The organism is Pseudomonas sp. SDO5271_S396, from assembly GCF_054071795.1.
Genome location: NZ_JBSVWB010000016.1, coordinates 1 through 113705, shown reverse-complemented (window position 1 = coordinate 113705; position 113705 = coordinate 1). Strand labels below are relative to the sequence as shown.

General features: G+C 59.8%; 101 protein-coding genes, 1 tRNA gene and 3 pseudogenes. 49 read left to right on the top strand and 56 right to left on the bottom strand.

From position 1 onward, the window contains the following. Window positions 1–79: 79 nt before the first annotated feature. Window positions 80–1471, bottom strand: coding sequence for a GABA permease (gene gabP / locus ACW9IN_RS13815; protein ID WP_457366397.1), 1392 nt, complete (start codon window positions 1469–1471; stop codon window positions 80–82). Window positions 1472–2024: 553 nt separating this feature from the next. Between gabP and ACW9IN_RS13810 the strand changes: the two genes are divergently transcribed. From ACW9IN_RS13810 to ACW9IN_RS13790, 5 genes are all read left to right on the top strand, one after another. Further along, window positions 2025–2798 (top strand): ABC transporter ATP-binding protein, encoded by a 774-nt coding sequence (locus ACW9IN_RS13810; protein ID WP_457366396.1) that lies wholly within the window; start codon window positions 2025–2027, stop codon window positions 2796–2798. A gap of 13 nt (window positions 2799–2811) precedes the next feature. Continuing rightward, the gene (locus tag ACW9IN_RS13805) at window positions 2812–3564 is read left to right on the top strand and encodes an ABC transporter substrate-binding protein (protein WP_457366395.1); all 753 of its coding nucleotides are present in this window, start codon (window positions 2812–2814) and stop codon (window positions 3562–3564) included. Window positions 3565–3638: 74 nt separating this feature from the next. Next, a complete protein-coding gene (locus ACW9IN_RS13800; protein ID WP_457366394.1) occupies window positions 3639–4334 on the top strand; it encodes an ABC transporter permease in 696 nt (231 codons plus the stop codon). Between the two features lie 38 nt (window positions 4335–4372). After that, window positions 4373–5062 carry an ABC transporter permease gene (locus ACW9IN_RS13795; protein ID WP_457366400.1) on the top strand — a complete coding sequence of 230 codons (690 nt, stop codon included), beginning with the start codon at window positions 4373–4375 and terminating at the stop codon, window positions 5060–5062. Beyond that, the gene (locus ACW9IN_RS13790; RefSeq protein WP_457366393.1) at window positions 5043–6230 is read left to right on the top strand and encodes a methyltransferase; all 1188 of its coding nucleotides are present in this window, start codon (window positions 5043–5045) and stop codon (window positions 6228–6230) included. The genes ACW9IN_RS13795 and ACW9IN_RS13790 overlap by 20 nt, the downstream gene beginning before the upstream one ends. A 241-nt stretch (window positions 6231–6471) precedes the next feature. Here ACW9IN_RS13790 and bcsQ (ACW9IN_RS13785) read toward each other — a convergent pair whose 3' ends face one another. The 10 genes from bcsQ (ACW9IN_RS13785) to bcsQ (ACW9IN_RS13740) form a co-directional block, all read right to left on the bottom strand. Then, a complete protein-coding gene (gene bcsQ, locus ACW9IN_RS13785) occupies window positions 6472–7398 on the bottom strand; it encodes a cellulose biosynthesis protein BcsQ (protein WP_457366392.1) in 927 nt (308 codons plus the stop codon). Window positions 7399–7573: 175 nt separating this feature from the next. Next, entirely contained in the window at window positions 7574–8698 is a 1125-nt protein-coding gene (locus ACW9IN_RS13780) for an alginate O-acetyltransferase AlgX-related protein (RefSeq protein WP_457366391.1), read from the bottom strand. Window positions 8699–8710: 12 nt separating this feature from the next. Further along, window positions 8711–10126, bottom strand: coding sequence for an MBOAT family O-acyltransferase (locus tag ACW9IN_RS13775; protein ID WP_457366390.1), 1416 nt, complete (start codon window positions 10124–10126; stop codon window positions 8711–8713). Window positions 10127–10143: 17 nt separating this feature from the next. Beyond that, window positions 10144–10809 carry an alginate O-acetyltransferase AlgF gene (locus ACW9IN_RS13770; RefSeq protein WP_457366389.1) on the bottom strand — a complete coding sequence of 222 codons (666 nt, stop codon included), beginning with the start codon at window positions 10807–10809 and terminating at the stop codon, window positions 10144–10146. After that, window positions 10809–11471 carry an SGNH/GDSL hydrolase family protein gene (locus ACW9IN_RS13765; RefSeq protein ID WP_457366388.1) on the bottom strand — a complete coding sequence of 221 codons (663 nt, stop codon included), beginning with the start codon at window positions 11469–11471 and terminating at the stop codon, window positions 10809–10811. Before ACW9IN_RS13765 ends, ACW9IN_RS13770 begins: the two co-directional genes overlap by 1 nt. 16 nt (window positions 11472–11487) lie before the next feature. Then, window positions 11488–15378 carry a cellulose synthase subunit BcsC-related outer membrane protein gene (locus tag ACW9IN_RS13760; RefSeq protein ID WP_457366387.1) on the bottom strand — a complete coding sequence of 1297 codons (3891 nt, stop codon included), beginning with the start codon at window positions 15376–15378 and terminating at the stop codon, window positions 11488–11490. Beyond that, window positions 15360–16556, bottom strand: coding sequence for a cellulose synthase complex periplasmic endoglucanase BcsZ (bcsZ, locus tag ACW9IN_RS13755; RefSeq protein WP_457366386.1), 1197 nt, complete (start codon window positions 16554–16556; stop codon window positions 15360–15362). The genes ACW9IN_RS13760 and bcsZ overlap by 19 nt, the downstream gene beginning before the upstream one ends. After that, window positions 16553–18826, bottom strand: a complete 2274-nt coding sequence (gene bcsB, locus ACW9IN_RS13750; protein ID WP_457366385.1) for a cellulose biosynthesis cyclic di-GMP-binding regulatory protein BcsB — start codon at window positions 18824–18826, stop codon at window positions 16553–16555. Before bcsB ends, bcsZ begins: the two co-directional genes overlap by 4 nt. Continuing rightward, entirely contained in the window at window positions 18823–21042 is a 2220-nt protein-coding gene (gene bcsA, locus ACW9IN_RS13745; protein WP_457366384.1) for a UDP-forming cellulose synthase catalytic subunit, read from the bottom strand. The genes bcsB and bcsA overlap by 4 nt, the downstream gene beginning before the upstream one ends. Next, window positions 21039–22142, bottom strand: a complete 1104-nt coding sequence (bcsQ, locus tag ACW9IN_RS13740) for a cellulose biosynthesis protein BcsQ (RefSeq protein ID WP_457366383.1) — start codon at window positions 22140–22142, stop codon at window positions 21039–21041. The genes bcsA and bcsQ (ACW9IN_RS13740) overlap by 4 nt, the downstream gene beginning before the upstream one ends. Window positions 22143–22736: 594 nt before the next feature. Between bcsQ (ACW9IN_RS13740) and ACW9IN_RS13735 the strand changes: the two genes are divergently transcribed. Together ACW9IN_RS13735 and ACW9IN_RS13730 are read left to right on the top strand one after the other, a co-directional pair. After that, window positions 22737–22961, top strand: a complete 225-nt coding sequence (locus ACW9IN_RS13735) for a DUF2790 domain-containing protein (RefSeq protein ID WP_457366382.1) — start codon at window positions 22737–22739, stop codon at window positions 22959–22961. 190 nt (window positions 22962–23151) lie between these two features. Next, window positions 23152–23227 (top strand) — tRNA-Thr (locus ACW9IN_RS13730). A 306-nt stretch (window positions 23228–23533) separates the two neighbouring features. On the opposite strand, the gene ACW9IN_RS13725 is transcribed toward ACW9IN_RS13730, so the two are convergent. From ACW9IN_RS13725 to ACW9IN_RS13695, 7 genes are all read right to left on the bottom strand, one after another. Then, window positions 23534–23734, bottom strand: coding sequence for a hypothetical protein (locus ACW9IN_RS13725; protein ID WP_457366381.1), 201 nt, complete (start codon window positions 23732–23734; stop codon window positions 23534–23536). 4 nt (window positions 23735–23738) lie between these two features. Next, complete coding sequence (locus tag ACW9IN_RS13720; protein ID WP_443698883.1) at window positions 23739–24347, bottom strand: AbiU2 domain-containing protein; 609 nt, start codon at window positions 24345–24347, stop codon at window positions 23739–23741. Between the two features lie 647 nt (window positions 24348–24994). Then, entirely contained in the window at window positions 24995–25228 is a 234-nt protein-coding gene (locus tag ACW9IN_RS13715; protein WP_457366380.1) for a hypothetical protein, read from the bottom strand. 48 nt (window positions 25229–25276) lie between these two features. Then, window positions 25277–25771: a hypothetical protein gene (locus ACW9IN_RS13710; protein WP_457366379.1), complete on the bottom strand. Its 495-nt coding sequence runs from the start codon at window positions 25769–25771 to the stop codon at window positions 25277–25279. After that, entirely contained in the window at window positions 25768–26265 is a 498-nt protein-coding gene (locus ACW9IN_RS13705) for a toxin-antitoxin system HicB family antitoxin (RefSeq protein WP_457366378.1), read from the bottom strand. The genes ACW9IN_RS13710 and ACW9IN_RS13705 overlap by 4 nt, the downstream gene beginning before the upstream one ends. Then, a complete protein-coding gene (locus ACW9IN_RS13700) occupies window positions 26262–26480 on the bottom strand; it encodes a hypothetical protein (RefSeq protein ID WP_457366377.1) in 219 nt (72 codons plus the stop codon). Before ACW9IN_RS13700 ends, ACW9IN_RS13705 begins: the two co-directional genes overlap by 4 nt. 853 nt (window positions 26481–27333) lie before the next feature. Beyond that, window positions 27334–27609 (bottom strand): hypothetical protein, encoded by a 276-nt coding sequence (locus tag ACW9IN_RS13695; protein WP_457366376.1) that lies wholly within the window; start codon window positions 27607–27609, stop codon window positions 27334–27336. A gap of 432 nt (window positions 27610–28041) precedes the next feature. Here ACW9IN_RS13695 and ACW9IN_RS13690 point away from each other — a divergent pair, with 432 nt between their 5' ends. Next, window positions 28042–29043 carry a DUF5677 domain-containing protein gene (locus ACW9IN_RS13690; RefSeq protein ID WP_457366375.1) on the top strand — a complete coding sequence of 334 codons (1002 nt, stop codon included), beginning with the start codon at window positions 28042–28044 and terminating at the stop codon, window positions 29041–29043. 453 nt (window positions 29044–29496) lie between these two features. Here ACW9IN_RS13690 and ACW9IN_RS13685 read toward each other — a convergent pair whose 3' ends face one another. From ACW9IN_RS13685 to ACW9IN_RS13615, 15 genes are all read right to left on the bottom strand, one after another. Beyond that, window positions 29497–30432 carry an HNH endonuclease gene (locus ACW9IN_RS13685; protein ID WP_457366374.1) on the bottom strand — a complete coding sequence of 312 codons (936 nt, stop codon included), beginning with the start codon at window positions 30430–30432 and terminating at the stop codon, window positions 29497–29499. Window positions 30433–30815: 383 nt separating this feature from the next. Further along, window positions 30816–31241 carry a hypothetical protein gene (locus tag ACW9IN_RS13680; RefSeq protein ID WP_457366373.1) on the bottom strand — a complete coding sequence of 142 codons (426 nt, stop codon included), beginning with the start codon at window positions 31239–31241 and terminating at the stop codon, window positions 30816–30818. 43 nt (window positions 31242–31284) lie between these two features. Then, window positions 31285–31887 carry a tail assembly protein gene (locus ACW9IN_RS13675; RefSeq protein WP_457366372.1) on the bottom strand — a complete coding sequence of 201 codons (603 nt, stop codon included), beginning with the start codon at window positions 31885–31887 and terminating at the stop codon, window positions 31285–31287. A 10-nt stretch (window positions 31888–31897) separates the two neighbouring features. Next, a complete protein-coding gene (locus ACW9IN_RS13670) occupies window positions 31898–32278 on the bottom strand; it encodes a hypothetical protein (RefSeq protein ID WP_457366371.1) in 381 nt (126 codons plus the stop codon). A gap of 105 nt (window positions 32279–32383) precedes the next feature. Further along, on the bottom strand, window positions 32384–32992 hold the full coding sequence (locus ACW9IN_RS13665; protein ID WP_457366370.1) for a hypothetical protein: 609 nt from the start codon (window positions 32990–32992) through the stop codon (window positions 32384–32386). A 307-nt stretch (window positions 32993–33299) separates the two neighbouring features. Then, entirely contained in the window at window positions 33300–33662 is a 363-nt protein-coding gene (locus ACW9IN_RS13660; RefSeq protein WP_457366369.1) for a hypothetical protein, read from the bottom strand. Then, window positions 33659–35452 carry a DUF927 domain-containing protein gene (locus ACW9IN_RS13655; RefSeq protein WP_457366368.1) on the bottom strand — a complete coding sequence of 598 codons (1794 nt, stop codon included), beginning with the start codon at window positions 35450–35452 and terminating at the stop codon, window positions 33659–33661. Before ACW9IN_RS13655 ends, ACW9IN_RS13660 begins: the two co-directional genes overlap by 4 nt. Further along, complete coding sequence (locus ACW9IN_RS13650; protein WP_457366367.1) at window positions 35439–36320, bottom strand: toprim domain-containing protein; 882 nt, start codon at window positions 36318–36320, stop codon at window positions 35439–35441. The genes ACW9IN_RS13655 and ACW9IN_RS13650 overlap by 14 nt, the downstream gene beginning before the upstream one ends. Continuing rightward, window positions 36317–36544, bottom strand: a complete 228-nt coding sequence (locus ACW9IN_RS13645) for a hypothetical protein (RefSeq protein WP_017844442.1) — start codon at window positions 36542–36544, stop codon at window positions 36317–36319. The genes ACW9IN_RS13650 and ACW9IN_RS13645 overlap by 4 nt, the downstream gene beginning before the upstream one ends. Then, window positions 36537–36824, bottom strand: a complete 288-nt coding sequence (locus ACW9IN_RS13640; protein WP_226456663.1) for a hypothetical protein — start codon at window positions 36822–36824, stop codon at window positions 36537–36539. Before ACW9IN_RS13640 ends, ACW9IN_RS13645 begins: the two co-directional genes overlap by 8 nt. 106 nt (window positions 36825–36930) lie before the next feature. Beyond that, window positions 36931–37440, bottom strand: coding sequence for a hypothetical protein (locus ACW9IN_RS13635; RefSeq protein WP_457366366.1), 510 nt, complete (start codon window positions 37438–37440; stop codon window positions 36931–36933). Continuing rightward, window positions 37437–37700 (bottom strand): hypothetical protein, encoded by a 264-nt coding sequence (locus tag ACW9IN_RS13630; RefSeq protein WP_457366365.1) that lies wholly within the window; start codon window positions 37698–37700, stop codon window positions 37437–37439. The genes ACW9IN_RS13635 and ACW9IN_RS13630 overlap by 4 nt, the downstream gene beginning before the upstream one ends. A 472-nt stretch (window positions 37701–38172) precedes the next feature. After that, a complete protein-coding gene (locus ACW9IN_RS13625) occupies window positions 38173–38691 on the bottom strand; it encodes a Rha family transcriptional regulator (RefSeq protein WP_457366364.1) in 519 nt (172 codons plus the stop codon). Continuing rightward, window positions 38688–38987 carry a helix-turn-helix domain-containing protein gene (locus ACW9IN_RS13620; protein WP_457366363.1) on the bottom strand — a complete coding sequence of 100 codons (300 nt, stop codon included), beginning with the start codon at window positions 38985–38987 and terminating at the stop codon, window positions 38688–38690. Before ACW9IN_RS13620 ends, ACW9IN_RS13625 begins: the two co-directional genes overlap by 4 nt. 1442 nt (window positions 38988–40429) lie before the next feature. Beyond that, complete coding sequence (locus ACW9IN_RS13615; RefSeq protein ID WP_457366362.1) at window positions 40430–41857, bottom strand: site-specific integrase; 1428 nt, start codon at window positions 41855–41857, stop codon at window positions 40430–40432. A 387-nt stretch (window positions 41858–42244) separates the two neighbouring features. Between ACW9IN_RS13615 and ACW9IN_RS13610 the strand changes: the two genes are divergently transcribed. The 9 genes and pseudogenes from ACW9IN_RS13610 (at window position 42245) to ACW9IN_RS13570 (ending at window position 53419) form a co-directional block, all read left to right on the top strand. Beyond that, entirely contained in the window at window positions 42245–43573 is a 1329-nt protein-coding gene (locus tag ACW9IN_RS13610) for a tyrosine-type recombinase/integrase (protein WP_457366361.1), read from the top strand. A 938-nt stretch (window positions 43574–44511) separates the two neighbouring features. Further along, window positions 44512–44616 (top strand): annotated as a pseudogene (locus ACW9IN_RS13605) (integrase domain-containing protein); the annotation flags it as partial. Window positions 44617–44719: 103 nt separating this feature from the next. Next, window positions 44720–46573, top strand: a complete 1854-nt coding sequence (locus ACW9IN_RS13600; RefSeq protein WP_457366360.1) for an ATP-dependent nuclease — start codon at window positions 44720–44722, stop codon at window positions 46571–46573. 421 nt (window positions 46574–46994) lie between these two features. Then, a complete protein-coding gene (locus tag ACW9IN_RS13595; protein WP_457366359.1) occupies window positions 46995–47594 on the top strand; it encodes a DUF4145 domain-containing protein in 600 nt (199 codons plus the stop codon). Between the two features lie 33 nt (window positions 47595–47627). Then, a pseudogene (locus tag ACW9IN_RS13590) lies at window positions 47628–48054 on the top strand (tyrosine-type recombinase/integrase); the annotation flags it as partial. 875 nt (window positions 48055–48929) lie between these two features. After that, window positions 48930–49100 (top strand): annotated as a pseudogene (locus ACW9IN_RS13585) (integrase domain-containing protein); the annotation flags it as partial. A gap of 592 nt (window positions 49101–49692) precedes the next feature. Next, window positions 49693–51435 carry an anti-phage dCTP deaminase gene (locus ACW9IN_RS13580; RefSeq protein WP_457366358.1) on the top strand — a complete coding sequence of 581 codons (1743 nt, stop codon included), beginning with the start codon at window positions 49693–49695 and terminating at the stop codon, window positions 51433–51435. Between the two features lie 585 nt (window positions 51436–52020). Further along, a complete protein-coding gene (locus ACW9IN_RS13575; RefSeq protein WP_457366357.1) occupies window positions 52021–52809 on the top strand; it encodes a hypothetical protein in 789 nt (262 codons plus the stop codon). Between the two features lie 223 nt (window positions 52810–53032). Beyond that, window positions 53033–53419: a hypothetical protein gene (locus ACW9IN_RS13570; protein ID WP_457366356.1), complete on the top strand. Its 387-nt coding sequence runs from the start codon at window positions 53033–53035 to the stop codon at window positions 53417–53419. Window positions 53420–53511: 92 nt separating this feature from the next. Here the strand turns inward: ACW9IN_RS13570 and ACW9IN_RS13565 are convergent, their stop codons facing one another. After that, window positions 53512–53997: a hypothetical protein gene (locus tag ACW9IN_RS13565; RefSeq protein WP_457366355.1), complete on the bottom strand. Its 486-nt coding sequence runs from the start codon at window positions 53995–53997 to the stop codon at window positions 53512–53514. A gap of 120 nt (window positions 53998–54117) precedes the next feature. Here ACW9IN_RS13565 and ACW9IN_RS13560 point away from each other — a divergent pair, with 120 nt between their 5' ends. Then, complete coding sequence (locus ACW9IN_RS13560; protein WP_457366354.1) at window positions 54118–55005, top strand: AraC family transcriptional regulator; 888 nt, start codon at window positions 54118–54120, stop codon at window positions 55003–55005. A 16-nt stretch (window positions 55006–55021) separates the two neighbouring features. Here the strand turns inward: ACW9IN_RS13560 and ACW9IN_RS13555 are convergent, their stop codons facing one another. Both ACW9IN_RS13555 and ACW9IN_RS13550 read right to left on the bottom strand, forming a co-directional pair. Continuing rightward, entirely contained in the window at window positions 55022–55723 is a 702-nt protein-coding gene (locus tag ACW9IN_RS13555; RefSeq protein ID WP_457366353.1) for an SDR family NAD(P)-dependent oxidoreductase, read from the bottom strand. Then, on the bottom strand, window positions 55720–55941 hold the full coding sequence (locus ACW9IN_RS13550) for a tautomerase family protein (protein WP_457366352.1): 222 nt from the start codon (window positions 55939–55941) through the stop codon (window positions 55720–55722). Before ACW9IN_RS13550 ends, ACW9IN_RS13555 begins: the two co-directional genes overlap by 4 nt. Before the next feature lie 231 nt (window positions 55942–56172). On the opposite strand from ACW9IN_RS13550, the gene ACW9IN_RS13545 reads away from it, so the two are divergent. Beyond that, complete coding sequence (locus ACW9IN_RS13545; protein WP_457366351.1) at window positions 56173–56376, top strand: hypothetical protein; 204 nt, start codon at window positions 56173–56175, stop codon at window positions 56374–56376. Window positions 56377–56481: 105 nt separating this feature from the next. Next, on the top strand, window positions 56482–58611 hold the full coding sequence (locus ACW9IN_RS13540) for a M48 family metalloprotease (protein ID WP_457366350.1): 2130 nt from the start codon (window positions 56482–56484) through the stop codon (window positions 58609–58611). 72 nt (window positions 58612–58683) lie between these two features. Here ACW9IN_RS13540 and ACW9IN_RS13535 read toward each other — a convergent pair whose 3' ends face one another. Further along, window positions 58684–59985, bottom strand: a complete 1302-nt coding sequence (locus tag ACW9IN_RS13535) for an OprD family porin (protein WP_457366349.1) — start codon at window positions 59983–59985, stop codon at window positions 58684–58686. 409 nt (window positions 59986–60394) lie between these two features. Between ACW9IN_RS13535 and ACW9IN_RS13530 the strand changes: the two genes are divergently transcribed. Beyond that, complete coding sequence (locus tag ACW9IN_RS13530) at window positions 60395–62482, top strand: TonB-dependent receptor (RefSeq protein ID WP_457366348.1); 2088 nt, start codon at window positions 60395–60397, stop codon at window positions 62480–62482. Between the two features lie 21 nt (window positions 62483–62503). On the opposite strand, the gene ACW9IN_RS13525 is transcribed toward ACW9IN_RS13530, so the two are convergent. The 3 genes from ACW9IN_RS13525 to ACW9IN_RS13515 form a co-directional block, all read right to left on the bottom strand. Next, a complete protein-coding gene (locus ACW9IN_RS13525) occupies window positions 62504–62716 on the bottom strand; it encodes a hypothetical protein (RefSeq protein ID WP_457366347.1) in 213 nt (70 codons plus the stop codon). Window positions 62717–62950: 234 nt separating this feature from the next. Beyond that, complete coding sequence (gene aguA / locus ACW9IN_RS13520; RefSeq protein WP_457366346.1) at window positions 62951–64057, bottom strand: agmatine deiminase; 1107 nt, start codon at window positions 64055–64057, stop codon at window positions 62951–62953. 122 nt (window positions 64058–64179) lie between these two features. After that, on the bottom strand, window positions 64180–67080 hold the full coding sequence (locus ACW9IN_RS13515; RefSeq protein WP_457366345.1) for an aminotransferase: 2901 nt from the start codon (window positions 67078–67080) through the stop codon (window positions 64180–64182). Between the two features lie 152 nt (window positions 67081–67232). Here ACW9IN_RS13515 and rfbB point away from each other — a divergent pair, with 152 nt between their 5' ends. The 7 genes from rfbB to ACW9IN_RS13480 are packed head-to-tail and all read left to right on the top strand — an operon-like array spanning window position 67233 to window position 74286. Next, entirely contained in the window at window positions 67233–68315 is a 1083-nt protein-coding gene (gene rfbB, locus ACW9IN_RS13510; protein WP_457366344.1) for a dTDP-glucose 4,6-dehydratase, read from the top strand. Then, entirely contained in the window at window positions 68312–69187 is an 876-nt protein-coding gene (rfbA, locus tag ACW9IN_RS13505) for a glucose-1-phosphate thymidylyltransferase RfbA (RefSeq protein WP_457366343.1), read from the top strand. Before rfbB ends, rfbA begins: the two co-directional genes overlap by 4 nt. Beyond that, window positions 69184–69729, top strand: coding sequence for a dTDP-4-dehydrorhamnose 3,5-epimerase (rfbC, locus tag ACW9IN_RS13500; protein WP_457366342.1), 546 nt, complete (start codon window positions 69184–69186; stop codon window positions 69727–69729). Before rfbA ends, rfbC begins: the two co-directional genes overlap by 4 nt. After that, on the top strand, window positions 69726–70595 hold the full coding sequence (gene rfbD, locus ACW9IN_RS13495) for a dTDP-4-dehydrorhamnose reductase (RefSeq protein WP_457366341.1): 870 nt from the start codon (window positions 69726–69728) through the stop codon (window positions 70593–70595). The genes rfbC and rfbD overlap by 4 nt, the downstream gene beginning before the upstream one ends. A gap of 36 nt (window positions 70596–70631) precedes the next feature. Further along, window positions 70632–72440 carry a sensor histidine kinase gene (locus ACW9IN_RS13490; RefSeq protein ID WP_457366340.1) on the top strand — a complete coding sequence of 603 codons (1809 nt, stop codon included), beginning with the start codon at window positions 70632–70634 and terminating at the stop codon, window positions 72438–72440. Next, window positions 72437–73834 (top strand): sigma-54-dependent transcriptional regulator, encoded by a 1398-nt coding sequence (locus tag ACW9IN_RS13485; RefSeq protein WP_457366339.1) that lies wholly within the window; start codon window positions 72437–72439, stop codon window positions 73832–73834. The genes ACW9IN_RS13490 and ACW9IN_RS13485 overlap by 4 nt, the downstream gene beginning before the upstream one ends. Beyond that, window positions 73831–74286: a YiiD C-terminal domain-containing protein gene (locus ACW9IN_RS13480; protein WP_457366338.1), complete on the top strand. Its 456-nt coding sequence runs from the start codon at window positions 73831–73833 to the stop codon at window positions 74284–74286. The genes ACW9IN_RS13485 and ACW9IN_RS13480 overlap by 4 nt, the downstream gene beginning before the upstream one ends. 60 nt (window positions 74287–74346) lie before the next feature. On the opposite strand, the gene cysQ is transcribed toward ACW9IN_RS13480, so the two are convergent. Next, window positions 74347–75183, bottom strand: a complete 837-nt coding sequence (gene cysQ, locus ACW9IN_RS13475; protein ID WP_457366337.1) for a 3'(2'),5'-bisphosphate nucleotidase CysQ — start codon at window positions 75181–75183, stop codon at window positions 74347–74349. Continuing rightward, a complete protein-coding gene (gene nudE / locus ACW9IN_RS13470) occupies window positions 75180–75746 on the bottom strand; it encodes an ADP compounds hydrolase NudE (RefSeq protein ID WP_457366336.1) in 567 nt (188 codons plus the stop codon). Before nudE ends, cysQ begins: the two co-directional genes overlap by 4 nt. Window positions 75747–75833: 87 nt before the next feature. On the opposite strand from nudE, the gene yrfG reads away from it, so the two are divergent. Next, on the top strand, window positions 75834–76496 hold the full coding sequence (gene yrfG / locus ACW9IN_RS13465; protein WP_457366335.1) for a GMP/IMP nucleotidase: 663 nt from the start codon (window positions 75834–75836) through the stop codon (window positions 76494–76496). 66 nt (window positions 76497–76562) lie between these two features. Here yrfG and lysM read toward each other — a convergent pair whose 3' ends face one another. Further along, window positions 76563–77003, bottom strand: coding sequence for a peptidoglycan-binding protein LysM (gene lysM, locus ACW9IN_RS13460; protein ID WP_457366334.1), 441 nt, complete (start codon window positions 77001–77003; stop codon window positions 76563–76565). 161 nt (window positions 77004–77164) lie between these two features. Here lysM and ACW9IN_RS13455 point away from each other — a divergent pair, with 161 nt between their 5' ends. The 4 genes from ACW9IN_RS13455 (at window position 77165) to ACW9IN_RS13440 (ending at window position 82014) form a co-directional block, all read left to right on the top strand. Continuing rightward, complete coding sequence (locus ACW9IN_RS13455) at window positions 77165–78052, top strand: LysR family transcriptional regulator (protein WP_457366333.1); 888 nt, start codon at window positions 77165–77167, stop codon at window positions 78050–78052. 96 nt (window positions 78053–78148) lie between these two features. Next, complete coding sequence (gene fdhD / locus ACW9IN_RS13450) at window positions 78149–78988, top strand: formate dehydrogenase accessory sulfurtransferase FdhD (protein ID WP_457366332.1); 840 nt, start codon at window positions 78149–78151, stop codon at window positions 78986–78988. Further along, window positions 78985–81333, top strand: coding sequence for an FdhF/YdeP family oxidoreductase (locus tag ACW9IN_RS13445; RefSeq protein WP_457366331.1), 2349 nt, complete (start codon window positions 78985–78987; stop codon window positions 81331–81333). The genes fdhD and ACW9IN_RS13445 overlap by 4 nt, the downstream gene beginning before the upstream one ends. A 228-nt stretch (window positions 81334–81561) precedes the next feature. After that, window positions 81562–82014: a glycine zipper domain-containing protein gene (locus ACW9IN_RS13440; protein WP_457366330.1), complete on the top strand. Its 453-nt coding sequence runs from the start codon at window positions 81562–81564 to the stop codon at window positions 82012–82014. Window positions 82015–82162: 148 nt separating this feature from the next. On the opposite strand, the gene ACW9IN_RS13435 is transcribed toward ACW9IN_RS13440, so the two are convergent. The 3 genes from ACW9IN_RS13435 to ACW9IN_RS13425 form a co-directional block, all read right to left on the bottom strand. Then, window positions 82163–82594 carry an acyl-CoA thioesterase gene (locus ACW9IN_RS13435; protein ID WP_457366329.1) on the bottom strand — a complete coding sequence of 144 codons (432 nt, stop codon included), beginning with the start codon at window positions 82592–82594 and terminating at the stop codon, window positions 82163–82165. Window positions 82595–82616: 22 nt separating this feature from the next. Next, window positions 82617–84554 (bottom strand): RecQ family ATP-dependent DNA helicase, encoded by a 1938-nt coding sequence (locus ACW9IN_RS13430; RefSeq protein WP_457366328.1) that lies wholly within the window; start codon window positions 84552–84554, stop codon window positions 82617–82619. A 220-nt stretch (window positions 84555–84774) separates the two neighbouring features. Beyond that, window positions 84775–85950, bottom strand: coding sequence for a tetratricopeptide repeat protein (locus ACW9IN_RS13425; protein ID WP_457366327.1), 1176 nt, complete (start codon window positions 85948–85950; stop codon window positions 84775–84777). Window positions 85951–86124: 174 nt separating this feature from the next. Here ACW9IN_RS13425 and ACW9IN_RS13420 point away from each other — a divergent pair, with 174 nt between their 5' ends. Continuing rightward, on the top strand, window positions 86125–86253 hold the full coding sequence (locus ACW9IN_RS13420) for a YhfG family protein (protein WP_457366326.1): 129 nt from the start codon (window positions 86125–86127) through the stop codon (window positions 86251–86253). Between the two features lie 79 nt (window positions 86254–86332). On the opposite strand, the gene ACW9IN_RS13415 is transcribed toward ACW9IN_RS13420, so the two are convergent. Together ACW9IN_RS13415 and hslO are read right to left on the bottom strand one after the other, a co-directional pair. Further along, window positions 86333–87874, bottom strand: coding sequence for a phosphoenolpyruvate carboxykinase (locus ACW9IN_RS13415; RefSeq protein ID WP_457366325.1), 1542 nt, complete (start codon window positions 87872–87874; stop codon window positions 86333–86335). Window positions 87875–88053: 179 nt separating this feature from the next. After that, entirely contained in the window at window positions 88054–88956 is a 903-nt protein-coding gene (gene hslO, locus ACW9IN_RS13410) for an Hsp33 family molecular chaperone HslO (RefSeq protein WP_457366324.1), read from the bottom strand. A 125-nt stretch (window positions 88957–89081) separates the two neighbouring features. Here hslO and ACW9IN_RS13405 point away from each other — a divergent pair, with 125 nt between their 5' ends. Then, entirely contained in the window at window positions 89082–89885 is an 804-nt protein-coding gene (locus tag ACW9IN_RS13405; RefSeq protein WP_457366323.1) for a phosphatase PAP2 family protein, read from the top strand. 102 nt (window positions 89886–89987) lie between these two features. Here ACW9IN_RS13405 and ACW9IN_RS13400 read toward each other — a convergent pair whose 3' ends face one another. Continuing rightward, window positions 89988–90395, bottom strand: coding sequence for an RNA-binding S4 domain-containing protein (locus ACW9IN_RS13400; protein ID WP_457366322.1), 408 nt, complete (start codon window positions 90393–90395; stop codon window positions 89988–89990). A 297-nt stretch (window positions 90396–90692) separates the two neighbouring features. On the opposite strand from ACW9IN_RS13400, the gene rimB reads away from it, so the two are divergent. Both rimB and rimK read left to right on the top strand, forming a co-directional pair. Continuing rightward, complete coding sequence (rimB, locus tag ACW9IN_RS13395) at window positions 90693–91175, top strand: retropepsin-like aspartic endopeptidase RimB (RefSeq protein WP_457366321.1); 483 nt, start codon at window positions 90693–90695, stop codon at window positions 91173–91175. Then, window positions 91172–92077 carry a 30S ribosomal protein S6--L-glutamate ligase gene (gene rimK / locus ACW9IN_RS13390; RefSeq protein ID WP_457366320.1) on the top strand — a complete coding sequence of 302 codons (906 nt, stop codon included), beginning with the start codon at window positions 91172–91174 and terminating at the stop codon, window positions 92075–92077. Before rimB ends, rimK begins: the two co-directional genes overlap by 4 nt. Window positions 92078–92208: 131 nt before the next feature. On the opposite strand, the gene ACW9IN_RS13385 is transcribed toward rimK, so the two are convergent. Further along, a complete protein-coding gene (locus ACW9IN_RS13385; RefSeq protein WP_457366399.1) occupies window positions 92209–93522 on the bottom strand; it encodes an ATP-binding protein in 1314 nt (437 codons plus the stop codon). A gap of 117 nt (window positions 93523–93639) precedes the next feature. Continuing rightward, window positions 93640–94380: an osmolarity response regulator transcription factor OmpR gene (gene ompR / locus ACW9IN_RS13380; protein ID WP_015373500.1), complete on the bottom strand. Its 741-nt coding sequence runs from the start codon at window positions 94378–94380 to the stop codon at window positions 93640–93642. Window positions 94381–94736: 356 nt separating this feature from the next. Between ompR and ACW9IN_RS13375 the strand changes: the two genes are divergently transcribed. The 7 genes from ACW9IN_RS13375 to tauD all read left to right on the top strand — a co-directional run bounded on the left by ACW9IN_RS13375 (window position 94737) and on the right by tauD (window position 102953). Then, window positions 94737–97061: a Tex family protein gene (locus ACW9IN_RS13375; protein ID WP_457366319.1), complete on the top strand. Its 2325-nt coding sequence runs from the start codon at window positions 94737–94739 to the stop codon at window positions 97059–97061. Beyond that, window positions 97061–97444: a PaaI family thioesterase gene (locus tag ACW9IN_RS13370; RefSeq protein WP_457366318.1), complete on the top strand. Its 384-nt coding sequence runs from the start codon at window positions 97061–97063 to the stop codon at window positions 97442–97444. The genes ACW9IN_RS13375 and ACW9IN_RS13370 overlap by 1 nt, the downstream gene beginning before the upstream one ends. Window positions 97445–97659: 215 nt before the next feature. Continuing rightward, on the top strand, window positions 97660–99243 hold the full coding sequence (gene gshA, locus ACW9IN_RS13365; protein WP_457366317.1) for a glutamate--cysteine ligase: 1584 nt from the start codon (window positions 97660–97662) through the stop codon (window positions 99241–99243). A gap of 255 nt (window positions 99244–99498) precedes the next feature. Continuing rightward, window positions 99499–100476, top strand: a complete 978-nt coding sequence (gene tauA, locus ACW9IN_RS13360) for a taurine ABC transporter substrate-binding protein (RefSeq protein WP_457366316.1) — start codon at window positions 99499–99501, stop codon at window positions 100474–100476. 16 nt (window positions 100477–100492) lie between these two features. Continuing rightward, window positions 100493–101272, top strand: coding sequence for a taurine ABC transporter ATP-binding subunit (tauB, locus tag ACW9IN_RS13355; RefSeq protein ID WP_457366315.1), 780 nt, complete (start codon window positions 100493–100495; stop codon window positions 101270–101272). Then, window positions 101269–102105 carry a taurine ABC transporter permease TauC gene (tauC, locus tag ACW9IN_RS13350; protein ID WP_457366314.1) on the top strand — a complete coding sequence of 279 codons (837 nt, stop codon included), beginning with the start codon at window positions 101269–101271 and terminating at the stop codon, window positions 102103–102105. The genes tauB and tauC overlap by 4 nt, the downstream gene beginning before the upstream one ends. Before the next feature lie 11 nt (window positions 102106–102116). Then, window positions 102117–102953, top strand: a complete 837-nt coding sequence (tauD, locus tag ACW9IN_RS13345) for a taurine dioxygenase (protein WP_457366313.1) — start codon at window positions 102117–102119, stop codon at window positions 102951–102953. 128 nt (window positions 102954–103081) lie between these two features. Here the strand turns inward: tauD and mgrA are convergent, their stop codons facing one another. The 3 genes from mgrA to ACW9IN_RS13330 all read right to left on the bottom strand — a co-directional run bounded on the left by mgrA (window position 103082) and on the right by ACW9IN_RS13330 (window position 106609). After that, window positions 103082–104119, bottom strand: a complete 1038-nt coding sequence (gene mgrA / locus ACW9IN_RS13340) for an L-glyceraldehyde 3-phosphate reductase (protein WP_457366312.1) — start codon at window positions 104117–104119, stop codon at window positions 103082–103084. Window positions 104120–104228: 109 nt separating this feature from the next. Next, a complete protein-coding gene (locus ACW9IN_RS13335) occupies window positions 104229–105578 on the bottom strand; it encodes an OprD family outer membrane porin (RefSeq protein ID WP_457366311.1) in 1350 nt (449 codons plus the stop codon). Window positions 105579–105718: 140 nt separating this feature from the next. Continuing rightward, window positions 105719–106609 carry a LysR family transcriptional regulator gene (locus tag ACW9IN_RS13330; RefSeq protein ID WP_457366310.1) on the bottom strand — a complete coding sequence of 297 codons (891 nt, stop codon included), beginning with the start codon at window positions 106607–106609 and terminating at the stop codon, window positions 105719–105721. A gap of 128 nt (window positions 106610–106737) precedes the next feature. Here ACW9IN_RS13330 and ACW9IN_RS13325 point away from each other — a divergent pair, with 128 nt between their 5' ends. The 4 genes from ACW9IN_RS13325 to ACW9IN_RS13310 are packed head-to-tail and all read left to right on the top strand — an operon-like array spanning window position 106738 to window position 109110. After that, complete coding sequence (locus tag ACW9IN_RS13325) at window positions 106738–107469, top strand: SDR family oxidoreductase (protein WP_457366309.1); 732 nt, start codon at window positions 106738–106740, stop codon at window positions 107467–107469. A 21-nt stretch (window positions 107470–107490) separates the two neighbouring features. After that, a complete protein-coding gene (locus tag ACW9IN_RS13320; protein WP_457366308.1) occupies window positions 107491–108387 on the top strand; it encodes an SDR family oxidoreductase in 897 nt (298 codons plus the stop codon). A 16-nt stretch (window positions 108388–108403) separates the two neighbouring features. Beyond that, complete coding sequence (locus ACW9IN_RS13315; RefSeq protein ID WP_457366307.1) at window positions 108404–108859, top strand: DoxX family protein; 456 nt, start codon at window positions 108404–108406, stop codon at window positions 108857–108859. 2 nt (window positions 108860–108861) lie between these two features. Then, the gene (locus ACW9IN_RS13310) at window positions 108862–109110 is read left to right on the top strand and encodes a hypothetical protein (RefSeq protein ID WP_457366306.1); all 249 of its coding nucleotides are present in this window, start codon (window positions 108862–108864) and stop codon (window positions 109108–109110) included. Window positions 109111–109113: 3 nt separating this feature from the next. Here the strand turns inward: ACW9IN_RS13310 and betT are convergent, their stop codons facing one another. Further along, a complete protein-coding gene (gene betT / locus ACW9IN_RS13305; protein WP_457366398.1) occupies window positions 109114–111075 on the bottom strand; it encodes a choline transporter BetT in 1962 nt (653 codons plus the stop codon). Between the two features lie 449 nt (window positions 111076–111524). Continuing rightward, a complete protein-coding gene (gene epsC / locus ACW9IN_RS13300; RefSeq protein WP_457366305.1) occupies window positions 111525–112451 on the bottom strand; it encodes a serine O-acetyltransferase EpsC in 927 nt (308 codons plus the stop codon). Between the two features lie 166 nt (window positions 112452–112617). Here epsC and ACW9IN_RS13295 point away from each other — a divergent pair, with 166 nt between their 5' ends. Beyond that, window positions 112618–113613, top strand: coding sequence for a D-cysteine desulfhydrase (locus ACW9IN_RS13295; protein ID WP_457366304.1), 996 nt, complete (start codon window positions 112618–112620; stop codon window positions 113611–113613). Window positions 113614–113705 lie beyond the last annotated feature (92 nt).

Genomic DNA, 113705 nt, shown 5'->3' with positions numbered 1-113705 from the left:
GATGCGCTGACTGATCCACTGCATTCGCGGGCAAGTCGAATCGTCGCACCGCCGCTCCCACATTTTTGATTGCTTGCCGTCAGTTGAGAACCGCAGCCCCCACGCGCTGAGCCTTGCGACGGCTCGACACGATCAAACCCGCCACTACCACCAGCACGCTCAGAATACCGGTCGCAATGATCTCGATCCGGTGCGCTTCCTGGAACAGCATGACGGTCAGCGTGCCCACGATGAACACCATCACCGCGTAGGTCAGGCCCGGGAACAGCCACATCTTGAAGACAATCTTCTCGCCCGCTGCCGTGCGTTTCTGCCGCATGCGCAATTGCGACACCGCAATCACCAGGTACACCAGCAGCGCAATGGCGCCGGAGCTGGCCAGCAGGAATTCGAACACCGCCGCCGGTGCCACGTAGTTGGCGAATACCGCCAGGAACGCCGCGCCCGTAGACAGCAACACCGCCCAGTAAGGCGTGCCGCTTTTATTGGTGCGCTTGGACACCGCCGGTGCATCACCACGACGCCCCAGGGAGAACAGCATGCGCGACGCGGTGTACAACGCCGAGTTCAGGCAGCTGGTCACGGCGACCAGTACCACCAGGTCAACGATCAGCTTGGCGTTCGGAATGCCCATGCGCTCCAGCACGGTCTGGTAGGAACCTACCGCCGCAAGGGTCGGATCGTTCCACGGCACCAGGGACACCACGATGAAGATCGACAGCAGGTAGAACAAGCCGATACGCCAGATCACCGAGTTGGTGGCCTTGGTGATCTGCTGGCCCGGGTTCTTCGATTCCGCCGCCGCGATGGTGACGATCTCGGTGCCCATGAACGAAAACATGGTGGTCAGGATCGCGGCCAGTACCGCACCCATGCCGTTAGGCATAAAGCCCTGGGTGTCGAACAAGTGGGAAACGCCGCTAACCTGGCTGGTCGGCAGGAAACCAAAGATCGCCGCCAGGCCAAGGATCACAAAGCCCACGATGGCAACGACCTTGATCAACGCAAACCAGAACTCGAACTCGCCGTAGTTCTTGACGCTGAACAGGTTGGTGGCGGTCAGCAACAGGGTGATGACCAGGGTGAAGACCCAAATGGCGATATCCGGGAACCAGGCGTGCAAAATGGTTGCGGCGGCGTTGGCTTCCAGCGGAATCACCAGCACCCAGAACCACCAGTACAACCAGCCGATGGTGAAACCGGCCCAGTGCCCGATCGCACGGTCAGCGTAAGTAGAAAACGAACCGGTGTCCGGCGAGGCCACGGCCATTTCGGCCAGCATGCGCATCACCAGTACTACCAGCGTGCCCGCGGCGGCATACGCCAGCAGTACGGCTGGCCCGGCGGCGGCAATCGCGTGGCCGGAGCCGACAAACAGGCCGGCGCCAATAACGCCGGCAATGGAAAGCATGGTGACGTGACGCGGTTTGAGCCCCTGTTCGAGGTCATTGGAGCTTTGCGTACTACTCATTGACACACCTTTACGAGGAATTGCGAAAACGGTCCGCCCGGCCTGCAGTCTTTCTCGTGAAAAGAATCCAACAGGGCGTTCTTTATTTTTTACGCAAGAATTGCGCCAAAATGTTGCAGAGCCTCCATTGACGCGGGCTGCAGCGCCGTTGAACAACCCTCGCAAGTCATTGAGATTAATGGCATTCCGCTATAGCGTTACCGTGTGACCCACATTCAAGACGAATGAGCGCACCAAAAACACACATAAAAAGTGCGTGACGCCCATAAAAGGGCTGATATGCACCGTTTGCCCGGTAAACCCTTCCAACCCCCGGCCAAAGCTGGCACCATCGCGCCCTTTTTTACGCGAAGCCTGCGGTTTTTCGGGTTCAAACGGTTGTTCGGTTGTTGATGGCGCGACACGCTGCTGTGCCGATGCGACACCCTGCCGCAGACCGCCCGTTTACCGTCCGCAGCGCTGTTGGCTGTCATCCGAACGCTATGCTAGCTTGGCGCCTCGCCAGGAAGGCAGCCCAACAGCAGGACCGCAACGTACACAATGAGGACCCCCCATGGCCGAGGCCACGCCCGCGCTGGAAATCCGCAACTTGCATAAACGCTATGGTGAGCTGGAGGTCCTCAAAGGTATCTCGCTGACCGCCCGTGACGGCGATGTGATCTCGATCCTGGGTTCCTCCGGTTCCGGCAAATCCACGTTCCTGCGCTGCATCAACCTGCTGGAAAACCCGCACCAGGGCCAGATCCTGGTAGCCGGCGAAGAACTCAAATTGAAAGCCGCGAAGAACGGCGAACTGATGGCCGCCGACGGCAAGCAGATCAATCGCCTGCGCAGCGAAATCGGTTTTGTGTTTCAAAACTTTAACCTGTGGCCGCACATGAGCATCCTCGACAACATCATCGAGGCTCCCCGCCGCGTGCTCGGCCAGAGCAAGCGCGACGCCATCGAAGTGGCCGAAGCCCTGCTGGCCAAGGTCGGCATCGCCGACAAGCGCCATGCCTACCCGGCGCAATTGTCCGGCGGCCAGCAACAACGGGCGGCCATCGCACGCACCCTGGCGATGCAGCCCAAGGTCATCCTGTTTGACGAGCCCACTTCCGCCCTTGACCCGGAAATGGTCCAGGAAGTACTAAATGTGATCCGCGCGCTGGCCGAAGAAGGCCGCACCATGCTGCTGGTCACCCATGAAATGGGCTTCGCCCGTCAGGTTTCCAGTGAAGTGGTGTTCCTGCACCAGGGCCTGGTCGAAGAGCAAGGATCGCCACAGCAGGTGTTTGAAAACCCGCTTTCGGCGCGCTGCAAACAATTCATGTCCAGCAACCGCTAACGGAGCAACATGCATGCAGAACTATAAAAAATTCCTTCTGGCCGCGGCCGTCTCGATGGCGTTCAGCGCCACGGCCATGGCAGAAACCTTGAAAATGGGGATCGAAGCGGCTTACCCGCCGTTCAACAACAAAGATGCCAGCGGCAACGTCGTCGGCTTCGACAAAGACATCGGCGACGCCCTGTGCGCCAAGATGAAAGTCGAAAAATGCGAAGTGTATGTGTCCGACTGGGACGGCATCATTCCGGCCCTGAACGCCAAGAAGTTCGACTTCCTGGTCTCCTCGTTGTCGATCACCGATGAGCGCAAGCAGGCCGTAGACTTCACCGACCCGTACTACTCCAACAAGCTGCAATTCATCGCGCCCAAAGCCACCGCCGACTTCAAGACCGACGCCGCCTACCTCAAAGGCAAAGTCATCGGCGCACAACGTGCAACGCTGGCCGGCACCTACCTGGAAGACAAGCTGCCGGATACTGAAGCCAAGCTTTACGACACCCAGGAAAACGCCTACCTCGACCTGATCTCCGGGCGCCTGGACGGCATCCTCGCCGACAAGTACGTGCAGTACGAATGGCTCAAGAGCAAGGACGGTTCCGCCTACGAATTCAAAGGCGATCCGGTGGTCGACAGCGACAAGATCGGCATCGCCGTACGCAAGGGCGACCCGCTGCGCGAGCGCCTGAACAAAGCCCTGGCAGAGATCAAGGCAGACGGCACCTACAAGAAGATCAACGACAAGTACTTCCCGTTCAGCATCGAATGATCTGAGCGACTTGCCCGGCGCACTCGCGTGAGTGCGCCGGCTCTCAGCAATGCCTGCCGCGATATGAAAACACCATGAATTTCGATCTCTACGGATTCGGCCCGGCGCTCGCCGCCGGCGCGCTGATGACCGTCAAACTGGCGCTCACGGCCCTGTGCCTGGGGTTGGTGCTCGGCCTTGCCGGCGCCTTGGCCAAGACGTCCCCGTACAAGCCGTTGCAATGGCTTGGCGGTGCTTACTCGACCATCGTTCGTGGCATTCCCGAATTGCTGTGGGTGCTGCTGATCTATTTCGGCACGGTCAACCTGATGCGTGCCCTCGGGGAATTCTTCGGTAACCCCGACCTGTCCCTCAGTGCTTTTGCCGCCGGGGTGATCGCCCTCGGACTGTGCTTTGGCGCCTACGCCACGGAAGTGTTTCGCGGCGCGATCCTCGCCATTCCCAAGGGGCACCGTGAAGCCGGTGTTGCGCTGGGGCTGTCGAAGCTGCGGATTTTCACGCGCCTGATCATGCCGCAGATGTGGCGCATTGCGCTGCCGGGCCTGGGCAATCTGTTCATGATCCTGATGAAGGACACCGCGCTGGTGTCGGTGATCGGCCTGGAAGAAATCATGCGCCACGCACAGATCGGCGTGACCGTGACCAAACAGCCATTCACCTTCTTCATGGTCGCAGCCTTCATGTACCTGGGCCTTACCGTGCTGGCCATGGCCGGCATGCACTTCCTGGAAAAACGCGCCGCCCGCGGCTTTGCAAGGAGCTCCCAATGAGCGGCGACTACAGCTGGCTGGCGCATTTCGACCTGGGTCTGAACTGGGCGGTGATCATCAAGTGGCTGCCCAAACTGGCCCAGGGCGCAACCCTCACCCTGGAACTGGTGGCCATCGCCGTGATCGCCGGTTTGCTGCTGGCGATCCCGCTGGGCATCGCCCGCTCATCACGCCTGTGGTACGTGCGCTTGCTGCCCTACTGCTACATTTTCTTCTTCCGTGGCACACCGCTGCTGGTGCAACTGTTCCTGGTGTACTACGGCCTGGCGCAGTTCGACGCCATACGCGGCAGCGCCCTGTGGCCCTACCTGCGAGACCCGTTCTGGTGCGCCACCGCCACCATGACCTTGCACACCGCAGCCTATATCGCCGAGATCCTGCGCGGCGCAATCCAGGCCATTCCGCCGGGTGAAATCGAAGCAGCGCGGGCGCTGGGCATGTCCAGACCCAAGACGCTGTTCTACATCATCCTGCCCCGGGCTTCGCGCATCGGCCTGCCGGCCTACAGCAACGAAGTGATCCTGATGCTCAAGGCCAGTGCCCTGGCCAGTACCGTGACGCTGCTCGAACTGACCGGCATGGCCCGCACCATCATTGCCCGCACTTACTTGCCGGTGGAGATCTTCTTCGCGGCCGGCCTGTTCTACCTGTTGATGGCCTACATCCTGGTACGCGGTTTCAAACTGCTGGAACGCTGGCTGCGCGTCGATGCCTGCCAGGGACGTTGAAGCACGCTTCCAGGCACTGGATGCGTTTCTGATCGAACATCAAGGGCTGTGGCGACCACGGCCCTTTACCTATCGACAACTTCCTTGGGAAAACCAGCACCCTGCGCTGGCCCAATGGCTGCGCCAGCGTTCGCTGGCAGATGCCGAAAGCTGTCACAACCAGCCCCATGAACTGCCGGCACCCGCGCCTTTTCCACAGCTGGCCGCGCAAGCGCGCGAGCTCAGTGCTGTGGATAAATTGCCCACGCAGCCGCTTGCCCCTGCGCGCCAGCGCCTGAACGTCGATGTGCCCGGGCGCAAATGGCAACAGATCGAAGCCTTCGGCGCCGCGCTACAGTTTGCGCAAACACCCACGCACTGGCTGGACTGGTGCGCCGGCAAAGGCCACCTGGGTCGGCGCCTGCTGCAAGACGGGCAACAACTGACCTGCCTGGAATACGATCCGGCGCTGATCGCCTCGGGCCAGGCCTTGAGCGAGCACCATCACCTGCCCGTCATTCACCGCCTGCAAGACGTGATGGCCGACCTAGACATCAGCGCCACGCAAACGCCCGTGGCCCTGCACGCCTGTGGCGACTTGCACGTGCGCTTGCTGCAACAGGCCAGCGCCGCTGGCTGTAAACAACTGGCGCTGGCGCCCTGCTGCTACAACCGGATCAGCGCCGACCACTATCAACCGTTGTCACGCGCCGCGCAGGCATCGTGCTTGCAGTTGTCGCTCGACGACCTCGGCCTGCCCTTGAGTGAAACCGTCACCGCAGGCGCCCGCGTGCGCCAGCAGCGCGACATCTCCATGGCCCGTCGCCTGGGCTTCGATCACCTGCAACGCCGGTTACGCGGCTGCGACGACTATTTGCCCACCCCTTCCCTGCCGGCGAGTTGGCTGAGTCGACCCTTTCATGCCTATTGCCGCGAACTGGCCGACCTCAAGGGGTTATCCACAGGTGAACAGGATTGGGACGCGCTGGAGGCTCATGGCTGGCGGCGCCTGGCCGAAGTGAGAAACCTGGAACTGGTGCGGGCGCTGTTTCGGCGCCCGCTGGAGATGTGGCTGGTCCTGGATCGGGCGTTGTTTCTGATCGAGAGGGGCTACAAGGTGGAAATGGGCAGTTTCTGCGATGCCTCGCTGACCCCGCGCAACTTGATGGTGCTGGCCGAGCGCGATTAAGGGGCGAAAATTCCTACAAATGCCCTGTGGATAACTCTGTTGATGAATTCTATACGAGGCCTGTAATCATCACGGTTACAGACCAAAAGCCAGACTGGTCATTTTTTGTTCACACAATAAAACGCCCGCAAAACAGGCAGTTGCGGCGTGTTGAGAACGGCTCCACAAAATGGCTTTTTTGTGACAGCCACATCCAACCGATTGTGAATAAGCATCTGGCCTTAAGCGTATAAACCGCGCTTTACGCGCGCCTTTTCGGCGCCTTCAGCAAACGGCACAGGTCGTTGATGTCGTCATGCACCAGGCTGGTCGCCTGCCCGTCCAAGGGGTCGGTGCCAAACGCCAGCGCCTCGCTGATCGCCGGATCCCGGTGCACTTCCAGAGGCTCACGGCCCAGGCGCTGTTTGAACGCCTCGACCATGTCCAGGCTGAACGGGTTGTCCTCGTCCAACTGGTTGATCACGAAGTGAACCCGCGCAGAACGCTCGCCCGCCAAATGGGGCGCCAGCAAGACATCCAACTGATCCAGCGTGCCGAGGGAGGCCGCGTCGGCCTGGGTGATCACCAGCACCACGTCGGCCACGCTCAAGGCTTGATGCAGGTAGACGTTGTTACCCGCAGGGGTGTCGATGATCACGGTGTGGCGTTCGCTCAAGTCGAGCGCCGACAAGTGCTGCGCGAGCCAGTTCGGCTCTTGCTTGAGCCAGCGCTGCAGGCTCTCTTGCTGCTGGATATCGGTGTCGCCGAAGGTCATGACCTGGCACCCGGCAAACCCGGGCTGGCGGATCTGCGCCCATTGGGCATTCTGCAGGCTGGTGCGGCCGATACCGGGCAGCGCGGGGTTGATCCCGAAGTGATGGCGCAAGGCGTTCTGCGGGTCCAGGTCCAGCGCCACCACCGACTCACCGTGGCGTTGCAGGCCACTGCTCAAGGCCGTGACCAGCGTGCTGCGGCCCACCCCTCCATTGACCGATACCAGCGCCACGACTTTGGGACGCAAGGTCGCAGTGCCGAGTGAATGCTCATTGGCGCTGACAGTCTGGTGAGAGAACGGCGTGCCATCGTCCACGGGGATGCTGCCAAAGAAGTGCAGCCGGGAGTTCAGGCCGCGCGCATCACAGGTGACGTTTTTGCCGAGCAACATATACAGATCATCAGTAAGGCTCATCGCCCGAGCTCCCACACGACGCGGCTTGAAGACGTGAAGGTCGGCAAGGAGAAGGCTTACCGCAGGTCTTGTTATCAGGCGTCCGTTGTTGCCCCATTCTGTGGCAGCCACATCAAAGTGTCATTATTTTGGTGCTATTACTGTCTATTTTTTAGACAAGCGGCAAACCGTCAATTTAATGACCCGTCGTGATCGGGTCGTACGGCGTTTGCAGATCACGCTCGGGAATCTCCCAAATCAACAGCTTGGGCGGGGTTTGCTTGAAGGCCGGGCTTTCGAAATACGCCTTGGCCGCACCAGAAAACTCGCCGCCGTCCTTGCTGAAGTTGCCTACCGGGGCATGCAGGGCTTTTTGCAGGAAGCCCACGAAATTCGAGTTGCGCGAGAACGAGGTACCGATCAGCGCCACATTGGGCAGGCCGGCATCCCCAAACAGGTCATCGGCATTGCTGGTGGCTCCACCGCTTTCATGGGCGGAACTGGCCGCGACGGATTCGCCCGGCGGTTGCCATTTGGGCGGCAGCCAATCCAGACCGGCCAGGCGCACCAGATCACCCGGGCGCACGGCGAGCGGCGCCTGGGTAATGTCGAATGCCTGCTCCGGCGTGGCCTTGATACCGCGCTGCGCAATACGTTGCGCCAAGGCCTGGGCACCGGCGTTGGCGCCGATTTCGCTCCAGTGGGTGTCGGTGCGCAAATAGGCCTCGGCGCCCAGTGGCGTCAGAGTCGCAGTCAGGTCCAACGCGGAAACACCGGCGGCCTGCAACGCGGCGGTCCAGTCCTGCACTCGGGTATCGAGGATGGCCGGACGATACAGTCCACAACGCTGGGCAGCAGCGATCCGGCTCTTGTCCGGCACCACCACCACTTGCAGCTCGATGCCTTTCTGACCCAGTTGTTTTTGCAGATCGATCACCGCTCGGGCCTTGGTCTGTGCATTGCCCTCGGCATGGCGGTTGATGCGCAGCTCATCGTTGATGAACAACCAGCCCGGGCAGCCCCGACGCACACGCGGGCCGGTGTCACCGAACGCCAGCCAGCTGCCGCCCCGCTCCAGGTTGGCGGCCTGGAGCGCCATCGGCGCCTTGGCCAGCTCCTTGGCGAAACGGTGGGTCACGTCGCCATGCAGCAGCATGTCACTGTCGACCTTGGCCGGCACGAAACTGATCGGGCCTTTGACCATCAGCCAGGTGCAGGACAACAGCCCCGCCGCCAGGAAGGGCACCAGCACCCAGGCCGCCAGGGGGCTGGTACGAACGGCCAATTCGCTCGGCGGAGTCGGCGCGGTAGGGGCGGGCATCGTCGGGCTTCCTTAAAACTGAAAGTACAGAAACGGTACGGCGTCGCGGCTGGCAATCAGCGCGAACGACAACACGAACCCGGCCACCGGCCACAGCGAGGCCGCCGCCAGGAACCACGCTTGATGGCCGAAACGCTGCTTGCAGCGCGCCTGCCAGACCGGCGCAATGATGCACGCCAGCCCCAGCAACGCCGCCATGCCATGGGCCGGGCGCAGGGCCACGGCCATCGCGTCCCCCAGGCCCATGCCGTGCAAGCCGAACTGGCCGGCGTACATCGTCAGCGCCGAATGGAAGTCCGGTGCGCGGAACAGGGTCCAGGCCAGGCACACAAACAGCAACGTCAGCACGTGCGACAGCACCGGCGGAATGCTCGGCAAGCTGGAGCGCGACCACGCACGATCCACGCACAGCGCCACGCCATGGGCCGAACCCCACAGCAGGTAGTTCCAGCTGTCGCCGCCGTGCCACAACCCGGCAATCGCCATGGTCAGGAACAGGTTGCGGTAGGTACGCCACACACCGTCGCGGTTACCGCCCAGGGCGATATAGAGGTAGTCACGCAGCCAGCTGGACAACGACAAGTGCCAGCGCCGCCAGAAGTCCTGGATGCTGCTGGCCAGGTAAGGCCGGTTGAAGTTTTCCGGGAAGTGGAAGCCCAGCATCAGGCCGAGGCCGATGGCCATGGCGCTGTAGCCGGCAAAGTCGAAGAACAGTTGCAACGAGTACGCCAGGCAACCGATCCAGGCGTCCACCAGGCTTGGGTTTTCCAGGTGAAAGGCAATGTCCACCAGTGGCGACAGGGTGTCGGCCACCAGCACTTTCATGCCCATGCCGATCATGAAGCGTCGCGCGCCCAGGGAGAAATTCGCCCAGTTGAAATAACGCTGGTTCAACTCGCGGCGGACCCAGTCGTAACGGATGATCGGCCCCGCAATGGAGTGACCGAACATCGAGATGTACGTGGCGTAATTGATGAAGCTGCGCTCCACCGGCACCGTATGACGGTGCACATCCACCAGGTAGGAAATCGCCTGCAAGACGATGAACGACAACCCCGCCGGCAAAGCCACGCGCTGCCAGTCCAGCGGCATGGCGCCGTACCAGGTGATCACCTCGCTCACGGTGCCGGCGACGATGTTGGCGTACTTGTACCAACACAGCACCGCCGTGTTGAACACGATCAACGCGATCAACAGGCGCACCCGGCCTTTGCCGTCCTCACGGGAGCGGTCCACCAGCAGGCCGCCGACCCATGCCACCACGGTCAACACCATGTGCAGGAACAGGAACAACGGGCTCAGCCAGCCGTAGAACAACCAGCTACCGATCAACAGGATGACGTTGCGCCAGCTCGGACGAGCCAACGCGTAGATCAACAGGAAGGCCGGCAGGAACAGCGTGAGAAATTCGAGTGAGGCAAAGACCATGGTGGTGTCGGGCCCGATCAGTTAGCGAGCGAATCAGGTGCGAACAGCAACCGGGAGCCCGACGCGGACGGCAGCGCCAACACGCTGTAGCGCTCGCCGGCCTTGAGGCTGAAGGTCAGCGGTTGACCGACTGGCGCACCGGCGCACTTGAGCTGCACCGACAATTCCACCGGGTTGATCATGCGGCGCTGCACCGAACCTTCGGCCACCTGCTTGAACAGCTCGGCCTTTTGCGCCACGGCTTCCAGGCTGGCGTCGGCGCACGCGGCGTCGGCGTTGACAAAGGCCAGGGAGGCTTTCAGCGCGTTGAAGTCGTCAGGCTGCTCATGAATTACCAGTTGGCGAATGCCGCCCTTGGCATCGGCCACCGCGATCACCGTGGCGAATTCGCCCGGGGCCACGGTCACGGCCAGGTCAGCGGTCTTGCCACCCTGGCTCAGCACGCCTTTGATCGGCGCCGTGCCGCCGGACACCGGCAGGTAGTCGGAAACGAGCTTGTCGCCGCTCTGTACCAGACTGGCCTTGGAGCCTTCGGCCACCAGCTTCAGTTCGCTGGGGGTGCCGTTGGCGAAACGCAGGAACGCCGAGTCCTTTTCCGGCCCGGTGGGGTACAACGGGATATCGGCACTGAACGCGCCGGCACTGGCGAGCAAAGTCACCAGGCCCAAGGCAATGCGCTTCATCACTGGGCTCCTTTCACAGCCGACGCCGGCAAGGCCGACAGCGCGCCGCCGATAGCCTTGGCCCACTTCTGGTAGCCGTCGATGGTGAAGTGCTGGCCGTCGGTGGTGATCCACTCGCCGGGCTTGGAGAAGGTCAGCGAGTCGATGTAAGTGCATGGCGCCACGTTGGTCGCCAGGAACGACGACATCAGCTTGGTACGCGCGTCATCCTTCTTGTACATGCTGCCGACCTTGCCCCAGGCCGGGCCGACCCACACGCACTTGGTGCCGGTTTCGCTGACCGCCTTGGTCAACGAGGTCACGCTTTTCCAGGCCCAGACTTTCGGGAACTGCGGGTCCGGGTAGGAGGCCATGGTGTCGCCGATGATGATCACCACCAGGTCAGGCTTGTCCTTGGCGATCAGGTCCTTGACCGGCGTGGTGCTCATGGCGTTCTTGCCGAACACCTCGGGCTTGCCGCCGGGCAGGTTTTCGGCGCCGCAGTCGACTTTCTTCGGCACGATCCAGTCGGCCGCGCCGGCACCGCAGGCGCCGATGGTGTGCACCTTGGCGCCTTGCGCCGTCAGGTTGGCTTGCAGCGGGTCGAGCAGGTGGTCGGGAAAGCTCAGGTGGCTTTCACCCAGTACCAGCAGGGTCAGGCCGGCAATCGCGGAAACAGGCATGGATGACTCCTATCAATCAATTCGAATACGGGGAACGGTAAGGGCTGACCGGCAGCGGCATGGGCCCGCTCAGGTCTTCAAACAGGTAGCGCAGGTACGCGTTGCCGACGTACTGGCGGTAATCCTGGGCGTTGTCGACACCGACTTCGCCACCCAGATAAAAACGTGAAGTCAGACGGTATTCGGCAGCCGCGTTGAGGCTGTAGCCGATGCCGGTCTTGCTGCTGCTGTCGTACTTTTTGGTCGGCGCATTGTCCTGGAGGATGCGATCGGTGGGGAAGTAATCGGCGCCATCTTGCGCGATATGCTGCACGCCCACCGAGCTTTTCAACTCGTAGCTGAAGCGGTCGAAGCTCTGCGCCCAGCGCACCGGCACCGCCAGGGAGAAGAAGCGCTGCGGGCTGAAGTAGCCGCCCTGTCCGTAGGTGTAAAAACCCTGGTTGTCCTTGAAGCCCATGGCCATGCCGCTGACGCCCACCGTGAGGGTGTCGGTCGGCGTGTTGCGCAGGTACCAGTAGACGCCGCTGCCCAGCTCCATGCGGGTATTGTCCTCGACGTGATTGCCGAGCAACTGGTGCAACGACGCATAGCCGTAGGCCCCGACTTCCTGGTCGTCATAACTCAGCTCGGCACGCCCGCCGTTGGCGGTGACGCCGCCCCACTTCTTCTCGATGACCTCGCCGTCGGCGTTGGTGATCCGGGCTTTGGAACCAGCGAACGACGTCACGCTGTCGGTAACCGGACGCCGCGAAACACTGACGCCGTAGCGCAGGTTGCCGCCTTCAGTGAAGGGTCGGTTCACGCTCACGCCACCGACCACCGTGTTATAGGTGAAGCCCACCGGGCTGACGCCGATGTCGGCCTTGACGCCTTGCGCCGGGTCTTCCACCGCCACCGCCAGGCCGACGCCGTTTTCACGTTTGGCGCTGTCCTCACCCGCACCGGCACCAAAGCGCGCCGCCGAGAGCGCCTTGACCGCCCCCGAACTCAACGTCACCGGGGTGGCACGCAACGCGACGTTGTAATCGCCCACCGGCATGCGCGCTTCGAACGGCGTTTCCACATCGCTGATGCGGCTCAGGCCACTTTCGCCGTTGTTGCTGCGCACGCTCAAACCTTGCACCAGGTAGCCGCTGCGATCCCGCAACAGGCCATCGAGAGCACGGCGCGCCGGGCTCAACGTCGGGTTATCCAGCGCGGCAATGCGGGTCGGCGGAACGAAGGGATCGCTCAACTTGTTCGACGCCACAAAACCGTTGGCGGGGATTGCAGTGCCCGGCGCGGCCACCGGCGCCGGGACCACATTGGCGGGCGCGTCGATGGGCGGCGGCACAGCGCCACGGTCGACGGCCAAATCGGTGATCTGCCGACGTTGGCCCGGCAGACCGACGAAGGGGTTGTAAGCCACGCCCTGGGCATCGGCCAGCGCCGAACGCGCCTGCACGCGCTGGGTGTTTTCGATGGCCAGGGCACGGCGCAGCAACTCGGCCGCTTCGGCATTGCGACCCAGCCCCTGGTAGATCTGCCCGGCAGCGGTCAGCGTCTCGGCGCTGGTCGGGTCCAGGCGCAGCGCCTTGTCGGTGGCCGATTCGGCCAGGCTGCGGTTACCGCCCTTCAAGGCAATGCCCGCCAGGCCCAGTTGCAGGCGGGCGTTGTTGGGGTTCTGCTGCACCAGCGGCTCGTACAGCGCCATGGCTTTCTTGCCGTCACCGCCGTCGGCGTACATGCGTGCCAGCACGCTGATCGCCGAGGTGTCGTGGGGACGCTGCACCAGCGCCGGCGAGAGCATGTCGTAGGCCGCCACCAGGTCATTTTTCTCGCGCAGCGCATCGGCCTGCTTGACCCGGTACTGGAAGATCAAATCTTCGTAGCGCTGACGCCCGGCGTCGGTCAGCGGCTGGCCCTGCAGGTCGCGCAGGATGTCGCCGGCTTCGGTGTAGTGGTTGGCCTTGAGCAGCACGCCGGCGTAAAGCAGCTTCTGGTCCGGCGTCGGGTTGGGGGTCTTCTCCAGCACGCCTTGCATGATCTGCAAGCCTTCTTCCGGCGCGCCCACCTCGACGTAAGCCGAAGCCAGCACCGCCAGGCGCTCAGGCTTCTTGCCGGCCAGGGTGGCGCTGCGACCGAGCAACGCCAACGCTTCGGGGCGCTGACCACGGCGGGCGCTTTCGATGGCGATATCGGTCTGCTTGTGCAGGGCGATGTCACTCGCCAGCTCATTCATGTCCGGCGTGCGCTGGGCAGCCGGAATGCGCGAAAGGGTCGCGTCCGCCGCTTTCCACTCGTCCAGTTCGACCGAGAGCAACGTGCTGGTGTACAGCGCGTCCGGCTGGTTGGGCTGGCTTTTGAGCAAGCCATCGAGCAAGGCACGGGCGTTGCGGATTTGCCCGTCACGCAGGTAAACCCGCGCCAGGGCGAAACGTGTCCAGGGGTTTTCCGGGTCGGCGTCGAGGGCTTGCTGGTAGGCAGCTTGTGCGGCTTTCAAGTCGCCGCGCTGGTCGGCGAGCTTGCCCATCTGGGTGGCGCGCAAGGCCTTGATCTTGGCATTCGAGGAGAACTTGCCACGGTCGGCTGCGGACAGCGAATCGATCAGCTTCAGGGCTTCATCGGGCCGGCCGGATTGCGACAACACGCCGATCAGGCCGCTCAAGGCATCCGGGTCGTTGGGGTTGCGCGCCAGCACTTTGCGGTAGCTGGCTTCGGAGGCGTCGAGCTGGTTGTCCTGCGCCTGGAAACCGGCCAGGGCCATGGTGGCGTCGGTCTTGCCGGGGTTCAGGCGCTCGGCCTGGGCAGCCAGGTCGCGGGCCTGGCTGGTGCGGCCGGCATTCTGGGCGTCACGGGCCTGGTTCAGCAGGTTCCAGTAGCGCACGTCGCTCAGGGCTTTTTGCCAGGCGCCGCCGCCGGGCAGGCGTGTGGCCTGGGTCAGGTAGTTCTCGGCTTCGCTGTAGCGCTGCTGTTGCTGGCGCAGCACGCCCATGCCGCCGAGGGCGTCGATGTCATTGGACTTTTCCGCCAGACGCGCCGCCAACAGCGGCTCGGCGGTTTTCAGGTCACCGTCGTCCAGCGCCTTGAAGGCCTTGACCATTTTCGGGTCGCGCTGCCAACCGCCGTCACCCTTGCCCTGGGCAATACCCTTGTTCATCAACGCACGGATTTCGCTGTCGTCCGGGTGCTTGGCAAGGAACTGCTGGAACAGCGGCACCTGGTCGCGGTTCGGTGCACCGAGCCAGATCAGCGCGAAGCGCCAGCCTTCATCGGCGGCGCCGCCCACGTCGTTGTCGGAAGTCAGGCGCTCCATGGCACGAATGCCTTCGACCCGCGACGACGGGTTACGCGCCAGATGGCGCGCCAAAAACAGTGCGGCAATCGAATCGTTCGGACGCTCGCGGGTCACCCGCTGCAAGCCGGCGATACCTTCAGCGGTGCCACCGGGCGTAAACGCCAGGGCGTTGTAATACTCACGGGCGATCAACCCTTGCGGTTGGCGACCCTGGAAAATCTGGCGGTACAGCGCCACGGCCTTCTCGCGCTCTTCCACCGGCTCGCCCAGCTCACGGGCCTGCTCCAGCAGCTTGGCGTTGGTCGGCGTGTTGACGGCGATGTCCTGCTCGAGTTGCAACGCCTGGCGGGGCAACGGCGAAATCGCGCGCAAGCGGGCCAGGTATTTCTGCGCTTCTTCCGGGTGCTGTTGCTGCACCTGGATCAGGCCGATGCCGTACAAGGCATCTGGCTGTTCAGGGCTCAGGCTCAACAGTTTCTGCCAGCTTTCCAGAGCCCGCTCGGGGTTCTTCTTCGACTGCCAATAGTTACCCTGCTCGATCAGCAGGGTTTGCGGGTCATTGGATGCAGCCAGGCTGGCGCTGGACGCCAGGGTGGCCATGATCGCAAGGGCTAGCGTGTGGCGGCGCATGCGCCCTCCCAGAATAATTTGACCGTACCGTCTTGCTCGAAGCGGTACTTTTGATCGGCAAAACCCTGGCCGAACAGGCTAAGCATGTAGTCGTAATACAGCGGCTGCGCGCTGTCCGGCGCGGACGTGGCCATGGCCTTGCCCAGCACGTCGTCGAGCTTGTTTTTCTGCAATTGGGCCAGGGCGGTTTCGCCCCGGGCCTGGAAGAACACCATGGCCGAGGCCGAGAACCCCAGCGGCGAATAGCCGTTGTTCTTCTCGACTTCACCGGTCAGCACATGCACCTTCTCGGGCGGCAGACCGTTGGCCGATGCTGCCGTGGCCCGCGACAGGCCGCCCAATGCCTTGAGCATCGGCGCCGCCAGAGGGTCGCTCTTGGCGGTCATGCCGGCCCACAGGTAGGTGCGGATCGCGTCGTAGCTGCCCAGGTCGTCGGAATACGGATCGACCACGAACACACCGGTGGTGGCGCTGGTGGCGCGGTAGCCGACCCAGTTGGCCGCAAACCCCTGGGGGTTGCTGTGGGGGTCGGCGAGCATCCTGGCGTTGTTGTCGGCCACTTCATTCCAACCGCCGTTGGGGCGCTCTTTCTGGAAGCGGCGCAGTTGTGCCAGCACCTGATAGCTGGGGTTGAAGCGCCACAAGCCGCCCGGGTAGGCGTAGCCCACCGGCCCCGGCAGCAGCATCTTGCCCAGGCCCGGCGCGCGGATGATCAGGGTCTTTTCCACATTGGTCAGGATCAACTGGGCATCGGCGCGGTACTGCGGCACGTTCCACACGCGCGCCGCTTCGAGCAGCGCGTAGGCGATCCACAGGTCAGCGTCGCTGGCCGAGTTGGCGTCGATCACGCCCCACTCGCCGTCCTTGGTCTTGCCCCACAACCAGCCGAACAGGTTGTGGGTGAGGTCGTTGCCGGCCATGTTGGCCTTGGTCCAGCTCCAGAGCTTGTCGAAGCGCGCGCGGTCGTTGCCCACCAGGGCAAAGAACATGGCGTAGGACTGCCCTTCGGAATTGCTTTCGCTGGGGTTCTTGGACGAGTTCAACACACGCCCGTCGTCCTGCACGAAACGCGTGGCGTAGTTCTGCCACAGCGGCCATTGCGCGTCACAGGTCTGCGCCTGGACAGCCCCCGCGAACAGCGTGGCGCCCAGCACGACCCAGCCGGCCAGACGCCTCATGCCAACCGCCGTTTTGCACGGGCACGCAGCGACAGGTACACCAGGCACGACACGATCGCCAGGCCCACGAAGGTGATCACCAGCATCCAGCCCAGGTGCCGCGACAACTGCCATTGCACGTACTTGAACGGGCCCAGTTGGCCGACGTAATACTGCTGGTCAGCCACCAGCGAACTGATCTGCTTGCCTTGCACCACGGCAAGGCTGCCCTGGATCGATTCCTTGTAGTCGTCCCCGCCGATCAGCACCGAGGTGGCGGTCTTCAGGCCTTCCGGCTTGCTGCTGGCGATCAGCACCACGCTGCGCCCGGCCTGCAACGGCGACTCGAAACCGGCGAACCAGGTGCTGGTGCTCAGGCTGTTAAAGATCAGTGCCGCGTTGGCCGCGTGCTGATTAGCCTCGGGGTCCGGGCTGATCCAGGTGCTCACGTAGCGCGGCAGGTCCGACAGCCTGAACTGGTGCTGCGAGCCATCGGCGCTGGCCGGCAGGTACGCTTTCCACTGTTTGAGCAGAGGTTGGTCGCTGCCCGACGCCAGCACCAGCAGGTCTTTGTTGGCAACGCTTTGCACGTCCTTGGCCAGCACCACTTTCACGGCAGTCGCCGGGTAGCCGGTGGACTCGCCGAAACGACCGAGCACGGTCAGGTAGGCGCTCAACTCGTCGGTGCCGAAGTTGTCGGGCAGCACCACCGCGGATTCCGACAGGTCGGCCAGGCGGGTGAACGGGAAGCCGGCATCGTTGAACACACCCAGGTTGGGCATGGCGATGAAGTGCTGGTAGCCGCTGATGTCCAGGCTCGAATCCGGATCAATCGCGCCGCGCATGTTGTCGACGATGATGTCGCGGCATTCACCCTCTTTGATGTAGTCGAACATGAAGCGCAACTGCAATTTGGACTTGGGCGACGCCGAGCTGATCGGCAGCAGCGTGGTGGCTTCGCGCGGCAGGGTGTTGTCCTTGGCCATCAGGGTCAGCAGGCTTTTGCCGTCGGCCAGGCTGGTGATCGACGGTAGTGGCATGGTCTTCATGAACTGGTCGTCGAGGCCCACCAGCAGCGATGAATTGGTCGACACCTGCTGCGGCGTGTAGCGGTATTTGAGGTGCAGCGGCACGCCTTCTTCACGCCAGTTGAACAGGTCTGGCGGCAGGCGGAAGTCGACGCTGATCGGGCCCGGGTTGTAACCCGAGACGTTGAGTTTTTTCAGGTCGACCAGCTCGCCCAGGCGCACCGGGCGATCGCTCGGCACCCAGTTCGGCGCATCGTACGGACGACGCGGCGCGAGGCTTTCGAGCTTGTCGATGACCACACTGTTGCCGGCGAGTACCGGGCTGCCCAGCGCCACAGCGGTGGCGGCGCGCTTGAGTTCGGCACCGTCACGGCCCGACACGATCAGCAATTTGCCGTGGGGGTCGTTGGGGTTGGCGATCAGCTTCAGGCTCGGGCCGGCGGCTTGCTCGACCTTCAGGCCGTTGACGTCGACGGCGTCCGGGCTCAGCACCAGGACAATCGCGTTGCCCTTGGCGGGAATGGTGCCCAGGCTGGCCGGGAACGTGGCGCCCCGGTAGCTGGCCAGTGCGCCGAACCACGACGACAGGGTGGCCGCGGCTTCCAGGGTGGCGTTGTCCGGAGCCGAGGCGAACACGAACGGCAGGTTGACCTGGCGCGCGTCACGCTTGTCGAAGAACGGCAACGGCAGTACCGACAGATCGTCCTTGAGCTGGATCGACGACACCTGCACTTTCAACTCGCTGGTGTTGCTGATTTTGGCCCACAGGCTGCTGTGCAGCGGGTCTTCGCAGGACATGGTGTAGTGACCGATGAACTGCAAGCGCAGGCGGTTGAATTCGGTGATCAGGTGCGGCGGAATCTGCACCAGCGCCTGTTGCACGGTGCCCGCGCCTTCCTTGGGCAGTGGCAGGCTGGCGGCGACTTCGTCGTTGACCAGCACGTTGATCTGCGACAGATCCGCCAGCAGCGCCGGTGAGTAGCTGTAGTTGAGCAGCAGTTGTGCGCCGGTCACGACCTGGTCGGCACGGATGTCGAAGTTGACGCTGTCGGACGACTCCACCCCTTGCAGGTTCATGGTGTCGCGGCGCCCCAGTTGCTTGAGGGTCAGGCTGTAGCCGTCCTCGGCACCTTGCGCGGCGGCAGGGGCAATCGGCGTTTTGTCGGCCGCCTGCAGCAGCGGGCTCAGGCCCAGCAGCGAGGCGATCATCAACGCGAGTGCGGCACGCGACTGAACGCGCGCGAAATAAGGTGTGCGGGTCATGGCTTGTCCATCAACGTATCAAGCGGTTGTGAGGGCGTGCGGCGCAAAGCCAGACGTAATTCATGAACGGTGGCGCGGCACAGGGTGAACAAGCCGCCAATGCCGATGCCGCTGACTTCGCGCAGGGCGGCCAGCGGCGTGTCCGGCTGACCGGCGCCCCAACTGGCGGCCCAGGTGTCGGCGCGGGAGAAGGTCAGGCGCACCAGCTCGCTTTGCTCGCGCAAGCTCAGGGATTCGAATTGCGCACCGATCTGCGAGCCTTTGCTGAATGCCACGCGCGCCTGGAACAGGTTGTCCTGGCCGTTGCGCGACAGCACCAGTTTGACCCGCTCGCCCTGGCCGACGACTTCACCGTCGTTGAGGATCATGCCGAAGCCGTTCTGCGAAAAGTCCTGGGTGACGCCGTGAAGCACGCGGCCATCGGCGCAGATCACACTCACCGGCAGCTTGGCGCTCACCCGCGGCTCGGATCGTACCTGGCGCGTCTCCGAAGCCACGGCCACGGCGGCGCTGGTAATGATCAGGTTGTAAAGGGTCCAGGTCATGTTGATGACCACGGTGACGGCGGTGTTTTCCTCGCCGTACACCAACTGATGCACGCCGAACCCCAGGCCCACCAGGTTCACCAGCAACAGCACCAGGTAGGGTCGCGCCAGCTTCCAGTCGAAGAACTGCTTGTCGATGATGCCGCCCTTGTCGGTCACGTTGAAGCCACCGGCCTTGGGGTTGATCAGCGCCACCAGCACCGGCGGCAGGATGTACCAGGCCAGTACGGTCTCGTAGACCTCGTTCCAGAACGAGTGCCGGAAACGCCCCTGGATCCGTGAGTTGGTCAAGCTCGAGTGCACCAGGTGCGGCAGCACGTAGGCGACGATCATCAGCGCCGAGGCGTGGAAAATCTCGGCGCCGAATACCAGGTAGGCCAGCGGCGCGGTGAGGAACACCAGGCGCGGCAAGCCGTAGAAGAAGTGCAGCATGGCGTTGGCGTAGCAGATGCGCTGGCCCCACTTCAGGCCCTTGCCGAGCAACGGGTTGTCGGTGCGGAAGATCTGCGCCATGCCCCGCGCCCAGCGAATCCGCTGGTTGATATGCCGCGACAGGCTTTCAGTGGCCAGGCCCGCGGCTTGCGGAATGGCCAGGTAGGCGGTGTTGTAGCCCAGGCGGTTGAGCTTGAGCGCGGTGTGGGCGTCTTCGGTCACGGTCTCGACGGCCACGCCGCCGATTTCCAGCAACGGCTTGCGACGAATGACCGCGCAGGAACCGCAGAAGAAGGTGGCGTTCCACAGGTCGTTGCCGTCCTGCACCAGGCCGTAGAACAGCTCGCCCTCGTTGGGCACGGCGCGGAAGGTGTCGAGGTTCTTTTCGAACGGGTCCGGGGAAAAGAAGAAGTGCGGCGTTTGCAGCATCGCCAGCTTCGGGTCCTTGAGGAACCAGCCCAGGCTCACTTGCAAAAAGGAGCGCGTGGGCACGTGGTCGGCGTCGAACAGCGCAACGTATTCGCCGTCGGTGACCTTCAACGCTTCGTTGAGGTTGCCGGCCTTGGCGTGGAAGTTGTTGTCGCGACGAATGTAGTTCACGCCGATCTTGCGGCAGAAGTCGCGGAAGTCATCGCGGCGCCCGTCGTCCAGTACGTGGACGCGCAGCTTGTCCTTGGGCCAGTCCATCGCCTGGGCGGCGAAGATGGTCAGCTTCACGATGCTCAAGGCTTCGTTATAGGTGGGGATGAACACGTCGACCGTCGGCCATTCTTCCGGCTCGGTCTTGAGCCACACCGGCGTGCGGCGCAGCGGCCAGGCGGTTTGCACGTAGCCGAAGATCAGCACCACCATGGCGTAGAACTCGGCGGCGACCAGGCCGTAGCCGAAGAACATGTCGACCCAGGTTTCGAAGCCCAGGGTGGAGGTGAGTCGCCAGAACATGTAGCGCAACGAGGCCACGAGCGACAGCACCACCAGCGCGAGGATCGCCAGGCGCCCGGGGATCTTGCGCAGCACCAGCACGGCCAGGAAGCACACGCCGGCGAACAGGAACTGGCTGGAAAGGTCCAGCGGCGCGCAGATAATGCTCGCCAACAACAAGGCGCCGAGCACGCAACTGGCAACGACCAGTACCGTACGCAGCGCCGCCGGCCAGCGATTGAAGCGCGCGAGGGCGTCATTTAGGCGCTGTTCTGCGCGCCCTTCTTCGGAGGGCGTGGAGGACGTAATGTCGGTCATGGAAGGTCCGAGTCGATTCGTTCGAGCAAGGCTCGGCACAGGGCATGGACGTCCTGGCAGGCGATACTGTTGACGGTAGGGTCGAGGGGGTCGCGCCCGTAGGCTTGGGCTTCGCTGAACGTCAGATCGCGGTGGACCATCCCCAGCAGGGCATCGCCCAGGCGTGTCTTGAACACCTCGGCCAGGTCCAGGCTGAAACGGTGAGCGCCGTCCAACTGGTTGATCACGTAATAAATGTGCGGCGCGGTTTCACGCGCGAGGTACGGCGCAAGCACGCTGTCCATCTGCGCCAGCGCGCCGAACGAGGCGACATCCGGTTGCACCACCACCAGCACGCTGTCGGCCACCGACATCGCCTGGCTGAGGTACACCGTGTTGCCGGCAGGCACGTCGATGACCACGGTGTCCTGGCCGTTGAGCTTCAGGCCGGCCAATCGCCTGCCCAGCCACTCGGCATCCTGCCCCAGCCAGCGATTCAGACTCTTTTGCTGCTCATGGTCGGTGCTACCGAAGGTCACCAAGCGGCAACCTGCAAAACCGCGCTCGGGCAGGTGCTCCCAGCTTTCGTTGAGCAGGCTGGTAGCACCGACACCTGGAATATCGAGGCCCAGGCACAGGTGATGGCGCAAGGCGTTCTGCGGGTCCAGGTCCAGGGCCAGCGCAGGTCGGCCCTGGCGCTGCAAACCGCTGGCAATCGCAGCGGTCAGGGTGCTGCGACCCACGCCGCCTTTGAGCGAAACAACCACCACCACGTGTGGCGTGGTGCGTGCCGAATAGACCTCGCCTTCCGGCCCCTCCACCACTTCGGGCGGTTGCAGATGGTCGACTTCGCCCTGGTGGAGTTCTTCCAGCAGGCGCTGCAGAGGTGCAACCGTGGGTTCCTCCTCTATGACAACAGCCTCCACGGACGCCAGCGACACTGCGGGCGCGGGTGCAACCTCCACGGGTACGGCAGGCGGTGCTTCCGCCACGCTCGGGCTTTCCAGGACCGCTACGTCGTCTTCTTCCAGGTATTCGTGGACGAAGTCGATCTCGCGGTAGCCGTTGGGGTTGGCACCCAGCTTGTTGAATAGTTTTGAAATGTCATCAGCTCGACTCACTCACTGCCCCTCCCCACCCATGGATTCACGCTTTAAAGGCGATAAAAAGGTCAGCGCTGAGCTGACCTCGAATTTTTATAGTTATGTAAATAAGGCGCGCATTCTGTGATATCACATTGATAGTGTCAGTATTTTGATGCTTTACGCTCTATTTTTTCCGACGAACGGCTTGACGTCATTTTTATGACTTGCAAGCCGAGAAAAATCCATTTACTGCCAGAACATGGGGTTGCGATATTTTTTCGTGGGGTTAGTTGGCCGAACGGACAGAAACGGCACATTTCTGACAAACCCCACCACACAAAATCGGTTGCCACCCAGTGTCTCGGAAATTTTCCTACACGAATCCGCGATTAAACCGACGATTCATATTCCGCGACAGAATACGACAACCTCTATTGGATTCAAGCGACAACCGACCGAGCGGTCAGGCCAAATGCGCCTAAAAAATCGGCGTTGTGTATCTGTTTGTATGTCGCCCCGACAGCAACACACAACGAAGCAAAACCCGCGCCGCCCCGACACAGACCGGATACCTGTGAGGTGTTCAATGGCTCCACACACCGCTAACCCAAACCTCACGAGGACACCACCATGAACTGGAACACCTTCATCGCCATCAGCCTTGCCGCTTTCGCCTTCAACGCCCACGCCGACGTCAAACCCAAGCCGGACATCCAGCGCGTCCTGTCGAGCGTCCAAGACGCCAGCGCCGGCTGCGGCGTGGTCAACGCCCGCATGACCTACCTGGACTCCAGCGGAGAAAAACGCGTACTGGACTACAAGAAGTTCGCAGACAACTGCGCGGCAGGCAGCTGACCAGCGCGCAACCGGGGCGGTCGAGGATCGCCCTGAGCGGGCTGATGGGAAGGTTGAAGAGCGAGGACAACTCCTACCCTCGCCTCCCGGAAAAAGACACGCTCGCCGGAAAACCTTGAGGCTCGCAAAAATAGTCAGAATTCAGGGGTTTACAGAACCCTGCCAATCGCTATAATCGTCGCCCTAACACGCCGGTATAGCTCAGTTGGTAGAGCAACTGACTTGTAATCAGTAGGTCCCGGGTTCGACTCCTGGTGCCGGCACCATATAGAACAACGACTTAGGCTCACCTCACGGTGGGCCTTTTTCGTTTTGGGCTTCTTCTAATAGAAATTTTCCCCGTTCGTTCCCCGTTTCTTTAAAAGACTGGTGACTCCACCCTCGTCAGTCATCAGCACAGCAAGCCATCCCATTACCTCGCAACATCACCACCCCGGATCAGGGTAGTGGCCATTCATGGGGTGTTTCACGAAAGGCGGATGTAGGGGATTATCCGCGATTAGCTGGGCTCCCATTCCGGTATGGCAGGTACTGGAAAAAACTACCGAGGTCCCGGTAGTTCACTTTCCCGCCTACAAGCGCATTTCCCTGATTACGCGCCTAGGCTCAGCTCCCTGCGAAAGTGCGCGTCGGGCGTCCTTGGTGAGCTGATCGAGGGCTTGCTCCTCGAATGCCGCCGCCATTGCGCTGGCCTTCCTGACAATCAGCAGCGCCAGTTCCGGCGGAAACGCCACCTTATCGGTGGGCAGATAATCACAGTCAATAACGGACACGGCTCTATCCTCGATGCGCGGTTGGTGTTGGCGCCGGTGTGGCTTGGCGCAGGAAGCGAAGTAAGTCGATCGCGTCGCCTGCACAGGCGGAGACTCGATAGTCTAAAGGCCCTATCCCGCAAGCCTCTCCCACAAGATCTGTGTAACGGAAAAGGCCGGCGAAGAAGTGACTTACTTCCTCTGCCGCGTGCGCTGCCAAAGACTGACCATCACGCACGGTTTTCCAGTCCAGGTGGGAGATCAGTTTATTCCTTGCTGGCTTTATCACTTCGCGATAGGCGCTTAGCTTATCCGACACCAACTCTATCTCGGATGAATACAGGTTGATGGCCTGCAGATGTTTGTTCAGGTTAGCCAAGGTTAGATTCTGCTGAGCCCCTGTTTGTGCCGGATCTGTGATTTTGCAAATTTGAAGGAGTATGTGATCGATCACAATCCGATTCAGGTCAAGAAAAAGCGCCGGCGCTACACGATGTAGCAAGGCGTCCGTCTCGGGGCCACCCTCATACAAAGTTTTGTAAAGGTTGTAGCAGTTAGTGAGCCAAATACACTCTTCTCGAAAGTGAACAAACTTTTCTCTCAGCGCTGCAATTTCCGGGTCTTCAATGTTCATTTCGCCCCCACCATTATCATTGGCTGCGTCGTGATTACGCTCTCGGCTGAGTCTAGTCGTTTTGTTCTGATTTCAGTCTGATGGAAGTCTCAGTAGCTACTTGACGAGCATCTAGCGCCAGCGCGCCAACTTTGATGCTGGAAGCGGTGCATTGCTTGGGCTGCGGGCAACTGACCCTTGTTCTGTCGTCGGGAATCCGTCTAGTGCCTGTCTAGTATTGCCTGGCCCGCTAAGCATTTTTCTGACCCGGTATTTCACCACACCATCGCGCCAAGATATTGATCGAGCATCCACCTTGACGGCCGCCTCTCGAATTTTAGACGGGGCTGGTGCTGGCCAGGCAGCTCGAATGCTCGAAAAGCCTTGCCCTGCTCGGCTTTAAGCGATCCGGCTGCTGGTGGCGACAGATAAATCCGTCAAGACCTGTCAAGAATTTCGTCAAGGCTGGTCAAGGGTAACGGTCGCGTTTGCCCGGTTCGACCGTGTGCCACTTGTCCCTCAAGTGACTGTCTCGGCTAGCCCCTTTTTTGGACGGGGTAGCTATCCGGCCTCATGCCCGATCTGCCGCCAGCCTTTACTGGCTTTGGCCCGCGGGCCGAGTTGGATGAGCTGCGGCGTCTCCAGCCGTCCAGAGCCTGTCCAGAATCCTAGCCTGAGTAACGACTGCCCAGGCTGCCGGCGACGGTCAGCTCAGCAATACCCTGGCGAATGAACACCAGGTTCTCGTCTAGCGTTTCCAACGCGCCGCGCACGTTGTTGGCAATGTCTGCCGATCCGCGCTGCTCGACCCAGTTGGAAAGCTCCTCCACCGCGGCGCCCAAGGCGAGCTGGTTTTGATTGAGGCGATCGAATAGGCTGGCGATCAGTTTGATATCCGTCATGGTGGCTCTCTCCACTCTAGATATAAAAAACCCGCATATGCGGGTTTTTTATTGTTCCTGGTTCGACGCTCTTAATAGCATCGGTAGTACCAGTTTAGGCATATTCATTCTGAGTAGCTGGGATGTTACGTACTCTCGCCAATAAGGCCACACATGATATGAGACGTTTTTTAGGGCGAACTCATCCAGCGCTTCTTGATTTTCAGCTATCGATGCATCCGATATAGTGTAATCGGCCTCCATCGTAGCTTCCACCTGTGCAAGTACCTCTGGTTCTTCGTTTCCCTCTTCGACGTCATCCTTGCATATGATTCTAATACCCAGTTCCGAAGTTACACGGAATAGCTGCAAGGGGCCATCTTCACTTTCACCCTCAAAAATTGCGGAGGCAGTGACGAAGTTTTTAGTTTGAAAGCTCAATCTATCACTTCGAGCGTCAAATTTAGGGTCAAAGTCTTCGCTTAAACTGGAGGTGGATTTAGTTATAAATACATCTGTAAACTTAAGCGAAGCGATTGCTTTGTTCAAAGCTTCATTATTCATGCTGCTTTCGGTGCCGAGTAGGTGCTACCGCCGACAATACGTAGAGATGACTGTCTGACCTTTTTACGCTCAATGTGAGCGTTGGAAACTGCATAGCTCATTGCGACGGACTGATAATAGCCTTTGCTATTTGAATCTTGACCAACGTCGAATCCATGAAAATCGGAAAGTACAGATACTAGCAAAGCATTCAAACTAACTTCTTCGCTTTCAGCAACGTGAGTTAAATAACGATGTAGCGTTTTAGGCAGGCGCAGTGTAACTCGGCCGCTATAATCTTCAACCGAAGTGATTGGAGGTGGCATGGTTTTGCCAGTCTCTTTCATTTCGATAGCTGTTTGCTCAAGACTATCAATTACCAGTGCATACGCCTCTTCGTAAGTATCAGCATACTCTTCGAGGTAAGGAATTTCTTTCACTCGAGCTTGGAAGCAATCCTCACCCTCAAAATTCCCACTGCGAATTTCGATGGAATAACGGCTTGCATCAATCATTTATTTCTCTCCAGGTTGTCTAAAAGGTCTTGGAAGTCACTCAAAACCTTAATCACCTTGCCCACGTATGCGGGTTTGATGAGCGAATCCTTTCCATGACCACAATCGTAGCTAGAGGAAGTGAACTCCTTCAGCCCTTGATGGAAAAATAGCTTATGGTTCGCCGTTTTTCCTTCTTTGATTGTGAATCCGAACCCTTCCAGAATGGTTCTCATTTCACCACACCTGACATTCGCTTTCCTCGAGCGAAGGTCATCGATGACGGAGGCGACTTTACAACACATATGACACCACAGGTAGTGTCAGTTCAAAAAAAATCATCGAAATCCTTCTCGCGACATCGTGGCATTGGGGGGTGCCATCATGATGGCGCATCATACGACAGGCGATCCCAATTAAAAAAGCTATACGAATCTGAAGCTTTGTTACCTTCTTCCGGTGCCTTAACCGTACCGTGCGCCTTCTCATCCTCAGGCAAATCGGATGTACCTCGTCCTGAGCGGCTCTGATACCTGTCGTTTGATTCTGGTTTCTAGGCTTAGGTTAGTGATAACCGATGTGTACCGTCTATCTAATAGGTCGATAGGGTGAGTCTATCTGAAGCTGGGGAATGTCTCGGGGATTGGAAGCTTGGGGTCGTAGTAAGTCTTTTGCGCACAGCGTAGGGCGCATTTGAATGTCGGCCTAGAGTCTGCCAAGAAGCCCTCCGGGGGCTGTCAGGGGTATGAAACGGTAAAGCCCTGCTCGTTGACGACCCCCTTGCGGTACAAGCCTCAGGCGGTCGCTCGGTGCAGATTTCGTCTCATACCTGTCTCACACTCGCATGCTGCCCGGCAGATGAATTGTAAAAATAGGCGAGCCGAAAGCGCCGTATTCGTCTGGGGTCTGTCAGGGGTATCGGCGGCCATGGTGCGCTTGTTTGACGGGCTGGTCCCGCTATAAGCCTCAGACGCCCACTCTGCGCGGGGTTGGTCTGATGCCTGTCTCGCATTCCGTCAAAGTGTGGTCAAAGTACGTTCGACTCCCCAGCAGCGCTAGGTTTCTGCCGGCCGCGGGTTTCGAAAATGCCTACTCGGGATTCGAATCTATAATCCGCTGGGTTTCGAGTTTCTCCTGCCTCTGTCCCAGCGCTTCCCATACGTACTTGTCCCAAACACGCCGTTGATTGCTGCTGAGCGATTCAATACCGCTGTGAATGACTTGCTGAGCAACTCCATATGCTGGAGTGCCTTCCTCTAACAGCCCCTCATCAATAAGGCCATTGATTGCGTCGTCCAATTCCCAGTCAACGTGATCATTCGAACCCATAGCTCTTTCCACCATTTTGAAGTGATGATTCAGCATAGCCGAGTATCCATGGCGTAAACGCGTCGGCCGGCTGCTTATTTACCCCCTGTCTGCCTTCCGGGGCGATTGTGCGCAGGAAACCAGGTTGCCAGTGAAAACCACTACAAAACCCTGGAAACCACAGTGGAAACCAGCGCATGGCAACCGCTCGTATTGGTAACTTCCCGTGTTAACCAGCGTGGTAACCACTGGCTTGGTTCGCACCAGGCTCGCGTAAGAGGGTGCGAACCAGAAGTGCGAACCTCCTGCTGGTACACGCCCAGAGTGCGTGCCAACCGTGCGTACTGAGCTGCGTACTTACTGTGTTTTCATGCTGCGGCAAGTTGTTGTCGCCAGGGCATGGGGCGGTATTAACAGCGATTAAAAAATGGGACCATCTGCTCAGGATGTCGAAAGCGGCCAACCCATTCATTAAAGAGCTGAAGGCACATGACGCTGAAGAAATCATCCGCTGACGCAGACACCGTTCTCCAACGCGAAGCGGAAAATCTCAAACAGAGATTGGAGGGGCGGCTCGAGGAGACGCTCTCCGGAGACCATTCAGATTTCTCCGGTTTCCGCGAAAGGCTGTCCGTAACCTGGGGAAAACCGCTAGGCAGACTTAGAAGTCTCACGTTGATGTGCCAAGAAATTCTATCTGAGTTGATAGAGGAGCAACGTAACGGTCAGTTGCCATCCGACGTAAAATTTAATGTGTTGACTCGTTTATTTTCGCGTTCTGTTCAGCTATCCGGAGAAATCCATAACTCTCTTTCAGGCGGATACTCAGAAGGCGGGTTCAGCCGCTGGCGGGCTATGCATGAGACATGCGTAGTGCTCTCTCTGTTGGGTAATGCAGATAACTCGCTGTCAGTGCGTTTTAAAGATTTCCAGTCAGTTCTAGGTTTACGAGCAGCTGAATTTTTCAATGCACACAGCAAGGTTACTGGTGAACCGCCGATATCAGCCGAGGTAATGACGGAGCTTCAGGAGGCATTTGATCGCGCAATTCAGGAACATGGCTCCGATTTTGACCGTGAAAACGGATGGGCAAAAGTCCTTCTTCCTGACACCAAGAAAATCACTTTCTCCAAATTGGAGGAGCTTTCTGGGTATCAGTCTCTAAGGCCGCAATACAAGCTTGCAAGCCAATACGTTCACACAGGCGCGGATAGCCTGGATAACAACATGGGGCTGTATCTCAGCCGGAGAAACATACTTCTTACTGGTCCGTCTAATGAGGGGCTGGCACAGCCCCTAATGTTCTGCGGGCTCAGTTTGGTTGGATCTCTTTCTGTCATCGCTAATGAATACCCTCAGAATCAGCGCGATCTATTTCAAGCAACAGCGTGGAAATGGCTGGAAAGCCTGTACAGGGAGACGCTGGAGGCATTAGATGATTTGGCTGCAACGGGACCAGCCGCCCAGAACGGGGAACCCGAAGGCGATTAAACGCGCCTCAGCTCATCGCTAATTGATACCTTCCAAACCGTGGATACCAGAGTGGATACCGCCCGATCTGATTACCACTAGCGAGTTGTCGCGTGCATTATCGACGAGCCTTCGTTGGCGCTAGACAGCATCAGTAGGCCGCCTGGCCATCACGCGGCCCAGTGCGTGAATATGTTGCGTGAAGGGGGCGTGAAACCTTGCCGGGGAAGGGCTTCGCGCATTGAGCAGGTGCGCGAGGGGCGTGCGCGAAGCACTGCGCGACAGCTGGTCGACCGCCACTTGACGCGAGCCTTCCGTAGGGTTGTTTCGCAAACTTTGTCTTGGGGGCAATGACCTGTGCTATGTGGTGCTGAGCCTGATCACGAAGGCCTCCCATCGGCTAAATCGGGCATCTGGATCTCGCCGCGACTCTAGGCCTTGCACCTGCTCAGCATCAATAGTGAAATATTCAAGTTAGGTTGTTTCGTTTTTGGAAGGGCTAGTTTTTTTAACTGTCTCGAATTGTATGTGAACTTCGTGCGGGAAGCTGATGAGCTCTTTAGAGGAGAAGTCACGCTCAATGTGCAGTTGATGCCCGTATATTGCAATATCTTCTTCCGATCGGGTGTCGGGCATGTAAGGCAGTTCGGATTGGAGGGCTACACCAGCTTTGAAGTCCAGCCCAGTTGGGACAAGTGTCATTAGCGAAAAGCTGCCAAAGGCAATCCAGAATAGGCAGTGTGGGATCGTATTAGTATTTCGAAGATAGAGCCTGTAGACACACGATGTGTACCTTGTTCCCGGCGTAAGTGTTTCGATTACGATGGCCGGATTGATACCCATCTCCCTATTAGTAAGCGGGTTCAGCCATTCGAGAGTGGGCTTAAAGAGGGGCAGGTATCTTTCATCGGCGACTGAAACAGCTATTTTGCAGAGTGCCTTGTAAGCCATGTAGGGTACGAAGTGTTTCCTCTGCATCTCCCATGAAACGTGATTGCGATCCTCGTGATGGACGAGCGCATCGTCTACGTTGAGCGTGATAGCAATATTATTGGTGTGGCGGTCCATCTGAAACGCGCCAATTTTCTCATCACTGTGTTTTGGCGTTTTCCTAGACTTGTTCGTGATTCCATTCAGCGCTCTGAATGGATGCGTGTACTTTTCCAAGTGTGGTTCTATTACATTTCCGAAGTGCTTGTTACAACTGTCACACTCGGAATTGAGTATAAGCTGGTGATTGCCGAGGAACTCAGGAATGGCATGAGCCTTATTTTTGAAAGTCACAGATTCACGGCCTAGCCCGCAGAAGCGGCAGATGAATCGCTCACCAATGTAATGCTTATGTCCTGCACCGACTATCCCTGCCTCAATTAGTCGGAACCCGTCGAGGCTTTCGTCTTCAACATTCATTTTGTGTCCCTGCACTGTAAGGTACTCCTCAGCCGGATACCGCCTCTCTGCGAGATTTGAGGCCACTTGCGTGGAGCGCGGCGTGTCAGTGAAGTTTTTTCGACCTGGGCCGGATGGCAAACTCGCTTCCTATTAGCAAATATCAGCTCCGTAAGAGGTTGTCCAACCCGTCACCCTGTTAACAATTATCAAGGTTGGCGGGCGCCGGACGACTCTGTGACGGAAATCTCTGTGATAGATGGCAACCAGGCGGGGTGGTTACTTTTAGTGGTTACCAGGGTGGTCACTCGCGAAGCGGCAAAACAGACGATTTGGTCTGAGTGAGACCATATCGTCTATCTCAGAGCGTGACAAAGCCGCCCGAAGGCGGCCCTGTCTTTTCGCTAGAGCGTGGTTGGGAGGATGTCTAAAACGCCGTCCCCGCTCGTTGATATTCGGTAGGTTTTCACCTTCCCGCCGGTGACGATTGTTTCTCGTTCCTGCCTTTCGGCCCCCATCCCGCAGATACCGCTTCCTTGGTAGGCCGCGCCGACAACAACAGACCCCGCCGGGACATGGAGGGCAACTCTCTCTCCAGGCTTCAGTAATGCCGCCACTTTGCCGTCTACGAAAAGGCCAACCGAGCAAAGGCTTCCCGTATGGCCCGAGTCGCGGGTCACCGATAAAGTGCCTGTACCTGGTGTGTCTTTCTGATAGGCAAGAATCCTTTCAGGCGGCACCGCAACAGCATTTGTCATGAGCACTGGGGAAGTGGCACATCCAGCCACCAGAGCGGCAAATAGGGCTGTTGTTGCAGCGATTTTAAGCATGAGAGCTCCTCTTCATAAGAAGCAACAATAGCACCGTCTAACGTCAGACTTTATCCTCGGCATAAATCGCGGCGCTGATGATCGCGCCGCCCCACCGCCGGTGGCCAATGCAAAGCGGGACCGGGTTGCCCGAGGCTGTGGTGTTTTTCGCTGATCCGAACGCGTACCCGGGCACGTTTTCCGGTGCCGCGCTGGTCTTGAGACCACCAGCCTGTGGGCTGAGCATTTGGATAATGCCGCCGATAGACATTGCAGCGCCTGCCGAATACAGAAAAGGTGACGCAGCAGCGAACGGCGTGAAAGACAGCACGTATGCTGCTGCAATCAATATCCCGCCGACGATTGTCTGAAGCGAACCCGCGCGTTTACTACCTGTAATTACTGGTGCAATGGTGATGTCGCCGGTTCCGTTGAAGTTCAACTCCTTCTCGCCAATATTCCGTTTTTCGCGGAACACGGCGAACTCTAAGCCCCGGGATTTGGCGTTCGATATATAGCGCTCAAATCCGGGGATCTGAACGCACAAGGCTTTGACGGCTTCCGCCGGCGTACGCACGGCTAATGGATATGACTTGCCGAACTGGCGGAGGGCACCGCGAAGCTTGAAGTTGATGACAGGCGTGTACTCGATCACTGATGCGGCCATGGTTTCTTTCCTACTTTGAATTGGTGGCGTGGGTTGGTACTTCGGCGCCGATCTGCATGGCGAGCATCATTCGGGATGCCATGGCGTCGTCACGGATAGCCTTTTCGCGGCGTGGGTCTGGGTTCCATGCCCAGCAATGAATCGCCTGGTAAGCGCGAGCCCCGCGGAATGTCCCGCGCAATAGGTCGGCTGAGATCCTTCCCTCATCCTCTGTGAAAAACGGTCCATCGATGGTCACCTTCTGCCCGTCACGGACGTGTTGCACTTCCCAGACGAGGTAGCCGCCATTCATGTTTGGGGCGACGGCAAAATCCATCGTTTTGCACGCCTCCGCAAAGCGCTCCCAGTACGTGGGCGCCTGGCCCGCTGTGTTGCTGTCTTGGTCTGTCATGTTTCCTCTGTGCGCCGCTGGCGCTGGTCGTGGGCAGGTGCCCTGTGGTGCTGCTCGGTGTCGCGCCACGTTTTCGTGATTCGCAAAACGTGGCGCGGAAAATGGTCAGTTGCCGACGATGCTCAGGACTGGCGGCAGCTTTGGGCCGCACGGCGCACCAGGGGCGAATGGATCTGGCAGTTGGTCTTCTGGGCATTCCCTGATGAACCGGATCATGGCGGCGTGGCAGGCGCGATACAGCGGTCCACCGGCACCCCATTCGTCGCTTTTGCGGTCGGCGCTGTCCTCCAGTTGGGATAGATAGGCCACTCCGCGAAGGCTGGTGTCACCGTCTGTGATAGCCCGATGACGATGTACTGGGTTGACGCTGAGCAGGTCGCACATCTGGTCGAAGCCCAACGCCTGCGCCAGCCCCTCACGGTCGAACATCAGTGATTGGCCAAACCCAGCAAGTGCGCTCCACGCTCCGCTGCGAGTAGCCTCCTGGTGTTCGTTGGCCTGCTCCTCCAGTTCCGCAATGGTCTGCCGGGTGAATGGGAGAAACGCTTTCAGCTTTCCCGCTTGCCGGCGTAGGGCTCGCCGTTCACCGCGGATAACGTCGAGCTGGTCAGCAATGGCGTGGCATATTCGCCGGGTGGTGATGAGCTGCGTGGCGGCGCTGATGCCGGGTTTCATACCGATGTTGCACAAGCGGGTGATACGGCTGGGCGTCATTGGTGCGCCTCCATAGGTGTGGCGTCGTAGCTGGCGCGCAGGTGGGCGCCAGCCCTGCAATAGCGCCCGGTGGGCGCGTAGCAGCTCCGGCAAACCATGATGTGGTTGAGGTAGCGGTCACGGGCGTGTCGCCATTGGGGTGTGGCAGTGGCGGCGCTCGCGTGTGGGCTTGTGATGAGCCTGGGAATGCGCTCAACAGGGTTGGCCAGCACCAGGCGAGGGCGAGGTTCATGGCGACTCCGCAAATCTGTGGCGTCGGCACCTGCAATGGCTGACGGCATGTGATCGAGCAGGCCGGAAAGGAGGCTCATACCGTCACCTCGGCCTGATCGCTGGTAATCCAGTGTTCCTGTGATTTCAAAAACACCGGCAACAGCGGCAACAATGGCAACAGCCCCGTAAACCGTGGCCTCCAGGCGTTGCCGATGCTGCCAAACTGTTGCCACCGGTTTTTTACCGGAAACAGTGATAACCAAATGAAGGGAAAGTGCGGGTCTCTTATGTTGAAAATGAGGTGTGCGTTGCCAGTTGTTGCCACATTTTTTATAGGGTGGCAACGGCTGTAAGCCACGCCCCACAAGACCGTTGCCACTGTTGCCACTGTTGCCAGTAATTCTAGGTTCCTGTGAACTTGGGCAGTCTGGATTGCTGGCCTTTGAGTGACGTTCATGCGCCACCGCCTTCACGATCCATGATGTCTGGGTCGATCACATAGAGACGCGCCTGACCACCACCAGGGAGTCGGTAGTTTTTGGTTTTACGCTCGTTGTCACGGCGTGCCAGGACGTTAGCGCTCTCCAGAGCCTTGATGATGCGAGACAGTCCATAGCCGTGCGCCGCCTCGATGAGCGCCGGCTTGTTGAATAGGTACAGGCGGTTGGTGCCCACCAGCTCCCAGTAACCGGCCCGGTTGAAAACCTTGGTGTCCGGCGTTTGATCGTCAACATCTGAAAAGCGGCTGCTACCGTGCCGGTCGATAAATTCCAGGATGCCGGCCAGGATCTGGCGGTCTTCGGCGTTGCCGCTGCCAACCCGGCTGAGCCATTCGCCATACAGCAAACGGCAGTCGGCGAGGGCGGTACCCGGCACCCAAGGCAGCAGGCCATACGCGATTGCCATTTCACCGGCCAGTGCGATCACCGCGAACCGATCAGCTACGCGGCCAGCTTGGGCGTTGTCTTCTACAAAGCTGGCGCGAACGCCGGCGAAGTCTTCCAGCAGGCCCGTTCGGTCGTCGCTTTCGAGCAGCTTCTCGACAAAGGCTGGCCCGAGGTGGCCATGGTGGGCGCCGACGGCGACGGTGAGTTGTCGGTGAAAGTCCGCGCCCTCAAGCCCGTGCAATTCGTCAAAGGCCCGGTGTGTCCGAGTACCGGCGTTCACGTCGACCATGCGCAACTCGGCGCCAGCGTGGGCGGCATTGCCGGATATGGCCGCGTGTTCAGAGAGGGAGCGCTCGCCGCTGGAGAGTGTCAGCAGGCGCCAGCTCAATTTGGCGCGGCCTTCGCGCTCTCGGGTCATGGTGCCTTTGCCCTGGCCGTTGGCGAGGGAGTAGGCCATTTCCTGTACGCGCTTGGGGTCGGCGCGCTTTATCTCATCCAGGGGCAGGATGGTGTCATTGCGGCTCGATGCCTCGATCTCCAGGCCGCCCTTGGTCATGTCCCAACTGGCGGCGAACACGCCCGGGTCGCCCCATACCGACGATCCGATCAGTTGCGCCAGCGACTTACCGCTCGAGCTATCGCCCACCAGGTGAACACCGCCACCTAGCACTCCGACCAAACTCAGCAGTGGGCCAGCCAGCGAGCAGCCGATCGCGAGTGTCAGCACCGGGTTGCCCGTGCACTTGGCGGCTACCTCCGATTGCCACAGCGACAGATCGCCGCGCCGGCTGAAAAGTACCTGAGCCTTGTTGCTGGCCTGGTACCGCACATTGGCGCTGCCGATGGTTCGCCCAGGCAGCACGAACGCTCCCGATTCATGCCAGCCCGGCCGGCTGGTGGTGGCAAACACTTCTGCAGGATGCTGGTCGAGCAGGTACTCCATGAACGTGCCGCGTTTCTTGAGGGCGATAATGACGCCCATCCCGAACAAAGCGCGCCGGGCGTCCTCACCGCTGCCGCCGAACACTTCCATGGCGATGATCCATTCCTTGATACCGCCCTCTGTGACCAGGCGCAGCAAACGGCCTTCGCTGCCATCGTCGCTGTTGGTGGTGCGGGCGACGACGGTGACGGGGCTGGAGATCCACTCATCAGTGATAGGCCGGTCGCCGGTATCGCCCTCGGCGTCGTCCTGGTCAGCGGCGGCGCGCTTGAAGCTATGCCAGTAAACGCCCGGGCGCAGCTTGCGGCCCTTCTCATTGATCACCCAATGCTCATATACCGCCCAGCAGGGGCGATCTGGCGCAATGGTCGCGGCGTCCGGCCGAAGGTTGATCACGTTGGTGTCAGGCTTGGACATGGGCGAGTTTCCAGTTGGCGAGGTCGTTGAAGTCGGTGAGGTCATCGGGAGCGCCTTCTGGCCACTCAGGGAAAGCCACTTGGCCACCCACCGCCGCCGCCGCTGCGTTTGCCGCGGCGCGCCCTGGGTTGCCATCGGTGAGCCGGTCGTCGTCGCCGGCGATGACGATTGGCTGGCCCGGGTAGCGAGCGCGTAGGCTCATCGCCGCCGGGATCAGGTTGCCCGCGTTCATGGCAGCGGCAACGACATAGCCGCCGTGCTGGTGGAGGCTGGCGGCCGTCGCCCACCCTTCGCAGATGCAAAGCAGAGAACCTGGCTCGATGATGCCCAGCGGCGAATAGGTGCCCTTGATCCGTCCGCCGAACAGGAAGCGCTTGTCGCCGTCCGGGGCAATTCGTTGCAGGTTGACCAAGCGCCCATCCAGGTAGAGCGGGATCAGCAGGTCAGTGCCACGCTGGCGCAGGCCGTAGGAGCGAACTGCCTTGGCTACCAGATACGGGTGGTCAGGTGAGGCGCGGCGCGCATTGCGCCACCAGTGGTTAGCCTTCTCGGCGGCCTGCTGCTGGCGCCGGTGTTGCTCGGCTTCGCGTTGGCGCCGGGCCTGGTCAACTCGCTCGCGGATCTGGGCCGCTTCGCGGACGTCCACCGGTTCGCGACTACACCAGGTGCTGGCGCCGCCGGCTTTCCAACTGCCGAACGCGCCGGATGCAATGCCGTCCAGGTACAGCACATACCAGCCGTTGAGCGAGCTAGGCTTATCCTCCGGCACACGGAATCGGTGGATTGCACCGTCGGGCTCTGGTAGCCAGTCGAGAGGGCCATAGACGGCCTGGAGCGCATCACGGAATTGGATCGTTGCGTCTGTCATGCGGCCCCTTTCGGCGGGGTAAACCGCTTGGCCAAGTTCTCCAGTTTCTGAGTCAGGCGCTCCAGCTCATCGCAGTGGCGGCCTTGATCGCCTTCAGAGATGCGCAGCTCCAGGAAGCCGACCAGGGTTTCCACCAGCAGCACATAGCTGGCGCTGTCGATGTGGGCGCCCGTAGTGGGCGGCACGCTGCTGCCCTTGCGCTTGATGGGGGTGACGTTACCCATAACTGACCTCCCGGCGATCAGCGCCAGCGAAGGCCCGGCAAACTTGACCGTTGTTCACACCGTGCCAGCGGGTAATGTCGTCGATTGAGTCAACCAGACAGGCCGTCACCTGAGCGCCAGCACTGCGCATAACAACGCGCCCGCACTCGGCGTCGGCCTCGGTCAAGAACGGTCCCAGCAATGCCTTGGGCACCTTCGGGTGCGTGACGTAAAACAGTTCGGCGGCTTTTTTCAGGCAAGCCGATCCCGTCGACGCAGATGCGCCGTTTTGAATTTTCATGCTTAACCTCTTAGGTCAGGGCGTCGGCGCTTCACGTGAGTACGCGGTGGCTTTGGACAAAGTGTGGGGCTGATAAAAAGGATCGAATGTGAACGCGTGTGCTGGCTCATAGGGCGACCTCGCGGTATTGCTGAGCGCCGCCCAGGTCGTCCGATCCGAATAGGGCTTGATTGACGGCCTTCCGGCTTTCCAGCATCAGATCGTGTTCATCGTGCGTGCCGACGCCCGCCGCCACCCAGTCAGGCAGTTCCTTGCGGCGCCGCATCTCGTTTAAGTGCGTCCACCACCGGGTAGCGTGTGAGCGCTCGGCAGAAATCGCCTCGGCCACATCGTTACTGCGCTGGTCCAGCAGGTAGTGCGGCAACGGCGACGCGTTCTGCGCCTCGGCGTTCGTATCATCCAGCTCGTTTTCCATGCACTCGCACCACTGGTAAACCTTGGTGGTCCAGTCGTTTATCTCTAGTGTGCCAAGCTGCGCGAATGCGTGCGGCGTACTGTCTTCGGGGAAGGTATCGAGCATTAGCGTGAAGATTGCGCGCACGCTTTCGAACGCGCTGGTTACTTCATACAGATCCTGCACGCCGGTCTCGGCTATTGCCTTGTAGGAGCGGCTCATAGCTCACCCCCAGCGCCCAGGGCAGCGCACCCGGACAGAGCGGCGGAGATTGCCTCGCGGTTGCAATCGGCGGTGTTGGCGCCGTCAGCTGCTAGGTTCCACGCGACATCTACCAAATTACGGACGTGCTGACTCGTGCCCTTGTCTGCCAATGCGGCAAAGAGAACGGCCTCAACCTTGCGCAGGGTGATCTGGGCGCTCTCGAGATCCTCAAGCGTGTCGTGGGCGATTTCTTGGATGGTGCGAGCGGGAGTATTCATTGCGCACCGCCGGCAGATTCCAGGGTACGAGCGATGGTCATGTGGGAGTTGTAACAGGCGAGACGAACGGAAAGGGACGAGTTTGCGCGGAGGGCGCTCAGGGCCAAGCGGCGGTGAGCAAATGCGCGGATTGCGGACGGAATGAGGGCGTGGTTCATCGGTGTAGCTCCTTGATCTGAGGAGCTGCCACGTTCGTTACCAAGCGAATGGGTGGCAGCTGTGCGCAGGTTGGTAAACCGGGAATCAAGGAACCCGGCAGGCACGAATGCCTCCCACGCACAGCCGCCATAACACGTAACTGCGGGCACAAAAAAAGCGCCTGCAATCGTAATGGGGGCGCTGTTGCGCCTTGATTTCGTCGGGTTACCAAGCCCGATCGCTGAATTTGCAGCGACGAGCGAACCATACCGACGAGCAAGATTGCTTGCAACAAAAGTTATCGACCGTTTGTCTCTGATCATGAGCATAGCTGTCATGGGCGGAAGTCCTCCGAATCGAGTGGCAGCCTCAGTTGCTCCCTCAGATGAGCAACGTGCGCGTACACACCCGGTTTGTCATAGCGCCAGTGAGCCAGGCGTCGGCCACTGCTGCTGGCTTCCTTCTTGCGGGCCTCCAGCGTCCGGCAGGCGTTCCCATACCGTGCTTCGCGGAACGCCATGATCAGGCTCGCTTTCAGCTCCACAACTCGGTCGGTATTGCGGGACAACGACAGCAGGAAGAACGCTTGATCTTCGTTCAGCGGGGCGAAGCGCTCCGGCCTACCACCGGCAGTTCCGGCCAAGGGTTTCTCCGTTTCAAAAGGAACAACCCCGAACTCTTCAAATTTCGCCAGGTAGCGCTCGATAAGCGCCATCGAGTTTTTGTGTTTGTTACCCAGTTGCTCAGCCAGCAGGCGGCTGTCCACGCGAGGTTCGCCCTGGTAATCAATCACGGCAATGTGAGGATTTCCCGGATCACCCTCGCCCATCGGCTCAATGATCTTGGTCGTCATGAGGTCACCTTCTGCACTGGGCCAGTACTCAGGTAGTAGGTCGCAACCTTCTGGTGATCGCGGCCTTGAGCATCCTTCAGCGTACCCAGGTGGGTAACGATGCCGTGCCCCTGCGCACGCAGCTCAGATATTCGCGCACCAGGGCGCAGGATGTTTAGAAACATGATGGCTTGGAAGGTGTTGATCGAACCATGCAGATGCAGGTAAGCCAAAAGGCGCATGCGCTGGGCGCTACCACTGGTGTCGCTGATGCTTTGCGCCGAGCAACTCTTCTCGGAATGCAGGATCTTTTCCATGTCAGGCCACCCCACTATCAGAGTCAGCGTCGGGATGGACGAATTGATGGCGGCAAACTAGACGACGATTAAGCACCAAAGCGTTTAAGGGTAGAGGAAGGGATAGAGCCGCTTTTTCTAGACAAAGCGATCCTGTCCCCGCGTCAGCGCAGAGTTGATTGGTCATCATGGGTTAAGCCTCCTGACTGAGCAGGAAGGATTCCACAGAGTCGGGCTCCCAGCGGACGGAACGACCGAAGCGAATAGGAGCGGGAAAGCCGGGAGTCTTGGACCAGCGCCACCATGTAGCGCGGCTGACTTGGTATTTGGCGCAGAGCTGGGCAGCGGTAGCGCGTGCACCAGGTATGGGCAGATTGGGTACATCGGTACTGCGGGTTGCTATTTGTGCCATTCACGGAATCTCCAAAGACTGGAAAAACCGAGAGGAGCGCTCTGTAGGCCACCAGCGCCTGAAAAAAGGTCGAAAGGTGGCAAGTCATCGGAAACACAGCACCTGTATAGGACACCAGTGTTGCGCAATATTCCCGCAGGTACTACAGTCCGCCCGTGAACCAATTAGGCGCTTTTAGCCTAACTGAATCACTTAGAAGCCCGTCAAAATGCTTCTCCCCTCGGGGTTGTGTACTGGCCTAGCTGGTATGCAGAGGACGTTGGTAGCGTCTTTCCCGAACAGGCCCCGACGTTGGTAGCGTCCGGGGCTTTTCTTTGTCTGATAATCCAACTGTCAGCGATTCTAACCCCAGCCATTGATGTTCTATGGCGTTTCATTTGTTGTTAGAAAGCTCTAGCCGTGGTCGCATGTTAACTGCCGCTAGAAAAACATCAACCAGATTTTTTGAATCACCTGTGTGCAATAACTATCCCCGTACATCTCTAACGCTAAACTTACTGTCTCTTGCTTACGCCTGAGCCCCCGTGAGTACCCAAAATCATCGTAATGACCGTTCGTCGGATTAGTCATGAAGCCCTACAGACGGGGGTTTCAGAGGGACTTATGAGGGCCTCAGTAGGTTCAAGCAATGATCATGCATCGATTTGACGATGATATTTTGACGATGATTGCCCCAGTGTTTTGTCGTGCGCGCCACGAAACACAAGCTAAGTAAAACGTGGCGCGGAAATCGCAGCCGCGCTAAGTAATCGCAGTGTCGCGACACAAGATGTGAGTTAAGAAACCGTGTCGCGACATATCTCGCCAGCTCAAACTACCAAACTAACAACGTACCGTATTACTAAACGTTGTTTATTCCCGCTTATTCGCTGTTATTCCCACTTATTCGCAGTTTCAGCGTGTTTTTAGCAGAGTTTGCGGAACTGAAATGTGCTGTAGGCCGCGTACTACGGGGATTCAGCAGCGGACTGATGGTGGTGCCCTATGTGCGACAAGATTGGGGCATGGGGGAGGGGATTTTCTTTTCGGATTCGGGTCAGCTGCACGACATTCACGACATTGCATCGGGGGTTTTCTTTTTCCGGCGCGAGATGGAAAGCACGTTGCCCGTATCAGTGACCTCCCCCAAAGCCTTAGCCAAAGCTCGGTCAAAGAGCTCGATAGCTTTACGTTTCTCTGGCAGCGCCGCTTCGGGATTATTTCGGTAGTGTCGAGAAACGACACCTGTTTGGCCATGAGCCTGAAGAAGATCAGACAGCCGATCATCAACCCCATGTTTCTGCATTAGCTGTGTACAGGTCCGGCGCAAATCTCTCGGAGAGAACGTCGGGATCTTCCCGCCAGCGATTAGCGCATGCTTGGAATCCAGCCAGTCTGCAACGGCATGGGTCGGGCTACTGATCACAAAAGGTTGTTTGCCGTGCGTAGTCCAGGGCCATGGATGATCCCCATTGATTTCCCGAACTTGCCGCACTATGGCAATGGCTCGATCAGAGAGCGGTACCAGGTGCGGTCGGCTCAGGGTCTGACCACCTCTACCTTTACGGTGAATCAATAGCACCGTACCCGCGTCCAGATCGTAGTCCGCCCAAGTGGTTTCGATTAGGTTCTTGATCCGCTGGCCGCCCGTTGATATGACGAACTTGAATAACAGTGCCATAACCGGACCGATACCGTCAGTATCCTCAACCGTATCCCAGAATTGCTTCAGCTCTGCATCAGACAAGGCTCGTTCGACAGGGGCCGAGACTTTATCGACCTTCACCATTGCGGCAGGGTTGATCTCAAGGCTATAGGTCTTCGCATTGGAGCGACCGACCACACTCTCAGCCGTAAGCCCATGGTTGAATGCCGCCACCAGAAAAGAACGCATACGATCCGCCTGCACTTTGGAGCCGCGCTCCCAGATCGGATTGAGAATTGTGAGGATGTGGTCAGCCCTGATATCTCGGGCCTTCATCCGCATTACCTCTGGATGGGGCTCTTGCATGTTCGTCTTGAGCAGCCGTTCCAACTCCTTCACGACGCCTGGTGTCGCCTTCACGCGGCGCGACTCAATGTAATCCAGGAACAAATCGTGAAAGCTTCCGCGGGCCGCTTCAATTTCGGCGAGTCGGAAACGTTCTAGCCGTTCCGCTTCTTCCAATGCGGCTGTGGCTGCACGACTAGCCGCGGCCGCTACTTGTTGCACCGAGATGTGCTCCAAGTACTTGGCAATACCGCCAGCGGCAGCGGCCTCAACTGAAATTCGCAAAGCCTCACCCCGGATACCATCCAAGCTCTGCTCGTCTGTACCCACACGCGGCTTCTTCGCAAGCGTTCCGAGAGGCAGCCGCTTGTCGCTGTCAGATGCTCGTTCCCGATAGTAGGCCTGAATAGCTCCGGAAGCTTTACGTTCGAGCAGCAAAGTCCCCTTTCCGCGAGAGCCGACCGGCTCCGACTGACGAGTCTTTACAGCAAAGGCTTCCATCTCGGTCATTCGCGTACGCTTAGCCATTCTTTCCCCGTTTTCCCCGTCCGCTCCCCGTTTCTCATGCAAAGGTACGCTAACAGGTGAAACATAGAAATACACAGAATTGGCTGCAGGCCATGTAAAACCTAGACCAAGCAAAACAGGTGATACTTGATGAAGCGGGGAAAAGCCTCAGAGCAAACGGCTTGTAATCAGTAGTTCCCGGGTTCGACTCCTGGTGCCGGCACCATATCCAGCTCCATCGCGTTCCACCGAATGCCTTGGAAGCCCCTAAAACCCGCCCTTTGGCGGGTTTTTTCGTTCCAGGACCCTCCGTCGGGATCCAACAAAATACCCCATCCCCGGGGGTATTTTTAGGGTACAGCGTCTTGCCTGCATGGAGAACGTACCCTTATGCCACGTCTAGCCGTTCCTCTCAGCGACCTGAAATGCCGTACGGCGAAACCTCGCGAACGTGCCTACAAGCTATTCGACGGTGGCGGCATGTACCTCTTCGTGAAACCCAACGGCGTGAAAACGTGGCGATTGCGCTACTTCAAGCCCAACGGCAAAGAAGGCACGCTGATCATCGGCAACTACCCCATCATCTCGCTGGCCGTCGCTAGGACCAAGCGCGATGAAGCCAAGGCCCTGTTGATCGACAACCTCGATCCTATGGAAGAGAAGAAGAAAGCGAAGGTAGCGGCTCAACGAGCTTCCCTGCTTTTCGAAACCGTCGCCCTGGAGTGGCACGCCGAAATGTCCCGGCGCTGGACGGAGGGACACGCCAAGACCGTCATGAGCCGGTTACGCACCCACGTCTTCCCCCTGATCGGCCAACGCCCCATCGCCGAGCTTGATACCCATGATCTGCTTGAGATCACTCTGCGTATCAAAGAGCGCGGCACCATGGACGTTGCCCTGCGCGTGCAGAACTATCTCTCCACGATCATGCGGGGCGCGAAGCGGGCAAGGCAGATCAGCCAGAATCCTGCGCTCGATCTGGCAGGGTCGATTCATACCCCGCGTACAGTGCACCGCCCCGCCCTCTCACTCAACCGCCTCCCCGAACTGCTCAGCCGGATCGACAACTACAACGGCCGTGAGCTAACCAAGCTGGCTGTACTGCTGACGCTGCACGTGTTCGTGCGCTCCAGCGAACTGCGCTTTGCGCGCTGGGATGAGTTCGACCTGCAAAGGGCGATGTGGGAAATCCCCGACACCCGCAAGCCAATCGACGGCGTGCGCAATTCCACTCGTGGCACCACGATGAGCGGAGACATACAGATGGTGCCGCTTTCTCCGCAAGTCATCGCGATCCTAGAACGATTACGCGGCTTGAGTAGATTCTCCGAGCTGGTGCTGCCCGGTGACCACAAGTACTGGAAGCCAATGTCGGAGAACACGGTTAACCAGGTGCTGCGCAACGTTGGCTACGACACATCCAAGGAAGTATGCGGGCATGGATTCAGGACCATGGCCTGTAGCGCCTTGCTGGAGTCAGGGCTGTGGACAGACGCGGCTATTGAGCGGCAAATGAGCCACAAGGAACGCAATCGCGTGCGTGCCGCCTATATCCACAAGGCCGAATTTCTGGAGCAGCGTCGGCTGATCATGGCGTGGTGGAGCAATTACATCGATGCCAACAGATCGGGGCATGTCACTCCACATGAGTTTGCCCATCCATCTGGGGACAACATCACCCCCTTACCAAGTGGGCGTGGCGCATTCAATCGTCGGTGAATCCGCCAGATCGCTGTTGGCCGCTCTTTAATTCGGGTCCATCCAAACAGGGCTGCAAAGCCGCCCTGTTTGGATGAACCTCGCTTTGCAAAGCTAAAAGCCAACTCGGTTCCTTTAGATGCCACTGATTTCCACCGGTGGATAATTTCATATACAGCCCCAGAGGCCACGAGTGATGGGGCGTTGACCAAAATTATCCACAGGCGTAGAACTGATCTTGCAAGCGCTGTCGATGACAGCACCCCAGGTGACCCGAGCCTTCAAGGTCACGCCGCTCCCGCGGTGGTTCTCCCCAAGGGCGATTCGCATCCGGCAGCTCGCCCGGTCACTACCCATGTGATGGATGCTCTTACACATATAGCGCTCGTGCGCCGATACCCCGTACCTCGCTGCCCTTTAGCAATCTATCCGCTTGGCCGACTACTGCGCCAACCTGTGCCCGTCTCTTTCTGTGGAAAGAGACGGGCACTTCTAACACTGCCGCAGCCCTGATCGCACAAGGCTTTGCGGCATTCCCCCTCGTGACAATCGGCGTGACAAACGCCGATGTCACCAGCAACAGCCTTGTAGATGATGGTGCCGCAGACCAGGGAATGGACTGCACCTGACTGACAGTCAGGCATGCCCCGGTCATCTCATTGCTGCTTGCACCTGGCTCAGGATCTCGCGGCAATGGTCTCGTCAGCCAATGCAGCCTCCACCCGCCCACCGGTAACGGTGCTCAGGAGGCCAGATCATGAGATGCCCTTGCTCCCGGACGTAAGGAGCCGCCAGTCCCGCGTTAGAGGACATCCCCACAGGTCGCAGGGGCCTTGATCCCTGATAACACTCAACATTATTGGCGGGATGACGTGGGGATGGGATCGGAGAACGGATATTTAGATGACCGCCATGGCATTGGTGGGTAGTGGGAGGCGTAATCTCGGCTACGACAGGCATCAGGGCCTCAGTCGCAGAAAAACATGTTCGGCAGTGGCCACTATCGTACGGCTACAGCAGACTGTGATCGTTTGCAGGCATTCGTCAAATGGTGCCGCTCGGAAGGGCACGGCGCCAGCGAGTAAAAACGAAATCAGAAAATTAACCCATAACCGGCAGCACAATCGTCAGCCCTAAACCCTTGGCCATCGACAACAGAGACGAGCAATGACATTCCCAATCAAGTTAAATGTAAATGTTGAAAGCCACAATGGAAACTACGACAGATCCATTACCTTACGGAGCGGGCTAACTGTTTTAATAGGTCCTAACGGCAGCGGGAAGACACATTTACTAAGGGCCCTGAAAAACTCATTGCCTCCACATACCAAAGACAAAAAAGTCAGATTTCTCTCTGCGGGCAGAATGGGATTACTTGAGCAATACAGGTCAGATTTCAACGGTCACCATGGCGGCAACCCGTCATATAATAGCGCCCAGTTTGGAAGCAAGAGCGACGTTGTTCGCCGACACAATATTGAGACCCTGGAGGGAGACTTTCAAACTCTCTCCGAAAGAGCCGACATACTTATTAAAGTACAAGAAAGGCTTAGGAAGCTCTTCAAGCGAGACATATTAATCGAGTGGGATGGAGGGACTTTAAAAGTTTCCTTTGCGAGATTAGACGGAGAAGATCAACCATATTCATCTGGAAGAGAGGCTTCCGGATTACTTCACCTCGTTGGGATATTGGCCGCCTTATACGATGATGACGTTGGAGCATTGCTACTCGACGAACCTGAAGTCTCATTACACCCACAACTCCAAGCCTTCTTACTAAATGAAATAATATCGGCGTCTGGCCACCCCTCGGAAGGAAGTTTCAAAAAAATAATCTTAATAGCTACCCACTCAACAGAAATGTTGAGAGTGCTAAAGTGCGAAGATCTATTATCATTATTATTCTGTCACGACCTCGGCCTCCCACCCGTCCAGGTTGATCCTTCTGCCGGAGAGTTAAAAAATCAAAAACTGCAAACTTTGGTCGCTCGTTTGGGCCAAGAGCACAAGCTTTCACTTTTCTGTCGCAGACCGCTGCTCGTTGAGGGACCGTCAGATATGCTTCTTTGCAGTTTCATCTCTCAAAAACTGGAACTACATCTAGAGGCTGCTGGCTCTCAGATCCTACCAGTGATCGGCACGGGTCAGATGCCCGTAGTTTCGAAATTCATGAAACTCTTAGGAAAGACACCAATAGTTTTAGCAGATGCAGATGCTTTCGCTGACGGCTTAGATCTTACAAATTATTTCCTCATGGATTGCGAAGAGGCTAATCGAAAAGCAACCGGCACTGGAGCTCAGTCGGCCACGCAGCTTGCAACTACTGTGTACAATGATTTTTGCAATCTAGTGATAAAATATTGGGATGACATTTCTGCCATTGCAGTTAGCCATCCTTATTGGATTAACAGAAAAGATATTATTGACGCTCAGGCAAAAAAACGAGCTTGCTTTTGCTCATTATTCGAACTTGATGACAGAAAGTTAAACGAGCTTAAATCAGGAGCAGAGTGGATCACAATAAAACGTCGAATCGAAGCGATACTCGACCTACTAGAACTGGCAGGTTGCTTCATCTTGCGAAAAGGTGCGGTAGAGTCTTATTACAAGCATTCAGATCGACTTACCTCTGAAGGGAAACCAAGCGCTGCCGTTGATGAAATTTCTCACCTTGATAGTCTCGACAATAAAGATATTTATGAAAACTTCCCTGAAATAGTTAGGTGCATTAAGTTTGCGTCTCTGGCGGACCAAATCAGCGAGGCAGAATCATTACGAGACTTACTGCTATCCATTGCAGCACCTGCAATGGCTAAACTTAATTCCGGCACAACAACACAAGAAATAAAAATCCTCTCAAAAACGATACTCAGAGAAAAGTCTGGGATTTTTGATCTATCCATCGAAGATGACAAACTAGTAATCAAGCTACAAAGCAAAATTCTTAACGTCAGCGGCTTCCCTATGTACATTAGATGTGGAGATGATGTAATCAAAGCCGTCGAGAGCACATTGCGATAAAGTTAAATTTTTTCTTATATTCTGGCATGAGCATCTGAAACAGATTAGCTGGTTGATACGCTTAGTGCCTGTCACTACCGATGGTGGTGGCGGCACTCGCAGATCTCACTTAATCACCGACTATCTATCGCTTTATCAGGCAACGTCGTGCAGCTGAATAAACCAATAAATCCCGAATTCGATTCCACAGAAAGCCATGACCAGCCGAACGATTTATAGTGACTTTTAGAGATACGCTTAATTTTCCACAGAATTCCAGGCACCCGGAAATACTACCTCGGGCGGCTGTGACCGTACGTCTGGTGCCGCACCATACAAAACAAAGGCTCGCAGCAATGCGGGCCTTTTTTTTGGGTGCTACACGTAACAACAGACGTAACAAAGGTGCCCAATAGCGGCTTGGTCAATCTGAGAGATCGACATGAGACAAGACCCTAACCTCGCCTTGGACCGCTGCCCCCATTGCAACGTGGCTATGCCCAACATGGGCAAATCCACCGACATAGTTACCACCGATCACGCCCAGCGAAACAGGCGATGGGCCACCTACTCCTGTCGCACTTGCGCCGGAGTTGTCCTTACCGTTTCCAGTGCCCTCCGCGTTGGCTGGAGCGACATCGAGCATATTTGGCCATCCGCCCAGATCGTCGACGATGCCTTACCAGCGAGAGCTCGGCAGTTTCTCACTCAGGCCATCAACAGCATCCATGCTCCGGCAGGAGCTGTGATGCTGGCAGCGTCATCTGTTGATGCGATGCTGAAAGAAATTGGCCTGGTCAAAGGCACTCTCAATAGCCGGATCCTCCAGGCAGCGGAACAACACCTCATTACCGCCGAGATGGCCGCCTGGGCTCATGAGGTTCGCTTGGATGCCAACGATCAAAGACACGCTGACGAGCTTGCAGAGTTACCTGACGAATCTGATGCCCGTAAGTCGATCGACTTTGTCACGGCCCTTGGGCAATTCCTATTTGTATCGCCGGCCCGTGTCCAGCGGGGTCGTGGCAGGGGTGAGGCGTAGCAGTATCGCGGTGTGATATGCCGGCTTTTCGAGCCCTTATCGCCGCATGCAGTAGTGCTACTCGAAAAAACCCATGCACTCCCAGGCAAATTCGCATTGATCTTCGCGGGGGATGCCAAACCCTGGAGGCTCTTGTCAACGCGCTTCGGTCGATGGGGAACGCCCCAAAAACCAGCATCTGCGGGCATGGACCCCATTCGATAATCTGAAATGCACTGATCGAGTCAGGACTGTGGTTGCAAACAGCCATTGAACGACAGTTGAGCCACAAGGAACGCAACAACGTCCGTACCGCTACATCCACAAGGCCGAGTTCATCGAAGAGCACAGATTGATCATGAACCGGCGGAGCCGGTATCTAGAGGACAACCGGCAGATGCGTGTCACTCCACACGAATTCGCGGACCAGACCGGAGCGAACGTCACTCGCCTAAAAGCAAAACGTGGAGCAACTGAGTAAGCGCTAGGTCTTCACATCTCAGCGATTCGCTTGTCCACGTGGGTCCATTCAAGCGGGCTGCAAAGCCACTCACTTAAAAAATCTAAAGCCCACGAAATTCTCTGTGGAACATCACAGATTTCCGCCACAGCCGCAGAACTTCCAAAAATGCGAGCCTCGACCCGAATTATCCACAGGCGTGGAAAGATCTGGCAAAGCACTGTCATAGACAGCAACCCCAGGTAGCTAGAACCTTTAAGGCTACGCCACACCGTGGCGCTTCTCGCAAAGTGCGATTAGCGTTCGGCGGCTCGCACGGTCACAGCGATGTGATGGATGCCTACTTTTACCAGTGTGCCCACTGCGGAAACTCATCCCCTTGCATAGCTGCCCTGCAGCAACCTATCTGCTTGGCCATTCCTTGCGCCAACCTGCGCCCGTCTCTTTCTCCTGGAAAGAGACGGGCGCTCCTACCACTGCTGCAGCCCAACTCGTACAAGGCTTTGCGGCATTCCCCCTCGTGACAATCGGCGTGACAAACACCGAAGTCACCAGCAACAGCGATACCGATGATGGTGCCGTAGCCCAGGAATGGACTGCACCTGACTGACAGTCAGGCATGCCCCGGTCATCGCTTCACTGCCTTCACCCGACTCAGGATCTCGCGGCACTGGTCTCGTCAGCCAGTGCAGCCTCCACCCGCCCACTTCCTCGGAAGTGCTCAGGAGGCCAGATCATGAGATGCCCAAGCTCCCGGTCGTAAAGAGCCGCCAGTCCCGCGTCAGTGGACAACCCTCACAGGCCGCAGGGGCCTTGATCCCTGATAACACTCAACATTCTTTGCGGGATGACGTGGGGAAAGTTTTAAAAGTTTTGGCTTCGAGAGGAGTTCGATCATGGCACTGGTGGGCAGGCGAAATGGACGCAATTTTGGCTATGGCCGACAACTGAGTTATGCCGGACCGCAGGCGTTATGCGATCTCTTTGGCGGCGGGCATTACGACACGGTCAAAGCGCACAGAGATAGATGGAAGGCATTCGTACACTGGTGTCGCTCGAACGGGCCATTGCCGTTCGTCTGGTACTGAACAACGACTTAGGCACACATTCCGGTGAACCTTTTAGGTTCTGGATCGCTTCACCATGGTTTTTCCCCGCTCCTTACTCGTATCTATATCTCGACTAAGTGTGGATGTCATTGGGTGCGGCCCTGTGCCACCATGCGAACTTCAACCAAGCACAGAAGGACCGAGGCATGGAAAGGTACGAAAACAGGGTTGGAGATTCTGGTGTGGTCGGGTACGAGATTGGGCCAGGGTCAATTGTCGTAGCCTTCAAAGACGGCTGGAAATATCTCTATGATGGGACGCGGCCTGGGGCCCAATGGTCTCCCAGTTGCAGCAGCTTGCTCGATCTGGCCATGGGCTGAATAGCTATCTAACCAGAGTGGTGAAAGGTAGGTTTGCCCGCAAGTTCAGATAGCAGCATCCATTGCGCTCCCGGCCTGCAATGCAGGTTGGGGAGCTGATCCGACCTAACCCCATTGGCCCAGACTTACGAGCTGCTATAAGTTAGAGAGCGCTTGAATGCTGAAAACCAGCTAATAACGCGGGATTCAACCTTAGACAACGAATATATAATAATGCATATGGAGATAAAATGGTAAGTCACAATAGGGTAGTAGTGTCATCCCTCTTCAAAGAGCGCAGCAAATTTGTTGTAATTGGGCTGACTGGTCGAACCGGATCAGGCTGTACCACAGCAGCAAATATCCTAGAGGGTTCCAACCCTAACTTTCCAGATTTAAATGCAATCCAGTACAAGGGAAAGCCTTTTTTTGAGCGCTTAAATGGCAGACGCTACGAAATACTTAAAAACTACGCGGAGCGAAACATCGTACAGTTCTACTCAATAAAGGTTAGCGATCTCATATCGGCGTATTTATTGTCAATGGAGACTCAAGAGCTTTTTTTATTCATCATGGGCACACTAGAAGCTCCCATTGATAGTACCAAGCTGCTCGAGGTTTTAGAGAATGGTTCCTACGGCAAAAACAAAATAAAGGCCAAGTTTTCACCTATCATGAGCAAGCTATTGGATCATGAAGAAAAATTCGTGCTTTTAGATAAAGAAAAAGAAAAATTTATTTCTTTTTTGCGACTCATGAGAAAGTTTACAAATGACTTCAAAAGCGATTTGCGAAAAATCGATAACGCTCTTTATGTATCGATATATCAATCAGCAGGTAATTCAATAAGAAAAATTGGATGCATTGATAAAGATTACAAGTCCGTTGACTTTATGCCTACCAGCGTCTTTCATCTACCCGAAACTATAAACAGGGTAATCAAAGGGATTAGAAGCATAAAAGACAAGGCTCTCATAGTTGTGGATGCTATTCGAAACCCATATGAGGCCAGATTTTTCAAGGATAGATATTCTGCGTTTTATCTTGTATCCATTAATGCACCCGATGATGATCGGGCAGCTTACCTTCACAGTGTGCATAAATTTACCTCTGACAAGCTCCGCGAAATTGATGATCATGAATCGGGCAAAACAAAAATAACTCATGCAGACTTTATTAGTCAGAATGTTAAGCAATGCATAGAAATATCAGATATACATCTATTTAATCCAAGAGGCGAGCTTGATAATAACAATGTATTGAAAGCTCAATTGGCTTGGTACGTAGCGTTAATGCTCCACCCTGGCCTTGTTTCGCCAACCTCTATGGAAAGAGTTATGCAAATTGCGTACTCAGCAAAAAGCAACTCAGGGTGCGTTTCTCGGCAGGTTGGTGCCGTAGTCACTGATGCAGATTTTTCTATCAAAGCTGTGGGATGGAATGACGTAGCCAAGGGACAGGTTCCATGTTCGTTACGATCACTTAAAGGCTTGATGAACGATTTCGATGCAGTTGCCTATAGCAAGTACGAGCGAACCAACTCTGAATTCAGATTAAGTGCAGGTAAGAAGCTTATCAAACTAGCCGATGCATTAGAATCAAGTGGCCAGAATTTATCTTACTGCTTCAAGGATATCCGTAACGGATTGGAAAGCAGCGAGCGTACACGCGGGAATCAAGTTCATACTAGATCGCTTCATGCTGAAGAAAATGCCTTTTTGCAAATCGTGAAGTATGGTGGAGCAGCGATTGAAGGTGGAAAGCTATTCACTACTGCCAGCCCTTGTGAGCTTTGCGCTAAGAAAGCCTACCAATTAGGATTGAAGGAGATTGTTTTCATCGATCCTTACCCTGGAATCGCGAATGACCATATATTAGAAGTCGGCGAAAATCCACCTGAACTTTTACAGTTTTACGGAGCCGTAGGCAAGGGCTATCATCAACTATATGATTCAGTGCTGCCTTACAAAGACGAATTAGCATACATGGAATAAGGAGCTAGTAAATAGCTACTGACGTACTTTGGCTTTGATACGCGTACAAGATTTATTTGAGCCGCGGTTCACCTCAGTCATGCAGGGGGACATGGTTTATTTCAGAAAATCACTCCGCCCCCTTTTTATTTACAGCGCGGTATAGCTCAGAAATCCCGAGTTCGATTCCACCGAACGCCATAACTAGCTGATTTATTTATAGTTACTAATTGGGGTACGCCGAATTTTCCAGCGAACTCCAGACGCCCGAAAAATCTAGCCCCGCAGAAACATACCGCTCGTCTGGTGCCGGCACCATTTAAAAACAAAGGCTTGCAGCGATGTAGGCCTTTGTTTTTTCTGTCATACGTAACAAAGCACGTAACAAGCACCAATCTGCATTTTCTGCTGAACTGAACACGCAAGCGATCAGGGGCCTACGAAAGACGCCCATCAATGGAATACACCAAGGTTCAACGCCCAGCCCGGCAGTATGGACAAGGTGAATGCAAAAAAATGTGCCACGCCCTTCCGAAGTCAAAAAACCAAAGCCTTCTCCATAAAGCCTCAACCTTATTTCCACCCGCTACCAGGACGGATTAATAGATGGGTATCCAGAGCACAAAGGCCGGAAACAGTCCTACTGCCCACTTTGTAGCGGTGGGCGACGATAGCGTGTTCAACGGCGCGATTGTTTATGGGTTTGCCATTTTTCGACGCACCCGGCTGAAACGCTTGATAAGAGGTGTGAAAGAGATAAAAAAGCGCTTCAACATTCCTGAAAATGTCGAAATTCATTGCAAAGATTTGCGACTGGAGGTCTCTCGCGAAAAGATTGGCCTGCAACACTTGTCTGACCGCGACGTTGAGAGCGTTTACCGAAATGTAATCACCCTTATCAACCAGTGCGACGTACTGGTGAAATATGGATTGGCATTTGAAGAAAAAGTAAGACCCGACTGGAGCGCGGGGAGCTTTACCCTAGAGGGCGGAGATAGAAGAGTCGAAGTACCAGCCAAATTCGATGTGAAAGGAATTCTCGGAATAGTTGCCCAAACGTGCTTTACGAGCAGGCCAGGCATGAACGATGGGCCTAGCCTGGAGCAAATGGATATATTCGTAGCGCCGGACGCCACCCAAGTGAAATTTCTCGGCGACAAATCTCGCCAAGCTCATTACTGGGCTAGAGGCTTTATCGATATGGGAACCGGGACCGTGCTGGAGGCCACCCCAAACATTGGGGGATGTCCTTCGGAGCTATTTGAAATCGCCGATGTAATTGCATATACATGCTCCCACGCGGCTCACGGCAAAGACGAACAACCTTTCTTTCATGCATTACTCTCTGCCGTAAAAAGTAAAATTAAAAACGAATTCGTAACCGAACCTGAGTAAATCAGCGTTCGGAGGGGACGTTCCTGACGGGTATTCATGATAGGCCTGACAGTAGGGTTTGCACCGAGCAAATGCCCGAGCCCTCGGGTTCCGATGTACCCACCGCTGGCACGGGCACTCTGGCGTGCAGCATCGTCGTGGTCGGCGGCGGTTCCGTCGCTGGGGGGATGGTGGGGGGCACAGTGACAGAGAAACTCGCCGAAAAGCTCTACGAGGCAGGCCAATGAGCCTAAGCACAATGGACACAGTGCTGTTGGTCGTCGGCATCGCAGACATTGCTGGCATTTATATTTGGATGGGTATTTGCCTACGCCTGGCCTACACGAAAATGGATTTGATCCTGGAGCACCTGAAAAACAGCCCGGCGATCATGGCCAGGGCCCCACTACGGCAGGGTGGGCCTTGGGGCAAACTTCTATTGATCGGTGGCATTTCCGGGATTCTTGCGTTTCCCGGCTTCCACCTCAAGAGAGGTCAGCTCAGCCCTGAAGATCTCGCGAACCTGCCCGCAGCGCTCAAACTCAAATTGGTGCGGTTGCATCGGTGCGCGATCGGATTGCTATTGGTCTTAGCTGCCTTTGGCGCCGCCGTTAAGTTCGGCTTGTTTTAGACGCAGCGCCTGCTTAGCTCACGATTTCAGGTGGTGTCCGATGCAATACGGGGCTTTGTGCTTTCTAAGGTTTGGAAAACCCGAGAATTTTTTTACGCAAACCGCCCCCCTCTACGACGCAAATAAACCATCTGCGCCGCCACTCCCACCACCAGTACCAACGCAATCACCCCCTGCGCGCCCAGCAACACCGGCGATTTCAGGTCGGTCACAAACGGGTGCCCGTCGGGCACGCGGCGCAGGGTTTCGGAGACGGTTGGCACCATCAGGAAGAACGCGCTCAGGCTCAGGAAGAGGGTTTCCAGGTAAGCCCGTGCGCGGCCAAGCCAGGTGAGGTTGCCGACGGTGTAACCGGCGAGCAGCAGCGCAAGGGTGATGACGCCGATGATGTTGCTCACGGGTTGCTTGGCGACGAGGAAGACGGTGAAGCCGCCGATCAGCATCGAGACCAGGTAGGCCAGCCCCGGGGTGGAGCGTGGGACGATGCGGCCGTGGCGGATGAACATGTAGGCGGCCAGGGGGATGGCGGGCAGGCTGCCCAGTGTGTGTATCCAGCCTAGGGCGGAGATTCCGAACATTTGATTTTTCCCACGTGATTGGACGATGTGCATGAACGGCCAACGCTGGAGGGTTTCGTTTCGGTGGCATCGGCGCGTTATGATTCGGGGTCAGCTTAATGAAAGCGGGGTCGCGCAGACATGATGAATCCCCTCGAAAACTTGATCATTCATCCGGAAATGCAGTTGGAAGGTCTGGCCAAGGGCGATCTGCTGTCGCAGGTGCTGGCGCAAATTCGTCTGACCGGGGATCGGGTGTATTCCGCGCCGTTGGCGAGTGGGCAAGGCCTGGGGCTGGATGAGAAGAGCGCGCACATTTGCGTGGTGCAGAGCGGACGGTTGCAGCTCGAAGGCGCCGAGCAGCCGGCTGTAATGCTGGAACAGGGTGATTTGATTCTGCTGCCCCACGACCCTTCGGGCATGCGCATCACAGCCTGCGACGGGCCAGCGGCGGTGGTGATCTGCCGGTTCTGGTTCGATGCGAGCAGTTTCCAGGCGATGCTGTTTGCGTTGCCTCGCTTGATCCATATCCGCAAGACCGAAGCCGCCGCCTGGGCCGAGGGCATCCTGCATTTCATGTTGCTTGAGGCCAACGACACGCAGCCGGGCGGGGCGCTGATGGTGTCGCGGCTGATCGACCTGACGGTGATCCGCATTCTGCGCACCTGGGTTCAGCAGAACGCTGCGTCGGGCTGGCTCGGTGGCTTGTCGGACGCGCGCATTGCCCGTGCGCTGCGGGCCATCCATGAAACCCCGGGGCAACAATGGCGCATCGATGCGCTGGCGGACATTGCCGGCATGTCGCGCTCCAACTTCTGCGACCGCTTCAGCACCCTGGTGGGGCGTTCGCCGCTGCGGTATCAGAATGAATGGCGGCTGACGCTGGCGAAAACGATGTTGTCGAAACACGACAGCCGCATCGGCGAGATCGGCTTCACCATTGGCTATGAGTCGGAGGCGGCGTTCAGTCGGGCCTACAAGGCTTTTTTCGGCCGCTCGCCCCGAGAGGACAGCACCCGGCCGGGTTAGGGCCGGGCCAAGCCGTTCAATGGCCGGCGCTTTGGCCGCCGTCTACATGCAGGATTTCTCCGGTGACGAAGCCAGCGGTTTCCAGGTAAACGATCGCCTGGGCGATGTCGCCTACTTCCCCCATATGCCCCATCGGGTGCAATTGCCCGAGCGCCGCGTGGGTTTCCTCGCCGTGCATCGGCGTCTTGATGATCCCCGGGCTCACCGCGTTCACGCGAATGCCGCGCTTGGCGTATTCGATGGCCAGTGATTTGGTCGCCGAGTTGAGCCCGCCCTTGGTGAGGTTGGCCAGCACCGATGGCACGCCGTCGATGGCGTGGTCGACCAGGCTGGTGGTGACGTTGACGATATGCCCGGCGTTATTTTTCTCCATCTCGGCAATGGCCAGCTGGGTGATATAGAAGAAGCCGTTGAGGTTCACCGACAGGACGTTGGCGTAATCCTCCGGGGTGTAGGCGGTGAAGGGCTTGGCGATGAAGATACCGGCGTTGTTGATCAGGCTGTCGATCCGTCCGAATTTGGCCAGGGTTTCGTGGATCACGCGCTGGGCGGTGGCCGGGTCGGCAATGTCGCCGGCGACGGTGAGGATGTCCGGATCGGTGGACAGCTGGATCGAACGCGAGGTGGCGACCACCCGGTAGTCGAGAGCGCGGTAGGCCTGGACCACAGCGGCGCCGATGCCTTGGGAAGCGCCGGTAATGATGACGACTTTACTCATGATGCTTCTCCGGCAGAGGTTTGGGATTTGCGGTATTCGGTGGTGGTGATGCCGGCGTAGCCCCAGTTATCGGTGTCGACTTCTTCGATGACGATGTGGGTCAGGTCCGGGCGTTTGTTGAGGACGCGCTCGAGGGTTTCGGTGAATTCGGCGATGACCTGGGCTTTTTGCTCCCGGGTAACGCCATCACGGGTGATGCGCAGGCTGACAAAAGGCATGGCGGTGGCTCCAGTGGCCGGCTATCTGGATGATGGCCCGACGGTGAGGCCAATTTAGAAGTTCACTGGAAGGTGAAAAAGGTGGGGCCAGGTACTTCATTAATAACTTGATGTAATGAGTTTCACGGCGCTTCCACAAGTTTTCACAGCAGCTTCGGATGCTGGCTAAGTAATATCCCCTGGTGTTCCCCACAACCCTCAACACGCGTCTTCATGATGCAAGGAGCTTCAATGTCGTGCGTTCCTCCTTCCTGCGGCGGCGGCAGCAAGCCGCCCGCAGCCAGCGGCTCTGGCAGCACCAACAACGCCGATTCGGCGATTGCCAAGATGGAAGCCACGTTCAACATGGCGATTGAGAAGTCGGCAAAAATCACCGAAATCAGCACGGCCAAAAAAGCCGAGCTGGACGCCACCAAACAGCGTCCGCAGAACTGATGCACCTGGCGGCAGCGCACTTGCGCTGCCCGCCCTTTCCTTTCTATCCCTGCCTCGGTTTTTTTCGGTATAACCGTCACGACTTCGCGTTGTGAACGGATGCCCATGAACGCCCTGAAACTGATCTGCCTGCTGCTGATTGTCCCGCTGCTGTTGAGCGCGCTCGGCGGCTGGGAGTACCAGCGCGTGGCCGAGAACAGCGCGCAGCTCAGCGATTACAGCGCCAAGGTCACTATCGCCCAACGCCAATTGCGTGCCGTAGCGGCGAACAACCTCAACGCCTTGATCGACGTGGGCGACGAAAAAATCGGCGTAACCGTGGCGCTCTCGCGGCTGGACAAGATCGAGACCGAACTGCCCATGGCGCGGCAGGTTCAGCGGGTATTACGTGGCCTGGCGCCCTGGGTGATGGGCCTGGGCCTACTGGCCGCGTTGATTGGCACGGCGGCGCTGGCCGGCACCCAGTGGGCGGGCCGGCGCGCGCAGCAATCGCGGGAAAAGTTGTTGCAGGTGTTTTCCCTGGGCAGCCGATGGTTGCCCTATGTGCTGGTCAGCCATGTGGTAGCGATGGCGACGACCGTGGCACTGGCGTTGAGTTACGAAGGCCTGGCGCTGTGGCATATCGGCCGGCTCGGCAGTGGCGAAATCAAGCTGATGGCGGTGCTGGCGGTGATTGCGGCGTTCTGCCTGTATTCGATCTGGCTGCTGCTCAAACAGCTGCGACCCATGCTGACGATGTTCGAGCCCGAGCCGCTCGAGATGTTCGGGTTGGTTGTCACGCCCGAACAGGCGCCGGGGTTATGGGCGCAAGTCCGAAGCCTGGCCAGTCGGCTGGAGGCATTGGCACCGGACCATATCGTGGTGAGCCTTACCCAGGGGTTTTACGTGACCTCCAGCGAGGCGACTGTATTGCCCGCCGAAACCCGTCTGCGCGGGCGCACCCTGCATGTGCCGTTGTTGCACTTAGGCCTGCTGGATCGTGGAGAGGTCGATGCGGTGATCGGCCATGAACTGGCGCACTTTGCCGGGGACGACACCGAATACAGCCTGCGTTTTCTGCCGATCTACGACGGTATCCAGCGCAGCCTGAATGGCTTGTTCACCACCATGCTGTTCAGCGATGCGCTTCAGTCACGGCTGATGCGCCCCGCCTTTATGCTCGGTCTGTTTTTCATCCAACGCTTCGATCACGCAGTGAACCACTGGAGCCGCGAGCGGGAGTTGCTGGCGGATGCCGCCGGCGCTCGGGTAGCGGGCGCGCAAGCGGCGGCGTCGGCGTTGTTGCGGGTAACGGTGCTGCATCACCCCCTGGAAGAGGCCTTGATAGCCCTGTGTGAGAAGGCCATCGCCGAGGATCTGCCCGATGCCACGCTCACCGCTTTGCAGGAATGCGCACTGCAATTTCCGGCTGAAGCACTGGAGATTCATCAACCCCACCCCACCGATTCCCACCCGTCCAATGGCGAACGCCTACAAGCATTAAGCGTGCACGTAGAGGACGCCGTGCGCATCGCCACGCGCGCGGTCAATACACACACCGCCAATGCGCAGATCGACGCCTGTTTCAGTGCCCCCCACACCGTGCGCGAGCAGTTGTCCCGCGACCTGATTGCCGCGTCGGAGTCCGCCGATGCGGCGCACACTCAAGCGCTGGAGACCCTGGCTGCGTCCGCGCAGGGCGAGCGCAGCCTGCATGAGGGTTTCGGCTGGCGCGGCATGGTGAAAGCCGTGCTGGCGGTGCCTTTCGTGCTGGTCGGCCTGGGGGTGATGGCCCAGCCCTGGCTGGCCCCGGAACGCTTGAAGGGTACGCCTTTGTCGGCCGTCGGGGCGGGTGCGGCGATTGCCGGCATCGCGTTGATTTTTCTGTGGCTGGGCCTGCGCCAATTCAAGCGCGCGCCGCAAACGGCACTGCGTCTGACCCCGGAACATTTTGTGTTTGCCAACCTGACCGAGCCGCTGCCCATCGAGCACATCGCCGATGTGAGCCTGCAATTTGCCCAGGGCATTTGGGTCACCGTGGAACTGACGCCGGAGGCGCCGCTGCCAACGCTGCGCAAAACCCCCTTCGGCGTACCGAATGCGCGGGTCAACAAGAAGAAACGCCAGGTGCTGTTGCAGATGGCTCGGCTGTGCATCGATAACCAGAAAATCGAGCCGTATGACGGGTTGTCGCTGATGCTCGATTACGTGAGCGCGTCCGCGGCACGCAAGCTTCTGCTCAGCCGCGAGGGCTGACGCTCGCCCATAAAAAAGCCCCGAACCGGTCGGGGCTTTCAGTGCCTGGCTTCAGGCGCGACTTGCGATCAATCAGAACACGTTGATCGGGTAGTCGGCGAACAGACGGATTTCGTTACCGCCTACGTTGTAGTTGCTGGCGTTGTTGGACACACGCAACCACGACGCACGAGCACGCAGGCTCAGGTCTTTGGCCGGACCGCTCTGGACCACGTACTTGAACTGGTTCCAGATTTCACGCTCGGTGCCGTCGCCACGGTTGGTACCGTCGTCGATGTTGGTGCCGCGCACGTAGGCGATGTTGTAGGTCAGGCCCGGTACGCCGAAGGTAGCGAAGTCGATACCGTAGCCGGCTTGCCACGAACGCTCGTCCTTGCCGTTGAAGTCGGACCAGTAGGAGTTGGCCAGCAGGATGGTGTTGCCGCCGTCGCCGATACCGCCCGCGTTGCGGTAGCCGCCGTACAGGTAGCCGGTGTCACCGGTGCTGCGCTGGTGAGCGATGGTGAAGCTGTGCGGGCCGACGGCCCAGGTAGCGCCCAGGCTCCAGATCTTGTTGTCGCGAGCGTCCGCGTCACCTTGGTTTTCCAGGGCGAAGCTGCGGTCCAGCTTGGTTTTGTAGCCGTTGAAGTCAAAGGTCAGCGACTGTTTCTCTGGCAGGGCCAGCACGTAGTTGACGTTGACGTATTGCTTCTTCAGCACGTCTTGCATGTCGGATGCGTACAGCGCAGCAGACAGGCTTTCGGTGAATTTGTAGCTGCCGCCGATGTAGTCGATGCTTTTCAGGCGACCGCTGTCGGTGCCTTCCATGCTCTTGCGGGCTTCTTTGGTGAAGTGACCGGCGTCCAGTTGCAGGCCGGCGATCTCTTTGGAAACGATCGAGGCACCGGTGTAGGTTTCCGACAACAGACGGGAGTTGTCGTACTGCAGCACAGGCACGGCCGGGAACTGATCACCGTACTTGAGAACGGTGTTGGAAACGCGGAACTTCACGGCAGCGCCGCCCTTGGCCAGGTCGTGTGGAGCCGAGCCAGGGTTGTTGGCAGTGCCGTTACCCGGTTTGAAAAAGTCGATACCGCCAGCGCCGGCACGGCCTTTACCACCGTCCAGACGGATAGCGTACTGGCCGATCACGTCCACACCCACACCGACGGTGCCCTGGGTGAAGCCGGATTCGAACTTGCCGATGAAGCCCTGGCCCCATTCGGCTTTGTCTTGCCTGCCGTTCTTGTAGTCACGGCTGATGTAAGCGTTGCGTGCTGCGATGTTCAGGTGGCTGTCATCAACGAAACCCTTGGATTGCTCCTGGTCGTTTGCCATGACTGTCGATGCGCTCAAAATCCCCAGAGCGATCAGACTCATCCGTTGCTTCAACATTTTTTTGTATTCCTTATCACTGGTTGAGTACGCGCTATGACACCAGGCTCCATGTCGCTTTCTGGTGTCGATCCCTTCCGGAAAAAACAAAGCCTGCGGACGACTTTGCAGGCCGCAGGCCTTTTTATTGGAAGAGTCATGGCGGATAGCCACAGGCGTTGGGCGCATCCTAGTCGTGCGTTGAACGATGTGTCAATTTCGTGAATCGTCTGTATTTAGGCGAAAAAATTCTAAGTCGTGTACCCAGACCATTCTGAAAACGACAAAGATTTTTCCTTACCCATGGTTGAAAACATATCTCGTAACACATTTCAAAGCAGATACGTTTGGCAACAGATAACACGCGCAAATGCAAAGCATTACCATTCGCGCGCTAATTTCTTCCCAAACCTTCTGGATGCATTTTCACATGCCTGCCCCTCGCCTGACGCCCATCTCCCTTGGGCTTTCCGTACTGCTGTCTGCCGGCTTCGCCTGCGCGGCCACCGTCTTGCCCGAAACCTCGATCAGCGCCGAAGCCGACGAAGACGACCCGCGTATCAAGGAAACCAGCACAGCCACCCGCACGGCAACGCCGGTGCGCTACGTGCCCCAGGCCATCGATTCGGTGAAGACCGAAAGCCTGCGCTCCTACGGCACCAATGACCTGGGCCAGGCGTTGAGTGGTATCCCCAACGTCAGCAGCGGCGCCGACACGCGCTTCGACAGCCTGCGCATTCGCGGTTTCGACGCGAGCAATGACTTCTACCTGGACGGGATTCGCGACGACAGCCAGTACGTGCGCGATCTGCACAACATCGAGCGCATTGAAGTGCTCAAAGGCCCGGCGGCCGTACTGTACGGGCGAGGCGGTCAGGGAGGGATCGTCAACCGCGTGAGCAAACTGCCGGTCGCCGGCCACAAGTCGAGCATCGAAGCCCAGGGCGGCAGCGATGACTTGCGCAGCCTGTACGCCGACTTGAGCACCGACCCAAGCGACACCCTCAGCCTGCGTCTGAACATGGGCAACCAGGACAACAACAGCTTCCGCGATGGTGTCAGTGGCAATCGCCAACTGTTCGCGCCGTCCATGAGCTGGCAGCTCACCCCAGACCTGAACTGGCTGGTGCAATACGAATACAGCCGCTACAACCGCACGCCAGACCGGGGTATCCCGGGTGTCAACGGTCGCCCGGCCGACGTGGGCCGAGACACCACCTACGGTGACAGCCGCGACTTCATCGACGACAAATCCCAGTCGCTGCGTTCGAGACTCGCCTACGAACTCAACGAACACTGGCAACTGCGTCATACCCTCGGCGTGTTCAAGCTCGATAGTGATTTCGACAACACCTACCTCACCGGCTACACCGCCGCGACCCACCAGGTGACCCGCCAACGCTGGCAACAAGACCTGAACACCCGCAACGTGTTCAACAACATCGAACTGGAAGGCGGTTTCGACACCTTCGGCCTGGAACATCGCCTGCTCACCGGCCTGGAGCTCGGCAGCCAGCGTCGCGACCCGAAACTCTACACCGCGGCCACCGTCGCCCAGGGTGGCCAGGCCGTGCCGAGCCTGGACCTCAACCGGCCCAACCGCCACCTCAGCCACACCGGGCGCATGAGCCTGTCGAGCAACAACCACACCGAGGTCGAAAGCCGCGCGCTGTACGTGCAAGACCAACTGCGCCTGAACGATCAGTGGCAAGTGCTGGCGGGCCTGCGCTACGACAACTTCGAGGTGGACACCACCAATAAGGTGACCAACGCCCGGCAAGACGTCGAAAGCCACAGCACCAGCCCCCGCATCGGCCTGGTCTGGACGCCGCTGGAAAACCACTCGTTCTATGCCTCGTGGAGCAAGACTTTCTCCCCGGCGGGCGGCGGCCTGATCGGCATCACCCCCAACGCCTCGGGCGGCGTCAACGACCTGAGCCCCGAACTGACCAGGCAGAAAGAAATCGGGGTCAAGAGCGACTGGCTGGATGACCGTCTGAGCACCACCCTGGCCGTGTACGAACTGGAACTCTACAACCGCCGCACCAGCGACCCGCTGGACCGTACCATCACCCTGCTCAGTGGCTTGCAACGCTCACGCGGCGTGGAGCTGACCGCCACCGGCAAAATCGTCGGCAATTGGTCGGTGCGCGGTGGCATCGGGTTACAGGACGCCAAAGTAGAGAAGGACAACAACGGCTTCGAGGGCAAACGCATCAGTGACGTGGCCAAGCGCAATGCCAGCCTGTTCATCACCTGGAAACCGGAAATGGGTTGGTACGCCGAAACCGGCCTGACGCTGGTGGGCGACCGCTACGCCGACAGCCTCAACACCGTGGTGTTGCCCGGCTACGGTCGTTGGGATGCGCTGGCCGGGTTCCGGCACAAGGATTGGGACGTGCGGGCGGCGCTGAACAACATCGCCGACAAGACCTACTACGCCTCGGCAACCAGCGTGGCGCAGATCCAGCCGGGAGAGCCGCGCAACCTGGTGGTGACAGGCACTTACAGTTTCTGACTCACACGCCTTCTGCAGGCGTCAGTTCAGCAGTTCGCACAACGCGTGCACTTCATCCTCACTGAACAACCCTTGCGGGTAGCGTTCAGTCATCACACTGCGCAGGTCAGTGCCTTGCCTGACCTGTCGCGAACCGTTTGCCTTCAACCAAAGCGCCAGCGCATGGATCGCGTCGCCGTCAACCCGCAGGGGGTGGAACGTGCGCGTGTACATCAGGTTGATATCGGCATTCATTTTCGCGCTCTCTCCTACTGCGTGAGCGGCTAACTTACTCAAGGTTTATGACAGAACGGCGCAGTCTTCACCTTGGGACACTGTGGCAACACCGATACAAGAGCTATGCCAATGTCCCGTGTTTATAGGCATTCGGACACAAAAAAGCCCGCAACCGTGCTGGGCTGCGGGCTTGCTTCGAGCGCTGAAAACCGCTAGCGCCCGGCGACCTTCAAAACGTTGTTACAACTGCACTCAATTTTTGTGCGGGGCCGGCTGTTGTTGGGTGAGGCAATGGATATTGCCACCGCCCAGTAACAGTTCGCGGCCCGGCACCATCACCACTTCATGCTGCGGGAACAGCGCCTGCAGAATTTTCCGGGCTTGCTCGTCCAGCGGGTCATCGAAACTTGGCGCAATGATGCCGCCGTTGACGATCAGGAAGTTGACGTAGGAACCGGCCAGACGCACCGTCGGGTTGCGCTCCTGACTGCCGTCCACCGGGTCCACGCCCGCGCACTCTTCCTCAGTGGCGTACAACGGGCCCGGAATCGGCATTTTGTGCACTGTGAACGAGCGGCCCTTGGCATCGGTGCTGCTTTGCAGCACGTCCATGGCTGCGTGGCAGCGCGCATAGTTGGGGTCTTGCGGGTCGTCAGTCCAGGCCAGCAGCACTTCACCCGGGCGCACGTAGCAGCAGAAGTTATCCACATGGCCGTCGGTTTCATCGTTGAACAGGCCGTCCGGCAGCCAGATGATCTTGTCCACCGCCAGGTTGGCACTGAGTACCGCTTCGATTTCGGCGCGGTCCAGATGCGGATTGCGATTGCGGTTCAACAGGCATTCTTCGGTGGTGATCAGCGTGCCTTCACCGTCGACGTGAATCGAACCGCCCTCAAGCACGAACCCTTCGGTGCGGTAACGCGGCGCGCGCTCGATCTCGAGGATCTTGCCGCCCACCTGCGAGTCGCGGTTCCACGGCGCATACAGGCCACCGTCAAAACCGCCCCAGGCGTTGAAGTCCCAATTCACGCCACGCACTTCATCGCTGTCGTTGATCACGAACGTCGGGCCGGTATCCCGCACCCAGGCATCGTCGCTGGACATTTCCACCACACGGATATTCGGCCCATCCAGGCGGGTACGGGCGTTTTCGTACTGGCCGGCGGACACCGCCACGGTCACCGGCTCAAAACGCGCAATCGCCTTGGCCACCGCTACGTGAGCGGCTTGCGCTGGCTTGCCGCCGAGGCGCCAGTTGTCCGGGCGCTCGGGCCAGATCATCCAGGTTTGCGTCTGTGGCGCCCATTCGGCGGGCATGTGAAAGCCATCGGCGCGGGGGGTGCTGTGCAAGGTGGTCATGGCGTTCAGGACTCCGAATGGGGGTAAAGGCCGACTTTATAACGGATAAAAATCGGCTTTAAAAGAAAAAAAAGATCATAAAAGATAAATGTGACAACTTTTAATCGATAACAATCGATTAATCAGAGCTGCTCATCCAGCACCTTCGATAGCATGTCGACAAAGAAATCCACGCTGCGCCGTGAAGTGACCATCGGCGGCTTGATCTTGAGGATGTTCAGGTAGTCACCCGTTGGCTGCATGAAAATGCCCAACTCCCGCAGGCGCTCACACAAGCGCGCGGTCTCTTCGGTGGCCGGCTCCAGGGTGTTACGGTCGCGAACCAGCTCCAGGCCCAGGTAAAAGCCAGAACCGTGGACCGCACCCGCCAGCGGATGTCGATCGACCAGCGCTTGCAGGCGCGCCTTGAAATGTCCGCCCACCACTTGGGCGTTTTCCCACAGTTTTTCTTCCTCCATGACATCCAGCACGGCCATGCCGATGCGGCAACTCACCGGGCTGCCCCCCGACGACGAGAAGAAATACCCCTCGGCCTCCAGCGCCTCGGCGATTTCCCGGCGGGTGATCACCGCGCCCAACGGCTGGCCATTGCCCATGCCCTTGGCCATGGTGATGATATCCGGCACCACGCCTTGTTCTTCAAACCCCCAAAAGAAATGCCCCATGCGGCCATAACCCACCTGCACTTCATCGGCGATGCACACCCCGCCCTGGGCGCGGACCAGACCGTACACCTGCTGCAAATAGCCCGGTGGCAGTGAGATGCCCCCGGCGTTGCCGTATACCGGCTCGCAAATGAAACCGGCCAACTGACGCTTGCTCGCGGCGATTTTCGCCAAGTTGTGTTCCACGCTGCGCACATAATCCGGCGCGCTGTCCGGCCCGCGGAACTCACCGCGATAGGTATTCGGCGCAGTCACCGGGTGCACCCAGTCCGGGCGGCTGCTCAGGGCCTGGGGGTTGTCGGCGATCGAGGTGGACACCGCATCCGCCGCTACCGACCAACCGTGATAAGCCTCCAGCACGCTCAACATGTCGCGGCCGCCGCTGTAGGCCCACGCCAGGCGGATCGCCAGGTCATTGGCCTCGGTGCCGCTGTTGACCAGAAACACGCGGTCCATGGAGTCGGGCGCCAGCGCCAGCAATCGTTCGGAAAACTCGGCAATCGCCGCGTAATGAAAGCGCGAGTTGGTGTTGAGCAGCGACCACTGCCGCGCAGCCACCGCCGCCATGCGCGGATGGCCATGCCCCAGCACCGCCACGTTATTGAGCATGTCCAGGTAGGAGCGGCCCTGCATATCAATCAGATGGTTGCGCCAGCCGCGCTCGATGCGCGGCGGGTCGACGTAATAATGCTTCTGCGAGCGGGCGAAGCTGGCGTCGCGCCGTGCCAGCAAGGCTTCGGGGTCCAGTTCCGGTTCGGCGTCACACGCCAGCCCCAGCAGCGCGGCAGGCGATGGGCAAAGCGCCTGCCACGCCACGGCACGGGAGGGTGTGCAAAAGAGCGGCGCCGGTAGATCCGTGCGGCACAGCTGTACGGTCAGCGGCCCCTCGACCGCGCCGATCACTTGCCCTTTAAGCACCGCCGCGCCGGCTTTTACAGACGGCGACACGCCCCATAGACGCACCGTCGCCTCGCGGCTGTGCACCCGCAGCTCGCCCGTACTCCCTACGTGCACGGTGCCAGCAAATGGTGCCTCGACCACAGCGCCCTGGGGCACGTGCAACTCAACGTGCAAGGGGAACGTCTCCGGCTCACTGGCGCTGTCAGGACGGGTGCGCGACAAACGGTATTGCCCATAACGACTTGCCGCCAGGCCGTGCATCGCCGCAGCGTCCCGTAACAAACGCTGATCGATGCCTTCCTGTTCCCAGTTACCTGCCTCGAAATGCGGGCTGAGTACGCCCAGGTCGATCAACGCAAACTCGCGCCCTACCAGCCCCGGCAACAAGGGTGCAAATCCCTCGCTGGCTATCGGTACCAGGGTTTCGCCCACACAGCCGAGGATCGCCGCTTCCATCAGCTCAAAGGGCACCGACGTGGCCACATGGAAGATTTCCCACTCATGCGCGGCGTTTTTCAGCAGGTAAGTGTTATCCGGGTCCAGGCGCTGCTGCTGTTCGCTGCTGAGCACCAGCACCGCCGCACGGGCGACGATCAGCGGCCACAACGCCTGCAACTCTGCGCGTTGCAACGGGTTGACCGCATGGCAGGCCTGGATCGCCGGCAGGATCGCAAAGGGGTCGCCTTCGGCATGATGCAACAACGCCGCGCAGGTCACCGACAGGTCGGCAATGCGCCAGGTGTGCACCAGGTCGCCAAAATCGATCACTCCCTGAAGCTGCCATTGGCGCTGGGCATCGCGCTGCCACACCACGTTGTCATCGGTGATGTCCATGTGCACGGCCTGCCAGGGCAAATGGTCGACCCATGGTTGCAAACGGGCCTCGACCTGCCCGGCCACTTGTTCCAGCGCAGCACGATGGGGCAGGTTTTCCAGGGTAGCCAGCAGGTGGGTGATCAGGTCCCGGGCGTGGCGCGGGTCCCATTGCAGGGTGCGCTCCAGGCCCGGGTGGGTAAAATCGGCCAGGGCCAGGCTCATCCGGCCACACAATTCGCCGAAACCTGCGATTACCTCGCGCCCCAGGTGGGGCAGATGGGTCAGGGGTTGGCCGTCGATATAGTCCAGCACCCGCAGGTGCAGGGTCTGGTCCTCGACCGTGACCGTGAGCAACTCCTCACCGTTCAAGGCCTTGACGACCTTGGGCACCCGCACCGCCTGCAGACTGTTGAGCGCTGCGTGCTGGGCCTGCAACTCCACCACCGCGTAATCGCCCCGGCAGATTTTCAGAACGAACGCGCCGCGCGCACTGTCGACTTTGTAATTGAGGTCTTGCTGGCTGCCCAATGACTGCAAAGTGCCAGTCAGGCCGTAGTGCTGCTCGAGAAGTCGTGCCGCCTGGTCGGGGCCTACTTGGGGGCAAGGCAGACTGGCGCGATGGATCAACGTGGCGAGCAGCATTGTGACGACCTCTGTTTTTTTAGGCGTCTATATCGCCATTGTTCAGGGGGGTTAGGCAACCCCCCACGCATACCGCGCTTGCGCCCCCCTGCCGCACAACTCAAGCTATGCTTCATTCGCTCAATGTCCGTCTAAGGAAAAGGCCCTCCGACATGCGCATTCTCATCACCGGCGGCGCTGGATTTATCGGCTCCGCCCTGATCCGCCACCTGATCCAACACACCGAGCACGAAGTGCTCAACCTGGACAAGCTCACCTACGCCGGCAACCTGGAATCGCTGACCAGCATCGCGTCCAACAGCCGCTATGAGTTCGTGCAGGCCGACATCATCGACCAGGCCACCGTGAGCGCCGTGCTGGCGCGTTTCGAACCCCACGCGATCATGCACCTGGCCGCCGAGTCCCATGTCGACCGCTCCATCGACGGCCCGTCGGCGTTCATCCAGACCAATATCGTCGGCACCTACAGCCTGCTGGAGGCCACCCGCGCCTACTGGCTCAAGCTGGACGAACCGGCCCGCCGCGCTTTCCGCTTCCATCACATCTCCACCGATGAGGTGTATGGCGACCTGCACGGTGTGGACGACCTGTTCACCGAAACCACACCCTACGCCCCCAGCTCACCTTATTCGGCGAGCAAGGCCGCGTCCGACCATCTGGTCCGCGCCTGGCATCGCACCTACGGGCTGCCGGTGTTGCTCACCAATTGCTCGAATAACTACGGGCCGTTCCACTTCCCCGAAAAGCTCATTCCGCTGGTAATCCTCAATGCCCTGGCAGGCAAGGCGCTGCCGGTCTACGGTGACGGTTTGCAGGTGCGCGACTGGCTGTTCGTCGAAGACCATGCCCGTGCGCTGCTCAAGGTGGTGACCGAAGGCGTGGTGGGCGAGACCTACAACATCGGCGGCCACAACGAGCAAAAGAACATCGACGTGGTGCGCGGCATCTGCAGCCTGCTGGAAGAACTGGCGCCGAAGCGTCCGGCCGGCGTCGAGCAATTCACCGACCTGATCACCTTCGTCAAGGATCGTCCGGGCCACGACCAGCGTTACGCGATCGATGCCAGCAAGATCGAACGCGAACTGGGCTGGGTGCCCGAAGAAACCTTCGAAAGCGGCCTGCGCAAGACCGTGCAGTGGTACCTCGATAACCTGGAATGGTGCCGCAGGGTCCAGGACGGCAGTTATCAAGGTGAACGACTCGGCAATACCGACCCCAAGGACTTGATCGCATGATGAAAGGAATCGTACTGGCCGGCGGCTCCGGCACCCGTTTGCATCCTATTACCCTGGGTGTGTCCAAGCAGCTGTTGCCGGTGTATGACAAACCGATGATCTATTACCCGATCTCGGTGCTGATGCTGGCGGGTATCAAGGACATCCTGGTGATTTCCACTCCCGTGGACTTGCCGCAATACCGCAACCTGTTGGGCGATGGCAGCCAGTTCGGCGTGCGCTTCACCTACGCCGAGCAGCCATCGCCGGACGGTCTGGCCCAGGCATTCCTGATCGGTGAGGCGTTTATCGGCGATGACCCGGTGTGCCTGATCCTGGGCGACAACATCTTCCACGGCCAACACTTCGGCGACCAACTGCGCGCCGCCGCTGAACGCCCTTCGGGCGCGACCGTATTCGGTTACTGGGTCAAGGACCCGGAGCGCTTTGGCGTGATCGACTTCGACAAGGACGGTCGCGCGCTGTCCATCGAAGAAAAACCGGCCAAGCCCAAATCGCCCTATGCGGTGACCGGCCTGTATTTCTACGACAACGATGTGATCAAGATCGCCAAGGCGGTCAAGCCGTCGGCCCGTGGCGAGCTGGAAATCACCGACGTCAACAACGCCTACCTCAAGCGCGGCGACCTGCACGTGGAACGCTTTGGCCGGGGCTTTGCCTGGCTCGACACCGGCACCCACGACAGCCTGCTGGAAGCGTCGACCTATGTGCAGACCATCGAACACCGCCAGGGCCTGAAAGTGGCGTGCCTTGAAGAAATTGCCTACGAAAACGGCTGGATCGACCGCGATCATCTGCTGGAGCGCGCCAAATACTTTGGCAAAACCGGTTATGGTCAATATCTGTATTCGCTGGCGGGAGAGAACAAGTGAATGTGGTTGAAACCTCGTTGCCCGGCGTCCTGATCCTGGAGCCCAAAGTCTTCGGCGACGAACGCGGTTTTTTTTACGAAAGCTTCAACGCCCGGGCCTTTGAAGAGGCCACCGGGCTCAAGCGTGATTTCGTGCAGGACAACCACTCGCGCTCGCAAAAAGGCGTGCTGCGGGGCCTGCATTACCAGCTTGAACATACCCAGGGCAAACTGGTGCGGGTTACCGCCGGTGAAGTGCTGGACGTGGCCGTCGACATCCGTCGCAGCTCGCCGAACTTCGGCCAGTGGGTGGGCGTTCGGCTGTCTGCGCAGAACCGCCGCCAATTGTGGGTGCCGGAAGGCTTCGCCCACGGGTTCGTGGTGCTGAGCGACCACGCCGAATTCCTGTACAAAACCACTGATTACTATCAGCCAAGCGCCGAGCGCAGCATTCTGTGGAGTGACCCGACGCTGGCGATCGATTGGGAACTCACAGAACCGCCGCAGTTGTCCGCGAAGGATCAGGCCGGCAAGCACTTGATGGAAGCCGACCTGTTCCCATGAAAATCCTCATCACAGGTCAACACGGCCAAGTCTCCCGGGCGCTGCAAGAACACCTCCAGGGCCTGGGCGAACTCATCGTCCTGGGCCGTGACCAGCTCGACCTGGCCAACCCCGACCAGATCCGCCAGCAGGTGCGCGCCCACCGCCCGCGCCTGATCATCAACGCCGCAGCCCACACGGCGGTGGACCAGGCCGAAAGCGAACCGGACGCCGCGTTTGCCATTAACGCCATCGCCCCCGGCGTGCTGGCCGAAGAGGCCAAGGCGCTGGGCATCCCGTTGATCCACTATTCCACTGACTACGTGTTCGACGGCAGCAAGCCTGCGCCCTACCTCGAAGCCGACAGCCCCAACCCCCTGGGGGTCTACGGTCAGAGCAAGCTGGCCGGCGAACAAGCGATTGCGGCAGTCGGTGGCCAATACCTGATCCTGCGCACCAGTTGGGTCTACTCGCTCCATGGCAAAAACTTCCTGTTGACCATGCAACGTCTGTTGCAGGAAAAACCGCACATGCGCATCGTTGCCGACCAGATCGGCGCGCCGACCTGGGCCGGGAGCATTGCCCACAGCACCCGCGCGCTGGTCGAGCGCTGGCAGGCTGGCAAAGCCGGCGAATGGGGCGTGTACCACCTCACTGCCCAGGGCGAGACCTCATGGTTCGGTTTTGCCCAGGCCATCGGCGAACACTTGCGTGCCCAGGGCAAGGCGTGTGCCGAGCTGGAAGCGATCCCGTCCAGCGCCTACCCGACGCCCGCGCGGCGCCCGCTGAACTCGCGCCTCGATTGCAGCCGCCTGCAACAGCAATGGCAGGTCAGCCAGCCGCCGTGGCAAGACGCATTGCGCGAGTGCCTTGCACAGCAGCGCTAGGCATAATGCGCCTGTACCCACAGGCGCACGACTCCCATGACTCCATCCCTTCCGCGAAGACCCCGCTGGCGCAGCCTCGCCCTGTTGGCACTGTGCCTGGCGCCGCTGCTGTGGCCGCTGGAGCATCTGGCCGAGCGCTATTACCGCAACGAACTGGCCGGGCAGAACCGCCAGACCCTCGACCTGTACGTCGCCAACCTGCTGGGCACCCTGCACCGCTATGAGGTGCTGCCGCAGATCCTCGGCGATCTGCCCGCCCTGCGCACCGCGCTCGACGCGCCTCAAGTCAGCACCAACCTGGTCAGCGCCAACCTGCTGCTCAAGGATGTGGCGGCCCAGGCCGGGGTGGAAGTGATGTACCTGATGGACACCACCGGCAAGACGCTGGCCGCCTCCAACTGGGACAAACAGGACAGCTTCGTCGGGCGCAATTTTTCCTTCCGTCCTTACTTCAGCGAAGCCATGGCCGGGCGCCTCGGGCGGTTTTTCGGCCTGGGCACCACCTCGGCCAAGCGCGGTTACTTCTTCGCCGCCGCCGTGCGTGATGGCGACAAGATCATCGGCGTGCTGGTGGTCAAGGTCGACCTGGATCACACCGAAAGCCTGTGGGGCAACACTCCGGAACAACTGCTGGTCACCGACCACAATGGCGTGGTGATCCTCACCTCGCGCCCGCAATGGCGCTTCCGCGCCACGCGACCGCTGACCACCGAAGAACGCCAGGCCATCATCGCCATCCAGCCCTACCCGACCCGCGACCCGCAGCCACTGGCCCTGAGCGCCACGGCCTGGTTGCGCCAATCCACAGCCATCGCCGAGACCGGCTGGAACGTGGAAATCCTGGCGCCTCGCTCGTTGATCAGCCGCCCGGTACGCACCGTGGTGGCGGTGGGTGGCGCGACACTGCTGGTGCTGATGTTGCTGCTGGGCCTGATGATGCAGCGCCGACGGCACTACCTGGAGCGCATCGCGTTCGAAGCCAAGGCGCGCCGCGAGCTGGAAGCGCGGGTGGTCGAACGCACCAGCGACCTGGAAGGCCTCAACCGGCGACTCAAACAGGAAGTACTGGAGCGTGAACACGCGCAGCAAGAACTGGTGCGCGCCCAGGACGACCTGGTGCAGGCGGGCAAGCTGTCGGCGCTGGGCACCATGTCGGCGAGCATCAGCCACGAACTCAACCAGCCACTGGCGGCGATTCGCAGCTACGCGGAAAACGCCGAGATCCTGCTCGATCACGAGCGCACCGGCGACGCCCGTGGCAACCTCAAGCTGATCAGCGAGCTGACTGGCCGCATGGCCTCGATCATTGCCCACCTGCGCGCATTCGCCCGGCGCGACCGTCATGCCCCGGAGAGCGTCGCCTTGCAACCGGCGCTGGACGATGCACTGGCGCTGCTGGCCAAGCGTCGACGTTCGATGGAAGTCGAGCTGATCCGCGACTTGCCGGAAGCCACGTTGTGGGTACAGGCCGGTGAAACCCGCCTGCGCCAGGTGCTGGGCAATCTATTGGCCAACGCCCTCGACGCCCTCACCGAAAAAGGCCCGCCGCGCAAACTCTGGTTGAGTGCCCAAACCACCGAACAGGGCGTCAACCTGTACATTCGCGACAACGGCCCGGGGTTCTGCATGGAAGCCCTGGGACGTGCCAGCGAGCCGTTCTACACCACCAAGACCCGCACTCAGGGCCTGGGGTTGGGGCTGGCGATTTGTGACACCCTGATGCGTGCCTTTGGCGGCGAACTGCTGTTCGCCAACCACAAGGAAGGCGGCGCACTGTTAACCCTGAAACTGCGTGCCGGCTCGCCGGGCGTCAGTCTGCAACCGTCCGAGGACCGCAGTGTATGAGTATCGATAACCAGATTCAGGTGGTGTTGATCGACGACGATCCACACCTGCGTCAGGCCCTGTGCCAGACCCTGGACCTGGCCGGGCTGAAAGTCCTGCCGCTGGGCGAAGCCGTCGGCCTCACCGCGCGCCTGTCACGGGATTGGGCGGGGGTGGTGGTCAGCGATATCCGCATGCCCGGCATGGACGGCCTGGAATTGCTGGCCGAGCTGCACGGCCAGGATCCCGAGCTGCCGGTGTTGCTCATCACCGGCCACGGCGATGTGCCGCTGGCGGTGCAGGCCATGCGTGCCGGCGCCTATGACTTCCTTGAAAAACCCTTCGCCAGCGATGCCCTGCTCGACAGCGTGCGCCGCGCCCTGGCCTTGCGTCGCCTGGTGCTGGACAACCGCAGCCTGCGCCTGGCCCTCAGCGACCGCCAGCAACTGAGCACGCGACTGGTGGGGCACTCACCGCAAATGCTGCGTCTGCGCGAGCAGATCGGCGCCCTGGCCGCCACCAAGGCCGACGTACTGATCCTCGGCGAGACCGGCGCCGGCAAAGAGGTGGTCGCCCGGGCGCTGCACGATCTGTCGAGCCGGCGCAGCGGCCCGTTCGTGGCGATCAACGCCGGGGCACTGGCCGAATCGGTGGTCGAGAGCGAATTGTTCGGCCACGAGCCCGGCGCGTTTACCGGCGCGCAGAAGCGGCGCATCGGCAAGTTCGAGTTCGCCAACGGCGGCACGCTGTTTCTGGATGAAATCGAAAGCATGAGCCTGGATGTACAGGTCAAGCTGCTGCGCCTGTTGCAGGAGCGGGTGGTGGAGCGCCTGGGCGGCAATCAGTTGATCCCGCTGGATATCCGTATCGTCGCGGCCACCAAGGAAGACCTGCGTCAGTCCGCCGATCAGGGCCGCTTCCGTGCCGACTTGTATTACCGCCTCAACGTCGCGCCGCTGCGCATACCGCCGCTGCGCGAGCGCGGTGAGGACGCGCTGATGCTGTTCCAGCACTTCGCCGACGAAGCCAGCAGCCGCCACGGCCTGCCGCTGCATGAGCTGCAACCGGGTCAGCGCGCCTTGCTGCTGCGCCACAGCTGGCCGGGCAATGTGCGTGAACTGCAAAATGCCGCCGAGCGTTTTGCCCTGGGCCTGGAATTGGCGCTCGACAGCTCGCCGGACAATGCCGGTGCAACCGTCCTGACTTCCACCCCGGGTGGTTTGAGCGAACAGGTGGAGCAGTTCGAAAAAAGCCTGATCGCCGCCGAACTGACCCGCCCCCACAGCTCTCTGCGCAGCCTTGCCGAAGCGCTGGGCGTACCGCGCAAGACCCTGCACGACAAACTGCGCAAGCACGGCCTGAACTTTGCCGACAGCGCCAGCCACACCACTGACGACGACCAAGAGCGCCCATGAACCGCGACAGCCGTTACCTGGAATCCATCCTGCACCACGACATTCCCCTCACCCGGGAAATGGGCCTCAAGGTGCGCGACTGGCAGCACGGCCAACTGCAATTGCAGTTGCCGCTGCAAGCCAATATCAACCACAAGAGCACCATGTTCGGTGGCAGCCTCTATTGCGGCGCGGTACTGGCCGGGTGGGGCTGGCTGCACCTGCAACTGCGCGACGAAGGGATTGAAGACGGGCACATCGTGATTCAGGAAGGCCAGATCAGCTACCCGCTGCCCGTCACCCGCGATGCGACGGTGCTATGCCAGGCACCGGAGGAGAAGGTGTGGAAGCGCTTTGTGGCGACCTACAAGCGTTATGGTCGTGCGCGGCTGACGTTGGAGACCTGGATTGTGAATGAGGGCAGTGAGGAGCATGCCGTAGCGTTTACCGGCCAGTACGTCCTGCACCGCTAGAAGCCAAAACACAAACCCCCTGTGGGAGCTGGCTGCTCCCACAGGGGGTTTGCTCTGACCTCAGGATCTGGCCAGGTTCAACAACCGCTCACGCCATGCAGCCTTGGCCGGCAACGCCAAAAAGAACGGGTTCAACAACGACGCCCGCGCCGGATAGCTGAATGGCTCGCCGCTCAACTCCAACACTTCGCCCCCTGCTCCCTCCAGCACGCCCTGGGCAGCAGCGGTGTCCCATTGCGAAGTCGGCGCCAGGCGTGGATAGCAATCGGCGCTGCCTTCGGCCAGCAGGCAGAACTTCAACGAACTGCCGATATTCGCCAGCTTCAACGCGCCAAGGCCCGCGCTCAAACCGTCCAGTAACCGCTCCTGCTCGGGGCTGGAATGGCGACGACTGGCCACCACGGTAAAGGACTCGCCCGCTGCCGGCGCCTCGCGTACTTGAATCTGCCTGGGCGCCTCGTTCATATCGGAGCGCCACGCGCCCAGGCCCGCGCCGCCAAAATAGCAACGCCCGCTGGTGGGCATCGACACCACGCCAAACACCACATGCCCCTGTTCGATCAAGGCGATATTGACCGTGAACTCCTCGCTGCCGGAAATGAACTCCTTGGTACCGTCCAGCGGATCCACCAGCCACCAGCGCTGCCAACCGGCCCGCACGCTTTGGTCGATATCGGCGTCCTCTTCAGACAGTACCGGAATGCTCGGGTCCAGCGCGGTCAGGCCGGCCAGGATCAAGTGATGGGCCGCCAGGTCCGCCGCCGTGACCGGCGAATCATCGGACTTGGCGGTCACCGCCACATCGGCACGCCAGTAAGGCAGGATGACTTCCCCGGCCTGGCGCGCCAGTTCGATGACAGGGGCAATAAACGGGTGGCCTAAAAACAGTTCGCTCATGCGATAAACGCTCCACGCTGGGTCAGCAGGTCTCGTACCAGGTACAGCGCGGCCAGGGCGCGGCCTTCGCTGAATTGCTCGTTTTGCGCAAGCGTCGACAGCTCGCGCAGGTTGACCCTGTCCACACGCATCGGCTCGGGCTCATCGCCTTCAAGGCGTTCTTCATAGAGGTCGGTGGCCAGCACCACCTGGATCTTCTGGCTCATGTAGCCGGGTGACAGCGAAAGCTCGGTGATATGTTCCAACTGCCGTGCGCCATAACCCGCCTCTTCCTTGAGTTCACGGTTGGCCGCCGCCAGCACGTCCTCACCGGGCTCGATCAAGCCTTTGGGCAAGGACAGCTCATATTCGTCGGTGCCGCCGCAGTACTCCTCCACCAATACGGCATGGTCTGCGTCAATCATCGCCACGATCATCACCGCACCGTAACCGGCACCACGGCCCACCAGGCGCTCGTAGGTCCGTTCAACGCCATTGGAAAAGCGCAATTGCACTTCCTCCACGCGGAACAAACGGCTACTGGCGACGATTTCGCGGGCGAGGACAGTGGGTTTCTGGCGCATAAACGGCTCCTTGGCGTGATCGGGTTACTATACCGTGGCTTTTCCGATTGTCTGTGTCGGATATTTTTACTTATACGAGAACCCGCCATGCCCTCTCTGCCCTGGCACGCCATCGACACCGTCCTGCTGGACATGGACGGCACCCTGCTCGACCTGCATTTCGACAATCATTTCTGGATGGAACACCTGCCCCAGCGCTACGCCGAACTGCACGGCGTGAGCAGGGCCATGGCCGAAATGGAGTTGCTGCCGCTGTTCGAGCGTAACGCCGGACAGTTGCAATGGTATTGCCTGGACTTCTGGAGCCGGGAACTGGCGATCCCGGTACGTGAGCTCAAACTGGAAACCGCCCACCTGATCGCCTTGCGCCCGGATGCGGACACGTTTCTGGCGGCGATCAAGCAAGCCGGCAAGCGCGTGATCCTGATCACCAACGCCCATCGTGATTCGCTGTCATTGAAGTTGGAGCGCGTTGAGCTGGCGCCGTATTTCGAGCGGTTGATCAGCTCCCACGATTACGGGTTCGCCAAGGAAGACCCGCAGTTCTGGGACGCCCTGCAAGCCGACATCGCTTTTAACCCGGCGCGCAGCCTGTTTATCGACGACACGTTGCCGATTTTGCGCAGTGCACGGGCGTTTGGTGTGGGGCATTTGTTGGCGGTAAGAGAACCGGACAGCAAGAAAGGGCCCAAGGACACAGCAGAGTTTGCAGCCGTCGAAGACTACCGCGACCTCATTGCCGGGCTCTAAGTGAATGTGACAGAAAACTTATGCGGGAGCCGGGCTTGCCCGACTCCCACATTCAGGCCTTCGTATTTACTTGGGAATACGCAGCGTCTGGCCTGGATAGATCTTGTCCGGATGGGACAACAATGGCTTGTTCGCTTCGAAAATCTTGTTATACAGATTGGCGTTACCGTACACCGAGAGAGAAATAGCACTCAGCGTGTCGCCCTTTTTCACGACTACAAACGTGGCAGCCTCGACAGACGGCCCCGTTACAGTGATTTGGTCATCCACACTGGCCACGCCGGCGATATTGCCCAATGCCAGCAGAATCTTCTCTTTCTCTTCCTGGGTGGCGACTTCACCGGTCACCGTCACCTTGTCACCCTCGACCGTGGTGTGCACGTTCGGATTGCCCAGCCCCACTTTGGCCACATGCTCTTTCAACTGCTCACTCGCGTTGGCATTACCGGGCGTCAAAAGGTCGATCAGCTTTTCGCCGGCCTCTTTTACAAAACTGAAAATACTCATGGTGTGCTCTCCTTGGATTTAAGTGCCAGATGCCCAAGACTAGACCAGCCCTCAATATCCGGGTTCCAGCCCGACCAATGACCAGATAATCCCTACAGAATCTGGCTCTGCGCCCAAACGCGCTAGAATCCCTGCGCCACTGAAACACGCCCGGAGCGAAGATGGACATCAAACAGCTGAAATTCCTCATCGCCCTGGACGAGACCCGTCACTTCGGCCAGGCGGCGGCGCGCTGCCACATCACCCAGCCGACCCTGTCGATGCGCCTGCGCAACCTTGAAGAAGAACTGGACCTGCCGCTGGTCAATCGTGGCCAGCGCTTCGAAGGCTTTACCGCCCCCGGCGAGCGGGTGCTGGCCTGGGCACGTACGGTGTTGGCGGCCTATGACGGCTTGCAGGCGGAAGCCGCCGCCTGTCGGGGCAACCTGGTCGGGACCTTGCGCCTGGGCGTGGTGCCGTTGTCCAGTTTTGACCCGCTGGACTTGATGCAACAGTTGCATAAGGAGCACCCAAGCCTGCGCTTCGAGCTGTCGGCGCTCAGTTCGGAGCAGATCCTGGAGCAATTGGCGAGCAATCGCCTGGACCTGGGCGTGTCTTACCTGGAACGCCTGGACAATGAACGCTTCGACTCGCTGGCCCTGGGCGAAACCCGCATGGGCCTGTTGTATGACCAACGGTTCTTCAGCTTCGGCGACACGCCCCTCAGCTGGGAGGCCCTGATTGAACTGCCGCTGGGCATGCTCACCAGCGGCATGCATTTTCGCCAATCCATCGACCACAATTTCCATAGCCGCGGGCTCAACCCACAACCCCTGCTGCAAACCGATGCCGTCCATCAGTTGTTACAAGCTGTGCACGGCGGCCTGTGTTGCGCGGTGATGCCACTGGACGGCGGCCTTGACGCACTCACCGAGCATTTGCGCCTGCAACCTATCGAGGATGCCCACACCCTCGCGCGCCTGGGGCTCATCATGCGCCGCAGCGCGCCTCGCTCGGCGTTGGCCGAGGCATGTTTCGCGCTGTTTCAGAAATCGCAAAACGGGTCTTGATCGACGTCATCTATCGGTAGATCAGTACTGGCAATTAGACGCGACGCTTTGTCGCGCCTAGTCTAAACACTGATCAATCCGTCGGTGGTATGCCCCATGAACGCCAAGCGCCCAGTCTGCGCGGCGCCCGCCCCTGAAGAGCCTGCGCCGGCCGCCAGCCAGAGCTATCAGTTTTGCAATCTGGAACACACGGAAGCCGCCAGCACTGCGTTGGCGGAAGAAGTGGCGTTGGCGATTGCCTATAACGACATCAGCCAGGCGGTGATGCTGGTGACGCCGACGGACCTTGAAGACTTTATCGTCGGCTTCAGTATCGGCAGCGGCATTATCGCCGACGTTAGCGACATTTATGACCTAAAGCTCAGCGGATCGGGCTCGGCCCAATACGCTCAGGTGCAGATCTCCAGCCGTGCGTTCTGGAACCTCAAGCAGCAGCGCCGCCAATTGGCCGGCACCAGCGGCTGCGGCCTGTGCGGCGTGGAAGCGGTGGAACAGGCGTTGCCGGACCTGCAAGTGCTGCCAGGTGCGCCCTTGCCGCCCGCCGCATGGCTCGACGGCTTGCGCCAACGAATCAGCGCATTTCAGCCGTTGGGCCAGTACAGCGGCGCCGTGCACGCGGCAGTGTTCATGAACAGCCAGGGCGAATTGCTGCTGGGCCGCGAGGACATTGGCCGACATAACGCCCTCGACAAGCTGATCGGCGCACTGATTCGGCAAAAGATTCCTACCGACGGCGGCCTGGCAATTGTTACCAGCCGTTGCAGCCTTGAGCTGATCCAGAAGGTACTGCGCGCCGGCATCCAGACCCTGGTCAGCCTCTCGTCGCCTACCGGCCTGGCCCTGCAATGGGCTCGCCGACACAACCTCAATCTCATCCACCTGCCGCAGAAAAGTGCGCCGCGGGTCTATAGCCCTGCGATGGAGAACCAGCCGTGAGCAATCATCATCAAGCCGACCAAACCCCGACTCCGCGCTACAAGCCCTACAAGGGCCCGGCGGGCGGCTGGGGTGCACTGATCAGCGTGGCCCAGGCCTGGCTGACCAGCGACAACGCGCTGAAAAACATCCGCATGATGCTCAAGACCAACCAGAACGGCGGCTTCGACTGCCCGGGCTGCGCCTGGGGCGACTCGCCGGAAAGCGGCATGGTCAAATTCTGCGAGAACGGCGCCAAGGCCGTGAACTGGGAAGCCACCAAGCGCCGGGTCGACGGGGCCTTTTTTGCCAAACACAGCGTCACTGCGCTGCTGGAGCAGAGCGACTACTGGCTGGAGTACCAGGGCCGGCTGACCGAGCCGATGCGCTACGACGCCGAGACCGATCGCTACAAGCCCATCAGTTGGGAAGCGGCGTTCGACCTGATCGGCAAACACCTCAACGCGTTGCCAAGCCCGGACATGGCCGAGTTCTACACCTCGGGCCGCGCCAGCAACGAAGCCGCGTATCTCTACCAGCTGTTCGTGCGCGCCTACGGCACCAACAACTTCCCGGACTGCTCGAACATGTGCCACGAGGCCAGCGGCGTCGCCCTGGCACAGAGCGTGGGCGTGGGTAAAGGCACCGTGACCTTCGACGACTTCGAACATGCCGACGCGATTTTCGTGTGGGGTCAGAACCCGGGCACCAACCACCCGCGCATGCTCGAACCGCTGCGCGAAGCGGTAAAACGCGGCGCCCAGGTGGTATGTATCAACCCGCTCAAGGAGCGTGGCCTGGAGCGCTTCCAGCATCCGCAGCACCCATTGGAAATGCTCACCAACGGCGACAAGCCAACCAACACGGCGTACTTCCGCCCGGCGCTCGGTGGCGACATGGCCATCCTGCGCGGCATGGCCAAGTTCCTGCTGCTGTGGGAACGCCAGGCCCAGGCCGAAGGCAAGGAAGCGGTGTTCGACCACGACTTCCTCAATGAACACACCGCCAACGTGCTGGATTACCTGGGCAAGATCGACGATACCTCGTGGGATGAAATCGTCGAGCAATCCGGGTTGACCCTGGTGGAGATCGAGCAGGCGGCGCGCATGTACGCCAAAGGCAAGAACGTGATCATGTGCTGGGCCATGGGGATCACTCAGCACCGCCACTCGGTACCGACCATCCAGGAAATCGCCAACCTGATGCTGCTGCGCGGCAACATCGGCCGCCCAGGCGCCGGCCTGTGCCCGGTGCGTGGCCACAGCAACGTGCAGGGCGACCGCACCATGGGCATCAACGAGCGTCCACCGGTGGCGTTCCTCGATTCGCTGGAGCGCCGCTTCCAGTTCCAGGTACCGCGCGATAACGGCCACAACGTGGTGGAAGCGATCCACGCCATGCTCGAAGGCCGCTCCAAAGTGTTTATCGGCCTGGGCGGCAACTTCGCTCAAGCCACCCCGGACAGCCCGCGCACCTTCCAGGCCCTGCGTAACTGCGACCTGACCGTGCAGATCAGTACCAAGCTCAACCGCAGCCACCTGACTCACGGCAAGGACGCGCTGATCCTGCCGTGCCTGGGCCGCACCGATATCGACCTGCAAGCCGAAGGCGCGCAAGCGGTGACCGTGGAAGACTCGTTCAGCATGGTCCACGCCTCTTACGGCCAACTGCAACCGCTGTCCAAATTCATGAAGTCGGAGCCGGCGATTCTGGCCGGTATCGCGGCCGCGACCGTCGGCAGCAAACCGGTGGACTGGAACTGGCTGGTGGCCGACTACAGCCGCATCCGCGACTTGATCGCCGATACCATTCCGGCCTTCAAGGACTTCAACGAACGCGTGAAAAACCCGGGCGGGTTCTACCTCGGCAACAGCGCCGGCGCACGTCGCTGGAACACGCCGTCGGGTCGCGCCAACTTCCGCCCGAACGTACTGCCCAAGGACTTGATCCACGAGCGCACCCACGCCACGGGCAAGGTGCCGGACCTGATCATGCAATCGATGCGCTCCCACGATCAGTACAACACCACGATTTATGGGTTGGACGACCGTTATCGCGGGGTGAAGGGCCAGCGTGACGTGCTGTTCGTCAACGAAGCCGACATCATTCGCCTGGGCTTCAAGCCAGGGCAGAAGGCCGACATCGTGTCGTTGTGGGAAGACGGCCGTGAACGCCGCGTAAAAGGTTTTACCCTGCTGGCATTCGACATTCCCGCCGGCCAGGCGGCAGCCTACTACCCGGAAGTGAACCCACTGGTGCCACTGGAAAGCACCGGCGACGGCAGCCATACGCCCACGTCGAAATTCGTCGCAATCCGACTGGAAGCAGCGAGTGACAACGGCCTGATAATGGCGCGCTCAGCCTGAACCCCTTCCAACTGTAGGAGCCGGCCAAATCCCGGGCACAAAAAAAGGCCGCTTTTGCATAAAAGCGGCCGTTCCCAAGTAGCTGAAGACCCGCAAAAAAGACTTAAGTTCCCCAACAAAAACAGTAACTTAGAGAATTGTGTACAACTCGTGTTACTGGTCGGATTTCTATTGTCACACTGCCGATACAGCCTCAGGATCGCGCCGTCATCCTCTTGAGGTCTCTCTATGAAGTTCTCCTCGATTCTCTTGTTGTCCCTTGGCCTGGTCAGTGGCGCAGCCATGGCCGGTGGCACCACCGAAGCCGGTGTGGGCGGCGCATTGGGCGGGGTTCTGGGTTCGGTGGTCGGTCAGCAGATCGGCGGCAACACCGGTTCGGCCATTGGCGCGGCGCTGGGTGGCGCGGGCGGTAGTGCGGTCGGCGCCGACAAGCGCAGCCGTGGCGAAGCCGCCATCGGTGGCGCGCTGGGCGCAGCGGGTGGCAACGTGGTCGGTCGCAGCGTGGGCGGCAGCACCGGCAGCCTGATCGGCGCAGCCGCCGGCGGTGGCGCAGGTGGCGCCCTGGGTAACTACATGGGCAACCAGAGCAATGACGATGACCGTCGTTACCGTGATGACCGTCGTGGTCGCGGCCATGCCCATGGGCATCACAAGAACAAGCACCATTACCGTCACCGGTAAACTCGTCACATAAGCAACACCGCAGCCCGCTGCGCAAGCCGGGTTTGCCCGCGATGAGGCAGTTTCAGGTCCCCCTGATCAGCCTGACCTACCGCTATCGCAGGCAAGCCCGGTTCCCACATTGGGGTTCACCGCAGGCAGAAGTGCGTCAAGCCGCCAACCGCTGCAATGCCTCGCGCAATCTCCCCAGGATGCTCACCGGCTGGTTCGACGTCCTATCCACGAACACATGCACAAAGCGCCCCGCCGCACAGGCCTCGTCCTCATCGGCCTTGAACACCGCCAACTCATACTGCACCGAGCTGTTGCCCAACTTGCCGACGCGCAAGCCAATCTCGATACGGTCGGGAAACGCGATAGACGCAAAGTAATCGCACGCCGAGCTCACTACGAACCCCACCACCTCGCCGTCATGAATATCCAGGCCGCCTTGCTCGATCAGGTAGGTATTCACTGCGGTGTCGAAAAAGCTGTAGTAGGTCACGTTGTTCACATGCCCATACACATCGTTGTCATGCCAGCGCGTGATGATCGGCTGGAAGTGAGGGTAGTCGGCACGTTGTGGCATGGCGTCAGGCATTGGCAGGGCTCATGAAAGTGGGTTACAGGCGATTCAGATGGGCTTCGGCCCACTCGCGCACCTCGGCATAGGGATAGTCTTCCAGCGCGGCAAAACCTGGAATGCCTCGCGCCTTCAACTGAGTGAACAACGGCACGCTGATACCGCCGAGAAACCGCGTGAGCCGTTCCGCTGCGGGCAGTTCCCCGGTGAACTGATGATGCCTGTGGATAAAATCCCCGCACAAGCCCATGAAGTCTTTATCCACAAGCGGCGGCAAATTCGGCGGTAGCGGCAGGCAGGCCACGTGGCCATGACATACCGAGCAATGGCCGCACCGCGCGGGTGCGTTTTCATCGCCAAAATACCGGGCCAGGCGCTGGCCCAGGCAGTGGTCGGTGGCGAACAGGTCGAGCATGGCGTGAATCCGCGCCACCTCCGTGACCTCGTGCTGCTTGAAGCCTGTGTATAACTCGGCACCCAATACCTGAGGGTCGAAATCGACATCAAGCAGGCTGTAGACCTCGGTCATCTGCTTGCTTTCCATCTCGATCAGGCCCTGCTCCTGGAAATAGTCCAACGCCTTGACCACTCGACTGCGCTCGGCATTGTGCTGTTGATACAGTGCATCGAAATCCACCGTTGCCCAGGTTCGCGCGCGCTTGCATACCTGGATGATCGCCGCGACGAACTGTTGCCGCTCACCGGAAAATCGCGCCAGCAAGGCGTCGGGCTCAATCAGGTACTTGAAGCGATACTCGGCGTAAAACGCATAGCGCGGCGCTATCACGCCTCGAAGCTCAAGCTGCACCAGCAAGGTCTTGAGCGGCAGTTCGCGGATGTTGCTCTGCTCCGATAACGAACGAAGCACAAACTCCCACTGCCCATCGCCGCGCGACGCCCGCAACTGCTCCAGCACCCGGCGAATACCGGCTCGCTCGGGCGTGTCGCCGTACACGAAGTTTTCCAGCACGGTGAGGCTGTCGCGATTGGCCAGTACCAGGCAATCGGAGGCTTGTCCGTCACGCCCCGCGCGGCCGATCTCCTGGCTGTAATTTTCTATGGATTTGGGCAGATCGAAGTGCACTACGTTGCGGATGTCACTCTTGTCGATGCCCATGCCGAACGCGATGGTGGCCACGATGCAAGTGGAGCGACCGCCCATGAAGCGCTGTTGGATGCCGTCGCGCTTATCGTGGGGCAGACCGGCATGATAGGCCTCAGCCTGGATGCCGTTGCGGTTCAAGTGCTCGGCAATCTGCTCGGCAGTCTTTTGCAACGTGACGTAGACGATGCTGGGCTGACCGACCCGCTCGCTCATCCACTCGACCAGACGGCGACGTTTGTCGGTGCCGCTGACCGGTTCCACCAACAAGTTCAGGTTAGGCCGGTAGAAGCCCGTAGTGACCACGTCGTGGGGCGCGATGGCGAACTTGGCCTGCATGTCGGCAATCACCTTGGGTGTGGCCGTAGCGGTCAAGAGCAACGCTTGTGGGATATTGAACTGACGCTGGTATGCCGGCAGTTTCAAATAGTCCGGACGGAAGTTGTGGCCCCACTCGGAAATACAGTGCGCCTCGTCCACCACCAGCAACGAGATCCGCACGCTTTGCAGGAAGTTGCGGAAGCGCTCGTTCTTCAAACGCTCCACGGAGATCATCAGGATTTTCAGCTCGCCTGAACGCGCACGGGCCATGACATCATTGGCCTCATCGCGACTCTGCGCCGAATCGATACTGCCCGCCGAAATGCCATGGCGCTGCAAAAAGCCAAGCTGGTCCTGCATCAACGCCAGCAATGGTGAAACCACCAGCGTCAGGTGCGGCAGCAATACCGCAGACAGCTGATAGCACAGGGATTTGCCGGAACCGGTGGGGAAAATCGCCGCCGCCGAGCGACCGGCCAGTACCGCACTGACCGTTGCCTTCTGGCCGGGACGAAACTGTGGATAACCAAAGACCTGTTGGAGGGTGTCGTGCATGAAACTGTCACTCCATTGACCGCTGAGCCGGCTCAAAAACATAGCCCGGGAATCTCGGCGAATCGAGAAAGGTCGCAAGGAAAAAAGAGACAGGATGATACACAGGGTAGCGCGATGGCCCAGGGCCAAATAGGGCAGATTCAACAGCGACTGTAGGAACGCTACAAATAAAATGTGGGAGCAAACTTGCTCCCACAGTGTCACCTCGGCATAACAAAACTCAGCGGTTCTGCACCCGCTCGATCGCGCTGTCGTATACCGGATTGGCCGTCTGCCCCTTGGCCAATTGGTAGTGGCGCAAGGCGTCGGAGAACTGCCCGGCTGCTTCGTAGATCCGCGCAATGTTGTAGTAGGCACCGGCACGTACCGTCGCAGCGTTCGCGCCGGTCGCCAGAGCGATGGCCTTGCGGTTGGCCCAGATCGATTCAGCAGTGTTACCGGCCTTCTGATAAGCCAGACCGAGGTTGCCGTAAGCCTTGCCGAAACCGTTATCCAGATCGATGGCCTGACGGAACAGATCAATGGCCTGGTCCAGATTACCGGCCTGGTAGGCCGCTTCGCCCTGCACGTTCAGACGCTTCGCATCGGTTTGTGCAGAAGAGCTTACCGCCACCGCCGTGACCGCCACGCTGTCGTCCAGCAACGGTTTGACTTCGTTGAGCACGTCCTTGGCTTCCACGTTCACACCGCTGAAGGTGTTGATGTCCTGGAAGTCGCCGCTGCCGGTCATGCGGAACACCGTCCAGAGGTTGCCGCTACGGTTTTTCGGCACATAGTAGGTGCGCACCAGGGACTGGCCCATGTAGACGAACACCTTGGCCTCGCTGTTGGACAACTGCCGCGAGCCCGGATTGCCGATATTGGTGAAGTCATGCACGGCGTAGACGTAGCTCTCGCCGTAGTGTTTTTTCTGCAGGGTGATGGTTTCCGGGCCGTAGCTGTCGACATCATCCACGTCCAGCTCGGCATCGGTGCCGTTCTTGTTCTCGAAGTAGATGTTGTTGCCCGGGAAAATCATGTGGGAATCGAGGTCTTCCGGGGTTTTGCCCCAGGTCAGTACCACGCGCAGACCGTCGAGGTTTTCCATCACGGGGCTGATGGCGTACGTCATGCCCTTGCACGGGCATTTGACCACCAGGTTGGAGTAACCGGGTTTCTTGATGATCAACAGGCTGGTGGCGTCATCGGCGGCTTCGCTGGTGAGGGTCACCTGGCCCTGGGCATTGGTGCGCCCCACGACGTTCTGGGCGCCGTTGCGTTGCAGCAACACTTCAGCGTCGGCGATTTTCTGGTCCTTGACCACGGCGCTGAGCACTTCGATCGGCAATTGCTCGGCCTGGATGGAAAAGGCCACCGCACACAATGACATCGCCGAGGCGACACGAAGCAAACCCATGCTTAACTCCCTTTAAGTAACGGGCGGAATCGCCCACAAGATTTTGCGGTGAAACATACGCCGAATTCAGCGCACCGGCAGACTTTTTGTACAGAATGTGACGTGGTTTTTATCCCGCCTGCCCGCCGTAGCATTGCGCTACAAACAAGCCGTACCTCCCAGGAGTGCGCTGCGATGAGCGAACCGACGTTTGAGCAAAAACAGGATCATTACCACAAGATCCGCCGTTCCAACTACCTGGCCAGCCTGCGCCTGGAAGGGTTCGATACCCAACCGGCCGACGTCGACAAACCCCTGCCGTAGGCTGAACACGCTTCGAACACCGATATTTCAAGCACAAAAAAGCCGCCCATTCGGGCGGCTTTCTTATAGCAGGCACATCTTACAACTGTGGACCCGCCGCCTTGATTGCATCGCTCACTTCAAACTTCTTGAAGTTCTCGATGAACAGGCCAGCCAGCGCCTTCGCTGCTTCGTCATACGCAGCCTTGTCAGCCCAGGTGTTGCGTGGGTTCAACAGGCCAGTCTCGACACCCGGTACGGCCAGTGGCACGTCGAGGTTGATGGTGTCGAGGTGTTCGGTTTCGGCACCAACCAGGGTACCGCCCTGGATCGCCGCGATCACCGCGCGAGTGGTCGGGATGTTGAAGCGCTTGCCGACGCCGTAGCCACCGCCAGTCCAGCCGGTGTTGACCAGGTAGACCTTGGAACCGAAGCCGCGGATGCGCTTGATCAGCAGCTCAGCATATTCGCCAGCCGGACGCGGGAAGAACGGTGCGCCGAAGCAGGTGGAGAAGGTCGACTTGATGCCGCCACCGGAACCCATTTCGGTCGAGCCCACCAGCGCGGTGTAGCCGGACAGGAAGTGGTAGGCCGCTTGCTCTTCGCTGAGGATCGACACAGGCGGCAGTACGCCGGTCAGGTCGCAGGTCAGGAAGATCACCGCGTTTGGCTCGCCACCCAGGTTCTTCTCGGAACGCTTGGCAACGTGCTCCAGCGGGTAGGCGGCACGGCTGTTCTGGGTCAGGCTGACGTTGGTGTAGTCGGCGTGCTTGGCCTCGTCGATCACCACGTTTTCCAGCACGGCGCCGTGCTTGATGGCTTTCCAGATGACCGGCTCGTTCTTCTCGGACAGGTCGATGCACTTGGCATAGCAACCGCCTTCGATGTTGAACACCACGCCTTCGCCCCAACCGTGTTCGTCGTCACCGATCAGGTAACGGCTTTCGTCGGCGGACAGGGTGGTTTTACCAGTGCCCGACAGACCGAAGAACAGGGTCACGTCGTTCGCTTCGCCAATGTTGGCGGCGCAGTGCATCGGCAGTACGTCGGAAGCCGGCAGCAGGAAGTTCTGCACCGAGAACATGGCTTTTTTCATTTCACCGGCGTAGCGCATGCCGGCGATCAGCACTTTCTTCTGGGCGAAGTTGAGGATCACGCAACCATCGGAGTTGGTGCCGTCACGCTCTGGCACGCACTCGAAGTTGGCCACGTTGAGCACTTGCCACTCTTCACGACCGGCCGGGTTGTACTGGGCCGGGTTGATGAACAGGCAACGACCGAACAGATTCTGCCAGGCCGTCTGGGTGGTCATTTTCACGGCCAGGTAGTGGTCTGCGGCAGCGCCTACGTGAACGTGGGAAACGAAATGCTCTTGCGCATTGTTGAACGCCTCGACGCGAGCCCACAGGGCATCGAACTTGTCGGCCGGGAACTTGCGGTTGATCGGGCCCCAGGCAATGGAGTCCTGGGTGGAAGGCTCTTCAACGATGAAACGGTCGACTGGCGAACGGCCGGTACGGTGACCGGTTTCGACAACCAGCGCGCCAGTATCGGCAAGCACGCCTTCACCGCGCTGCAGGGCTTCTTTGACCAGATCGTCAACACTCAGATCGGTGTATACGGCGTTATTGGCTTGCGTCATGAGGTTCCCCGTCGGCCTAAGGCCGAGTGCTCCAAACGTTTTGTAGTAGAAAGTTGCGCACTACTACCGCGAAAAAAGTGGGCCGGATTATGCCAGAAAAGCCCAAAAAGAGTAGGGCCCTCCCGTCAGAACTGCGCTAATCCGGCGTTTGTCAGGTGATTTACCTGTGCTTAAACGTTTTAGTGGTGGGTGCCCGAAGGGGTGTCTACACCGGCGCCGGCGAATAATTGGGCAATGTCGGCGGCGTCGAACAGGTATTGCTGGTTGCAGAACTGGCAGTCGATCTCGATTTGACCGCCCTGCTCCTGTGCAAGGTTCAAGGCATCTTCCAGCCCAAGGCTGACCAATGCATTGGCCGAGCGCTCCCGTGAGCAGCTGCAATGGAAGCGCAGCGGGTGTTCATCGAACAGGCGCACGGCCTCTTCGTGGTAGAGGCGGTGCAGGATGGTTGCGTTGTCCAGGCCCAGCAGCTCTTCGGCCTTGACGGTATTGGCCAGGGCGATGATGTGCTGCCAGCTGGCGGCACGGTCATCTTCGTCCTTGATACGGTCCGCCGGCAGTTGCTGCACCAGCAGGCCACGGGCACGCTTGCCGTCGGCGTTGAGCCAGAAGCGCGTGTTCACTTGCTGGGACATCACAAAATAGTTGGTGAAGCAGTCGGAAAGGGTCGCACCATCCAAGTCCACGATGCCCTGGTAACGCTGGCCTTCGGTCGGGTCCACGGTCAGAGCCAATACGCCATTGGGCATCAGGTCGGACAGGCTGGCATCCGCCGCGATCTGGTCCGCCTCGTAACGGGCCAGACCTCGGATTTCGCGCTCGCTGGAACACTCGATCATCAGCAGTGGCACCGGGCCCTCGGAACGTGCTTGCAGGATCAGCAAACCGTCGAACTTCATGGTACCCACCAGCAACGCAGCCGCCGCCATGAACTCGCCGAGCAATTGCGCGACCGGCTCCGGATAGGGGTGCTTGGCAAGCACTTCGGCATAGCTACGCTCCAGCGAGACCAGCTCGCCACGGGCATCGCTCTCATCGAAGATGAAGCGTTGGGTGAAGTCGGTATCCGGTAAATCAGTCATAGGTCTGGGTATCTGAATGGATGACAAATTGATTACAAGGTTTATAAAATCAAACCCTTTGGCACCAAACTGGTGCACTTTTCTCCGGGATGTGTGGAGAGATTTAGAGCGAAGAGGGACAGTTTATGAACAATCCGGGTTTGTTCCAAGCCAAGTGGAACCTCGGGCGATGGGCCGCTTGTAACCTTCTGGCTATCGGACTGCTGTGTTTTTGGCTGTGGCCCACGGGCCAGATGCTGTGTGTGATTTTCGACGAATGGCTGTTTCACCTGCTCAATGACCCCTTGGCAAGCAACGCGACCTGGCTACATATGTGGGCCATCGCCAGCTTGCGGCCATTCGACGCAGTGGTCGGTTTGATCCTGCTCACGCTGCTGATTCGCGGCGACTGGGTATTCAAGGCCGTGCAGGTACGCCAGGCATTCTTCGGTTTCCTCGGCATTCTGCTACTGCTGTTGTTTATCCGCATGCTGTTTTCCAAACTCGCGGCGCAGATGGGCTGGCAACACAGCAGCCCGTCGATGGTGATCAGCGGAGCAATTCAGATGAGTGACTTTTTCCCGGGACTGGAAAAAACCTGGGAACTGAAAGACCGCTCGAGCCAAAGCTTCCCGGGGGATCACGCTTCGGTGCTGTTGATCTGGGGAATGTTCATGACGGTGTTCGCCAAACGTATGGGCCAGGTACTGGTGATCTGGGGCCTGGCGCTGCTGTTCATGCTGCCGCGCCTGGTGGCGGGTGCGCACTGGGGGCAGGACGATTACATCGGCGGCGTATTACTGGCACTGCTCGCATTGGGCTGGGGGTATTACACGCCATTTGCGGCGAAGGTGTCGGGCGGTTTGGTGCGGGTGACGGCGCCGGCATTCGGGCTGTTGAGCAAGCTGCCGCTGGTGGGGCGATTGAGCGTCATGCGCGCAAGCACGTAACACCGTGAGCCCTGTGATGGGGGCTGCTCCGCAGCCCAGCGCAGGACAAGCCTGCTCACCACACCAAGCCAGCTCAACCCGAGAAGCTGTTTGCACAAGCTTCTAGTCGTCGTTGCCACTGCCGCGGAACTTGAACAGATCGCGGCGCTGCTTCTTGCTCGGTTTGCCGTCGGTGCTCAAGCCCATGGCCCCCGCCTTGCGCATTGCCGCGGCGTTCTCCCGCTTGGCGATGCTGGCTTCGGTCTCGACATACAGCGTCTGCGCTTCGGGCGCGCCACGGCGCACGATGGAAAGCGCCTGCACCACGACGGTCTTTTCATCGAAGCCGGCGCGAATCTGCAATTCATCCCCAATCCGCGGTTCCTTTCCCGGCTTGCAGCGTTCGCCGCGATGATGCACTTTGCCGCTTTCGATGGCAGCCTTGGCCAGGGCACGGGTCTTGTAGAAGCGCGCAGCCCACAACCACTTGTCCAACCGAACCTTTTCTTCCTCTTCCTGCTTTTGAGCCACTTGAATTCCTCGCTCTGAAAAATGTCGCAACTGTACCGTTGAAACCCTTCGACGCATAAACCACAAGGCTCACCTAAGATACGCCAGGCACCGCGCGTTTTGCGTGATTTCCCTGTGCCTCGATCAATGACGGAAACCTGAGCGATATCTGTCGCCATTTGCCGAATATTCTGCGTGAATACCGCGAATCGAGGGTCGGATCCTCAGTGAGGGTTCGGGATTGTCACAATCCATGCGCAGTGGGACGTTACTGTCCTCGACAACCACGAAACATTTCTGAATGGCCGGTTACCCATATTGAAGACATTTGACCATTTGACCGTTGTGGGTCTGCGTGAGTGGGTGGCACTGCCCGACTTGGGAGTGGCAGGCTTGCGCGCCAAGATCGACACCGGCGCCAGCACCTCCAGCCTGCATGCCACCGACATCGAGCCGTTTGAGCGCGATGGTGAGAAATGGGTGCGCTTTACCGCACACCTGGGCAGCGTGGTGCAACTGCGTCACCGTCGCTGCGAAGCGCCGCTGGTGACGATGAAAACCATCAAGAGCTCCAACGGCCATGCACAGGTGCGCTATGTGATCAGCACTACCCTGGCCCTGGGCGATGGTGTGTGGCGTGTGGAATTCACCCTCGCCTGTCGCAAGGCCATGCGTTACCGCCTGCTGCTGGGCTCCAAGGCGCTGGTCGATGGCCAGTTGGTCGTCAACCCCGGCACCAAATACGTTCAAGACAAGCCGGTGTTCCCGGTCTCTACCCTTTCTGTCCCAGGTGTTGCATGAAGATTGCCGTGCTTTCGCGAAACCCGCGTCTGTATTCCACCCGCCGCCTGGTTGAGGCCGGCATTGAGCGTGGCCACGAAATGGTGGTGATCGACACGTTGCGTGCCTATATGAACATCGCAAGCCACAAGCCGCAGATCCATTACCGGGGCAAGCCGCTGGAGGGTTTTGATGCGGTGATCCCGCGAATCGGCGCTTCGGTGACCTTTTACGGCTGCGCGGTACTACGTCAGTTCGAGATGATGGGAGTGTTCCCCCTCAATGAATCGGTTGCCATCGCCCGCTCGCGGGACAAGCTGCGCTCGCTGCAACTGCTGTCACGCCGTGGCATCGGCCTGCCAGTCACCGGCTTTGCCCACTCCCCGGACGACATCCCTGACCTGATCGCCATGGTCAACGGCGCGCCGCTGGTGATCAAGGTGCTCGAAGGCACCCAGGGCATTGGCGTGGTGTTATGCGAGACTGCAACGGCGGCCGAGTCGGTGATCGAGGCCTTCATGGGCCTCAAGCAGAACATCATGGTTCAGGAATACATCAAGGAAGCCGGTGGTGCGGACATCCGTTGCTTCGTGGTGGGCGACAAGGTGATTGCTGCGATGAAGCGCCAAGCCAGGCCAGGAGAGTTCCGCTCCAACCTGCACCGAGGCGGCAGCGCCAGCCTGATCAAGATCACCCCCGAAGAACGCATGACCGCACTGCGGGCCGCCAAGGTGATGGGGTTGAGTGTGGCGGGAGTGGATATCCTGCGTTCCAACCACGGGCCGCTGGTGATGGAAGTCAATTCGTCGCCAGGCCTGGAAGGCATCGAGACCACCACCGGCAAGGATGTGGCGGGGATTATCATCCAGCACCTGGAGAAGAACGGCGGGCCGAATATGACCCGGACCAAGGGTAAGGGTTGAATTAGACAGACACCACAAAAAACTGTGGGAGCTGGCTTGCCTGCGATGAGGGTGGTTCAGTCAACAACTATGTTGAATGTTTCACCCTCATCGCAGGCAAGCCAGCTCCCACATTTGATTTGCTGTGATTGTTAGACCGCGTCTCTGGGCAACATCAGCCCGAGCGGCAAACGTACCCTCGCCTCCAGGCCACCTTCTTCGCGATTGCGCAACTCGACATTGCCGCCATGCATCGAAGCGATACGCCGCACAATCGCCAACCCCAGGCCAGTGCCCTTGCCACCCCGGGCGCGATCACCCCGGGTAAAGGGGTTGAAGATGCCTTCCAACTCGGCAGGGTCAATGCCGGCGCCCCGGTCCATCACACTCAACACCACGTACGGCGCAGCACTGTCGCCAGACACATACGCCGCCACCTCCACATCGGAGCCGGCATGGTGCAGGGCATTTCCAATCAGGTTATTGAGCAGGCGCTTCATCGATACCCGGCGCAAGGCAAACGGCTGGATTGGCTCCAGGCGCATGCGCACCTGTTCGCCGCCCTGGTTGTAGGGCGCTACCACTTCACGCACCAGGTCCGTGAGATCGACCTCCTCCACCACTTCGTCACGGCCATCGCGGATAAACGCCAGGAACTGGTCGAGAATTGCATCCATGTCCTCGATGTCGCGAACCATGTCGTCGGTCAGGTCAGTGTGATTGCCCATCAACTCCAGGGACAGACGCAGGCGCGTCAACGGCGTACGCAAGTCGTGGGAAACTCCCGCCAGCATCAACTCCCGCTCGCGACCGGCCTGTTCGACGTCTTCCGCCATCTGGTTGAATGCGCCATACACTTCGGTCATCTCACTGGGCGTATCGCTGATCGGCAGGCGCACGCTGCGCCCCTGCCCCAGTTGGCGGGCGGCAAACACCAAGCGCTTGAGCGGCTGGTTGAGCTGACGCACGAAGATCCACGCCGACGCCGTCGACAGCAACCCGATCGCCAGGAACCAGCCCAGCACGTTCCAGATCTTCTGTCCTCGCAACGGGTGCGGGTACAGCGGCACTTTCAGCCAGTCTTCACCCAGGCTCGGTGCCCGCACCCACAGGGCAGGTGACACATGCATGCGCAACCGAACCTCGGTGTCTTCACCCAGCTCGGCCTGCATCTGGCGTTGGTAGATTTCGCTGTAGGGCCAGTGCTGTTCGCCCTCGGGCACGCCTGCGCCCGCCACCCGCACCAGCGTGGCGGCCTTGGCGATCTTCTCGCGGTTCTCGGGGTCGGCCGCCCAATAGGCGCGCAGCGTCAATGCGACGCCGTGACTGTATTGCCGGTCCACCAGCACGTCTTCGTTCATCAACAGATAAACCAGGGTCAGCGCCTTGGAAAACAGAACGACGATCAGCACCAGCCAAAGGGTGCGTGAGAAAAAGCTTTGAGGGAACCACAGCGGGGTTTTCATAGAAGACAACTAGACACCTGGCAGGAACGAGCGGCGCTCGCAGGATTGCAGACGCCGGACATCCCGTCGACCCTTATGGGGCGCAACCCAAGGATGTCCGCTCCTGCCAATCATCGGTCACTTGGTGGCAGTGCCATCCGGCACGAACACATAACCCACGCCCCATACGGTCTGGATGTACCGTGGCTTGGAGGGATCCGGTTCGATCATCCGGCGCAGACGGGAGATCTGCACATCGATGGAACGCTCCAGCGCATCCCACTCACGACCACGGGCCAGGTTCATCAGCTTGTCGCGGGTCAGCGGCTGGCGAGCGTTCATCACCAGGGCCTTGAGTACCGCGAACTCGCCGGTGGTCAGCATGTGCACTTCATCGCCACGCTTGAGTTCACGGGTGGCCAACGACAGCTCGTAGTCGCCGAAGGTGACGCTTTCATCTTCGCTGCCAGGTGCGCCCGGTACCGGCGGTGCCTGGCGACGCAGTACCGCCTTGACCCGTGCCATCAACTCGTCCGGGTTGAACGGTTTGGCCAGGTAGTCGTCAGCACCCAGCTCGAGGCCCTTGATGCGGCTCAGCTCATCGCCCTTGGCGGTCAGCATGATGATGGGAATCTGGTTGTTTGCGCCACGCAGGCGTTTGCAGGCGGTCAGGCCGTCTTCGCCGGGAAGCATCAGGTCGAGCACGACCAGATTGAAGACCTCACGCCCCAACAGGCGGTCCATCTGCTCGGTATTCGGCACCGCGCGGGCACGGTAGCCCTTGGAGTTGAAAAAACGCTCCAGCAGGCTGCTCAGCCCCGGATCGTCATCAACGATGAGAATTTTTTCGCCTTCAGCAGTTTGTGCAGTGCTGCTCATTGGATGCTCCTCTTATCTCGGCGCGCATTATGGCGTAGCTGCCGTTATACGCACCGTGTGCATTGTTAGCAGATTTTTCCTCTACTGCCAGCGAACCCGCGTCCCGCAACCTCTGGCGCAGTACCCCTCAAGGGCAGAACGCTGGTTATAATGCGGCGCCTTCGTGCAGGGCAACGCCAGTTCGTTACCGTTTACTGCCAGGCTTTTTTCACCCGCTTGTCGTGATTTTTTCTATTTCGAGGGTCAATAGGCTGCCTCTTGACCCAGGCAGCGGCGCCAGTCGGGCCGCTCAACCAGCCTTGCCGGGCCTTGTTTTCCGGGCCTGCGAGCTGCTTTCAAGAATTTCAGGTGGTTTTATGGACAGCATCAACAGCCGCATCGCCGAGGAACTCGGTGTACGCCCACAACAGGTCGAAGCGGCCGTCGCTCTACTGGATGAAGGCTCCACGGTGCCCTTCATCGCCCGTTACCGAAAAGAAGTGACCGGCAGCCTCGACGACACCCAACTGCGTCACCTGGAAGAGCGCCTGCGCTACCTGCGAGAACTCGACGAACGGCGCATCAGCATCCTCGCCAGCATCGAGGAACAGGGCAAGCTGACCCCGGCACTCGAACGCGACATCAAGCTCGCCGATACCAAGACGCGCCTCGAAGACCTCTACCTGCCGTACAAACAGAAGCGTCGCACCAAGGGCCAGATCGCCCTGGAAGCCGGCCTCGGCGAGCTGGCCGATGGCCTGTTCAACGACCCTTCGCTGACCCCGGAAACCGAAGCCGCACGCTTCATCGATGCCGAAAAAGGCGTCGCCGATGTCAAGGCCGCCCTCGAAGGCGCCAAGTACATCCTCATGGAGCGCTTCGCCGAAGACGCCAGCCTGCTGGAAAAACTGCGCACCTACCTCAAGCACGAAGCCACCCTCAGCGCCCGCGTCATCGCCGGCAAAGAGGAAGAAGGCGCCAAGTTCCGTGATTACTTCGAGCACGACGAACCGCTCAAGAGCATGCCGTCCCACCGCGCGCTCGCCATTTTCCGTGGCCGCAACGAAGGCATTCTCAGCTCCGCGCTGAAGGTTGGCGATGAACTGCCGGGCACCCTGCACCCGTGCGAAGGCATGATCGGCCAGCACGTCGGCATCCAGAACCAGAACCGCCCTGCGGACAAGTGGCTGGGCGAAGTGGTGCGCTGGACCTGGAAGGTCAAGCTCTACACCCACCTGGAAACCGACCTGCTCGGCGAGCTGCGCGACGGCGCCGAAACCGAGGCGATCAACGTGTTCGCCCACAACCTGCACGACCTGCTGCTGGCCGCCCCGGCCGGTCCGCGTGCGACCCTGGGTCTCGACCCGGGCCTGCGCACCGGCTGCAAAGTCGCCGTGGTCGACGCCACCGGCAAGCTGCTGGACCACGCCACCGTGTACCCCCACGTGCCGCACAACAAGTGGGACCAGACCCTCGCGATCCTGGCCGCGTTGTGCGCCAAGCACGCCGTGGACCTGATCGCCATCGGCAACGGCACCGCCAGCCGCGAGACCGACAAGCTGGCCGCCGAACTGATCAAGAAATACCCCGCCATGAAAATGACCAAGGTCATGGTCTCCGAGGCTGGCGCATCGGTGTACTCGGCGTCGGAACTGGCCTCCAAGGAGTTCCCGGACCTCGACGTGTCGATCCGTGGCGCGGTGTCCATTGCCCGCCGCCTGCAGGACCCGCTGGCCGAGCTGGTGAAGATCGATCCGAAATCCATCGGTGTCGGCCAGTACCAGCACGACGTGTCGCAACTGAAGCTGGCACGCGGCCTGGATGCGGTGGTGGAAGACTGCGTGAACGCCGTGGGCGTGGACGTGAACACCGCCTCCGTGGCGCTGCTGGCGCGTATCTCCGGCCTCAACGCCACCCTGGCGCAGAACATCGTTACCCACCGTGACGAAAACGGCGCCTTCAAAACCCGCGCCGCGCTGAAAAAAGTCGCACGCCTGGGTGAAAAAACCTTCGAACAGGCCGCCGGCTTCCTGCGGGTGATGAACGGCGACAACCCGCTGGACGCTTCGGCGGTTCACCCGGAAGCCTACCCGCTGGTGCAGCGCATCGCCGCCGAGACCGACCGGGACATTCGCTCGCTGATCGGCGATGCCGCGTTCCTCAAGCGCCTGGACCCAAAGAAGTACACCGACGAAACCTTCGGCGTGCCGACCATCACCGACATTCTTCAAGAACTTGAAAAACCCGGCCGCGACCCGCGCCCCGAGTTCAAGACCGCCGAGTTCCAGGAAGGCGTCGAAGACCTCAAGGACCTGCAACCGGGCATGATCCTCGAAGGCGTGGTCACCAACGTGACCAACTTCGGCGCTTTTGTGGACATCGGTGTGCATCAGGACGGTCTGGTGCACATCTCCGCGCTATCGGAGAAGTTCATCAAAGACCCTCGCGAAGCGGTGAAAGCCGGTGACGTGGTCAAGGTCAAGGTCATGGAAGTCGATATTCCGCGCAAACGCGTCGGCCTGTCGATGCGCATGAGCGATACGCCCGGCGAAAAAATCGACGGCGCGCGCGGTGCACGTCCAGGCTCGGCGCCCCGCCAGTCCCAGGGCAATGCGCCGCGCAAGGAGACCACCACCGCAGCACCGAGCAACAACGCCATGGCGTCGTTGTTCGCCAACGCCAAACAGTTGAAGAAACGCTGATGGAAATGCCGGCCGGCTTGACCCAGAGCGCGTTCAGCGAATTGATCGGCTGCCGCCTGCAGCGCCTGGAAGAAGGCGTTGCCGAGGTGGCCCTCACCCTGGAGCCGAAGCTGCGCAACCGCGCGGGCAAGCTCCACGGCGGGGCGATTTTCAGCCTGGTGGACATCACGATGGGGCTGGCCTGTTCCAGTTCCCACGGGTTTGACCAGCAGAGCGCGACCATCGAGTGCAAAATCAACTACATCCGCGCCGTGCAAGACGGCGAGGTGTTGTGCACCAGCCGGGTGGTTCACGCCGGCAGGCGCACGCTGGTGGTCGAAGCGGACGTGTACCAGGACGAAAAACTGGTCGCAAAAGCACAAGGCACCTTCGCTGTCCTATAGCTCCCCGCCCTCGATTTGAGTTAATTTCGGCGCTGCGAAAGCGGCGTCGGAAATTTCTTCCAGCGCGATAGCCAGATTCAGGGACTGAAGTCGGCACTTTCAGAGCCAGACAAACCGGCTCGAAAACCAGGCGATAACGCCAGTTTCAACTTCACCCTTGTAGACCGTCCTGCCCACCCCCATATTGGGGCGACTGACGCGTGAAGGAATCCAACTTGAGCGAACTTCTCAACCGCCGCCTGGCCCTGCTCGGCAAGCGCGAACACCTCTCCCTGCTGGAGCAGTGCCTGCACGGCATCGAGCGTGAATGCCTGCGTGTCACCGGCGAAGGTCGGCTGGCGCAAACGCCGCACCCTGAAGCCCTGGGCGCCGCGTTGACCCATGAACAGATCACCACCGACTACTCGGAATCGCTGCTGGAGTTCATCACTCCCGCCCTGCCCAACCCGGCCGATACCCTGAGCAGCCTGGACAAGATCCATCGTTTTGCCTACACCAAACTGGGCAGCGAGTACCTCTGGAGCCCCTCGATGCCGTGCCCGTTGCCGGCCGAGGAAGACATCCCGATCGCCTACTACGGCACCTCCAACATCGGGCAGCTCAAGTATGTGTATCGCAAGGGCCTGGCCCTGCGTTACGGCAAGACCATGCAGTGCATCGCCGGGATCCACTACAACTTCTCGTTGCCGGAAGAGCTGTGGCCATTGCTCAAGGAGACGGAAGGGTTCGTCGGCACTGACCGCGACTACCAGTCCAATGCCTACATCGCGCTGATCCGCAACTTCCGCCGCTACAGCTGGTTGCTCATGTACCTGTTCGGTGCCTCGCCGGCCCTGGACGCGGGCTTCCTGCGCGGTCGCGCGCATCAGCTCGACACGCTGGACGCCGACACCCTGTATCTGCCGTACGCCACCAGCCTGCGCATGAGCGACCTGGGTTACCAAAGCAACGCCCAGGCCGGCCTCACGCCGTGCTACAACGATTTGAACAGCTATACCGACAGCCTGCGCAAAGCGGTGGCAACGCCCTACGCGCCTTACGTCGAAGTCGGCACGCACAAGGACGGCGAGTGGGTGCAGCTCAACACCAACATCCTGCAGATCGAAAACGAGTACTACTCGAACATCCGCCCCAAACGCGTGACTTACACCGGCGAGCGGCCCATCCAGGCGCTGATGGCCCGTGGCATTCAGTACATCGAAGTGCGCTGCCTGGACATCAACCCGTTCCTGCCGATGGGCATCGACCTGACGGAGTCACGCTTCCTCGACGCCTTCCTGCTGTACTGCGCGCTGAACGACAGCCCATTGTTCGCCGACAACGAATGCGGCAATGCCACCTCCAACTTCCTCAGTGTGGTCAAGGAAGGTCGCCGTCCCGGCCTGCAATTGCAACGCAACGGCCAGCCGGTGGACATGAAGGAATGGGCCACCGAGCTGCTGGAGCGGATTGCCCCGCTGGCCGCCCTGCTGGATGAAAGCCACGGCATCACCGAACACAGCCAGGCCCTGGATGCCCAGCTGGCGAAGGTCAAGGATGCGTCCCTGACCCCGTCGGCCCAGGTGCTGGCGGCGATGGCCGAGCGCAAACAGAGTTTTGCGCAGTTCTCCCTGCACCAGAGCCAAGTGCACGCCGAGCATTTCCGCAAGGAACCACTGGCGGCCGAAGAGCAGGCGCGCTTTGAAGCCTTGGCGCGCACGTCACTGGCGCAACAGGCGGAGCTGGAGCAGAACGAAGTCGGTGATTTCGATGTGTTTGTCGGCTCCTACCAGGCCAGCATCCTGGCCATCAGCAACTAAAGCCTGACGCCCGCTGTGAGGCTTGGCTTGTGTGGGAGCTGGCTTGCCTGCGATGCAAACAACTCGGTGTATCTGTGATACCCCGGTGATGCTATCGCAGGCAAGCCAGCTCCCACTTTTGCTCTCCCGGCCTGAAGATCAGCTTTCACTGTTCTCCTCATAAGCTAATTCGAAAATGTTATTTATTTTCGAATTCTTAGATCATTTAGTCTCCTCACACGCCGATCCTCGGCCGCCTGATTGAGGAGCTTCCCCTTGAAACTGTTAACCCCTCTGCGCCTGCTGGCCGCATTGTCCCTGGCCGGTGCCAGCCTGTTTGCCCAGGCGGCGGATGTGACCATCGCTTACCAGACCACCGTGGACCCGGCCAAAGTGGCCCAGGCCGACGGGGCCTACGAAAAAGCGACCAACGCCAAGATCGACTGGCGCAAATTCGACAACGGCGCCGACATCATCGCCGCCATCGCGTCCGGTGATGTGCAGATCGGCTACCTCGGCTCCAGCCCGCTGACCGCTGCCATTACCCGCAAGGTACCGGTGGAAACCTTCCTCGTCGCTACCCAGATCGGCGGCGCCGAAGCCCTGGTGGCGCGCAACGGTTCCGGCATCAACAGCCCGCAGGACCTGATCGGCAAGAAAGTCGCGGTACCGTTCGTCTCCACCGGCCACTACAGCCTGCTGGCCGCGCTGAAACACTGGAACATCGACCCGTCGAAAGTGACCATCCTCAACCTCGCGCCACCGGCCATCATCGCCGCCTGGAAGCGCGGTGATATCGATGCCACTTACGTGTGGGATCCGGCTTTGGGCGTCGCCAAGGAAAACGGCAAAGTGCTGATCACTTCCGGCGAACTGGCCAAGTTCGGCGCGCCGACCTTCGACGCCTGGATCGTGCGTAAGGATTTCGCCGAGAAACACCCGGAAATCGTCACCGCCTTCGCCAAAGTCACCCTGGACGCCTACGCCGCCTATCGCAAAGACCCACAGGCCTGGATCGCCGACAAAGGCAACGTCGACAAACTGGTGAAACTCTCCGGCGCCAAGGCCAGCGACATCCCCTTGCTGCTGCAAGGCAACGTCTACCCGCTGGCCGCAGACCAGGTGACCTTGCTGGGTGCACCCACCACCAAGGCCGTGACCGATACCGCTGCGTTCCTCAAGGAACAAGGCAAGGTCGAAGCCGTTCTGCCGGACTACGCCCCTTACGTCAGCGCCAAGTTCATTACTAACTGATCAGGAGTTCATCGCGATGGCCTTGCTACAGCTGGAGCGCATCAGCGCACAGTACCCAGGCGCCACAGAACCGGTACTGTCAGACATTTCACTCGACCTGGGACCCCAGCAATTGCTGGTGGCCCTCGGCCCGTCCGGCAGTGGCAAGACTTCGCTGTTGAACCTGATTGCCGGCTTTGTCGAACCCTCTGCCGGGCGCATCACACTCGATGGCGTGCCGGTCAAAGGCCCCAGCGCCGAACGCGGCGTGGTGTTCCAGGACGATGCGCTGCTGCCCTGGCAGGACGTATTGGCCAATGTCGCCTTCGGCCTTGAGCTGGCTGGCGTGCCCAAGGCGCAACGTGACGTGCGCGCCCGGGAAATGCTCGTGCTGGTCGACCTGGCCGGCTTCGACAGCCGTCGCATCTGGCAACTTTCCGGCGGCCAGAAGCAACGTGTCGGCCTGGCCCGCGCCCTGGCGGCCGACCCTCGCGTACTGCTGATGGACGAACCCTTCGGCGCCCTCGATGCGTTTACCCGCGAGCAGATGCAGGAGTTGTTGCTGCAAGTCTGGCGGCGCACGGCCAAGCCGGTGTTCCTGATTACCCACGACATCGAAGAAGCGGTGTTCCTCGCCACCGACCTGATTCTGCTGGCGCCCAACCCGGGCCAGATCGTCGAGCGCCTGAGCCTGGACTTCGGCCAACGCTACGCCGCCGGCGAGTCAGCGCGAGCGATCAAGTCCGACCCGCGCTTTATCGAAACCCGTGAACACGTGCTGGGCAAAGTGTTCTCCCAACGGCAGGTGTCCGCATGAGCAGCTACGAACTCCCCGCCACCGTCGCCAAGCCGGTGGCACACGCAGTGATCCCGGTGCGTCGCAGCCTGAGCACGCGCGGGATCAGCGTGCTGACCTTGATCGCACTGCTGGCCCTCTGGTGGGCCGTGACCGCCACCGGTCTGATCGAACCGCTGTTCCTGCCGCCGCCCGCCGCCGTGCTGCAAAAAGGCTGGCTGCTGGCGACTTCGGGTTATATGGACTCCACCCTGTGGCAACACCTGGGCGCCAGCCTTGGCCGCATCGGCCTGGGCCTGGGTTTTGCAGTGCTGACCGCCGTACCCGTCGGCATTGCCATCGGCTCCAACCGTGTCGCCCGGGGCATTCTCGACCCGCTGATCGAGTTCTACCGCCCGATCCCGCCGCTGGCCTATCTGCCGCTGATCGTGATCTGGTGTGGCATCGGCGAGCTGTCCAAAGTGCTGCTGATCTACCTCGCGATCTTCGCACCGATCGCCATCGCCACCGCGACCGGCGTACGCACGGTCGACCCCGCCAAGCTGCGCGCGGCGCAATCGCTGGGGGCCACCCGCGCCCAGTTGATTCGCCATGTGATTCTGCCGAGCGCCCTGCCCGACATCCTCACCGGTATCCGTATCGGCCTGGGAGTGGGCTGGTCGACGCTGGTCGCCGCCGAGCTGATCGCCGCCACCAGCGGCCTGGGCTTTATGGTGCAGTCGGCAGCGCAGTTTCTGGTCACCGACGTGGTCGTGCTGGGGATCCTGGTGATCGCCCTGATCGCCTTCGCCATGGAAATGGGCCTGCGCGCCCTGCAGCGCAAACTGGTGCCGTGGCATGGCCAGGCACACTGAGTGAGAACCGCATGAGCAGCTTGATCGTTACCCCAATAAGCACCGCCCTGGGCGCCCAGATCAGTGGCGTCGACATCACGCAACCGCTGAACACCGAGGAGCGCGACGCCATCGAACAGGCGCTGCTGACACACTCGGTGCTGTTCTTCCGCGGCCAGGCCATCAACCCGCAGCAACAGGCGCGGTTTGCGGCGAACTTCGGTGATCTGCACATTCACCCGATCTACCCCAACGTGCCGGAACAGCCCGAAGTGCTGATCCTCGACACCGCCGTCACCGACGTGCGCGACAACGCCGTGTGGCACACCGACGTGACCTTCCTGCCCACCCCGGCCCTCGGCGCGGTGCTCAGCGCCAAGCTGCTGCCGGCGTTTGGCGGCGACACCTTGTGGGCCAGCGGGATCGCGGCCTATGAGGCACTGTCCGAGCCGTTGAAACGCTTGCTCGAGGGTTTGACGGCGACCCACGACTTCACCAAGTCGTTCCCGCTGGAACGCTTTGGCAACACCGCCGAAGACCTGGCGCGCTGGGAAGAGACCCGCAAAAAGAACCCACCGCTCTCACACCCGGTGGTGCGCACCCATCCGGTGAGTGGGCGTAAATCGTTGTTCGTCAGCGATGGCTTCACCACCAAGATCAACGAACTGGAACCGGCGGAAAGCGAGGCGATTCTCAAACTGCTGTTCGCCCACGCGACCCGACCGGAATTCACCATTCGCTGGCGCTGGCAGGAAAACGACGTGGCGTTCTGGGACAACCGCGTGACCCAGCACTACGCGGTGGATGATTACCGGCCGCAACGGCGGGTGATGCACCGGGCGACGATTTTGGGGGATGTGCCTTTCTGAGATCTCGTACAGATCGTTCCCACGCTCCGCGTGGGAATGCAGCCAAAGACGCTCTGCGTCTCAGAGCGTGACGCGGAGCGTCACAAGAGGCGTTCCCACGCAGAGCGTGGGAACGATCATCGATGACGTTATTCAGCCGTAGAAGGCTTTTCCCACAAGTTGATCCCGCCTTCCTTCGCGTACCCATCGATTTCCGCCAGTTCTTCTGCGCTGAAGCTCAAGTTCTTCAGGGCTCCGACGTTTTCGATGATCTGCTCGGGCCGGCTCGCGCCGATCAGTGCGCTGGTTACCCGTGGGTCACGCAGGGTCCAGGCCAGGGCCAGTTGGGCCAGGCTTTGGCCGCGACGCTTGGCGATTTCGTTCAGTGCGCGGGCGTGGGCGATGTTGGCCTCGGACAGGTGCTTGGCCTGCAACGAGCCACCCCCCGGGCGATTCACCCGCGAGTCGGCTGGTACGCCGTTGAGGTACTTGTCGGTCAGCACGCCCTGAGCCAGCGGCGTAAAGGCGATCACCCCGGCACCGAGTTCGTCGGTGGTGTCCAGCAGGTCTTTCTCCACCCAACGGTTGAGCAGGTTGTAGGCCGGCTGATGGATCAGCAACGGCACTTTCCACTCCTGGAGCAGCGCAGCGATTTCGCGGGTTTTCACCCCCGAATACGACGAGATCCCGATGTACAACGCCTTGCCCTGTTGCACGGCAGTGGCGAGGGCACCGGCGGTTTCCTCCAGTGGAGTGTCGGGGTCAAACCGGTGCGAATAGAAAATATCCACATAGTCCAGGCCCATGCGTTGCAAGCTCTGATCCAGGCTCGCCAGGATGTATTTGCGCGAACCGCCGCCCTGGCCATAAGGGCCCGGCCACATGTCCCAGCCGGCTTTGCTGGAGATGATCAGTTCGTCGCGGTAGTGCTTGAAGTCCTCGCGCAGCAGGCGACCGAAATTGGTCTCGGCGCTGCCGTAGGGCGGGCCGTAGTTGTTGGCCAGGTCGAAGTGGTTGATGCCCAGATCAAACGCCGTGCGCAACAGCGCGCGCTGGGTGTCGATCGGAGTGCTGTCGCCAAAGTTGTGCCACAGGCCCAGGGACAGTGCGGGTAGCACCAGCCCACTGCGGCCTACGCGGCGGTAAGGAATAGATTCATAGCGGTTTTCGGCAGCAATGTAAGTCATCGAATCCTCTCTTGAACTTAGGGCAAATAAGGCCCGGAAATAAGCTTATTCCCGAGCCTTTCAAGCAGCTGAATCGCTTAAGTATGCCGTTCCGTTCTACAGCAATTTCCTACCAGAGTGGAACGACATAGCTGACATAGAGGCGATTTTCGTCTTGTACGGTGGCACCGGTGATGTCCGGGCTCGCATGGGCATTTTTCCAGGTCACGCCCAGGCCTTTGAGGCTGCCGGTCGGTACCTGATACGCCACGGCAATGTTGCGTTCCCACTCGCTGGTGGTGCCCTGCGCGGTGCGGATGTCATCACCGTGGGCATAGGCCGCCGAGAACGACAGGCCCGTGAGCCCCAGCTTACCGAAGTCATACTTGTACTGTGCAAGCCATGTGCGCTCACCGGCGTGTTGAAATTTATTCAACTGCATGTTGGTCAGCGCTGGAGTGTCGGCGCCCGACCCCGGGCCCTGGCGGTTATCGCCGCTGTTCAAGCCAGAATCCAGGTACGGGAAGTCGCTGTCGCCGCTGTTTTTCTGGATGCCAAGGCCGATGGTGTGACCGTCCAGGCTGTAGCTCTCGAGCAAACTCGCGGTGGTCTGGTTGATGCGGCCTTTGCCCGTGCCGTCGCCGTACAAGCCGGCCGCCGCGAAGTCTTTGTCGCCGTCGGCGTTGCCGCCCACACCCAGGCTGCGGAACACCCGGATATCGGTGTCGAGGGCGCCGACCGGCAAGGCGTCATGGTGTTTGGCACCCAGGAAGAACTGCTGGTAATAATCTTCGAGGTTGGAGTACCACAGGCTCACGGTAGTGTTCTGGATACCGGTGTAATCCGCCCCGCCGAACAGGAAGCGATCGCTCTCTTTGGTGCCGCCGGCGGTGATCATGCCCTGGTCGCCGGTTTCGTTGCGAATCTTGGTCTTGAAGATATCGCCACCGGTGAAGGTGAAGTCGGTGAGGTCCTTGGACACCAGTTGCACACCGGTATTGGTCTGCTGGTACAGGCGGCCATCGGTGTTGGCCAGCACCGGGTTATTGCCGTAGAGCGTGCCGACGCGCAACTCGTCCTGGGCGAAGTGCATCTTGAAGGTCGGGCTCAGCACGCCGAACTGGTCGACCGACTTGCCGTTGTGCAGCGGGAACATGCTGCCGGGGTAGCGGCCCTGGTGATCGTGGTCGTTGAGGTCGCCGCCGGAATCCAGTTTCAAACCGTAGAACGCTTGCAGGTCCAGGCCAAAACCGACGGGCCCCTCGGTGTAGCCGGACTTGAAGTTGAACTCGAACCCCTGGCCCCAATCCCGAATGCTGTGGGCCTTGGCATTGCTGTTCACCACATCACGCCCCTGCTGGTTGAGATAGCGATTGAGCAGGGTCACATCGGCGTGGCTGTCGTCGATAAAATCGGCGTGGGCAGACAGCATAAAGCTCGCCATGGCGGCACCCACCACGGGGCTTAAAAACGTCTTCATTGGTACCGGTCTCCGTCACTGTTCTGAAATGAAAGCGTCAAACGCTTCACACAATTACGCAGTGGCCAGATGACAGTTGCGCGTCAAAACGGCGCCCCACCGAATGAAATTAACTTTAAGAAAGCCTTTAACTACGCGGGTTAGCGGGCTTTTTCGAAGACTTCGGCCAGCCAATCGACAAACACTCGCACCCTCGGCGACATGTGTCGGTTGTGCGGGTAAAGCACCGACACCGGCATGGGCGGCGGCGGTGTATCGGTGAGGATTTCGCGCATCACACCCTGCTCGATCAACTCGGCCATGCGGTAATGCGGGCACTGGATAATCCCCAATCCGGCGACCGCGCTGGCGGAGTAAATCTGCGCGCCAAATACCGACAGCGCACCCGGAATGCTCATCTCGCGCAACTGCCCGTCCACCATGAACTCGAACGGAAACAGCTTGGTGGCCGTGCGCGAAACGTAATTCACCGCACGGTGCCCACTCAGCTCCGCCAGGCTTTTGGGCTCGCCGTATTTGCGCAGGTAAGAGGCGCTGGCGCAGGTCACTTGGCGCAAGGTCGCCACGCGCCGACCGATCAACGTGGAGTCGCCCAGGCTGCCTGCGCGCAATACACAATCGACCCCTTCGGCGATCAGGTCGACAAAACGGTCGGCTTCGCTGATCGACAACTCGATCTCCGGGAAACGCGCCATGAATTCCGGCAGCGCCGGGATCAGAAAATACCGGGCCAGCGCGCCATGCACGTCCACCCGCAGACGGCCCTTGGGCGCGACCGTGCGAAACGCCAGTTCGGCCTCTTCCAGTTCCGCCAGCAATTGCACACATCGCTGGTAGTAAGCCTCGCCATCCAGGGTCGGGCGCACGCGGCGGGTGCTGCGCTCCAGCAAACGCGTGCCCAGCCAGGCTTCGAACTGGTTGAGGGTATGGGTGAGCGTCGCGCGCGGCAGGTTCAGGTCATCCGCAGCTAGAGTGAAGCTTGAGCGCTCGTAAATGCGCACAAACACCTTCATCGCTTTGACTTGATCCACGCTGCACTCCTTCCCTTTGATTGTTGGCGATTATTGAACAGTCAAGGCAACTCTGGCGCATTTATCGGCTTGGGTAAACATGTGAATCTGCTTCCACACCCAGTCACTACCCCCGAGGACTTCACACCATGACTCGTCAAGTCGCAATTATCACCGGCGCTTCCCGCGGTATCGGCGCTGTGATCGCCAAACAACTGGCCGCCGACGGTTACGCCGTGGCCATCAATTACGCCAGCAGCGCCACTGAAGCGTCGAAACTGGTGGTGGAACTGCGTCAGGCCGGCCACCAAGCCATAGCGATTCAAGGCGACGTCGCCAAACCCGCCGATATCAAGCGTCTGTTCGACGAGACCGAAACCCAGCTGGGCAAGGTCGACGTGCTGATCAACAACGCCGGCATCCTCAAGGCGCTGCCCCTGGCCCAACACAGCGACGAACTCTACGACCAGAATTTCGAGATCCACACCCGCGGCACATTCAACGCCCTGCGCGAAGCCGCCACTCGCCTGAATGACGGCGGGCGCATCGTCAACTTCTCCAGCAGCACCGTGGGCCTGAACTTCCCCGGCTACGCCGTATACATCGCCAGCAAGGCAGCGGTGGAATCCCTGACCCAGGTGTTTTCCAAAGAGATGCGTGGCCGTCGCATTACCGTCAACGCCGTCGCCCCGGGCCCTGTCGCCACCGAGCTGTTCCTGCATGGCAAAAGCGAAGAACAGATCCAGACCATGGCCAAGATGCCGCCCCTGGAACGCCTGGGCCAACCTGAAGATATCGCTCGTGTGGTGTCGTTCCTGGTGAGCCCGGCCGGTAGCTGGATCAACGGGCAAATCCTGCGCGCGAATGGCGGCCTGGTCTGAAACCCCTTGGAGGACAACCCCATGAAATCGATCGTCTTGATTACCGGCGCATCCAGTGGTTTTGGTGCACTCACTGCCCGTGCCCTGGCCGATGCCGGCCACACGGTATACGCCAGCATGCGTGAAACCGAAGGGCGCAACGCGCCGCAGGTGGCCGAGGTGCAGCGCTATGCCGAAGAACATCAAGTGGACCTGCGCAGCGTCGAGCTGGACGTCGCTTCCAGCGAGTCCGTGGACGCCGGCGTGGCCAAGGTGGTCGCCGAGTGCGGGCGCCTGGATGTGATCATCCACAATGCCGGGCACATGTCCTTCGGCCCGGCCGAAGCTTTCACACCCGAGCAGTTCGCCCAGCTGTACGACATCAACGTATTGAGTACCCAACGGGTCAACCGCGCGGCGCTGCCGTACCTGCGCAAGCAGGGCAAGGGTCTGGTGGTGTGGGTGTCTTCGAGCAGTGCCCGGGGCGGCACCCCGCCGTTTCTGGCACCGTACTTCGCGGCCAAGGCGGCGATGGATTCCCTGGCAGTGTCCTACGCCAGTGAGCTGACGCGCTGGGGCATCGAAACCTCGATCATCGTGCCGGGCGCGTTCACCAAAGGCACCAACCACTTCGCCCACTCCGGCAAACCTGCCGACCAGCCGCGCGTGAGCGAGTACCAGGACGGCCCTTACGCCGGTGTGGCGGACGCCGCGCTGCAAGGTCTTGCGGCCCTGGAACCGGCGGATGCGGATGTGGGTGAAGTGGCCAAGGCCATCGTCGAGATCGTCGACCTGCCGTTCGGCACCCGGCCTTTCCGGCGGCATATCGACCCCTCTGAAGACGGCTGCGAAATCGTCAACGGCGTGGCCGACCGCGTGCGTGCCGAGCTGTTCTGGAAAGTCGGCCTGCAAGACTTGCTCAAGCCGGTCACTCAGTGATCAATGGAGGCGTGCGATGAAGCTGCTGATCCCTGCACTCGCTCCGCTCTACCGCCTCGCCGAGCCCCTGGCCTTCGCGCTGTTGCGCGCAGGCTTCGGGGTGATCATGGTGACCCACGGCCTGCCCAAGCTGCTGGGCACCGCCCACGGGTCGATGGCGGATCCCATGGCGGCCTCGATCAACCTGATCCAGAACCGCCTGCATCTACCGGAGCCCGAGCTGATCGGGCTGCTGGTGGCCTTGCTCGAATCCGGCGGCGGGCTGCTGTTGATCATCGGCCTGGGCACACGACTGATCGCCGCGCTGATCACCGTGCAGATGCTGACCATCGCCTGGTTGCTGGGCCCGACCTGGCCGTGGATCGACCGTGGCATCGAATACCCGGTGTTGATGGCGCTGCTATCGTTCTACCTGGCGTTTCGTGGCGCGGGGCGTTATTCGCTCGACCGGGCATTGGGAAAGGAGCTCTGAAAATGCACACCACCCTGGTGATCACCGCAGGCCTGATGCTGCTGACGCTGATGCTGTTTATCGGGCAGAAGCTCGGCGTGAGCCGCAATGGGCTGGCCTATAGTTTTGTCGGCATCTGGCTGGTGGCGGCGGTGGTCAACGGCGCGGTGGGCGTGATCACCGCCGGCCAGCCCCTGATGACGGAGCTGGTGATCGGCAGCGTGGTGTTCGGCACGCCACTGGTGGCGCTGGCCCTGTTCATCAGGGCCTGAGCCTCACCGCACTAGGTGCAGAAACTGCAAGTGCCGCTCGTACTGATCGAGGATGTCGTTGATGATCTGCTCCTTGGTGTAGCCCACCAGGTCATAGTCCTGGCTGCCCTCGCTCAAGTGCACTTCCGCACGGTAGTAACGGCGGTTGTTGATCTCTTTGGAACCCATGCCGCCCCGGGCGAACGACGGCGTGAAGTAACCGCGCATTTGCACCTGATACACGAACGGATGCTCCTCGCCGTGGCCGATTTCCAGGCTGACGCTGTCATTGGCCGGGTCGGGCTGTGTGATCACATTCAGGCCCTTCTCGACAAACACCGCCGTCACCTCTTCGATTGCCGGGCGCACCGTCGAATCGAGGAAGCGGTACACCTCATCCCGCGACGGAAAATGCACTGCCTGGCTCAGACGCTGACGCCAGCCGCCACGCCCCTTGCGCGCCGCAGAAATCGGCGCCAGCGAATGCAATTGGGCAATCTGCTTCTGCGACTCCAGGTAGAACGCCTTGTGCAGTCCCCACATCATCAGCAGCAGAATCATCGAGAACGGCAGCGAAGTCAGCACCACCGCAGACTTGAGCGAGTCGATGCTGCCCGCGAACAACAGCGCACTGGTGACCAGCGCGGTCATCGCGCCCCAGAACACCCGCAACCACTTCGGCCCGTCTTCGTCGGCGTTGCCGCCCTTCGACGATAGCGTCGACAGCACCACGGTGCCGGAGTCGGCCGACGTCACGAAAAACACGAAGCTGATAAACACTGTGACGGCGATGACCGTCTTGCTCCACGGGTAGGTTTCCAGCAGCAGATAAAGACTCATCGACGGATCGTCGATGGCCGATTGACCCAGCGCGACCAGGCCATGGTTGAGCACTTGATCGATGGCGCTGTTGCCGAAGATCGACATCCACGCCAGGGTGAAACCCAACGGGATCAGCAACACGCCGAACACGAACTCGCGGATGGTCCGGCCTCGGGAAATACGCGCGATGAACAGGCCCACGAACGGCGACCACGCGATCCACCAGGCCCAGTAGAACACCGTCCAACTGCCCAGCCAGTCGCTGGGTTTGTCATAGGCGTAGACGTCGAAGCTTTTGGTCGGCAGCGCGCCGAGGTAGTCGCCCAGGTTTTGGATCAGGGTGTTGAGCAAATGCTGGGTGGGCCCGGCGAACAGCACGAACAGCAACAACGCGCAGGCCAGCAGCATGTTGATGTCGGACATCACCCGTACGCCCTTGTCGACCCCGGAAACGGCCACCAGGATCGCCGCGCCCATCATCAGCGTGATCAGGCCGACCTGAATCCACTGGGTGTGCGCCACGCCGAACAGGTAATCGAGACCGGAGTTGAGGTGCAGCACGCCGAAGCCCATGTCGGCCCCCAGACCGAACACCGTGGCGATGATGCCGAAGCCATCCACCGCATAACCGATGGGCCCGTTGATGCGCTTGCCGATCAGCGGGTACAACGCCGAACGCAACGCCAGCGGCAGGTTATGCCGGTAGGCGAAATACGCCAGGGCCATGCCGACAAACGCAAACACACCCCAGCCATGCAGGCCCCAGTGCAGAAACAGAATCTGCATGCCCTGGCGCGCCGCTTCGGCGGTCATCGGCGCACCTTGGGGCGGCTGCACCAGGTGGGTCAAAGGCTCGGACACGCAAAAGAAAAACAGCGTGATGCTGATCCCGGCGGCGAACAGCATGCCGGCCCAGGACAGGTAACTGAATTCGGGCTCGTCGTGGTCGGCACCGAGTTTTATCTTGCCGTAGCCCGATAACGCGGTGACCACCACGAAGACCAGATACAGGGTCATCGCCAGCATGTAGTACCAGCCGACCGTGTTGGCCGCCCAGTTTTGCGCGGCCAACAGCCAGGCACCGGCCTGCTGTGGAATCGCGATGACCGTAACGCCGAACAGCAGAATCAGCGTGGCGGCGAAGTAAAACACCGGTGCATTCATGCGCACCAGGCCGCTGGAAGGGGGAGACGATGCACTCATGAACGATGCACCCCGGGGGTGGGAAATGGGGCTGTAAATAACGGACTCAGCAAAGGTAAGCCTCCTGTTGTGAGCGGGCAGCGAACCACCGATTTAACTTGAACGAGCATTCAAGTTAAACATGGATGGGCGGTTTTGGACTAATCGCAGGGCTGAGTGGTAGGTAATTCCTACACTAGCTCAAGGAAGGGTATGACGGATTAGGATGGCAAATCGTTCAGCGACTTCGGTGTGAAACGCTCACAAACTTGTAGGAGCTGGCTTGCCTGCGATAGCGCTGGATCAGTCAGCACATCACTGGCTGAAAGACCGCTATCGCAGGCAAGCCAGCTCCCACATTGGATCGTTTCCACACAGAGTGGAACGATCGGTCATCAAGACAATTGCTCCCACATTGGGCCGTGTTCGACTTATTTTTGCGTGCCGTCATCGTGCTGCAGGTTCGCCTGGGTGATGTTCGCCCCCGCCGGCACGCTGCGCGTCAGCCACACGTTGCCGCCGATGGTGGAGCCCTTGCCGATGGTGATGCGCCCCAGTATCGTCGCTCCGGCGTAGATCACTACATCGTCTTCAACAATAGGGTGGCGCGGGTGGCCCTTCTGCAATTGCCCGTCTTCATCCGCCGGGAAGCGCTTGGCGCCCAGCGTAACGGCCTGATAAATGCGCACGCGCTCACCGATGATCGCGGTTTCGCCAATCACCACACCGGTGCCATGGTCGATGAAGAAACTCGGGCCGATCTGCGCACCCGGGTGAATGTCGATACCGGTGGCCGAGTGGGCGATTTCCGCGCTGATGCGGGCCAACAGCGGCAGACCCGCACGGTACAAGTGGTGGGCAAGGCGATGGTGGATCACCGCCAGGATCCCCGGATAGCACAGCAGCACCTCATCCACGCTGCGCGCCGCCGGATCGCCGTGGTAGGCGGCCAGCACGTCGGTATCCAACAGGCTGCGCAGGGATGGCAAGGCCAGGGCAAAATCCTGGATCAGGCGGATGGCATGGGCGTCGACGGCGCTGTCATCCTGGCCGCTCTGGCGCGCGGCGTAGCGCAGTTCCAGGCGTGCCTGGACGAGCAGCGCGTTCAATGCCACGTCCAGGGTGTGGCCGACGTAAAAATCCTCACTTTCTTCACGCAGGTCCACCGGCCCCAGGCGCATGGGGAACAGCGCGCCGCACAGGGCTTCGAGAATCTGCGCCACGGCTTCGCGCGACGGCAGCTCACGGCCACCATGCTCGCCGCTCAACCGGCCATTGCGCGTGCGCCACTGGTCCCGGGCGCTGCGCAGCTGGCTGACGATGGTCTGCAATTGCCAATGACTGGAACGCTCACTCACGGTCTTCACTCCTGACGAAATGGCCATCACTTTACGGTATGAGCCTTCCCCGCCCTTAAGAACCAATGGTGTGATGCTAAGAACCTGTCGGCATAAGCGATTGACGGTTGCCCGATGAAAAGTGCCTGCCTATAGTCGCCCCATCACTTATTACCCGTGCGTAGCCATGATCAAACGACAGCTCGACCGCTTTAACCGTCTGGAAATGCTGGGCGGTGCCACTGCCCTGGAAAAACTCGAGCGGCTGTCGGCCTGGCTGGACAGGGACATTTACGTCAAGCGCGACGACACCACACCGCTGGCCATGGGCGGCAACAAGCTGCGCAAACTCGAATACCTGGCCGCCGATGCCATCGCCCAGGGTGCCGACACCCTGGTGACCGCCGGTGCGATCCAGTCCAATCACGTGCGCCAGACCGCCGCCCTGGCCGCCAAGCTCGGCCTGGGCTGCGTTGCCCTGCTGGAAAACCCCACCGGCACCGAAGACCCCAACTACCTGGGCAACGGCAACCGCCTGCTGCTGGAGCTGTTCGACGCCAAGGTGGAATTGGTGGAAAACCTCGACAACGTCGACGAGCAACTCAATGCCCTCGCCGACCGTCTGCGCAGCAACGGCAAGAAGCCGTACCTGGTCCCCATCGGCGGCTCCAACGCCCTCGGCGCCCTGGGTTATGTGCGCGCCGGCCTGGAACTGGCCGGGCAGATCGAAGACAGCGGCATCGAGTTTGCCGCCGTGGTGCTGGCGTCCGGCAGCGCCGGCACCCACAGCGGCCTGGCCCTGGCCTTGAGCGAAGCACTGCCGAACCTGCCGGTGATCGGCGTGACGGTATCGCGCACCGACGAAGCCCAGCGCCCGAAAGTGCAAGGCCTGGCCGAACGCACCGCCGAGTTGCTGGGGGTGGAGATTCCCGAGGCCTTCAAGGTGATCCTGTGGGACGAATACTTCGGCCCGCGCTACGGCGAACCCAATGCCGGCACCCTGGCGGCGGTCAAGCTGCTGGCCAGCCAGGAAGGCTTGTTACTGGACCCGGTCTACACTGGCAAGGCCATGGCCGGACTGCTGGATGGCTTGGGACGTCAGCGATTCGAAGACGGCCCGATCATTTTCCTGCACACCGGCGGGGCACCGGCGTTGTTTGCCTATGACTCGGTGTTCAACTGAATAAACGCGGATAAAAATGTGGCCGCTGGCGTGTGTGGGAGCTGGCTTGCCTGCGATAGCGGTCTATCAGCGAGCAATGTACTGACTGGTCC

Coding starts and splice junctions, on each gene's coding strand:
- ACW9IN_RS13690 (WP_457366375.1), top strand. CDS start 28,042: ATGACGCTGAAGAAATCATCCGCTGACGCAGACACCGTTCTCCAACGC.
- ACW9IN_RS13335 (WP_457366311.1), bottom strand. CDS start 105,578: ATGAAGACGTTTTTAAGCCCCGTGGTGGGTGCCGCCATGGCGAGCTTT.
- lysM (WP_457366334.1), bottom strand. CDS start 77,003: ATGAGTATTTTCAGTTTTGTAAAAGAGGCCGGCGAAAAGCTGATCGAC.
- ACW9IN_RS13415 (WP_457366325.1), bottom strand. CDS start 87,874: ATGACGCAAGCCAATAACGCCGTATACACCGATCTGAGTGTTGACGAT.
- ACW9IN_RS13575 (WP_457366357.1), top strand. CDS start 52,021: ATGGGTATCCAGAGCACAAAGGCCGGAAACAGTCCTACTGCCCACTTT.
- rfbD (WP_457366341.1), top strand. CDS start 69,726: ATGAAAATCCTCATCACAGGTCAACACGGCCAAGTCTCCCGGGCGCTG.
- ACW9IN_RS13685 (WP_457366374.1), bottom strand. CDS start 30,432: ATGAATGTTGAAGACGAAAGCCTCGACGGGTTCCGACTAATTGAGGCA.
- ACW9IN_RS13780 (WP_457366391.1), bottom strand. CDS start 8,698: ATGCCCGCCCCTACCGCGCCGACTCCGCCGAGCGAATTGGCCGTTCGT.
- ACW9IN_RS13295 (WP_457366304.1), top strand. CDS start 112,618: ATGATCAAACGACAGCTCGACCGCTTTAACCGTCTGGAAATGCTGGGC.
- ACW9IN_RS13680 (WP_457366373.1), bottom strand. CDS start 31,241: ATGCTTAAAATCGCTGCAACAACAGCCCTATTTGCCGCTCTGGTGGCT.
- ACW9IN_RS13600 (WP_457366360.1), top strand. CDS start 44,720: ATGACATTCCCAATCAAGTTAAATGTAAATGTTGAAAGCCACAATGGA.
- ACW9IN_RS13560 (WP_457366354.1), top strand. CDS start 54,118: ATGATGAATCCCCTCGAAAACTTGATCATTCATCCGGAAATGCAGTTG.
- ACW9IN_RS13805 (WP_457366395.1), top strand. CDS start 2,812: ATGCAGAACTATAAAAAATTCCTTCTGGCCGCGGCCGTCTCGATGGCG.
- yrfG (WP_457366335.1), top strand. CDS start 75,834: ATGCCCTCTCTGCCCTGGCACGCCATCGACACCGTCCTGCTGGACATG.
- tauC (WP_457366314.1), top strand. CDS start 101,269: ATGAGCAGCTACGAACTCCCCGCCACCGTCGCCAAGCCGGTGGCACAC.
- ACW9IN_RS13425 (WP_457366327.1), bottom strand. CDS start 85,950: ATGGGTTTGCTTCGTGTCGCCTCGGCGATGTCATTGTGTGCGGTGGCC.
- ACW9IN_RS13705 (WP_457366378.1), bottom strand. CDS start 26,265: ATGATTGATGCAAGCCGTTATTCCATCGAAATTCGCAGTGGGAATTTT.
- betT (WP_457366398.1), bottom strand. CDS start 111,075: ATGAATGCACCGGTGTTTTACTTCGCCGCCACGCTGATTCTGCTGTTC.
- ACW9IN_RS13645 (WP_017844442.1), bottom strand. CDS start 36,544: ATGGGTAACGTCACCCCCATCAAGCGCAAGGGCAGCAGCGTGCCGCCC.
- ACW9IN_RS13695 (WP_457366376.1), bottom strand. CDS start 27,609: ATGCTGAATCATCACTTCAAAATGGTGGAAAGAGCTATGGGTTCGAAT.
- ACW9IN_RS13375 (WP_457366319.1), top strand. CDS start 94,737: ATGGACAGCATCAACAGCCGCATCGCCGAGGAACTCGGTGTACGCCCA.
- ACW9IN_RS13570 (WP_457366356.1), top strand. CDS start 53,033: ATGAGCCTAAGCACAATGGACACAGTGCTGTTGGTCGTCGGCATCGCA.
- rfbA (WP_457366343.1), top strand. CDS start 68,312: ATGATGAAAGGAATCGTACTGGCCGGCGGCTCCGGCACCCGTTTGCAT.
- ACW9IN_RS13595 (WP_457366359.1), top strand. CDS start 46,995: ATGAGACAAGACCCTAACCTCGCCTTGGACCGCTGCCCCCATTGCAAC.
- ACW9IN_RS13735 (WP_457366382.1), top strand. CDS start 22,737: ATGAACTGGAACACCTTCATCGCCATCAGCCTTGCCGCTTTCGCCTTC.
- ACW9IN_RS13540 (WP_457366350.1), top strand. CDS start 56,482: ATGAACGCCCTGAAACTGATCTGCCTGCTGCTGATTGTCCCGCTGCTG.
- tauD (WP_457366313.1), top strand. CDS start 102,117: ATGAGCAGCTTGATCGTTACCCCAATAAGCACCGCCCTGGGCGCCCAG.
- ACW9IN_RS13775 (WP_457366390.1), bottom strand. CDS start 10,126: ATGGTCTTTGCCTCACTCGAATTTCTCACGCTGTTCCTGCCGGCCTTC.
- ACW9IN_RS13435 (WP_457366329.1), bottom strand. CDS start 82,594: ATGCCTGACGCCATGCCACAACGTGCCGACTACCCTCACTTCCAGCCG.
- ACW9IN_RS13545 (WP_457366351.1), top strand. CDS start 56,173: ATGTCGTGCGTTCCTCCTTCCTGCGGCGGCGGCAGCAAGCCGCCCGCA.
- ACW9IN_RS13670 (WP_457366371.1), bottom strand. CDS start 32,278: ATGACAGACCAAGACAGCAACACAGCGGGCCAGGCGCCCACGTACTGG.
- aguA (WP_457366346.1), bottom strand. CDS start 64,057: ATGACCACCTTGCACAGCACCCCCCGCGCCGATGGCTTTCACATGCCC.
- ompR (WP_015373500.1), bottom strand. CDS start 94,380: ATGAGCAGCACTGCACAAACTGCTGAAGGCGAAAAAATTCTCATCGTT.
- ACW9IN_RS13320 (WP_457366308.1), top strand. CDS start 107,491: ATGAAATCGATCGTCTTGATTACCGGCGCATCCAGTGGTTTTGGTGCA.
- ACW9IN_RS13665 (WP_457366370.1), bottom strand. CDS start 32,992: ATGACGCCCAGCCGTATCACCCGCTTGTGCAACATCGGTATGAAACCC.
- ACW9IN_RS13770 (WP_457366389.1), bottom strand. CDS start 10,809: ATGAAGCGCATTGCCTTGGGCCTGGTGACTTTGCTCGCCAGTGCCGGC.
- ACW9IN_RS13530 (WP_457366348.1), top strand. CDS start 60,395: ATGCCTGCCCCTCGCCTGACGCCCATCTCCCTTGGGCTTTCCGTACTG.
- mgrA (WP_457366312.1), bottom strand. CDS start 104,119: ATGACTTACATTGCTGCCGAAAACCGCTATGAATCTATTCCTTACCGC.
- ACW9IN_RS13620 (WP_457366363.1), bottom strand. CDS start 38,987: ATGGAAAAGATCCTGCATTCCGAGAAGAGTTGCTCGGCGCAAAGCATC.
- bcsZ (WP_457366386.1), bottom strand. CDS start 16,556: ATGAGGCGTCTGGCCGGCTGGGTCGTGCTGGGCGCCACGCTGTTCGCG.
- ACW9IN_RS13660 (WP_457366369.1), bottom strand. CDS start 33,662: ATGAACGTCACTCAAAGGCCAGCAATCCAGACTGCCCAAGTTCACAGG.
- ACW9IN_RS13580 (WP_457366358.1), top strand. CDS start 49,693: ATGGTAAGTCACAATAGGGTAGTAGTGTCATCCCTCTTCAAAGAGCGC.
- ACW9IN_RS13655 (WP_457366368.1), bottom strand. CDS start 35,452: ATGTCCAAGCCTGACACCAACGTGATCAACCTTCGGCCGGACGCCGCG.
- ACW9IN_RS13715 (WP_457366380.1), bottom strand. CDS start 25,228: ATGACGGATATCAAACTGATCGCCAGCCTATTCGATCGCCTCAATCAA.
- ACW9IN_RS13710 (WP_457366379.1), bottom strand. CDS start 25,771: ATGAATAATGAAGCTTTGAACAAAGCAATCGCTTCGCTTAAGTTTACA.
- ACW9IN_RS13760 (WP_457366387.1), bottom strand. CDS start 15,378: ATGCGCCGCCACACGCTAGCCCTTGCGATCATGGCCACCCTGGCGTCC.
- rfbB (WP_457366344.1), top strand. CDS start 67,233: ATGCGCATTCTCATCACCGGCGGCGCTGGATTTATCGGCTCCGCCCTG.
- rimK (WP_457366320.1), top strand. CDS start 91,172: ATGAAGATTGCCGTGCTTTCGCGAAACCCGCGTCTGTATTCCACCCGC.
- ACW9IN_RS13535 (WP_457366349.1), bottom strand. CDS start 59,985: ATGTTGAAGCAACGGATGAGTCTGATCGCTCTGGGGATTTTGAGCGCA.
- ACW9IN_RS13440 (WP_457366330.1), top strand. CDS start 81,562: ATGAAGTTCTCCTCGATTCTCTTGTTGTCCCTTGGCCTGGTCAGTGGC.
- ACW9IN_RS13720 (WP_443698883.1), bottom strand. CDS start 24,347: ATGAACATTGAAGACCCGGAAATTGCAGCGCTGAGAGAAAAGTTTGTT.
- ACW9IN_RS13790 (WP_457366393.1), top strand. CDS start 5,043: ATGCCTGCCAGGGACGTTGAAGCACGCTTCCAGGCACTGGATGCGTTT.
- nudE (WP_457366336.1), bottom strand. CDS start 75,746: ATGCGCCAGAAACCCACTGTCCTCGCCCGCGAAATCGTCGCCAGTAGC.
- bcsA (WP_457366384.1), bottom strand. CDS start 21,042: ATGACCGACATTACGTCCTCCACGCCCTCCGAAGAAGGGCGCGCAGAA.
- ACW9IN_RS13635 (WP_457366366.1), bottom strand. CDS start 37,440: ATGAGCCGCTCCTACAAGGCAATAGCCGAGACCGGCGTGCAGGATCTG.
- cysQ (WP_457366337.1), bottom strand. CDS start 75,183: ATGAGCGAACTGTTTTTAGGCCACCCGTTTATTGCCCCTGTCATCGAA.
- ACW9IN_RS13405 (WP_457366323.1), top strand. CDS start 89,082: ATGAACAATCCGGGTTTGTTCCAAGCCAAGTGGAACCTCGGGCGATGG.
- ACW9IN_RS13800 (WP_457366394.1), top strand. CDS start 3,639: ATGAATTTCGATCTCTACGGATTCGGCCCGGCGCTCGCCGCCGGCGCG.
- ACW9IN_RS13490 (WP_457366340.1), top strand. CDS start 70,632: ATGACTCCATCCCTTCCGCGAAGACCCCGCTGGCGCAGCCTCGCCCTG.
- ACW9IN_RS13325 (WP_457366309.1), top strand. CDS start 106,738: ATGACTCGTCAAGTCGCAATTATCACCGGCGCTTCCCGCGGTATCGGC.
- ACW9IN_RS13550 (WP_457366352.1), bottom strand. CDS start 55,941: ATGCCTTTTGTCAGCCTGCGCATCACCCGTGATGGCGTTACCCGGGAG.
- ACW9IN_RS13455 (WP_457366333.1), top strand. CDS start 77,165: ATGGACATCAAACAGCTGAAATTCCTCATCGCCCTGGACGAGACCCGT.
- bcsB (WP_457366385.1), bottom strand. CDS start 18,826: ATGACCCGCACACCTTATTTCGCGCGCGTTCAGTCGCGTGCCGCACTC.
- ACW9IN_RS13630 (WP_457366365.1), bottom strand. CDS start 37,700: ATGAATACTCCCGCTCGCACCATCCAAGAAATCGCCCACGACACGCTT.
- ACW9IN_RS13810 (WP_457366396.1), top strand. CDS start 2,025: ATGGCCGAGGCCACGCCCGCGCTGGAAATCCGCAACTTGCATAAACGC.
- ACW9IN_RS13610 (WP_457366361.1), top strand. CDS start 42,245: ATGCCACGTCTAGCCGTTCCTCTCAGCGACCTGAAATGCCGTACGGCG.
- ACW9IN_RS13615 (WP_457366362.1), bottom strand. CDS start 41,857: ATGACCGAGATGGAAGCCTTTGCTGTAAAGACTCGTCAGTCGGAGCCG.
- ACW9IN_RS13385 (WP_457366399.1), bottom strand. CDS start 93,522: ATGAAAACCCCGCTGTGGTTCCCTCAAAGCTTTTTCTCACGCACCCTT.
- ACW9IN_RS13515 (WP_457366345.1), bottom strand. CDS start 67,080: ATGCTGCTCGCCACGTTGATCCATCGCGCCAGTCTGCCTTGCCCCCAA.
- ACW9IN_RS13555 (WP_457366353.1), bottom strand. CDS start 55,723: ATGAGTAAAGTCGTCATCATTACCGGCGCTTCCCAAGGCATCGGCGCC.
- gabP (WP_457366397.1), bottom strand. CDS start 1,471: ATGAGTAGTACGCAAAGCTCCAATGACCTCGAACAGGGGCTCAAACCG.
- hslO (WP_457366324.1), bottom strand. CDS start 88,956: ATGACTGATTTACCGGATACCGACTTCACCCAACGCTTCATCTTCGAT.
- ACW9IN_RS13370 (WP_457366318.1), top strand. CDS start 97,061: ATGGAAATGCCGGCCGGCTTGACCCAGAGCGCGTTCAGCGAATTGATC.
- ACW9IN_RS13485 (WP_457366339.1), top strand. CDS start 72,437: ATGAGTATCGATAACCAGATTCAGGTGGTGTTGATCGACGACGATCCA.
- ACW9IN_RS13480 (WP_457366338.1), top strand. CDS start 73,831: ATGAACCGCGACAGCCGTTACCTGGAATCCATCCTGCACCACGACATT.
- ACW9IN_RS13420 (WP_457366326.1), top strand. CDS start 86,125: ATGAGCGAACCGACGTTTGAGCAAAAACAGGATCATTACCACAAGATC.
- bcsQ (WP_457366392.1), bottom strand. CDS start 7,398: ATGAGCCTTACTGATGATCTGTATATGTTGCTCGGCAAAAACGTCACC.
- ACW9IN_RS13675 (WP_457366372.1), bottom strand. CDS start 31,887: ATGGCCGCATCAGTGATCGAGTACACGCCTGTCATCAACTTCAAGCTT.
- ACW9IN_RS13765 (WP_457366388.1), bottom strand. CDS start 11,471: ATGCCTGTTTCCGCGATTGCCGGCCTGACCCTGCTGGTACTGGGTGAA.
- ACW9IN_RS13625 (WP_457366364.1), bottom strand. CDS start 38,691: ATGACGACCAAGATCATTGAGCCGATGGGCGAGGGTGATCCGGGAAAT.
- ACW9IN_RS13525 (WP_457366347.1), bottom strand. CDS start 62,716: ATGAATGCCGATATCAACCTGATGTACACGCGCACGTTCCACCCCCTG.
- fdhD (WP_457366332.1), top strand. CDS start 78,149: ATGAACGCCAAGCGCCCAGTCTGCGCGGCGCCCGCCCCTGAAGAGCCT.
- ACW9IN_RS13650 (WP_457366367.1), bottom strand. CDS start 36,320: ATGACAGACGCAACGATCCAATTCCGTGATGCGCTCCAGGCCGTCTAT.
- ACW9IN_RS13640 (WP_226456663.1), bottom strand. CDS start 36,824: ATGAAAATTCAAAACGGCGCATCTGCGTCGACGGGATCGGCTTGCCTG.
- ACW9IN_RS13310 (WP_457366306.1), top strand. CDS start 108,862: ATGCACACCACCCTGGTGATCACCGCAGGCCTGATGCTGCTGACGCTG.
- ACW9IN_RS13565 (WP_457366355.1), bottom strand. CDS start 53,997: ATGTTCGGAATCTCCGCCCTAGGCTGGATACACACACTGGGCAGCCTG.
- ACW9IN_RS13430 (WP_457366328.1), bottom strand. CDS start 84,554: ATGCACGACACCCTCCAACAGGTCTTTGGTTATCCACAGTTTCGTCCC.
- tauB (WP_457366315.1), top strand. CDS start 100,493: ATGGCCTTGCTACAGCTGGAGCGCATCAGCGCACAGTACCCAGGCGCC.
- ACW9IN_RS13315 (WP_457366307.1), top strand. CDS start 108,404: ATGAAGCTGCTGATCCCTGCACTCGCTCCGCTCTACCGCCTCGCCGAG.
- ACW9IN_RS13700 (WP_457366377.1), bottom strand. CDS start 26,480: ATGAGAACCATTCTGGAAGGGTTCGGATTCACAATCAAAGAAGGAAAA.